The organism is Cupriavidus sp. 01L415 (assembly GCF_056400065.1).
The window spans coordinates 110,918-207,028 of the sequence record NZ_JBFTSP010000006.1 but is presented as its reverse complement, the minus strand read 5'-3'; the positions used below and the strand labels follow the sequence as shown (position 1 = coordinate 207,028).

Sequence of the window (96,111 nt, the reverse complement as noted above, 5' to 3'; positions counted from 1 at the left end):
CTGCAGTGGGTGCTGGATATCGCCTACTTTGACCGGCTGGGCCTGCCCCGCCTCGCCTAACCTCAACCTCTCGAACCGCCCGGTGCGGACCCGCACGCCGGGTGGTGTGGCAGGGGCGCAGCCACGATGGCTGTCCCCTATGCCGATTTCACCTTTCACCTTTCGCTTGGCTTGCCTCACTCATGCACGCTCCCATTGCCGGCTTCAGCCTCGGGCTGTCGCTGATTCTTGCCATCGGCTCCCAGAACGCCTTCGTGCTGCGCCAGGGTCTGCGCCGCGAGCATGTGTTCTGGGTCTGCCTGATCTGCGCGGCGTCGGATGCCGCGTTGATTTTCATGGGCGTAGCCGGATTTGCCGCGATGATTCGCAAGCTGCCGTGGCTGGGCGATGCGATGCGTTACGGTGGCGCCGCGTTTCTCATCTGGTACGGCGCGCGCAGCCTGTGGACGGCCTGGCGATCCCACGCCGCACTCGCGCCGGCCGACGCCGAATCGCGCCCGCTGGCCGCCACGCTCGCGATCTGCCTGGCCTTTACCTGGCTGAACCCACATGTCTGGCTGGATACCGTGGTGCTGATCGGTTCCGTCTCCACGCAGTTCGCGGGCCATGAGCTGGCGTTCGCGACGGGCGCGATGACCGCGTCGTTCCTGTTCTTCTTCTCGCTCGGCTACGGTGCTGCGCTGCTGCGGCCCGTGTTTGCGCGGCCCCGCGCGTGGCAGGTGCTCGAGGTGATCGTCGGCTTGACCATGTGGGTCATCGCCGCCAGGCTCCTCATGGATCAGTAGGGATCATGGCAAGGAACGTTGAAATCAAGGCGCGTATCGCCAGCATCGAGGCCCTGCTGCCGCGCGCGGCAGCGCTGGCGAACCACGGTCCGGAACGGATCGAGCAGGACGACACCTTCTTTACCTGTCCGAACGGACGGCTCAAGCTGCGCGCCTTCCACGCTGACAGCGGCCAACTGATCTTCTATGCCCGGCCCGACCAGGCCGGGCCCAAGGAGAGCTTCTATATCCTGTCGCCCACGGCATCGCCGGATACGTTGCGTGCCGCGCTGAGCGCCGCGCACGGCGAAACCGGCCGCGTACGCAAGGTCCGCACACTGTTCCTGGTCGGGCGCACGCGTGTGCACCTGGATCGCGTGGAGGGGCTCGGGGATTTTCTCGAACTGGAAGTGGTGCTGGCCGATGGCGAGCCGGTCGAGCATGGCGTGGCCGAAGCGCATGCGCTGATGGCCAGCCTTGGCGTGGATGCCGGCGCGCTGATCAAAGGCGCCTACGTGGACCTGCTGCGCGCGGCCTAGACCGCGTGCAGCGGCAGCGGGGCGTAGACCGGCGGATGCTGGCTGGCGCGGCCGCTGCCGTAGATGCGGCCATCGCGGATTTCCAGCACATGGTCGCCCAGTACTTCCACATCTTCCGGATCGTGTGAGATGACCACCATCGGCACGTCCAGGCTTTCCTGCAGCGCGCGCAGTTCCGCGCGCATGCGAACGCGCAGCGCCGGATCCAGCGCGGAAAACGGCTCGTCCAGCAGCACGATATCGGGCCGCGCCACCAGAGCGCGCGCCAGCGCCACGCGCTGCTTCTGTCCCCCCGAGATCTGCGCGGGATACTGGCTCACGATGTCGCGCAATCCGAAGGCATCGATCCAGCGCGCCGCCTCGGGCGGCATCGCCTGACGTGCGGGATTGCGCCAGCCCCTGCTCAGTCCGAAGGCGATGTTCTGTGCCACGGTCAGATGCGGAAACAGCGCGTAGTCCTGGAACAAATAGGCCACGCGACGCTCCTGCGGGCGCACGTCGATGCTGGTCTCGCTGTCGAACAAGGTACGGCCGTTGAGCACAATGCGCCCGCTGTCCGGGGCGAGCAGCCCGGCGATGGCGCGCAGGGTCAGGCTTTTGCCGGCGCCGGACGGGCCGAACAGCGCAACCCGCCGGCTATCGGAATCGAACGCAATGTCCAGCGCAAACTGCCGGTCGGCCGAAGTCATGTGCTTGCGGATGGTGACGTGCATGCTCATGGTGCGCTCACTTCGTAACCGGGTCGCGGCGGAACGCGCGACGCTCGTAGACTTCGCCGACGCCGCGTGCGGTGGGCGGCACCAGCCGGCCCGCCGCCACCAGCAACACGATGCAGGTGACGGACGTCACCAGCACGAGCAGGTTGGCGGTGTTGTCATCACCGGCCTGGACGGCCTCGTAGATGGCGACGGACAATGTCTGCGTGCGGCCGGGCAGGTTGCCCGCGATCATCAGCGTGGCACCGAATTCGCCCAGCGCCCGCGCAAACGCCAGCAGCACGCCCGCCACGATGCCGCGCGCCGCCAGTGGTAGCGTGATGCGGAAGAAGATGCCGACTTCCGATACGCCCAGCACGCGTGCGGCGTTCTCCAGTTGATGATCCACGCCCTCGAATGCGGCGCGCGCCGACTTGAGCACCAGCGGAAACGCCACCACCGTGGACGCCAGCACGGCGCCCTGCCAGGTGAAGACCAGCGTGATGCCGACGCTCTCCAGCCAGGCGCCAAACACGCCGCGGCGGCCCACCAGCACCAGCAGGTAATAGCCGAGCACGGTGGGTGGCAGGACGAGGGGAAGGGTGAGGATGGCGTCGACAACGTCGCGCGCCGACGACCGCCAGCGCGCGATGCCGTAGGCCGCGGCCACGCCGAGGATGGTGTTCAGCAGCGTGGCCCAGCCCGCTACCTTGAGCGAGAGCAGCAGCGGGACCCAGACGGCATCCATGGCAAATTCCGGCAATCAGGTGAGTTGACAACCGGCGCCCGGGTCAGCGGGCGCGCGGCAAGACTTTCGATCGGTCAGGGCTTCTGGAAGCCGTACTTCGACAACACCGCCCGGCCTTCAGGCGACAGCACGTACTGCACGAAGCTGTCGGCCTGCGGACCCTGCTTCGTCTGCGCCGTCACGGCAATCGGATAGGTCACCGGCGTGCGGTTGGGCACGCGCACGGCCACCTTGACCTTGTCCGGCATGATCGCGGCATCGGTGGCGAACACGAAGCCGGCATCGACTTCGCCGCGCGCCACATAGTCCAGGCTCTGGCGCACGTTCTGCGCCGGCACGCCCTTGGCGGATACGGTATCCCACAGGCCTTCGGCCTCGAGCGCGCCCTTGGTATAGCGGCCCACCGGCACCGACGACGGGTTGCCATACGCCACGCGCTTGACGTCCGCCTTGGTCAGGTCCTTCAGCGTGCCGATGCCCAGCTTGCTGTCGTTCGGGACGATCAGCACCACCTGGTTGGCGGCAAAGTCCTTGCGTGTGGCCGGTTGCACCACCTTCTCAGCCTCCGCCTTGTTCATGGCTTCCTGGTCGGCGGACGCGAACACGTCGGCCGGGGCGCCCTTGACGATCTGCTGCATCAGCACGTCCGACGCGCCGAAGTTCAGGATCACCTTGGTATCCGGATGCACCTTCTCGTACTGCTCGGCCAGCGTCTTGAAGGCGTTGGTCAGGCTGGCGGCCGCCGATACGATGAGATCCGCGGCGAACGCGGACGGCGCAGCGAAGGTCAGGACGGCGAGGGCGGCGCCGCAGACGGTGCGACGCAAAAAGGGCAGCGAACGTTGGGTCATGGCTTGGAGAAAGGGTGGAGTGAAATGCACACGCAACAATGCGCAATATAAGTTGGTATATAGCGGAACGTCAATCGCCCGGACGGATAAGGTCTTTCAGCAGATCGACATCGCTTTCGATACCGATTTGTGATACTTACACCTCTTTTCTCGCAGGTCGTTTTCCATGGCACCTTGGGGTCTGACTGGTCACGATCGCAGGACAGTCATCCCCCTGACACCGTAGCGCCACTTTCCTGCCATCGCGGATTCCCATAATCGACTGGTTGACCCAGGCGCCACTGACCTGAGCCTTTCGATCCCGCACCTAACGAATCCCACGATGACGACGTCAGCCAGTTTCCCCGTCAGGATTGCCAGCCGATCGCCGCGCCGGCGCATCCATCCGCTGTTCGTGGCCGCCACGCTCGCCATCGCGGTGGCCACGGCCGGCGTGGCGGGCGCCGCCGTGTGGCGGCACCAGACCGGCACGCGCCATGCGGAACTGGCGCAGCCGTCGCGCGACGGGTCGGATCGCGCACGCCCGGCCGATGCCGAGCACGCAATAGCTGCGGCACCCGGCGCCCAATTGCGGCCTGTCTCAAGCGCGGCGCACTGAGGTAAGCTGGCATCCGGTTCCTCTGGATGCCCTTTCCCTACGCGTCATGAAAACGATCTACCTCGCCGGTTTCGATGTGTTTCGCAAAGATGCGCTCGCCTACGGGGCGCAACTCAAGGCGCTATGTGCGGCGCATGGCTACGAGGGGCTCTATCCACTCGACAAGTCCGCGCCGCCGGGACTGTCCGGCCCGGATACCGCGCAGTGGATCTATGAGGCCAACGTCGCGCTGATTCGCCGCGCGGACATCGTGATGGCCAACCTTGACGATTTCCGTGGCCCGGGCGAGCCGGACAGCGGCACGGCCTTCGAGGTCGGGTTTGCGGTGGCGCTGCAAAAGACGGTATGGGGCTATTCCGCCGACGCGGGCACCTTGCTTGACCGCGTGCGCGCCGGTGCCGGCACGGATGCCGACGGCGACGTGCTCGACGCCCGGGGCTACGTGGTGGAGAACTTCGGCTTGTCGAAGAACCTGATGCTGGCGTGCAGCGTGCGGATGGTGGAGGGCGGCCCTGAGGAGTGTCTGGCCGCGATGGCCGAGGCGGACCGCCGTCGCGCGGCGCGTCGCGCGCTGGCGCTGGAAGCGGCCGGCCCCGAAGACTAGCGGCGTAGCGACCGCACGCCCGCCGCGATGTCGGCCGCGGTCGTCGCCACGATCTGGCGATATGCGCTCACCATGCCGTCGACCTGTCCCGGTGCGGGCAGTTCGGCTTGCGTACGTCCGGTGAGTACCTTGCCGTCGGGCAGGCGGCGCACGGTCCAGGCAATCGTGGCACCGGCGCGCTGGTTCAGGTCTGCATCGAGCTGCACGACCTCCGTCGTCACGCGAAACACGGGCTCCACGCCCGACAATCCCTGCTGGTAAGTATCCACGGCGCCCAGGTTGGCCTGCAGCTGCTGCGAGAGCGCATCGCGCAGTTCATCCGGCAATGGCGACGTCCAGCGCGACAGGTCCAGCAACTTCACGCCCCCGGCGGCGCCATCGGCCACGACGAGCTGTTGCCGGTTCAGGCGTTCGGGCACGCGCACGGGTGCCACCTCGATCCAGACGGGGTTTGCCGCCGGTGCCAGCGCCGGTGCCAGCGCAGCGGTTTGCGCGGGGATGGTGGCGGTCTCCGGACCGGTGGCCAGCGTGTAGTAGCGGGGCTCCGGAGAGGCGCAGCCCGCCGTCAGGAAGGTCAGGACGGTCAGGGCCGCCAGGATTGACACGGCCGCTGGCCGCGCGGCGCCGAACCGGCGATTTTGCGAGCAATTCATCATGGTTTCTCCGCCTTGCCGCGCAGCAGCGCCTCGGGATGGCGTTCGAGATAGTCGGTCAGCGCGCGCAGCGATACGGCCGTGCGCGTGAGTTCCTGCAGCATGCGCCGCGTGTCCTGCTGCAGCGGCGCATCGGACGCCAGCGTGCCATTGGCCGATGTCAGCGTGCGGCGCGCATCCTGCAGCGCGGCCAGCACTTGCGGCGCCACGTCGCCATTGAGTTGATCCACCAGCTTGTCGGCCTTGACGAGCATCGCGTTCAGCGATGCCACGGAGGTGCGCAGGTCCTGCCCGATCTGGTCGAACGGCACCTTGTCGATCCGGTTGACGATGTCGCCCAGCTTGGCCTGCAGCGTGTCGAAGGTGCCCGGCGTGGTCGGCAGCTCCGGCATCGAGGCGTCGAGGTCGACGCCCGTCGGGGCCGGCGCCTTCGGGAAGAAGTCCAGCGCCACGTATAACTGGCCGGTCAGCAGGTTGCCGGTGCGCAGCTGGGCGCGCAGGCCACGGTTGATCAGGGCCTGCACGGTGCTGCGTTTCTTGGCCTCGTCGGCGACGTCGCGCTCGCGGAAGCCCATGCGTGACGGGTAGAACTCCACCACCACCGGGAGGCGGAAGGTTTTCTTGTCCCTCACGTATTCGATGCCGATCGACCGCACGACGCCCACGATCACGCCGCGGAAGTCCACCGGCGCACCGGGGGACAGCCCGCGAACGGACTGGTCGAAGTTCAGCACGGCCAGCGTCGGCGCGAGTTCCTCGGGTTCCTTCATCGCCTCGGTCTGGTCGCTGGCCAGCAGGAACTGCGTGTTCTCGGCCGCCGCGTCACGGGCCGTGGTGTGTTCCGGCGCCTGGAAGGCCACGCCGCCCAGGAGCACCGTCACCAGCGACTGCGTGGAGAGCTTCAGGCCGCCGGCATCGAGCTTGAGGTCGACGCCGCTGGCATGCCAGAAGCGAGTATCGGCTGTCACGAGCTTGTCATACGGCTTGTTGACGAACACACGCAGCGTGATGTCGCGGCCATTGGGTTCGAGCTGATAGGCCACCACCTGCCCCACCTGCACGCGCCGGTAGTACACCGGCGAGCCGATATCGAGCGACCCCAGATCCTGTGCGCGTAATACGAACTGGCGCCCGGACGCATCCGTGGTCACCACCGGCGGCACTTCCAGCCCGGTGAAGCTGCGCGTGCGCTCGCTGGACTTGCCCGCATCCACGCCGATATAGGCGCCGGACAGCAGTGTTTCCAGCCCGGACACGCCACTGATCGCAAAGCGCGGGCGCACGACCCAGAAGCGCGTGTCGGTCACCGCGAAGTTCTCGGCGTCCTTGGTCAGCTCGATGTTGGCCACCACGTGCGAGCGGTCCGATGCCAGCTTGACGGACTTTACGAGGCCGATTTCCACGTCCTTGTAGCGCACCACCGTCTTGCCCGGTGTCAGGCCCTCGGCCGTGCTGAATTTCACGGTGATCTCGGGACCGCGCGAAGCCAGCGTGTTGATCAGCAGCGAGACGCCGACAATCGCCGCGACGATCGGAATCAGCCAGACCAGCGACGGCAGCCAGCGCGTACGACGCTTGCGCGCCGGCTGCGGGATGTCCTGGGTTGGGGGAGGAGTATCAGTCTCGGGCATTGTCGGAATCCTGCGAATCGAGCGAGTCCCACAGCAGGCGCGGGTCGAAGCTCAGCGACGCCAGCATGGTCAGTACGACGACCGAGGCGAAGGCCAGTGCCCCCGCCCCGGGAATAATAGTGGCGAGCGCCCCGGCCCGCACCAGTGACGCCAGCAGCGCCACCACGAAAATATCCAGCATCGACCATCGGCCGATTACCTCGACCAGCCAGTAGAGCCGGGTTTGCTGGCGGATGCGCCAGGTCGAGCGCAAATGCACCGACGCCAGCAACAGCGTCAGGATCATCATCTTGAGCATGGGTACCACGATGCTGGCCACCAGCACCACGCCGGCCAGCAGGTGCGACCCCGACAACCAGAGGTAGATCACGCCGGACAGGATCGTGTCGCGCTGCGTGCCCAGGATCGACTGGGTCACCATCACCGGCAGCAGGTTGGCGGGGATGTAGAGGATGTACGCGGCCAGCAGGAACGCCCAGGTGCGGGCCAGGCTGCCCGGCTTGCGACGGTGGAGCGTGGCGCCGCAGCGCGGGCAGGGCTCGCCTTCCAGCGCGACCGGGCTGACCAGGTCGCAGGCGTGGCAGGAAAGCAGGCCGCGCGATGCGGCGGTCGGGACTTGCGGCAGCGGCGTCTGCTCGTCGTCGTCGGTCAGTTCCGCCACCATCCCGGCGGCCATGCGGCGCGAGCGTTCCAGTTGCTCGCGCGCGGCGGCTGTGCGCGACGGGGACGGACGATCGGGCGGGAGCGTCATGGTGCGGCCTCCGGCGTGCGCGGCGGCGGTGTGCGGGATGGCGTTTCGTCGGCACCGGGCGCCTCCAGGTAATGCCAGAGGTCGCGCGGATCGAAGGAAAGCATCGCGGCCAGAACGACGACGAGCGCCCCGAACGACCACAGCGCCACACCGGGCAATACCTGCGCCATCGTGGACAGCTTCACCAGCGTGACCAGCACGCCGATCATGAAGACCTCGATCATGCCCCATGGACGGGTCTGGCGAATGCCACGCACGATGCGGTCAAAGCCGGGTGGCATCCTGCGGCGCGCCATCGGCACCAGCAGGTAGCACATCATCAGCATCTCGGAGAGCGGGAACAGGATCGTCGTGGCGAATACCAGGATGGCCACCAGCGCCATGTGGTCCGCATAGAGGGCCTGCACGGCACCCCAGAGAGTGGTCTGCGTGCGCACGCCCTTGAGGTCCATCTCCACGATGGGGTAGGTGTTGGAGATCAGGAACAGGATCAGCGCGGCGAACACCAGCGGCAGCAGGCGCCGGTAGGCCTGCGAGCTTTCGCGATAGAGCGGGCCGCCGCAGCGCAGGCACGTGGCACGCTCGCCGGGCTCCAGCGCCGTGCGCGCATACAGCGCATCGCAGTATTCGCAGGCTACAAGCCGGTGCAGATCCTGCGCCGGCGTTTCCGTCGATACGGTGCGCGACGTCATGCGTCCGGGGTGAGTTGCGAGGGCGGCGGCGCCGTGACCGAGGTGATCGCCGCGGGTTCCTGCGTGCCGATGGTCCAGTCACGCAGCAACGCGTAGGCCACGGCCAGCACGGTCGGGCCGATGAAGACCCCGAGGAAGCCAAAGGCCAGTGCACCGCCCAGCACGCCCATCATGATCCAGATCAGCGGCAGGCCCGTGCCCTTGCTGATCAGCAGCGGCTTGATGACGTTGTCGGCCATGCTGACCACCACGCCGCCCCAGACCACCATGAAGATGGCCCAGCCGGTCTCTCCCGAGTGGTAGAGCCACAGCGCGGCCGGTATCCAGACCAGCGGCGGGCCCACCGGCACCACGGACAGGAAGAACGTAATGAAGCCCAGGATGGCCGCGCCGGGCACGCCGGCGATCCAGAAGCCGATGGCGGCCAGCACCGCCTGCACGAATGCGGTACCCAGCACCCCGTAGACCACGCCCTTGACGGTGCCGCCGGCCAGTGCCAGCAGATGGTCGGCGCGATCGCCCGCCACGCGGCGCATGCCGCCGCGCAGCCAATCCACCGCAAGTTCGCCGCCCGTGTAGAAGAAGAACGCCAGCACGATCGACAACGCCAGTTGCCCGAGTCCTGCGCCGATGGACAGCCCGGCGCCCAGCAGCACATGCCCCACCGGGGCGATCAGCTTGCGCAGGTTGGCGACCATGTCCGAGTCGGCGGTGATCACCTTGTTCCAGGCGGATTGCAGTTGCGGCCCGACGTACGGCAGGCCGCCGAGCCAGTCGGGCAACTGCGGCAGGCCGTGTTCGGTATAGCGATTGACCAGTGCGGTCAGCTCGTCCAGGTGGGCCGAAAAGCTGGCGCCCGCGTAGACAAACGGACCCAGGACGATGACCGTGGTGACCAGCACGCAGATCAGCGCGGCCAGTACGCGGCGGTTGCCGAGCCAGCGCGACAGCACGGTGTACGGGTACCACGAACTGAAGGCGAGAATGGCACCCCAGATCAGCGCCGTGGCAAACGGGGCCAGCACGAGCAGCGAGCCGCCAATCAGCACGATCAGCGCAAAGACGGCGGCGAGCTTTTCAATCAGTTGTCCGGAACTCATCATCGCGCAGATCTCCTCGGGCGGCCGTGTGACGAAAACGCCGTAAGCATAGCGGAAATCGATGACAGCCCCTTTCGCGGGCAGGACGTCGCCTCAGTGAGTAGTTATAGGCGGTGGGCTTGGGTGGAGGTCGTTTCAAAAAGATCCTGGCGTTGTTGCCGGGTTTGCCACATTCGCTTGCCGTACCATTTGTACGGTGTCTGCGGCCGCGCCCTTGCAGGGCGCGCATGCGCCGGCCGGCGCATGCCGCCGCGCAGGCGGATTGCGTGCGATCCGAAACCCTTGCTTCGCCCTAGCCAGGACCGCTTCACTTCATTTCGAAACAACCTCTTAGTGGTATCTGGCGGGGTGACGTTGTGGCGTTGCGAGGTGGGACGGCGCGTGGCGATGGCGGCACCGCACGGCGCCGCTCCGATCCGGGCGAGCCGGATCTGCGGATTCAGTCGCCTCAGCTCGCCACCATGTTATTGCGCAGCAGTGCCGCCACGAGGTCCGATTGCGTGACGATGCCGACCACGCGCCGGTTGTCGTCGAGCACCGGCACATGGTGCAACCCGCCGTCCGAGAACGCGCGCGCAAGTTCGACCATCGGCTGGTCGGCGCGGGCCGAGGTCACCGCGCGCGTCATGAGATCGCGCACATTGCCGCTGGCGCGGCGCGACCCCGTGCGCTGGGCGCGGAAGAAGTCACTTTGCGTAACGATGCCCAGCAGCCGACGCTGGCCATCCACCACGGGCAGCGCCTTGATGTGATGGCGCGTGAGCAAGGCGGCCGCCTCCGTGGAAGCCTGGCCGGGGCGCACCGTCACCACGTCGCGCGACATGATCTCCGCGCAGCGCACGTCGCCAAAGCGTCGGCGATAAGCGCGCAGTTCTGCCGCCACCAGGATGGCTTCCAGGTCATCTTCCTCGATGTCGAGAAATTCGCCCCGGGAGGCCAGCACCGCGTCCAGGTCGGCGCGGGTAAAGCCCACGCGCTGGCTTGGCGGCACGTCGCGGGTGTGATGCTGCGTGGCCGCCTCCGGCGGGCGGTGCGGATAGCGGCGCCGGGCGAGGTTGTTGAAGGCCAGCGCCATCAGCAGCAACAGCATCGAATTGATGGCCACCGGCACCACGACGAAGCCGAAGCCCAGTGCCTGCACGGCCGGCCCGCCGAGCACCGCCGTCATGGCCACGGCACCGCTGGGCGGGTGGACGCAGCGCAACTGGAACATCAGTGCGATGGCCACGGCGACGGCCACGCCGGCCGCCAGGCCGGGATCTGGGATCCAGCGCGCGCAGGCCACGCCCACGGTCGCCGCCACCAGGTTGCCGCCGATGATCGACCACGGCTGGGCCAGCGGACTGGCTGGCACCGCGAACAGCAATACGGCGGAAGCCCCCATTGGCGCCACGAACCACGGGTTGAATCCATGCAGGATGTGGCGACTGATCCACTCCGTGATGAACAGGCCGAGCAGCGCGCCGGCGCAACTCTTGATGCGCTCGTGGCGGCCAGCCGTGATCGGCATGGGAACAAATGTGCGCAGCCAGGCGCGTGCCTGGGTCGCGGAGGCGGACAAGTCGAATGCTGTCGGCATGAATACGGGGGGGCGCAAGGGGGCGGATTGCGGGGGTCCGCAAATATATCATGGCGTGATATATTGCGCCGCACACTGAACGGTAAGCCGCCCCCACGCCTCCGTTCCCACATCCCCGGCCGCGGAGGAGGCCCCATGCATACCGATTCCACTCACGTCGAGAAGCGCGACTACGCCGTCAATCGCCGGCTGCTGATGCTGGCGACCATCGCCCTGGGCATCGGCGCGATCAGCACGGCCGCCGCCTTCGTCCTGGTCAACCTGATCCGCTTCTTCACCAACCTGTTCTTCTTCCAGACGTTGTCGTTTGCCGACCGCTCGCCGGCGCATCATGCGCTCGGCGCCTGGGTCATCGTGGTGCCGGCGGTGGGCGGGTTGATCGTCGGCCTGATGGCCAGGTATGGCAGTGACAAGATTCGCGGCCACGGCATCCCGGAAGCCATAGAGGCCGTGCTGTTCGGCAAGAGCAAGATGTCGCCGAAAGTGGCGGTGCTCAAGCCGTTGTCGTCGGGCATTGTGATCGGTAGCGGCGGGCCGTTTGGCGCCGAAGGTCCGATCATCATGACAGGCGGTTCGATCGCCTCGCTGCTGGCGCAGTACCTGCACCTGACCGCCGCGGAGCGCAAGACGCTGCTGGTGGCCGGCGCTTGTGCCGGCATGACGGCGATTTTCGGCACGCCGGTGGCGGCGGTACTGCTGGCCATCGAACTGCTGCTGTTCGAACTGCGCCCGCGCAGCCTGCTGCCGGTGGCGCTGGCCTGCGCCGTGGCCGGATTCCTGCGCCCGTTCGTGTTCGAAGCCGGCCCGCTCTTTCCCTTGCAGACCGCGCCGGCCAGCACCGTGGCGCTGGGCTCGTGCGTGCTGGCCGGCCTGCTGTGCGGCATTCTCGGCGCCGCGATGACCCTCGCGCTGTACCGGACGGAGGACGCCTTCAGCAAGCTGCCGCTGCACTGGATGTGGTGGCCGGCCATCGGCGGGCTGGTAGTCGGCATCGGCGGCTACTTCGAGCCGCGTGCGCTGGGCGTCGGATACGACGTCATCGGCGACCTGCTGAACAACCGGATGGCGATCGGGCTGGCCGTGATGCTGCTGACGGTCAAGGCCGTGATCTGGATTGCCGCGCTGGGCTCGGGCACCTCCGGCGGGGTGCTCGCGCCGTTGCTGATGCTCGGCGCCGGTCTGGGCGTGGTGCTGGCGCCGATGCTGCCGGGCGGATCGCCCACGCTATGGGCGCTGGTCTGCATGGCCGGCGTGCTGGGCAGCGTGCTGGGCGCGCCGCTGACCGCCATCGTGTTCGCGTTCGGGCTCACGCATGACAGCGAGGCGCTCCTGCCGCTGTTGCTGACCACGGCCGTGGCCTATGGCTTCTCGGTGCTGACGATGAAGCGATCGATCATGACGGAGAAGATTGCGCGCCGTGGCCTGCATATCTATCGGGAATACGGCGTGGACCCGCTCGAGCGCGCCCACGTGGCCGAACTGATGACGCGCGAGGTGGTGACGATCGACGGCGACCTTCCCGTGAGCGAGGCGATTCCGCGCTACTTTGGCGACCATGCCACGCATCGCGCCTACCCGGTGGTCAGCGCGGGACGCGTGGTCGGCATGCTGCATCGCGCAGCCGTCGCGGCCACGGTGGCCTCCGGCGACGATCACATCGGCCTGCGGTGTCGCGACCTGGTGGCGGCGTGGACTGCACCCGCCGTCCTGCTGCCCTCGCAGACGGGCCGCTCGGCCGCCGGCAGCATGGCGGAACTCAGCGTGGCGCGCCTGCCGGTGGTGGACAGCCTGACAACGATGCGCCTGGTTGGCATCGTCTCGCTACGCGACCTGCTGGGTCCGAGCGGACACGTGCTGCATGAGGAAACGCGCCGCGAACGCCTGCGTGGCGCCCCGGTCGGGACCTGAAAAGGGCGTTTCCGGCAGCCGCTGGCAGATCGCCAGTGGCTGCCGGCAAATTGGCACGCTGACGTAGCGATTTGTCCAGTTTGCTGGCTTTTCGTTGACGCGGGTCTTGACCAGAATTCAGTCACGGACACCCCAACAACGAGGAGAGCCACCTTGACTGATCGCCCCACCATCCTGCTGGTCGCACCGACCTTCTACGACGTTTCCTACAGCATCAATCCGTGGATGGATCCCGATGCCTGGGCGCGCGATCCGCGCGGCATGCATCGCCATGCCATGACGTCATTCCAGGCCTTGCGCGACGCGCTCGACGCTTCTGGCTTTGCGGTCGAAGTCGCCGACGGTGCGCCGGGCCAGCCCGACATGGTCTTCCCGGCCAACGCCGCCGTGGTGCTCGATGGCAAGGCCGTGCTGGCGCGCTTCCGCTATCCGCAACGCCGGGGCGAGGAGGCCCCGTTCGAAGCGATCTTCGAAGGTCTTCGCGCACGCGGCCTGATCGACAGCGTGGTCACGCTCCCCGAGGGCTGCTTCCAGGAAGGTGCGGGCGACTGCATCTGGGATGTGCAGCGCGGCCATTTCTGGGCCGGCTTCGGGCCGCGCTCGTCGCGCGAGGCGGCCGATGCCATGTCGAGCCACTTTGGGCAGGAAGTCGTGGCACTCGAATTGGCCACCGCGCAGAGCTATCACCTCGATGTCTGCTTCTGCCCGCTGGCGGGCGGCGAGGTGCTCTACTACCCGCCGGCTTTCTCCGAGGCATCGCTGCAAGTGATCCGCGCCCGCGTGCCGGCCGGCTTGCGCATCGAAGCGAGCGTGGACGATCTGCGCCACTTCAGCGTCAACGCCGTCAATCTCGACGACCACGTCGTCATGACATCCACCACGCCGCATTTGCGCGCCGAGCTGGGGCAGCGCGGCTATCGGCTGCACGAGGTCGACCTGTCGCCGTTCATGCTGTCCGGCGGTGGCGCGTATTGCATGACGCTGCGCCTCGACCGCTCCAGCATGGCGGCCCGGCGCGCCGTGGCCGCATGAAGCAAGGAGCCGATCATGAAAGAAACGGCAATGACCCGGTTTCTCGATGCAAACGATGTGGCCGCGCTCGTGCGTGGCATCGGCGTGCAGCACGCGATCATGCAGATGGCCGACTACGTGCGTCAGGACTTCCTGCGCTGGAACGCGTTTGAAAAATCCGCCCGGCTGGCCAGCCATTCGCCGGTGGGGGTGATCGAACTGATGCCGGTCACCGACGGGGTGCAATACGCGTTCAAGTATGTCAACGGCCATCCTCGCAACGCGCTGCATGCGATGCCGACGGTGATGGCGTGCGGCGTTCTGGCCGAGGTGCGCACCGGCTTTCCGCTGCTGCTGGCCGATCTGACGCTGGCCACGGCACTGCGCACGGCGGCCACCTCCGCGCTGGCGGCCCGTGCGATGACACAAGCGGGGGCGCAAGGCGCACGGACCATGGCGCTTATCGGCAACGGCGCGCAGGCCGAGTTCCAGTCCCTGGCCTTCCATGCCTTGCTTGGCGTGCGCGAGATCCGCGCCTATGACATCGACCCGGAGGCCACCGCGCGGCTGGTGCGCAATCTGGCCAGCGTGCCGGGGCTGACGATCACGCCGGCCACATCAGTGCAGCAGGCGCTGGCGGGCGCGCAGATCGTCACCACGGTCACGGCCGACAAGACGCGCGCCACGATTCTCACGCCGGAGATGATCGCCCCCGGCATGCACCTGAACGCCGTGGGCGGCGACTGCCCGGGCAAGACGGAGCTGCATGTCGATATCCTGCGCGGCGCGCGCATCGTTGTGGAATACGCGCCGCAATCGCGTATCGAGGGTGAGATCCAGCAGTTGCCGGATGCACCGGTCAGTGAGCTGTGGGAAGTCCTGTCGGGTGCCGCACCGGGCCGCGTCGACGCGAATGAGGTGACTATCTTCGATTCGGTGGGGTTTGCGCTGGAGGACTATTCGGCGCTGCGCTGGCTCCATGCCGCCGCGCATGCGCGACACGCGGGCCGGCACATCGAGCTGGTGGCGATGCCGCCCGATCCGCGCGATCTTTATGGCTGGATGATGACGCCCGACGCACCCGATGCGCACGGCGCCGCTATCCAGACCGCCGCAGTGCTCGAAGCATAGGAGGTCGTTTCAAAAAGAACCTGGCGTCGTTGCGCGGCCTTGCCGTACTACTTGTACTGTCTGCGGCCGCGCGCCTAGCCAGGACCGCTTCGCTTCATTTTGAAACAACCTCCAAGGGGGCGTGGCGAGTGAACGGGGCACATACTTAAGTATCGGCGCCACACATATGAACGGCCCGGGCGCAATGTCCGGGCCGCGAGGGGTTGGCACGACGCCGTGCCGGCAGGTGCCGGGCTCAGACGCCCGCGCGCCCCATCATCAGCTGCGCGCGCAGGAAGCCCTTGATCTCTTCCAGCGACGGTGTCTTCAGGAAGACCATGATGCCCCATTGCTGCAGCGCGTCGGCCACGCCGTCATAGGCCTGCCGATTCGTGATGACCGCAAAGATCACGCGCTGCCGTGCGAAGAAATTCTGCAGCTTCTCGATCGTGGCGGATTCCGCATCGTTGAGCTCTTCCACGTAGTAGAGCACCACGCGCGGCCTGGCATCGATGGACATGATGACGGTGTCGACCACATCCTCCAGCACCTGGGTCTTCAGCGGGAGCGACCACTTGCCGAGCTGGGTGCTGATGCGTTGCGCTTCCTGGTGATTGGGGTGGAACACCACCAGGTCCAGGTCATGCTCGATGGCCGTATCGGGCGTCGAACGGCTTGCCAGCAGGCGATGGACGGTTTCCTTGTGGATGCGCCGATGGCCGCCGTTGGTTTTCCACGCGCCCAATTCCCCGCGTTCGACCATTTTCTGGACGGTGCCGAGCGATACATTGAGAAGTTTTGCCGCAGTGCGTGTGCTGTAGTAGGGCTTGTCAGCCAGTTCCGGATCCAGTTTCATCCATTCACCCGTAGTGTCGTTCAGCAGCATGGCGCGACGCGCACGCCCCGTGACGCCCTCGGACGCGCCACGCCGGTTGATCCGGGCTGCCGGATTTTTACTGACCCTGCTGCTTGCGACCTGCTCCCCGGCCGGTCTTTGTTGCTTTGCATTTCATTGTGGGCGTGGCGCGGAGTCGGGCCCCGTGCACGCCATCGGTGCCGGCGGTCTGTGCCGCCTGGTCTCTGCCGCGCCAACCTCGCCCGGCAGTCCGAATGCCAATAGTAAGGTGTCAGGACGAATCGTCGCTACAGGGAAAGCAATGATTCGAGTCACACTTTTGTTGTTTAACGTACATCAGGCAGGTTGCGTGGACAGTGTCACGATGAACGTCATGCCTGAACATTGCAGATTGAGTTGTTTCAGAGACAGTGGCGGCGCGTCACCAGTTCCCCCAGCTCCCCAAAGCTACCCCCCAGCTCCCCATCCGGCAGGCATTTGGCCTCTCCGCGACGCCCGCCGGCCATCATCGTCATGACAGTCCGTACTTGCGGACCTTGTCGAACAGCGTGGTCTTGGCGACGCCCAGCGCTTCGCCCGCGCGCGTCAGGCTGCCGTCGTGCCGCCGCAGCGCATCGGCGATCAGCGCGCGCTCGAACTGCTCCACGGCCTGGGGCAGCGGCAGGGCGGCGGGTGCGGTGCTGCCCTGGCCCGGGTCGCAGCCCAGACCCAGCACGTGGCGCTCGGCGAGGTTGCGCAACTCGCGCACATTGCCGGGCCACGGGTAGGCCACCAGCGTCGCCAGTTCCGCCGGCGTGGCGGGCAAGGCCTCGCGCTCGAAGCGCAGTGCCGCCTGGGCGACGAAATGCTCGAACAAGAGCGGCACATCCTCGCGCCGCTCGCGCAGCGGCGGCAGTTCCAGCGTCACCACATTCAGCCGGTAGTAAAGGTCCGCGCGGAACTGGCTGGCATCGGCAAGTGCGCGCAGATCTGCCTTGGTGGCCGCCACCACGCGCGCGTTGACCGGCACCGGCTGGTTGGAGCCAAGGCGCTCCACCACCCGTTCCTGCAATACGCGCAGCAGCTTGATCTGCATCGGCATCGGCATGCTCTCGATCTCGTCGAGAAACAGCGTGCCGCCTTCCGCGTGCTCGATCTTGCCGATGCGGCGCTTGGCCGCGCCCGTGAACGATCCGGCCTCGTGGCCGAAGATCTCGGATTCGAACAGCTGCTCCGGCAGCCCGCCGCAATTGATCGGCACGAAATGCCGCGCACGCCGGCCGCTGGCCTCATGCAGGCAGCGCGCCACCAGTTCCTTGCCGGTGCCGGTCTCGCCGTGGATCAGCACGTTGGCCGCCGTGTCGGCGAGGTCTGCGATCATCTGCCGCAACCGGTCGATGGCCGGCGAATGGCCGATCAGCCGGGCCGCCAGCGTCTCGCGTCCCGCCAGCCGCGCGCGCAAGTCCGCCACCTCCAGCGCCAGCCGGCGCTTCTCCAGCGCGCGCCGGCACGTGGCCACCAGCCGTTCCGGCGAAAACGGCTTCTCCAGGAAGTCGTACGCGCCTTGTTTCATGGCCTGCACGGCCAGCGTCACATCGCCATGGCCGGTGATCATGATGACCGGCAGGGCCGCGTCGCGCCCGACCAGCTCCCGCAGCAATGCCATGCCGTCGGCGCCGGGCAGATGGATGTCGCTGACGACGATGCCGGGATAGCCGGCTTCCACCTCGCGCAGCGCGGCCTCGGCACTGCCCACCGCGCGCGCGGCGATGCCCTCCAGCCGCAATGCCTGCTCGCAGCCGAGCCGTACATCGGGATCGTCCTCGACGATCAGCACCGTCAGTTCAGCCGACATGCCGTGCCTCCTGGCGGGCCAGCGGCAGGGCCAGCGTGAAGCAGGCGCCACCGTCCGGATGATTGATGGCGGTCAGCGTGCCGCCGTTTTCATGGAGGATGCCGGCGGACAGCGTCAGGCCGAGTCCCAGTCCTTCGCCCGCCGGCTTGGTGGTGAAGAACGGCTCGAACAGCCGCGCGAAGGCAGACTCCGACAAGCCGGGCCCGTTGTCCCGCACGGTCAGGTGGGCGAGGCCGCCGCTCTCGTAGGCGTGCACCCACAGGCGCGGCGCGGGGCGTCCCGCCAGCGCGTCCAGGGCATTGCTCATCAGGTTGACCAGCACCTGCTCCAGCCGGTTGGGGTCGCAGGCCACGGCCAGGTGTGCGTCGATATCGCGCTCGATCGTCGGCGCCACGGCCACCACGCGCGTCTCCAGCAGGAACAGGGCGTTGTCCACGGCGTCGCCGAGGTTGGCCGAGGCGCGCTGGCCTGCCGCCGGATTGCGCGCGAAGGACTTCAGCGCACCGGTGATGCGGCCCATGCGCTCCACCAGGGCGATGATCTTGCCGAGGTTGTCCTGCGCGGTGGCATAGTCGCCGCGCTCCAGGAACTTGCCGGTGTTGCCGGACAGCGTGCGCAGCGCGGCCAGCGGCTGGTTCAGTTCGTGCGCGATGCCGGTCGACATCTGCCCCACGGCGGCCAGCTTGCCCGCCTGCATCAGCCCGTCCTGGGCCTGGCGCAGGAACGTCTCGGTGCGGGCGCGCTCGGCCACCTCCGCGTGCAACTGCTGGTTGGCGGCCGACAGGTCGGCGGTCCGTTCCGCGACCTTGCGTTCGAGCTCGCTGTTGGCGGCTTCCAGCGCCGCGCGCGCCGCCAGCCGTTCGCTGACGATGCGCCGGCGCACGTTCCATGCGGCCGCCAGCAGCAGCACGAAGGCTGCCACCACGCCGGCCAGCGCGGCGCTGTTGAGCGCCGCCACGCGTGCCTGCGACGTGTTGGTCAGCAGCGTGAGATCCCAGTCGGTGCCGGGGAGTGCGGCATGCTGGGCCAGCATCGGCGGGCCCTGGCGCAACCGCACCAGCGCGTCGCCACCCGGACCAGGCCCGCCGCCGAGCGCACGCACCGTGGACAGGGCCAGCAGCGGCAACGGCGCGCGGTTGTAGTGCAGGTTGCGGTCAAGCTTCTCGCGCAGTTCCGGCGTCAGCGGACGCAGTGCCGCCAGCTTCCAGGACGGGTCGGACGCCAGGATCACCACGCCGTTCTCGTCGGCCAGCAGCATCTGGCTGTCCGCGCCCTGCCAGCGGTTCTCCAGCGGCTCCAGTCCGATCTTGACCACCGCCACGCCGATGGGCTTGTCGCGGTCTCCAAGCGGGGCGGAAAGGTAATAGCCCGATTCGCTGCGTGTGGTGCCCACGCCGTAGAAGCGGCCGAGCTGGCCTTCGATGGCGGTGTGGAAATAGGGGCGGAAGCTCAGGTCTTCGCCCAGGTAGCTGTCCGGGCGCTGGAAGTTGCTGGTGGCCAGCACCTTGCCGCGGGCGTCGAGCACATAGATCACCCGCGTGCCGGCCCGGCCGTTGAGTGCCGCCAGGTAGGCGTTGGCCTGCGCCACGCGATCGGGATTGCCCGGCTGGCGCAGCAGGGCCTCGATGCGCATATCCAGCGACAGCAGGCTCGGCACGTAGTCATAGCGCGCCAGCTCCGACTCCAGCGCCTGCGCGTACAGCCGCAACTGCACCTGGCCACGCTCGGCCTGGCGCGCCAGGGCGGTGTCATAGGTGTACCGGTAGCCGAGCCAGCCCGCCATGCCCACCAGCGCGGCGAGCGCCAGCAGGGCGAGGAGCGGGCCGGCGCGACGCCACATCGTGGCAGGAGCCGCGTCGTCTTGGGCGCGGGCGTCGGCAGGGGAAGGCAGGGGGCCGTTCATGAGGGATTCGGTGAAGCCGGTGGCAATGCCGCCGTGTGGCGCGCGGGGCGTTTTCTTGCCGCCGCGTGTCGCCGGGATCGCCGGCGCAAGGGTGCGCCGGCGCCACCGGCAAGGCTGACGTTTTACCATACCCCGCGCCGCCTCCACCCCAAAACGCAAAAAGGCCCGGCTGCCTGATCGGCAACCGGGCCCTGGCACGCCTGGCAGCAGCTTACTTGCTGGCCAGGACCTGAACGGGTGTCAGGCCGGTGTTGCTGTCCGGGGAGGTGTCGTCCTCATCGGATAGTTCCGGCGCGCCGATCGCGCCCTCGCTTTTGGCGACGACGGTCGTGGCAATGGCATTGCCAAGCACATTGGTCACGGTGCGGCCCATATCGAGGATATGGTCGATGCCCAGCACCAGCAGGATGCCGGCTTCCGGCAGCCCGAACATCGGCAGCACGGCCGCCACCACCACCAGCGAGGCGCGCGGCACGCCGGCGATGCCCTTGCTGGTGACCAGCAGCACCAGCAGCATGGTGATCTGCTGCGTCAGCGACAGCTGGATGCCGTACACCTGCGCCACGAACAGCGCGGCGAACGAGGTGTACATGATCGAGCCGTCCAGGTTGAACGAGTAGCCCAGCGGCAGCACAAAGCCGGTGATGCGCGGCTTCACGCCGAAGCGGGTCAGTTGCTCGATGACCTTCGGGTACGCCGATTCGCTGCTGGCCGTGGCAAAGCCGATCATCAGCGGCGCGCGCAGCTGGCGGATCAGGCGGAAGATGTCGCGGCCCAGGAAGAAGTAGCCGCCGGCGATCAGCGCCACCCACAGCAGCGCCAGCGCCAGGTACAGGCTGCCCAGCAGCTTGGCGTAGACGGTCAGCACGCCCAGGCCCTGCGCGGTGATGACGGCGGAGATGGCGCCGAACACGCCGACCGGCGCGAAGGCCATCACGTAGTTGGTCACCTTCAGCATCACGTGGCCCAGGCCATCGATGCCTTGCAGCACGGGCTTGCCCACGCCGTCCTTGACGGTGCCCAGCGCAAAGCCGAAGAACAGCGAGAACACCACGATCTGCAGGATCTCGTTGGTGGCCATCGCTTCCACGAAGCTCTTGGGGAACATGTGGGCGATGAAGTCGCGCAGGTTCAGCGCGCCGGTTTTCAGGCTGGACGCGGCGTCGGCGGCCGGCAGCGGCAGGTTCATGCCGTGGCCCGGCGCCAGCAGGTTGGCCATGACCAGGCCCAGCAGCAGCGACGTGATCGACGCGGCCAGGAACCATGCCATGGCCTTCAGGCCGATGCGGCCCACGGCGCGGCCATCGCCCATGCCGGCGATGCCCGAGACCAGCGTGGCGAAGACCAGTGGCCCGATGATCATCTTGATCATCCGCAGGAAGACGTCGGTCAGGATGGAAAGGTGATCCGCGATCGATTTCGCGGTGGCGGCGTCGGGCGCCAGGTGGTGCGCAGCGGTGCCGGCCAGCACGCCAAGCAGCATCGCGATGAAGATCAGCGTGGGAAGTCGTTTCATTGTCATCGTGGGTACATCCTCCTTTGTACTTCGCGTGAGCCGCGCCGGGTGGGGGCAGGCGTGGCGTCCTCTGTTGCCCTGACGGCCGCGCCTAGGTTTGCACGAGGCGTGCCAGCGCTGGCACCCTCGGATACAGATGTAAGCCGATGAATACAAAGGGGATTTGCGAGTGACGAAAACGCGCCGTTCGGATTTCCGGACTTACGAACGCAAACGCCGTCCGGAAATCCGAACGGCGTTTGGTGAGGCGGTAAAGCGTTGTAACGACCCGGTCACCCAGGCGGTGAGGTCAGGCGTCGGGCGCGCCGGCCGGCTGGCTCTCGCAGATGTCCAGGAAGGCTTCCAGCGGCATCGGGCGGCCGATGACGTAGCCCTGCGCGTAGTCCACGCCGATGGCGCGCAGTGCATTCAGGGTTTGCTCGTTCTCGACCGATTCGGCGACCGTGCGCACACCCAGGCGGTGGCCGATGTCGTTGATCGAGCTCACGATCTCGCGGTCCACCACGTTATCGGCCAGGTGACGGATGAAGCTCCCGTCGATCTTCAGGAAGTCCACCGGGAACTGCTTCAGGTAGGCAAACGACGACAGGCCGGCGCCAAAGTCGTCGAGCGCGACCGTGCAGCCGGCGCTGCGCATTTCCGCCACCAGACGGCTGGCCGCGGCCATGTTGTTGATCAGCGCGGTCTCGGTGATTTCCAGCCGGATGCGGTGTGCCGGCAGCACGGAATCCTGCAGCGCGGCGTGCAGGAACGGCAGCAGGAACGGTTCCCCGAGCGAGTTGGCCGACAGGTTGATGGCCACCGACAGCCCCGGCACCGCGGCCAGACGGTCGCCGTAGCGGTGCAGCACCGTGCGGATCACCCAGCGGTCGATATGGCCCATCAGGTCGTAGCGCTCGGCGGCCGGGATGAACGCGCCGGGCATGATGAGCGCCCCTTGCTCGTCGACCATGCGTACCAGGATCTCGATATGACACGTGTGCTCCTGGTCCGGCCGCAGCGCGCGGATTTCCTGGGCGAAGAGCCGGAAGCGGTTGCCGTCCAGCGCCGAGTGGATGCCCGCGGCCACTTCCAGTTCACGATGGTGGCGCCGCGCATCGCTTTCGTCGCGACGGTAGACCGACACCCGGTTGCGGCCGGCGGCCTTGGCGGCGTAGCAGGCCACGTCCGCGCGGCTCATCAGCTCGCCCACGGGCGGCGCGTCGTCGTCGATGGCGGCGATGCCGATGCTGGCCCCCACGTCATAGACGCGGCCATCCCACGGAAAGCGCCGCTCGCGAATCGCGTCGATGACCTTCTGGCAGACGTGTTCGGCGTGGTCGACGGAGCAGTCCTTGAGCAGCAGGGCGAACTCGTCGCCACCCAGGCGCGCCAGCAGGTCGTCGGGCCGTACGTGATGGCGGATGACATAGCCCAGCTCGCGCAGCAGCACGTCGCCGGCGCCGTGTCCGGCCGTGTCGTTGACGATCTTGAAGCGGTCCAGGTCGATGAAGCACAGCGCGGCGCGGTGGCCATGCAGGCGGGCATTCTCGCTGGCTTCGCGCAGGCGCTTTTCGAACCAGGCGCGGTTGGGCAGCCCGGTCAGCGCGTCATGCGTGGCGGAGTGGGCCAGTTCACGCTGGAGCGCGCGGGACGTGGTGATGTCCTGGAACACCAGCACGGCGCCCAGCACGCTGCCGTCGTTGGTCAGCACCGGTGCCGCGGAGTCCTGCACATCGTGGCGCTCGCCCGTCAGGCTCTGCAGCACGGCGCCTTCCTGCAGGTACGCGGGACGCAGTGTTTGCAGGCATTGCTCGACCGGGCTCGGGATGCTGCCGCCCGTGATCTCGTCGACGATCCGGAAGACCTGGTCCAGTGGCTGGCCCATCGCGGCGTCCAGGCTCCAGCCCGTCAGCTGCTCGGCAATCGGATTCATGAACGTGACGCGCATGATCCGGTCGGTGCAGATCACCGCGTCGCCGATCGAGCGCAGCGTGATGTGCAGGCGCTCCTTTTCCTCGTATAGCTGCGTGGTCAGCCGGCGCTGCTCGGTGATGTCCCAGTTGGTGCCCACCAGCGCGCGCGTCATGCCGCCCTCGCGTCCGCCTTCCTCGTGGCGGGACACCATCGCCATGGCCCGCACGTGCCGGACCTCGCCGGTCGGGCGGACCACGCGGTATTCAGTGTCGAAGCGCTGGATCCCGCGGATGGCCTGGCGCATTTCCGTGCTGACGCGGCTCACGTCTTCCGGATGCAGCATGGCGATCCACTGCGCCAGCGTGGGCGCGCCCAGTTCCAGGGGCGTGCCGTGCAGCGCGTGCATGCGGGCATCCCAGGTAATGGCGGCGTTGGTGAAATCCCATTCCCAGATGCCGACACCGCCAGCCTCCACGGCCAGCTGGGTGCGGCGCGCGAACTGTTCCATCTGTTCCTGGGCCAGCTTGCGCAGGTGGATATCCTCCACCTGCGAGATGAAGTGGTCGGGACGTCCGGTGTGTTCGTCGCGCACCAGCGAGACCGCCAGCAGGGCCCACAGATAGTGGCCGTCCTTGTGCCGGTAGCGCTTCTCCATCCGGTAGGTGTCGATCTCCCCCTGCAGCAGTAGCTGGAGATGATGCAGGTCGGCGGCCAGATCGTCCGGGTGGGTCATCTGCTGGAACGGCAGGTCGCGCAACTCTTCGGCGGTGTACCCGAGCAGGTCGGTCATGGCCCGGTTGACGAGCTGCCAGCGTCCGTCCAGCCCGACCAGCGCCATGCCGATGGCCGAGTGCTCCAGCGCCTGGCGAAAGCGGCGTTCGCTGCTGCGCAGTTCGGCGCGGCCCTTGCGGTTCTGCTCGGTCATGAACGCGATGCAGATCGGGAAGACCATGATCAGCGCGCCAGACAGCGGCACGCTGCGACTGGCGATGAACTGCACGCCGGCCAGCAGCGCGAGGGATTCGGTGGCCAGCATGCACACCAGCATCAGCAGCGCCGTGGCGAACGGATTGCTGACGAGCGCCACCACCACCAGCGGCAGCGACATGGCCACGAACGGGTCATGTCCCGCCCTGACGGCCGCCGCGCCGATGGCCACGCAAAGCGCCAGCAGCCCGGCGAGCCGGAAGATCATCTGGCGCCGGAACGTGGCGCGCATGCGCTCGCGCGTGGCCGACACCATCAGCGGCAACAGCATCACCATGCCCAGGGCGCCCGCATTCCACCAGGCCCACCAGACGCGCGAAAACCGCGTGTCATAAGCCGCCGACAGCACCGCTGCCCCGACCAGACCGCCGAGGGCAGGCCCCACGATGGCCGCCACGCCGAGCGTCAGCGCGAACGTGGCCAGCGCGCCCGACCGGGCCAGTGCGCCCTGGCTTGCCATCATCCGCAACAGCACGGCGGTGCTGCCGATCTCCAGCAGGTTGGCCAGCGACAGCAGCACGGATACACCGACCTGGTCCCGTACCAGCCAGTTGGCCAAGATATTGGCGGCCAGCATGGCAGCCAGCAGCGGCGGGCCCTCCCTGCGCGGGCGGTTCAGCATCAGGCCAAGGCCGAATGCATTGGCCAGCCAGAGCGCTGCCGCGTTGCCCGGCATGCGCGCCAGCCAGATGCCCGCCGATGCCAGCACGAAAAATCCCACGGCCGCCAGCAGCAGCGGGCGCCAGCGGGCTGCGGCTGGCGGCGGCAGGGTGGTCAGGGAAGTCGCGGCCGTCTCGGGCGTCATGTCGTTCGATGTCGATGGCCGCCAAAGGGCAAGCCAGATCTGCTGCCGGCACGGGTGCGATGGCCGCACCCTGCCCAGCGTAGTGCGCACTGTAATCGCGCCAACGGATGTTTGAGTGCGGAGATAGGGGGTGGTGGTGGGCCCTGTTGGGGCTGGCGTTCGGGCGGGATTTTTGGTAGAGGCCCGCCTGGCAGAATCGTGGCGCCAATCGTGACGCCGAATCGTGACGATTACCTGATGCGTAATCGCGCGATGGCCGCCGGGCGCCGATCATGCAGTCATCCCGCATTCGCAACCGCCTTGATAAAGGAGCGCATGATGACCGCAACCCCCGCCAACCCAGCCCTGACCGACCTGGCCGACCGCTACCTGGCCGCGTGGAACGAGACCGATGCGTCACGCCGCCGTGCGTTGATCGGCTGCACCTGGACCGAAACGGCGGTCTACGTGGATCCGCTGATGCGGGGCGAGGGCCATGCGGGCATCGACGCGATGATCGCCGGGGTGCAGGAGCGCTTCCCGGGCTTCCGCTTTACGCGGGTCACGCCGGTGGACGCCCACGGCGAGCACCTGCGCTTTTCGTGGGAGCTGGGCCCCGCCGGCGATGCCGCGCTGGTGGTGGGGACGGACTTCGCCACGGTGTCGGCCGATGGCCGCCTGCAAGGCATGACCGGCTTTATCGACCGCGCGCCGGCCGGCATGGCCTGACGCGGCTCCGAAGGCCTTTCCCGTGGCGCCGCCGGTCTGTACTATCGCGCACAGACCGCGCGGGGGCCCACCGGCTGCAATCACCCCCGGTGCCGCGCGGCAGGCGGCATATCAGGGGATCCCATGGATATCGCGCGATTTTTCCGCATCAGCAGTTCGGCGCTCATTGCCTTCGTCGTGGTCGTGGTCGTGGCTGTCGGCAGCACCTGGTGGTGGGGCGGCCGCAAGCTCGAGCGCAAGATCGATGTCGAGGTCCAGCCGGTCGCCTTCCGCGACGACGCCGCATCCATCGCCCACGGCAAGTATCTCTATGAATCGCGCGGCTGCATGGATTGCCACGGCGTCAACGCCGCCGGGAAGCAGGTTTTCGACGAGCCCAACGGCCTGCGCGTGCGCGCCCCCGACCTGACCACGGCCAATCCCGCCATCGCCAGGTACCAGCCCGAAGACTGGGACCGCGCCATCCGCCACGGCGTGGCGCCATCGGGCCGGCCGCTCCTCATCATGCCGAGCGAGGAATACAACCGCCTGAGCAACGATGACTTCGCCGCGCTGGTCGCCTACGTCCGCAGCCTGCCGCCGGCCAGGGGGCAGCCCGCCGAGATCCGGCTGCCCTGGTTCTTGCGCGGGCTCTACGGTGCCGGCGTGATCAAAGACGCCGCCGAAAAGATCGACCACCGCTTGCCTCCGTCGGCGCCGATCGCGGCGACGGTCTCCGCATCCTATGGCGCCTATGTGGCCAACGCCTGCATGGGCTGCCACGGCGCCGACCTGCGTGGCGGCAATATTCCCGGCGCGCCGCCGGACTGGCCGCCCGCGTCCGACCTGCGCCCGGGCGGGGTGATGAAGCGCTATGCCCAGCCCGGGCAGTTCGTCACCATGATGCGTACCGGCAAGCGCCCGGACGGCACCGAAGTCAGCCGCGTGATGCCAATCGCGTCGTTTTCCAGGATGAATGATACGGACCTCAACGCGTTGTATCTCTATCTGGCCGGGACGCAGCGCCCCTAGTCCTTTGTCGACCGCCGGACCGCCCCACGGCATGCCCGGCCCGGTCTGATCCGGGCCAGCCATGGCAGGCGCATCCACGGCGGCGCCATCACGTCCGTCGCCTCCCATCACCCCGTTTCGCCCCATTGCGGTGCATCCCGCGTGATGTGGACGGTGCAACGCACGAAATCCCGATTTGCACTATTCTCGTTGGGTTCCGCCGGTGGCCAACGATGCCGAATCGCCATCGGCCCGGCGGTCCGCTCGAAAAAAATCTCGACGGGCAAAGTACCCAAGGAGTTGTCCCCGAAATGACCACCCTCACCATCAACGGTAAAACCGTGGAGGTGGACGCCGATCCGTCCACGCCACTGCTCTGGGCCCTGCGCGACAACCTCGCGATGACGGGCACCAAGTTCGGCTGCGGCATGGCCGCCTGCGGCGCCTGCACGGTCCACATCAATGGCCAGGCCACGCGCAGTTGCGTGACGCCGATTTCCGCCGCCGCCGGCAGCAAGGTCGGCACCATCGAAGGCATGCCGGACGACAAGATCGGCCGTGCCGTGCTCGCCGCCTGGATCCAGCATGACGTGGCGCAGTGCGGCTACTGTCAGAACGGCCAGGTGATGAGCGCCGTCGGACTGCTGCGCAGCAAGCCGCGTCCGACCGATGCGGATATCGACCAGGCCATGGCCGGCAACGTCTGCCGCTGTGGCACCTACCAACGGATCCGCGCGGCCATCAAGGATGCCGCCCGGGCCATCGCCTGATCCGGGGGAGCCATCATGCGCATTCGTGACATCGAACATGGCATTGCGGCCCTCGCCGGCGGCAGCGGCATTCATGCGGACCAGCCGGCGAGCGCGGTGCCCGTCGCACCGCTGTCCCGCCGCAGCTTTCTGAAACTGACCGGCCTGGCGGGTGGCGGGCTGGCGATCGGCATCGCGGGCGTGGGTGCCAGCGGCATGGCCCAGGCCCAGGAGGGCGGGGCGGCCAAGCCGCCGTCGCCGCCGCAGGCGTTCCTGATCATCGCGCCGGACAACACCGTGACGATTGCCGTCAATCGGCTGGAGTTCGGCCAGGGTGTCCACACCGCGTTGCCGATGGCGCTGGCCGAAGAGCTGGACGTCGACTGGCGCAACGTGCGCGCGACGCTGGCACCGGCCGGCGACGCCTACAAGGATCCCGCGTTCGGCATCCAGATGACGGGCGGTTCCACGGCGCTGAACCACTCGTTCCAGCAGTACCGCGAACTGGGCGCCCGCGCTCGCGCGATGCTGGTGTCCGCCGCCGCGCAGCAGTGGAAGGTCGCCCCGGCCAGTTGCACCACGTCGATGGGCGTGGTCACGTCCGGGTCCAACCGCGCCACCTATGGCGAACTGGCGCAGGCCGCGATGGGTCTGCCGGTGCCCGCGCAGGTCAGCCTGAAGGACCCGTCGCAGTTCCGCATCGTCGGCAAGCCCACGCCGCGGCTGGATTCGGCTTCCAAGCTGCATGGCGATGCCGTGTTCGGCATCGACACCCGGCTCAAGGACATGGTCGTGGCCGTGGTGGCCCGCCCGCCGCGTTTTGGCGGCAAGGTCAAGTCCTTCAATGCCGACCGCGCCCGCAAGATCAAGGGTGTGGTCGACGTGATGCTGGTGCCCGTGGATCGCGGCGGCACCGGCGTGGCGGTGGTGGCCGACGGCTACTGGCCGGCCAAGACAGCGCGCGAGGCGCTGGAGATCGTCTGGGAAGACGTCGGCTCCACCGTCAGCACGGCCGCGCTGTACGACCAGTACAGCAAGCTGGCCGCGCAGCCGGGCACGGTGGCCCGGGCGCTGGAGGGCGGCGACATCAACACGGCGCTGTCCGGGGCCGCGAAGGTGATCGAAGCCGAGTACCGCGTGCCCTACCTGGCCCACGCGCCGATGGAGCCGCTGAACTGCACGATGCAGGCGGAAGTGGCTGGCAACAAGGCCACCGCCGTGAAGGTGTGGGTGGGCTCGCAGTTCCAGACCATCGACCAGATGGCCATCGCGCGCACGCTGTCGCTGACGCCGGACAAGGTCACGCTCAACACGATGATGGCCGGTGGTGGCTTCGGCCGCCGCGCGGTACCCACGTCGGACTACCTGGTGGAAGCGGCCGGCGTGCTGCGTGCGTGGGTGGCCAATGGCCATGCCGAGCCGCTCAAGGTGATGTGGAGCCGCGAGGACGACATCAAGGGCGGCTACTACCGTCCGCTGCATGTGCACCGCGCTCGCATCGGGCTCGACGCGCAAGGCAAGGTCGTGGGCTGGCAGCACACCATCGTCGGCCAGTCGATCATCACCGGTACGCCGTTCGAGCAGATGATGGTCAAGAACGGCGTGGACGCCACGATGACCGAGGGCATCCTGGAGAACGACTACGCGCTGCCGCTGCAACTGGCCGTGCATCACCCGAAGGTGGATGTGCCGGTGCTCTGGTGGCGGTCCGTGGGCAACACGCATACGGGTTTCGTCAAGGAGACCCTGGCCGATGAAATGGCCACCGCCGCGAAGCAGGACCCCGTGGCATGGCGCATGGCGCAACTCGATGCCAGCAAGCACGCGCGGCATCGCGCCGCGCTGCAGCTGGCGGTGGACAAGTCCGGCTACGGCAAGAAGAAGCTGCCCAAGGGCCATGCCTGGGGCGTGGCCGTGCACGAGTCGTTCGGCTCCGTGGTGGTGTACGTGGTGGACGTGTCGATCGTCAAGGGCGAGCCGCGCGTGCATCGCGTGACCGCGGGCGTGCATGCCAACCGCGTGGTCAACCCCTTGTCTGCCGAGGCGCAGATCCAGGGTGGCTGCGTGTTTGGCCTGGCGATGACCCGGCCCGGGTTTGCCATCGAGATCGAGAACGGGGTGGTGAAGAACAGCAACTTCCCCGACTATCCGCCGCCGCGCATGCCGGACGCGCCGCGCGTGGACGTGTTCTTTGTGCCTTCCGATGACAACCCGACCGGCCTCGGCGAGCCGGGCGTGCCCGCGATCGCGCCCGCGGTGGCCAACGCGCTGTTCCGCCTCACCGGCAAGCGCCAGCGTCAGCTGCCGTTCGTGCTGACAACCTGACGCAAGCAGCAGGCTCGCGTTGCGCACCGGTGATCCGCCGGTGCGCAACGCGCGACCCTTCGGTGCGACCCTTCGGTGCGACCCTTCGGTGCGACCCTTCGGTGCCACCCTTCGGCGCTATCGTTCCCCGCCACCCTCCGCATTGCGCCACGCCTGCACGAAGGCGCGCAGATCGCCCGCCGACGCATCGGTCACGGCCCAGTAGCGCATCCCCCGCGCCGCCCAGGACTCCAGCTGGTATCCCTGGCGCACCCGTTCCCCCAGATCGCCTGAACTGTCGCCCGGCATGACGAACACGTCGACCGGATGCTGGTTGCGCCGGTACACGAGCACCGCCACGCGCTGCCCGTCGATGTAGTCGAGCCGGCCGCCCACCAGCGGGAAGCCCGCCCCGGACAGGTCGCGCACCTCGGGGGCGTAGTCGATGCGGCCGTTGAACCACGGCTTGACGGTGTGCTGGTCGGACGATGCCACGTCGATCGCGCGCGTCGACATCAGTGCGCGCACGTGGCTGGCGACGATGGCGTTGGCGGTGACGTCGCCCGGTGTTTCGCGCTGCGCATACTGGGACAGGCTCAGCCCGACCGCCGCCACCGTGACGACCGCCATCGCGGCATTGGCGGCGGGTGACCATGTGAACCAGTTGCGCCAGCGTGCGGGGGCGGGCGGCGCGGCGAGATCGTCGAAGGTTTCCTGTGGTGCGCCCGGCAGCGCGGCCAGCACGCGCGCGCGCAATTCGGCGGGCGCGCGATGATAGGACGCGCCGTGGCGCGTGGCCGCGCGCAGCGCCTGCAGATTGCGCAGGCTGGTGACGCAGCCGTCGCAGTCCTCGAGGTGTCGCTCCAGCCGCACGCTGTCCGCCGCGCCGACTTCGCCGTCGGCACAGGCCTGCAGCAGGTTCCTCGCGTCATTGCAGTCCATGGCCTGTCTCCCCCGCGGGACGCGCGGCGTTCACGCCCGTATCCGTACCCGAGTCCGCTCCAGTGTCATGACGCGCGGCGCTGGTCGTCGCGCGCGGCGCCGCGTCGTCGCGCAGCGCCACCACCGCGGCGGCCAGCATCCGCCGCCCACGGGCCAGCCGGGACATCACCGTGCCGACCGGAATATCCGCGATGCGGGCGATGTCGCGGTAGTGCAGTTCCTCCAGCTCGCGCAGTACCAGGACTTCGCGGAAAGCCACCGGCAATTGTTCGAGCGCGGCGTGCACCAGCCGGACGTCTTCCTCGCGCAGCAGCCATTGCTCGGGGTCGGTCGGCGATCCGTGCCAGTCGGGCAGCGCCGTGTCGGCTTCCGTCGCCTCGTCGTAGCCGGTCTCGGCCGCCGTCTTGCGCTTTCGCCACGTCGTGAACCAGGTATTGCGGACGATGGCCAGCAGCCACGGCCGTGGCTGGTCGCCCCGGAAGCTGCCGAAAAGCCGGAATGCGCGCAGGAAGGCCTCCTGCACCACGTCGTCGGCGTCGCCCGTGTTGCCGCACAGCCAGCGGGCGAGGTTGTACGCGGCATCCAGGTGCGGCAACACCAGGTCGTCAAATCGGCGGCGCGTGGCGGCGGCGTCCAAGTCAGTCCTTTGGGCGAGGCGTGAGGCGTGGGCGTAGAAGCATGGTGCGTTCTCCGATATACCGGCGCTGCGCCGATTCTATTCCCGTCGTCGCCGTATCTGGCCGATTTTTTTTGCTTCGGGCTGCCGGGCATCCTGCCGGCCGCGAAATCCGGCACCAGATCGTGCACCCAACCGGGAATAACGCGCGACCCCAGCCGGTATGACAGGCACACCCACCTGACGTATGGAGGCAGTCATGCATGGAACCTGGAGTCGGCGCGATGTGCTGCGCCTGGCGGGCGCGGCCGGCGGCGCCGTGTTCGCGTCGGCCCTGCCCGGCTGGGCGGCGGGGCGCGACGAGGATTTCGTCTTCGTCCAGCTGTCCGATGCGCATTGGGGCTTCGAAGGCGCGCCCAATCCCGATGCGCGCGGCACGCTGCCCCGCGCGGTGGCGGCGGTCAACGCGCTGCAGCAGCCACCCGATTTCATCATGTTCACGGGCGACCTGACGCATACCACCGACGATGCCGGCGAACGGCGGCGCCGCATGCGCGAGTTCAAGGAGATCATCGCCCCGCTCAAGGCCGGCGCCGTGCACCTGATGCCCGGGGAGCACGATGCGAGCCTCGACGCCGGCGAGGCGTATCGAGAACTCTTCGGCCCCACGCACTACACGTTCGATCACAAGGGCGTGCATTTCATCGTGCTGGACAACGTGTCGGACCCGGCCGGCCAGGTCGGCGATGCTCAGCGCGCCTGGCTGCGGGAAGACCTCGGCAAGCGGTCGCGCGATGCCCGCATCGTCGTCTTCACGCACCGGCCGCTGTTCGATCTCTACCCGCAATGGGACTGGGCGACGCGCGACGGGGCACAGGTCGTGGACCTGCTGATGCCTTATCGCAATGTCACGGTGTTCTACGGGCATATCCATCAGGAGCACCACCAGATGACCGGCCACATCGCGCACCACGCGGCGCGCTCGCTGATGTTTCCGCTCCCGCCGCCCGGATCGCAACCCAAGCGAGCCCCGCTGCCATGGGACGCCGCGCAGCCCTATCGCGGCCTGGGCTGGCGCGAAGTGACGGCGACGCGGCCGCCCGAGGGCTTTCGCCTCGCCGAGCGGCCCGTCGTGAAGAGTGTCTAAGGAGCCAGCGATGACCGACAAGTTGTCTCGCCGCGCGCTGCTGGGGTGGCTGCTGGCCGCCGCGGTGGCGCCCGTGGTTCGTCATGGCGATGCCGCCGCGCCGCGCGTGATTGCCGTGCGTGCACGCCGCTTCGTCTTCACGCCGGATCGCATCGCCCTGAAGGCGGGTGAAACCGTGTTGCTCGCCATGACCGCCGAGGACGTCGTCATGGGCTTCAGCGCGCCGGACTTCAAGGTGCGCGCCGATCTCCCGCCAGGCCGGACGGTGCAGGTGCCGCTGACGGCGGGCAAGCCCGGCAGCTATGGTTTCCTGTGCGACATCTTCTGCGGGTCGGGCCATGAGAGCATGGGGGGAACCATCGACGTGACGTGATGCGATGTAGCGCAGCACGCCGGCATGGCGCCGCCTTAGTCGCCTTCGCCACCGATGTACTCACGCGTCTTTTCCGCGTGCTTGTCGGTGCGCGGGGGCAGCGGGCGTCCGCTGCGTGCCGCCTTGCGCCGCACGTACCAGTGGTGCGCGCGGTCGAGGTAGAGATAGACCACCGGCGTGCTGAACAGCGTTAGCATCTGCGACACCACCAGCCCGCCGACCATCGCGTAGCCAAGCGGCCGGCGCAGCTCGGACCCGGCGCCGTGCCCCAGCATCAGGGGCAGGCCGGCCAGCAATGCGCACATCGTCGTCATCATGATCGGGCGAAAGCGCAGCAGGCAGGCTTCATAGATGGCGTCGTGCGGCGACATGCCGCGCTCGCGCTCCGCCACGAGGGCGAAGTCCACCATCATGATCCCGTTTTTCTTGACGATGCCGATCAGCAGGATCACGCCGATCAGCGCGATCACCGTGAAATCGTAGCCACCCAGCATCAGCACCAGCAGCGCCCCCACGCCAGCGGAGGGCAGGGTGGAGAGAATCGTCAGCGGGTGGATGTAGCTCTCGTAGAGCAGGCCGAGCACGATGTAGACGGCGATCAACGCGGCGGCGATCAGGTACGGCTGCGATGCCAGCGAAGCGCCGAACGCCAGCGCCGTGCCCTGGAAGGCGCCGGTGAGCGTGCGCGGCCGGCCCATGCCGGCCAGCGCCTCGTTGATGGCCGTGACCGCGTCGCCGAGCGCCGCGCCGCTCGCCAGGTTGAACGAAATCGTCACAGCCGGAAATTGCCCCTGGTGGCTGATCGACAGATAGGCCGTGCGGTTGGTGTCCACCTTGACGAAGGCGGACAGCGGCACCTGCTGGCCCGTAATGGGCGAGGTGAGATAGAGCTTGTCCAGAAGGCGGGGGTCGTCCTGCATTTGCGGCGTGGCTTCGAGAATCACGTGGTAGCTGTTGATCTGTGTGAAGTACTGCGCCACCTGGCGCTGACCAATGGCGTCGTACAACGTGGCGTCGATCAGCGCCGGCGTGATGCCGAAGCTGGACGCGCGCGCGCGATCGATCGTCAGCATCGCCGCGGCCGCCGCGTTCTGCTGGTCCGAGGCCACGTCGGCGAGTTGCGGCAGCTCGCGGAAGCGCGCTAGGACGCGCGGCGCCCAGCTGTTCAGTTCGTCCAGGTTGGCATCGGTCAGCGTGAACTGGTATTGCGTGCGGGACAGTCGCCCGCCCACGTTGATGTCCTGCCCGGCCTGCAGGAAGAGGTTGGCGCCTTCCACCCTGGCCAGCCGGGGGCGCAGCCGGGCGATGACCTCGTCGGCGGTCGCCGTGCGGCCTTGCTCCTTCGGGCGCAGGCTGATGAAGAAATTGCCCGTGTTGACGGTGTTCTGTCCGCCGGTCATGCCCACGGCGGCCACGTCGGGGTCGCTGCGCACCACGTCGGCCAGTGCCACCATGCGCGCATTCATCGACTTGAACGAAGCGTCCTGCGCCGATTCGGCGATGCCGAACAGGAAGCCAGTGTCCTGCTGCGGAAAGAAGCCCTTGGGGATATAGAGGAACAGTGCCACGGTGGTGGCCACGGTCAGCAGGAAGACGCACAGCGTGACGAACTGATGGCGCAGCACGCGATCCAACCCGCGCCGGTAGGCGCCGAGCATCGCGTCGAAGCCCCGCTCGAACCATTGATAGACGCGGCCATGCTGTTCGGCATGCGCCGGGTCGTGGGGACGCAGGAAGCGCGAGCACAGCATCGGCGTGAGCGTCAGCGAGACGAGCACCGACACGGCAATGGTCAGCGTGACGGTCACCGCGAATTCGCGGAACAGCCGTCCGACGATGCCGCCCATCAGCAGCAGCGGGATGAACACGGCCACCAGCGACACCGAGATCGATACGATCGTGAACGCGATTTCGCCCGCGCCCTGCAGGGCGGCCTCCATCGGCGTCATGCCGGCTTCCACGTGGCGATAGATGTTCTCCAGCATCACGATGGCGTCGTCCACCACAAAGCCCACGGCGATGGTCAGCGCCATCAGCGACAGGTTGTCGCGGCTGTAGCCCAGCAGGTACATGCCGCCGGCCGTGCCGAGCAGCGCCAGCGGGACGGTCACGCTCGGGATCAGCGTGGCCGGCAGGTTGCGCAGGAACACGAAGATGATCGCCACGACCAGCACGATGGTCAGGGTCAGCGTGAATTCCACGTCGGCCTCGGACGCGCGGATGTTCTGCGTGCGGTCCGCCAGAACGTTGACGCTGACCGATGCCGGAATCGACAGCTGCAGCCGTGGCAGGGCGGCCTTGATGCGGTCCACCGTGGCAATCACGTTGGCGCCCGGCTGCTTGGTGACCGCGAGGATGATCGCGCGGCCGTTGTGGAAGGTGTTGTCCGCTGGCGCCGCCGCCCCGGCGAAGCCCCAGCCGGCCAGCCGGTTGTTCTCGGGGCCGTCCACGGCCTGGCCGACATCCCGCACGCGCACGGGGGCGCCGTTGCGGTATGCCAGCACCATGTCGTTCCACGCGGAGGCCTTGGTCAGCTGGTCGTTGGTGTAGACGTTGAAGGACTTGGTGGCGCCATCGGTGCTGCCAGTGGGCTGGTTGACCGTGGTGGCGGCGATCACGCCACGGATGTCTTCCAGGCTCATGCCCATCGCCGCCAGCTTGCCCGGGTCCACCTGGATACGCACCGCGGGCTTTTGCTGTCCGCCGATATTGACCAGCCCCACGCCGGCAATCTGCGAGATCTGCTGCGCCAGGATGTTGTCCGCGAAGTCATTGACGGTGGTCAGTGGCAGCGCATCGGATTGCACGGCCAGGACCAGGATCGGCGAGTCGGCCGGATTGATCTTGCGGAACGATGGCGGGCTGGGCAGGTTGGCCGGCAACTGGCCGCCGGCGGCATTGATGGCGGCCTGCACATCCACGGCCGCGGCGTCGATGCTGCGGTTCAGGTCGAATTGCAGCGTGATCTGCGTGGTGCCCTGCGCGCTGGTGGAGGTCATCTGCGCGAGCCCGGCGATCAGCGAGAACTGTCGCTCCAGCGGCTGCGCCACGTTGGACGCCATCGTCTCGGGGTTGGCGCCGGGCAGGCTGGCCGAGACCTGGATGGTCGGGAAATCCACTTGCGGCAACGGGGCGATCGGCAGCAGCGGCCACGCGGCCACGCCCACCAGCAACAGCGCCAGCGCCAGCAGCGACGTGCCGATCGGCCGCTTGATGAAGATGGCCGAAATGCTCATGGGCGCACGCCAGTCGCGGGGGTGGCGGCGTTCGTGGCATTCGCGGCATTCGCGGCGACCACCGGCCCGCTGGCCGCGCCGGGGGCGGGGCGGGCCGGCGCCTCCGCGATCGTCGCGCCGGGCTTGAGCTTGTACTGGCCATCCGCCACGACGCGGTCTCCGGCGCTGACGCCCTTGGCGATGATCGCGCGGGCACCCTGCAGTTCGCCCACTTCCACGGGCTGGAGCCTGACGGTGGCGTCCTGCTGCACCGCGTAGACATAGGTGCCGGTGTCGTTGCGCTGGACGGCCGAGGCGGGGATCGTCACGGCGCGGTCGCGCTGGCCGAGCACCAGCCGCGCGTTGACGTACTGTCCGGGCCACAGCGCGTGCGTGGGATTGGCAAAGCGCGCCTTGAGCTGGATGGTGCCGCTGGTGGTGTCGATCGTATTGTTGACGAGTATCAGGCTGCCCTTGCCGAGTTCGATGTCGCTGACGCGTTCGTTGGCGTAGACCGCCAGCGGCGTGCGGCTGGCCTGCACAGCGCGGTTGATCCGGCCGAATGCATCGTCGGGCAGCGTGAACACCACGTCGATCGGGTCGATCTGGCGAATCACGACGATGCCGGTGGAGTCGGCGGCATGCACGATATTGCCGGGGTCCACCAGCCGCGCACCCACCCGGCCCGCCAGCGGCGCGGTGATGGTGGTGAAATCGAGTTGCACCCTGGCCAGCGCGATCTGCGCCTCGTCGTTGCGCACGGCGGCGGCGAGCTGGCCCACCAGTGCACGCTGGGTATCCAGGGTCTGCTGGGTGGTGGAGTCCTGCTTGATCAGCTGTTCGAAACGCTGCAGGTCCAGCCGCGCGTTGGCCAGTTGCGCCTCATCACGCGCCTTCGTGGCCTGGGCCTGCTGCAGCTGCGCCTGGAATGTGCGCGGATCGATCTGCGCCAGGACCTGCCCGGCCTGCACATCCTGGCCTTCGACAAAGCCCACGCGATCGAGCTGGCCATCGACGCGTGGCTTCACGGTCACCGTGGCCATGGCTTGCACCGTGCCGACGCCGGTCAGGCCGATATCGACATCCTCGGCACGGGCGGTGGCGGTGGTGACAACGATCGCCGGGGCGGCCTTGGCGGCTTCGCGGGGGCTGAGCAGCCTGGCCGCCGGGCCGGCCAGCAGCCAGGCAACGAGTGCCATGGCGATGACGGCAAGGGCGAGCGCGAGCGGCCGCCTGTGGAGGGGAGCAGAAGCGGGCATGGTGGCCTCGGTGGGGGCGCTGCCGCGCGGGGCGGTCTGGCGCAACATCCGTCGCTTGACCATACAAGCATACTGCGCACGAGGTATGTGCGATACGACCGTCCTATTACTGTTTATTTCAGTATTTCAGGCGTCCGACGGGTGGCGCCGGGGAGGGGAGCGGGTCAGGTGTTGTGCGGCGCCCCTATCGGGCGGTGGTCCCTATTGCGTTTGCGCAACACGCGGCGTAGAAGGAAAGCGGGAGGCCGTTGCCGCCGCATGGCAGCGGTTGGAGCCGTTGCCGGACAGACCAGAAGAAGGGGTTGAAGATGGAGACCCAGGAAAGCGCCCTGACCCTCGCCCTGTTGGCCGTGCCGGCGCGCGCGGTCATTTGCCGGGCGCTGCTGGAGGCTGGCGAAGCCGGCCTGCCCGCGGTGAGCCTCGCCGAGTTGGCCGGGCTCAGCCTGCCGCGCGCCACGCATCACTTCCAGGAGCTGGTTCAGGCCGATGTGGTGACGCTGACCATCCGCGACCGCCGCGTCTGCTACGTGCTCAAGGCGCGCCGCGCGGTGCGCGAGGCGCTGGAGTACGTCGATAGCAGTGGCCTCGGGTGACCCCGCCCGCCGGTCCAGCGTGGCGGGATTCTGATGGACTCTCTCATTACGGCCGCGGCGCGCGCGCTCGCGGCGGGTGATCCGCTTGGTGCACTGAACCGGGTCGCCTTGCGCGACGACGCCCCCGCGCTCGCGCTTCGCGGTATCGCGATGGCCCAGCTTGGCGACCTCGTTCGCGCGAAGGCGCTCGTGCGTGGCGCGGCGCGTGCCTTCGGCCCTAGGGAGGCCGTCGCCCGCGCGCGATGCATCGTCGCCGAGGCCGAGATCGCGCTGGTTTCTCGCGACCTGGGCTGGTCGGCCAAGGCGCTCGATGCCGCACGGGCGACGCTCGAAGCGCACGGCGACCGCGTGAATGCCGCGCATGCGCGTTACCTCGAGGTCCGGCGCCTGCTCCTGATCGGGCGCCTTGACGACGCCGAGCGAGCGCTCGGCGAACTCGATCCGACACCGTTTCCCCCGGCCTTGCGGGCCGCTCACGAACTGGTCGTCGCGGGGATCGCGATACGACGCATCCGGATGAAGACCGCACGCGCCGCGCTCGCGCGGGCCGGGCACGCCGCGCGTCACGCTGGAATTCCCGCGCTGGCGGCGGAGGTCGACAACGTGGCCCTCGTCCTCGCCACGCCCGTGGCGCGCCTCATCGCGCGTGGCGGGCAGCGGCTGCTCCGCCTCGATGAAGTCGAGGCGCTGCTGGCGTCGAAGGCGTTCATCGTGGACGCGTGCCGCTATGCGGTGCGCCGCGGTGGCACGGTGGTCTCGCTCTCCACGCGCCCGGTGTTGTTCACGCTGGCCCGCGCGCTGGCCGAGGCGTGGCCGCAAGACGTGCCGAGGGATACGCTCGTCGCACGGGCATTCCGTGCGAAGCACGCCGATGAATCCCATCGCGCGCGGCTGCGAGTCGAGATCGGGCGACTGCGCACGCTGCTTGGCACGCTGGCCGACGTCAGCGCGACACCGCGAGGGTTCGCGCTGGTGCCGCGCCACGAAGGCGAGGTCGTCGTGCTGGCGCAGCCCGTCGAGGCGCCGCATGCGGCGGTGATCGCCTTCCTCGCCGATGGCGAGTCGTGGTCGAGCTCGGCGCTGGCCGTGGCGCTGGGCGCCAGCCAGCGCACCGTGCAGCGGGCACTCGATGCGCTCGCGGCAGCCGGCAAGGTGCAGGCGTTTGGTCGCGGACGGGCGCGCCGATGGATGACGCCGCCCGTGCCGGGATTCGCGACGACCTTGTTACTCCCCGCGCCCCTGCCGAGCGACTAGGATGGAGCCATCAACCAGCCCATCGTGAAACCCATGAACCAATCCAGCGCCCAGATCATCCGCGAGTACGGCCCCTATCCGGATGTCGACCATGTGCACGGGGTCACCTATGACGGCCAGCAAGTCTGGTTTGCCACCGGAGACAAGCTGAATGCGCTCGATCCGGCGACCGGAAAGCGATTGCGCTCGATCGATGTCGCCGCCCACGCGGGCACGGCATTCGACGGCCAGCACCTGTTCCAGATCGCGGAGGATCGCATCCAGAAGATCGATCCGGCGACTGGCCGTGTCCTCGCCACGATCCCGGCGCCCGGCGGCGGTGGCGACTCGGGTCTTGCCTGGGCCGAAGGCACGCTCTGGGTGGGGCAATATCGGGACCGGAAGATTCATCAGGTCGATCCCCAGTCCGGGGCAATTCTCCGCACCATCGAATCCAACCGGTTTGTGACCGGTGTCACCTGGGTCGACGGAGAACTGTGGCACGGCACCTGGGAAAACGACGCGAGCGAGTTGAGGCGAGTCGATCCCCAGACGGGCGAGGTGCTGGAGCAACTGGCGCTGCCGGCGGGTGTCGGCGTGTCGGGGCTGGAGTCGGATGGCGCGGACCAGTTCTTCTGCGGAGGCGGAGACAGCGGAAATATCAGGGCTGTTCGCCGACCGAAGCGGGGCTCGGCAAAGGGCGGTGGCACGGAGGTAACTGCCGACGCCAGGCGCGAGTCGCTATAAACGCGCTGTCACGCGGTGCGCCGTCGGTTCACGCAGGGTGATGCAATGCGTCGGCGCGCGCCGCCGAGTTCGTGCCGGCGCTGGCGCATGCCGCGCATACGCCGTGCATCGCGCCGCTGATGGCGAAGACTGGCGACAGGCCGTGCGCGCGCAGGGCGCGCTGCTGGAGATCGTCGAGGATGCCATCGGCCACTTCGTCGATGCGATGGCAGCACACGCAGAACAGATGGTGATGCGGGCGTTCCGCCAGCTCGTAGTAGTGCATCTGGTGACTGCCGAACGGGCAGACCGTGACGCGCGCCAGCACCCCTGCGGCAGCGAGCTCATAGATGGCCTTGCGGAAACTGGACAAGGCGCAGCGATGCCGCGAGACCAGCATCGCGGCACATAGCGCATCGGCGGTCTGGTGGCGTTGCGGGCTTTCCAGCAGGAGCAGGATCGCCGCGCGGCGTCCGATGGTATCCGCCAGACCATGCGTGGCGAGTCTCCACGTGGCTTGCTCCGCGTTTCGCGCGTCCGGGGAAGCAGTGCTGGGAGGGGGCATGAGAGGAGCAATGCTGTAGGTTGGAATGTCAGCCTACGTCAGCTTTCTTAACCGCTCATTAAGAGGTCGCTTCAAAAAGATCCTGGCGTCGTTGCCGGGTTTGCCACACCCGCTTGTCGTACCACTTGTACTGCCTGCGGCCGCGCGTCTAGCCAGGACCGCTTCGCTTCATTTTGAAGCAACCTCCAAGAGGCACCGAAGCCGGAGGCACAGCATCCCGCTTTCACGCGACGCCGAACCTCCGCACGAAGGTCTTACACCTCAGTGCCCGAACGGCGTCGTCAGTTCCGTATCGGCCGTGTCCACCACGAATACCGCGAGGAGCTTGGCCGGCTTGGTCTTGCTGGCATTGGCGCTGACGCCGTGGCGGTCGCCGGGCATCTCGGAGAAGTTCTGTCCAGCCTTGTAGGTCGTCACCGGTCCATCGTTGATCTGACTGCTGACCTCCCCCTCGAGCACCGTCGCGTAGATGAACGCGGATTTGGCGTGCGTGTGGCCGGGCGAGTAGCCGCCTGGGCCGTATTCGACGAGCACGCCCTTGATGCTCTTGCCGGGAACATTCGGCAGCTCGTGCTGGTAGACGACGGTGACCTTGGCGTTCTTCGACGCCGGCGACTCCGCGAGCACGCCGCCGAACGGCAGGGCGGCAAGAAGCAGGGAACAGAGGATGCGTTTCATGGTTCTTTTTCGTGTTGGTGAATACGGGATCAGGCGCCTGACTTGGCGCGACGCAGCCATTCGTCCAGGCCGATCTGGCCGAGGCGCGCCTCGCCCAATGGCACGAGCGAATGCTCCTCGACGCGGCCACCGAAATACAGGGCGTCGGGGTCGCGCACGACCTTGCGCGGGTCGCCGACCGCCTTAAGGTAGCGGGCGATGATTTCATCGAACGGCGCGCGCTCCGGGCCCGCGATCTCGACGATGCCGTTGCGCGGCGCCGCGACCGCGACATCGGCAACGATGGCAGCCACGTCGTCCGCCGCGATGGGCTGGAACAGGCCGGGCGAAAGCTTGACGACGTCGCCATCCACACTGGATGCGGCGATGCCACCGAGGAACTCCAGGAACTGGGTCGAGCGGATGACGGTGTAGGGGATGCCGGCGGCCTCGATCAGTTTTTCCTGGGCGACCTTGGCGCGGAAATAGCCGTTGTCGGGCGATCGTTCGATGCCGACGATGGAGAGTGCGACATGATGTCCGACGCCCGCCGCGACTTCCGCTGCCGCGAGGTTGCGGCCGGAGGTCTCGAAGAATTCCAGCACTGCCTTGTCTTCAAACGAGGGCGAGTTGGCGAGGTCGACTACTACCTGCGCGCCGGCCAGGGCTGCCTGGAGACCCTCGCCTGTGATGGTGTTGATCCCGCTCTTGGGCGACGCGGCAATGACCTCGTGGCCGCCCTGGCGCAGGATGGCGACGGTCTTCGACCCGATCAGGCCGGTGCCGCCGATGATGACGATCTTCATGATTACCCCTTTGGATGGGTCCGAATGCGGCTGAGGAAAATATCTAAGGACTAGCACATCCAACAGAAAATTCAACGGCAAGGGGCGTCGGCGATGCGCGCTTCAGCCACGCCTGAGTCACCCGCTGCGCCCAGGTCCGCCGTGTTGATGTGAGCATGGTGTCCCGCTGGCAAGCAGCGTATTCGATTCTTCCCGCGCTGGTTCATGGCCTAGTCGAAAGTTCAAAATCTGTGCCTGTCGATGGAGGTGTCGATCGGCCAGAATTCCGCCGCTGCTTGTGGCCGCATGTCGTGGCCCTCTGCTATCGGCGCATTGCTGAATCTGCAAGTCCCATTCACGGCCGGGCCGTGACGAAGGCGGGTATCGGGCAGGACACTGCCGCGCAACGCCGACTACCCTTCCGAGGAGATATCGATGGATGTTGTTTCGCAAGATCGTGGGGAGGCCCGCGCTGGCGCCATCACGCCTGTGACGTGGTTGCTGCCGCCGCTGGCGGCGGCGCTCTACCCGTTCCCGTTGATGAGCTTTCACCAGGCCGTGCCGGCCGCGGCGGACGGCAGCGTGCTGGCCATTGCCATTGCGGCGATCAGTCTGGCCCTGGCGTTTGCTGTGCCGCTGCTGGCGCTGGCAGTCTCGGTGCCGCTGTTCCGCCTGACCACGCCGACGGCGGCGGTCTTGCTGGCGCGCCGGGTGGCGATATTTGCCGTGGCCGCACCGCCCTTGTTCACGCTGATCGGCGTGGTTTGCTTCCTGGCGGGCGTGTCGGCGATCGACAAATGGGTGCTGGCGGTCTTCTGGGGCGGCCTGGCGATCGCCATCGCGCGGTCCGATAACCAGCGGCCCGTGACGCTGCAGGAGCGTGCGCCGCTGGTCCGGTTGCGCTGGGCGCATGGCATCGTCGCCCTGGGATTTATCGTGACCTATCTGAGCCTTCATTTGGGCAATCACCTGCTGGGTCTGGCGGGCAATGACACACACGTTGCCGTGATGAAGGTGCTGCGGCTGTTCTACCGTTCGACCGTGTTCGAGCCGCTGCTGATCGCCGGCACGGTGTTCCTGATCGGCTCCGGGCTGGTCATGGCGTGGCGGCAGACCGAGCGTCCCTGTGATGGCTTCCGCGCATTCCAGATCGCGTCGGGCGTCTATCTTGCGGTGGCCATCACCAGCCACCTGAATGCGGTGCTGTACCTCGCACGCATCCATCTGCATATCGAGTCAGACTGGTCGTTCGGAATCGGCGCGCCGGCCGGGCTGATTCGCGATGCCTGGAACATCCGGTTGGTGCCTTACTACCTGTTGGCCGTGGTGGCCGTGATCGCTCACCCGTTTGCGGGGATGCGGATCGTGGCGCTGGCGCATGGCACCCGACGCCGGCTGGCCGACGGCATGGTGCTGTGGGGCACCGCCTTTGCCGTGCTGGTCGCGATCGTCATCATGCTCGCCATGTGCGGAATGCGTGTGAATTTCTCCGGCACCTGAGCCGGAAGCCTGGTGCGCCGCCAACCCGTTCACCGGCACCGCGGTGTAAGCTTTACGGCGTCCAGCCGGAAGCCGGTGAAGACGGGCAGCGGTCCTACCGTAGCGGCAAGTTCGCGTGTTCACCCTGGACACGGGGAATGCTTGCCTCGGCCTCTGCGTCGTCGCTTGCCGTCGGGCCGCTCAGGCTGACTCACGCACATCAGGCACGCCGTACCCACGTTGTGCTGCGCCCGTGTCCGCTCGTCGGAACCGGGCGCTTCTTGTTTTTTGACCACGCTATGTCGAAGTCATCGGTTCAGGACACATCCAATGCATCGCCGCTGCACGAGCAGATTTATGCCCGGGTTCGCGCATTGATCGAGCAGGGGCAGCTGAAGCCCGGGCAGCGGGTAGCTTCCCTGCGTGCATTTGCCGTCGAGCTTGGGGTGGCCCGTGGGACCGTCCAGGTCGCCTACGACAGGCTGTTGGGGGAGGGCTACCTGATCGCCAGGGGCCCCGCGGGGACCTTCGTTTCCGAGCAGATCACGTCATCGCGCCCCCATCGCGCGGACGCCGAACCGGCGAATCCCACACCGGCAGTCCAGGGCGCTACCGAAGGCTTCATCGAAACGGATGGTGGAGCTCCTACGCCGTTCCAGCTGGGGCTTCCCGCGCTCGATGAGTTCCCGCGAAAACTGTGGACGAGGCTGATGGCGCGGCAAATACGAAGGGCCGGCTCACTGACCAAGCCGGCGCCCGCCGGATATGGCCCTCTGAGGGAAGCGCTGGCCGCTTACTTGCAACGTTCACGGGGCATCGACGCCCAGCCGCACCAGGTGTATGTCGTGCCGGCCTACACCGCCGGCCTTGCGATGATGATGGATGCCCTCAATCTGGAGGGCGAAGGTGCGTGGGTGGAGTCCCCCGGCTACCCGCCGACAGCCCAATCGCTCAAGCGGCAGCGCTTGCAAGTCTCGACCGTGCCAGTCGATGAACACGGCCTCGACGTGGAGTTTGGGCGTCAGCATTTTCCCAATGCACGCCTGGCCGTGGTGACGCCATCGCACCAGTGCCCGACGGGCGTCGCGCTGACACTGCAACGGCGCGTCGAGCTGCTCGATTGGGCTGGTGATCAGGGCGCGTGGATCATCGAGGACGACTACGACGGCGAATATCGTTACCGCGGCCACCCGTTGCCGGCGTTGAAGAGCCTGGATACAGGCGACCGGGTAATTTATTGCGGCACGCTCAGCAAGGTCCTTTACCCGGGGCTACGGCTCTCATACCTGGTCGTGCCGCAAAGTCAGGTGGCGGCGGTGGATCTGGCCTGCAGGCGCGCGGCGCACGGCGGCTGCCCCGAACTCCTGCAAGCCGTGGCGGCGGAGTTTATCGCCGAGGGGCACTTCGCCCGGCATATCAAGCGCATGCGGACGCTTTACGCGCGGCGCCGCGCGATGCTGGCCGAGGCGCTGGCGCCCTACAAGGCGGACGGCTTCACGGTTTGCCTGCAGGATGGCGGGATGCATCTTCTGGTCGGCGTCAGGGATGAACTTGACGATCTGGCGATGGTTCGTCGCGCGCGGGCGGCCGGATTCGGCATCCACTCGCTGACGGCATGGCGGCATGGTGCGCCAGGCCGGCGGGGCCTGCTGATGGGCTTTACCAATCTGCGCAGTCAGACCGAAGCCAATCGCCTGGTTGCGGACCTCATGCAGGTGCTGAAAGCATAGGGCGATCGTTTTTGGTCAAAGTGACGTGCGTGCCGTTTGACAATAACCAGACAGTCGTCTATATTCCGTCCATCGACCTTCACCCACTGATCCCACATGCCACGGCCCGCCAATCCCGAGATTCGTCACCGACTGCTGACCGACGGCGGTCGTGTTGTTCATGAACTGGGCTTCAACGGGTCTGGGGTGCAGGACATCGTGGCGGCTGCGGGTGTCCCCAAGGGGTCCTTCTACAGCTACTTCGACAGCAAGGAAGCGTTTGCCGCTGAAGTGCTCGAAGCCTATTGGGAGTCCATCGAACAACGCCACGGCAAGGTGATGTACGACGCACGCATCAAGCCGCTGGCGAGGATCGAAAAGCTGTTCGAATTGCTGGTGGAAGACCACGCGGCGCATGAATTCAAGCTGGGGTGCATCATCGCCAACTTTTCCCTTGAGCTTTCCCATTCCAGCGTCGAAGTCCGGGCTGCCCTGGCGCAGATCCTGACCAAGTGGGAAGGCATGGTGGCGGCCTGCCTCGAGGAGGCGAAGACCCGGCAGGAACTGGATGCGGATTGTGATTCCGCGCAGTTGGCGGCCATCATCGTCGAGGCATGGGAAGGGGCCGTCATGCGCAGCAAGGTCGAGCGCAATGGCGACGCTTGCCGACGTTTTCATCAGATCACCCTCAAGCGGTTGCTGGGCTGATTTTTTTTACCCTTTAAATAGACGACTGGTCGTTTATGCTCCTTTGCAATGCAGTCATCCGGCCAATTCCCACTCATATAGCGAAGAAAGGAATCTCACCATGTCCGCCAATCGTCGTCTTGCCCAAGGCGTGTCCCGACGTGACCTGCTGCTCGGCAGCGCAGCCACGGCCAGCGCGCTGGTCGCCGCCGGCTTGCCCGGGTCAGCGACGGCAGCATCGTCCGCCGCGAGGGCCGCATCCGCGAAGCCGAATGGTGCGGCTTCCGGCAGTTACATCACGACGAAGGACGGCACCCAGCTCTACTACAAGGACTGGGGTACCGGCCGCCCCGTTGTCTTCAGCCACGGCTGGCCGCTCAGCTCGGATAGCTGGGAGGCCCAGATGATGCTCGTCGCGTCGGAAGGGTATCGCGCGGTCGCGCATGATCGTCGTGGCCACGGCCGTTCAAGTCAGCCCTGGAATGGCAACGAGATGAACACCTATGCCGACGATCTGGCGACCGTGTTCGAAACCCTCGACCTGAGGGACGCCGTCCTCGTGGGTTTCTCCACCGGCGGTGGCGAGGTGGCGCGGTATATCGGCCGGCACGGCACGCGACGCGTCTCGAAAGTGGTGCTGGTGTCGGCCGTGCCGCCCCTGATGCTCAAGACTGCCGCCAATCCGCGCGGCCTGCCGCTTGAAGTGTTCGACGGCCTGCGCGCCGCGCAACTCGCCAATCGATCCCAGTTCTACAAGGATGTACCGGCCGGGCCGTTCTACGGCTTCAACCGTCCCGGTGCAAAGCCGTCGCAAGGTCTGATCGACGCATGGTGGGCCCAGGGCATGCAGGGCGGACACAAGAACACCTATGACTCGATCAAGGCGTTCTCGGAAACCGATTTCACCGAGGACCTCAGGAAGATCGACGTGCCTACGCTGATCATTCACGGCGACGACGACCAGATCGTTCCGATCGATGCCGCCGGACGCGCATCCGCAAAGCTGGTCAGGAACTCGAAGCTGATTGTTTATCCCGGCGCGCCGCATGGGCTCACCGATACGCATCGCGACAAGTTCAATGCCGACCTTCTCGCATTCATTCGCAGTTAAGCCCGTCGCCCTCTCTCCCGGCAGCACCGAGATGCAAGGCGTCGACCCGGTTCATTCATCGCAAGAGGTAATTCCCATGTGCAATCCCCCAACCCAGTATGCAGATCCGGTCGATCCGGCGTTGCCGAAAGCCAGCCTTACGCTGGACCTGTCGCGCACAGCGCTCGTGGTGATTGATCCGCAGATCGACTTTATGAGTCCAGAAGGCCGTAGCTGGGGCGTTGTCGGAGAAAGCGTGACGGAGCAGAACCTGGTGCCCAACCTGGTGCGTCTGTTCGAGGCCGCTAAGCAGGCCGGCATCACCGTCGCGATTTCCCCGCATTACTATTTTCCCCACGATCACACGTGGAAGGTGCAGGGCCCCGCGGAGATGTTCCAGCATGCCGTCGGCATGTTTGACCGCCCCGGCGCGCTGACGCTGGACGGATTTCGCGGCTCGGGTGCGGATTTCATGCCGGAGCTCAAGCCGTACATCGAGGATGGCAAGACCATTATCTGCTCGACGCACAAGCTCTATGGCCCGCAATCCAACGACGTCGTTCTGCAGTTGCGCAAGCAGCGCGTCGATCAGGTGATCCTCGCGGGCATGGCCGCCAATCTCTGCGTCGAATCCCATTTGAGGGATCTGCTGGAGCAGGGCTTCGAAGTCGCAGTCGTGCGCGATGCCGTGGCCGGCCCGAAGGTGCCGGAGGGCGACGGCTATCACGCGGCGCTGGTCAATTTCCGCTATATCGCGAACGCCCTCTGGGATACCGACGAAACCGTGCGGCGGCTTACGGAAAGCGCGGTCGTCCCGGCATAACGCTCGCGCAATAGAGGAAGAAAAGAGGTGGCTTTGATGCTCAAGATTCCTTTGCGTTACAGCCATCTCGCCTATGGCGTTATCCAGACCGGATTCACCTGTTCGATTTCTGCCGCCATCGCGAATTTGCCATCTGCAGACCAGGGCATGTTTCTTCAGCACTGGCTGAGAACGTGGGGCATCTCGTGGCTGACCATGGTGCCGATTGTGGTGTTGGCGGCTCCCCTTATTCGACGCATCGTCGATCGAATCACCAGTCACCGCCAGACCTGATGGCTTGCCAGTATCAACACTGGCTGCCAGCGCATCCGGCTTTCCACCTTCCGGGACCTGTTCTGCCGTCCCGTCATGCGGCTGCATCGCAACCTCTGCCGGCTGCGGCCAGGCGCCATCCTGCTAATGGTCTAGTTGAAAGGGCAAATCATGTCCCTGTTGGCTGTGACATCGTTCCACTACATTGAAGCTACACAAACCAGCACTCATCGGCACCATGGCAAACAACCTGATTCTCGGACATGCGGAGACGGAGGCGGAGATTCGCGCCTGCTTTCCTGTCATGCGGCAACTGCGCCCCCAACTGAAGACCCCGGAAGATCTTCTGGCCGCCGTCAGGCTGCAAGGCGAACAAGGTTACCGGCTGCTCGGCGTCTGGGACGACGGCAAGCCCGTGGCGCTGGCCGGATACCGCCGGCTCGACAACATGATCCACGGGCGCTTCATTTATGTTGACGACCTGATTACCGGTGCGGAAGGTCGGGGGCAGGGCCACGGCGAGCGGCTGCTGGAAGCGCTTCGCGAGCTTGGACGCACGGAAGGCTGCCGGAAACTCGTTCTGGATACCGCCCTCGCGAACACGCTGGCGCACCGTTTTTACTTCCGTTCAGGCCTGCTCGCCCAGGGTCTCCACTTCAGCATGGAATTGCAATGAAACCGCTTAATGTGCTGCTGCTCGATTGCAGCCCTCGTCGCGGCTTTTCCACGAGCCGGCACCTGACCGAGCAACTGCTTCCTGCGTTGCCGGCGCCTTCAGGGCAGGAGATCCGTGTCACGAAACGCAACCTGGGTACCGAGCCCCTGCCGGCCATCACAGCGTCGTATGCCGAGTCGCTGCTTCTGCCTGTCGCCGAAGCGAAGGAGAGCCATGGCGCAGCGCTCGCGCTTTCGGACGCGCTGATTGAGGAGCTCGAACAGGCCGACATGCTCTGGATCTCCACGCCGGTCTACAACTTCACTGTGCCGGCCGTGCTCAAGAACTGGATCGATCTCGTGGTGCGACGCGACGTCACATTCGTCAACACGGCCGAAGGAAAGGTCGGATTGCTGCGTGATCGCCCGACGTTTGTGGCGGTGACCTCCGGCGGCGCCATGTTCCGCGATCCTCCCGTTCAACCGGACTTCTTTCGCCCGTACCTGACCGCGGTGCTTGGCGTCATCGGCCTCAAGGACATCCGGTTCACGCACGCCACGGGCCTGGCGTTTGCGGAAGTGCCTCGATTTGCGATCGAAGACCAGGCCGCGCGATGGCTGAGCGAAGGCGCCCTGCTATAACGCAGGTCGGGTTCTCGGGGCTGCTTTCCTTCGTACCCGCCGCGTTCAATTCAGGTGCACATTTGCGCTCTTCACGATCTTGCCCCATTTTGCGACGTCGGATTGCATCATTGCGGCCAGCTGCTTTGGCGTGCTGCCTTCCAGGATGACCCCCTGGTCGGCCAATCGCGCAGCAAGCTCCGGCGAGGCAACGGCCTTTTGCATCTGCGCATTGAGCAACTCCACAATCTCGCCGGGGGTGCCGGCGGGCGCAAGTAGCGCGAACCAGTTCTTGATTTCGAACCCGGGAAGGCCGGCTTCGGCGAGTGTCGGAATATCCGGGCTCGTGGGCAAGCGCTTGGTCCCTACGATACCCAGCGCCTTGAGCTTGCCGCTCTTCACCAGGGGCATGGAAGAAGGCACGCTGTCGAAGAACACCGAGACATTGCCGGCAAGTAGATCGGGCATGACGTTATTGCTGCCTTTATACGGGACATGCAGCATGTCGGCGCCGGTGGAAATCTTGAACATTTCCAGTTCAAGGTGGGACAGCGTGCCATTACCTTGCGATGCGGCGCTCAGCTGTCCGGGCCTGGCCTTGGCCAGCGCGACCAGTTCCTTGACCGAATTCGCTGGCACTGAAGGGTTCACGACCAGCATATGGGGTACGTGGCCCACCAGCGAGATCGGCGTGAAGCTTTTCAGAACGTCGAAGCTGAGTTTGGTGTAGAGGTTGGATGCGATGGCCAGCGAGCCGGACGCCAGCAACAGCGTGTAGCCATCGGGCGCCGCCTTTGCAACGATGTCCGAACCTATGGTGCTGCCTGCACCAGGCCGGTTCTCCACCACCACCGGTTGACCCAGTCCTTCGGACAGCTTCTGGGCAATCGCCCTGCCCAGGACATCCGTGGCGCCGGCCGGCGGAAAAGGCACCACCAGCCTGATCGTCCTGGATGGGTATGCCTGCGCCAACGCGGTACCAGCACTGAATGCCAGTACGCAAATGGACAGCGCCAAGGCTGCCCCGCGCACAATCTTCTTCTTCATCCGACGCTCCCAAAAAATCAGACTCCAATAGTCTGAAACCACCATGTAGTGGTGGACTGGGAAGCAACGTCCGTGCCAACGTGCGTGAATGCGTTCGGGTCGGGAGGCGCTATTCGGCAGCGGCAACGCGCGCCGCTGGCTTGGTCGTCGCCGAGTGAATGGCAAACAGCGCGCCGGTGGCTGCGAGTCCCAATCCGCCCGACACCCACAGCGCTTGCGCGCCCCAGAGGTCGATGCAGATGCCGAACAGCCACGGCGCCAGCGCTTGGGCGATGCGTGCCGGCACCATCAGCAGGCCCTGACGATGCCCATACCCGTGCGGACCGAAGATAACGAGCGGCAGCGTCCCCTTCGCGATGGTCAGGATGCCATTGCCTGCGCCATGCAACACGCCGAACAGCGTGGCCGCCGGTGCGCCGATGATCACGAAGGCCGCCGCGCCCACCGGGTGCAGCGACGCGGCAAGCCGTGCCGACAGCAGTGGATGGACCTTGCGCAGCAGGCCGAATTCGAGCAGACGGGCGCCCACCTGCGAGGGACCGATCAGCGCGCCGACCATCACGGCGGTGGCCAGTGTCGCGCCGCCGGCCTGCAGCAGCCGAGGCAGGTGCGCCGCCATGGCCGTGCTGATAAACCACGTCGCCGCGAACACGAAGGCCAGCGCATAGGTCGCCATCGGCCCGGGATTGGTGGGGGCGGCCAGATCGGCGCCACCGGGGCTCGCGGTCTGCACGGCGCTTTTTGGAGCCAGCTCTTCCCCGGCACGCGGCAGGCTGGCATTGAGCGCCAGGCCGAGCGTCAAGTGCAACGCCGCCCACACGAAGCAAGCCACGCGCCAGCCGTAGTGGCCCTCGAGATAGGAGGAGAGGGGCCAGCCAACCGTGCTCGCGAAGCCGGCGATCAGCGTGATGCCGGTGATGGCGTTGCGCGAACGCGTGCCGTACAGGCGCACCAGCGTCGCGAAAGCGGCTTCGTAAAGGCCGCTGCCCATGCCGATGCCGAGGATCAGCCACGCTGCGAACAAGGCGACGGCCTCCCGCGCGAACCCGAGGCCGGCGAGCCCCGCTGCGAATACGAGGCTGGTGCCGAGCAGCACCGGCCGTCCTCCCAGACGGTCGATCAGTCGCCCGGCGTATGGTCCGAGCAGCGCGGAGATAACCAGCGCCGCGCTGAATGCCGCGAAGACCGTGGGCACGGCTACCCCCGTGTCCCGCGCCATGGGCACGGCCAGCATTGCCACCAGATAGTAGGAGGACGCCCATGCGAGCGTTTGCGCGGCCCCAAGTCGGGCCACGAGACTGCCAGTCGGCGAGTTCGCCATGTTCTGTCCTACTCGACTTCGCCGTCGTCGGTGTCTGCGTCGGCCGCGTGCCTCTCGTGGTCCATCGCCGCAGCAGCCAACGCCGCCGCGCGCGCCGGGGCCGCTTCCTTGCGCTCGCTGTAGCGGTCGGTCAGATAGTCGGACCGGTCGCGGACCAGCAGCGTGAACTTGTACAGTTCCTCCATCACATCGACCACGCGGTCGTAGTAGGAAGAGGGCTTCATGCGGCCGGACGTGTCGAATTCCTGGTACGCCTTGGCCACCGACGACTGGTTCGGGATCGTCACCATCCGCATCCAGCGGCCCAGCACGCGCAGCGCGTTGACCGCATTGAACGATTGCGAGCCCCCGCAGACTTGCATCACCGCCAGCGTGCGGCCCTGCGTCGGCCGGATGCCGGCGTTTTCCAGCGGCAGCCAGTCGATCTGATTCTTGAAGACCGCCGTCAGCGTGCCGTGGCGCTCCGGGCTGCACCAGACCTGACCCTCGGACCATTCGGATAGCTTGCGCAGCTCCACGACCTTCGGATGGTCGGCGGGCACGCTGTCGGTCACCGGCAGGCCGTGGGGGTCGAACACGCGCGTCTCGGCGCCGAAGTGTTGGAGGATGCGCTCCGCTTCCAGCGTCAACAGCCGGCTGTAGGACGTCGCGCGCAGCGAGCCATAGAGCAGCAGGATGCGCGGCGGGTGCGTACTGACGCGCGCGGGTTCGAGCTTCTGCAAGTCAGGCGTGTCCAGCACCGACGACACGACGTTGGGCAAGGCAGCTGTCATCGCGTGACCCTCTGGCCCTGCGCATCGATCACGACCTCGCCATCCTCCTTGGTGAAAGGACCTTGCTGCGGCGACGGCAGGATGTCGAGCACGAGTTCCGACGGTCGGCAAAGCCGGGCGCCGCGCTCAGTCACCACGAAAGGACGGTTGATCAGGATCGGATGCGCGAGCATCGCGTCGAGCAACTGATCGTCGGTCAATGCCGGATCGGCGAGGCCCAGTTCCGCGTACGGCGTGCCTTTCTCGCGAATCGCTTCCCGCACGGTCAGGCCCGCTTGCGCGATCATCTGCCGCAATTGCGCACGCGAGGGCGGTGTCATCAGATACTCGATGACCTCGGGCTCAATACCCGCATTGCGGATCATCGCCAACGTGTTGCGCGACGTTCCGCATTCAGGGTTGTGGTAGATCGTGACAAACATCAGGTTTCCTTGGTTGGGGTTGGCCTCGTACCACTTGCCAGCTGCCGTATCAATCATCGCGCGTCGCGTGCTGGCCAGATGCCTCGATGACGTTCGGATGTCCGGGCGCATCTGGGCGTGGCAGCAAGGCGGCGTGAACCAGCAGCCCGATACCTGCGCCGATCAATTCCGCGAGCATGAATCCGGGCACGCTTGTTGGTGCGATGCCTGCAAAGCTGTCACTGAACATCCGTCCGAATGCGGCTGCCGGATTGGCGAAGGAGGTGGAAGCAGTGAACCAGTAGGCCGCGCCGATGTAGCTGGCTACCATGGCCGGTGCCCGCCCGTCCGGTGCGCGCAGGATGACCAGGATTAGCCCGGCCGTCGCCACGGCCTCCGCGATCCATTGGCCCGGCCCACTGCGGAGCTTGGACGAGAGCTGAAGGATGCTGACGTCGAACATGGCATGTGCCAGCCAGGCACCCAGTAGCGCGCCGGTCAACTGGGCGAAGATGTATGGCACCAAGGCAGATCCCGGCAATTCGCCCCTGAACGCCATCACCATGCTGACCGCCGGATTGAAATGGGCACCGCTGACGGGGCCGAACACCTCGATGAGCACGTAAAGTCCACCGACCGTGGCCAGCGTGTTGGCCAACAGCGCAACGGCAACGTTCCCGCCCGCCAACCGCTCGGCCATGATGCCTGAGCCGATGACCACCGCAAGCAGCAGCGCCGTACCGATGAGTTCCCCGGCGAGCTGGCGTGGCAGATCAATTTTCGTCATGAACTAGCTCCGCGCGAGACGCTGCAGGGTCTCTTGCAACTCCGCGTCGGTCATCTCATCGATCGGCAGCAGCAGCAACTGCAGCATCCGGTAGGCGATGGCCTGCCGCGTCAGTTCGAACGCGAGCCGCTTCTTCTCGTCTCTGCCTTCCGTATTCGACGGGTCCGGATAGCCCCAGTGCACCTTGACCGGGCTGCCGGGCCAATAGGGGCATTCCTCTTCGGCGGCGCTATCGCAGACGGTGATGACAATGCGCATCTTGGGCGCGCCTTCGGCGACGAATTCGTCCCAGTTCTTGCTACGGAACTCGCTTACGTCGACCCCGGCTTCGCGTAGCACGTCGACGGCGAACGGGTTGATGCGGCCGCTTGGCGAGCTGCCGGCGCTGTAGGCGCGCACGTCGCGGCCAAATTGCTTGGCAAGATGGTTCAGCATGCCTTCGCTGAGCAAGCTGCGTGCGGAATTGTGGGTACAGAGAATCAGGACGTTAGTGGTCATGGGGGCGGCAAACAAAAATAGGGGTCTGGCGAGCGAGATGCGGTCAGCTCTTTCCGATGTCCCGCACGGCTTTCTGGAGGGCGACGGGTTTGGACGTGACCGCGACGCCGATGGGCTTTCCCTTTGGGGCTCGCGGGGCACAGCATGCGGATTCCGCCGACGTGGCCTCGACCTGGCGGGACTCTCCATACACCGGCACATTGCCAAGCGTGTGGAAGTGTTCCCAAGCGATGCCTTGCGGATCGGTGAGCCAGTATTTGTCGCTGCGGGCATAGCAGCAGGTCGTCTCGCCTTCGTCGAGCCGCGCCATGTCGGCAGCCTCGGCACGCGACTTCAGCTCCGCCAGTTCGGCGGCGTCGTCGGTCTGGAATCCGAGGTGATCCACACCGGGCGCCGCGCCCCGTGCGGAAATGGCGAAGTTCACGCGAGGGTCTTCGAGCATCCATTTCGCGTAGTCGTCCTTGACAACGCTCGGCTCGGCGGCGAACAGCGCGGAGTAATAACGGATGCTGGCCGACAGGTCGGCCACGCTGACGTGAACGTGGAAGCGCTTCATGATTGGGACTCCGAGGTAACGGCACAGCCGGTGACCGGCGAGCACAGATTCCCGCCGCAGCAGTTTTCTGTGAGATAGCCAATCAAGGCGTTCATGGTCTCGAAGCGAGCCATGTAGATGATGGATCGGCCGTCCTGGCGGCTGGCCAGCAGGCTGGCCCGGTGCAGTTCCTTCAGATGGAAGGACAGCGACGACGCTGGCATCTCCATCAGTTCGGCGATGCGTCCGGCAGGCAGGCCCTCTGGGCCGGCCTGCACGAGCAGGCGGAACACGGCCAGGCGGACGGCGTGAGCGAGCGCGGCAAGCGCTTCAAGTGCGTTATCGGTTTCCATGTTTCGAATATAGTCGAATCATGGAAATCAGGCAATCTCCCATGCATCCCGGCACCTCCTTTCGTGGGGCCCCGGGAAAACCCGTATTCAGGTGTCGTCTTGAAAACGCGAACCCCCGTCCCTATAATTAGCACTCGCTGGGGGTGAGTGCTAACAGCCCTCGCGGTGCCCCGAAAACCCGATGGCCGTCCCACTTTGACGGCCATTTGTGAATCAAAACTCACTTTTTGTATTAGGAGTCCGTATGAACCTGCGTCCTCTGCACGACCGTGTGATCGTGAAGCGTCTGGACAATGAAACCAAGACCGCATCCGGCATCGTGATTCCCGACAATGCTGCCGAGAAGCCCGATCAAGGCGAAGTCCTCGCCATCGGCCCCGGCAAGAAGGATGACAAGGGCAACAACATCGCCCTCGACGTCAAGGTGGGTGATCGCGTGCTGTTCGGCAAGTACGCCGGCCAGGGCGTGAAGGTGGATGGCCAGGAACTGCTGGTCATGCGCGAAGAAGACATCATGGCCGTGGTCAACAAGTAATCCACGCGTCCACCGAACCGAATTCAGGAGAATCAGAACATGGCAGCAAAAGACGTAGTGTTTGGCGACGCCGCCCGTGCCAAGATGGTTGAAGGCGTGAACATTCTCGCCAACGCAGTGAAGGTGACCCTGGGCCCGAAGGGTCGCAACGTGGTGCTGGAGCGCAGCTTCGGCGGCCCGACCGTGACCAAGGACGGTGTGTCCGTGGCCAAGGAAATCGAACTGAAGGACAAGCTCCAGAACATGGGCGCGCAAATGGTCAAGGAAGTGGCTTCCAAGACCAGCGACAACGCCGGTGACGGTACCACCACCGCTACCGTGCTGGCCCAGTCGATCGTGCGCGAAGGCATGAAGTTCGTGGCCGCCGGCATGAACCCGATGGACCTGAAGCGCGGCATCGACAAGGCTGTCGGCGCTGCCGTGGAAGAGCTGAAGAAGCTGTCCAAGCCGACCACCACCAGCAAGGAAATCGCCCAGGTTGGCGCGATCTCGGCCAACAGCGACAACTCCATCGGCGAGCGCATCGCCGAAGCCATGGACAAGGTCGGCAAGGAAGGCGTGATCACCGTGGAAGACGGCAAGTCGCTGGCCGACGAGCTGGAAGTCGTGGAAGGCATGCAGTTCGACCGCGGCTACCTGTCGCCGTACTTCATCAACAACCCGGAAAAGCAGGTTGTTGCCCTGGACAGCCCGTACGTGCTGCTGTTCGACAAGAAGGTGTCGAACATCCGTGACCTGCTGCCGGTGCTGGAGCAAGTGGCCAAGTCGAGCCGCCCGCTGCTGATCATCGCTGAAGACGTCGAAGGCGAAGCCCTGGCGACCCTGGTGGTGAACAACATCCGTGGCATCCTGAAGACCGCCGCCGTGAAGGCTCCGGGCTTCGGCGACCGCCGCAAGGCCATGCTGGAAGACATCGCCATCCTGACCGGCGGTACCGTGATCGCTGAAGAAGTCGGCCTGACGCTGGAAAAGGCGACCCTGAACGATCTGGGCCAGGCCAAGCGCATCGAGATCGGCAAGGAAAACACCATCATCATCGATGGCTTCGGCGACGCTGCCAACATCGAAGCCCGCGTGAAGCAAATCCGCGCGCAGATCGAAGAAGCGACCTCGGACTACGACCGTGAAAAGCTGCAAGAGCGCGTGGCCAAGCTGGCCGGCGGTGTTGCCGTGATCAAGGTTGGCGCTGCCACCGAAGTCGAAATGAAGGAAAAGAAGGCCCGCGTGGAAGATGCACTGCACGCGACCCGCGCAGCCGTGGAAGAAGGTATCGTCCCCGGCGGCGGTGTGGCCCTGCTGCGTGCCCGCGCTGCGATCGCTGGCCTGAACGGCGACAACGCCGACCAGAACGCCGGTATCAAGATCGTGCTGCGCGCCATGGAAGAGCCGCTGCGCCAGATCGTGCTGAACGCTGGTGAAGAAGCTTCCGTCGTGGTGGCCAAGGTCATCGAAGGCAAGGGTAACTACGGTTACAACGCTGCCTCCGGCGAGTACGGCGACCTGGTGGAAATGGGCGTGCTGGACCCGACCAAGGTGACCCGCACCGCGCTGCAGAACGCCGCTTCGGTCGCATCGCTGATGCTGACCACGGACTGCGCCGTGGCTGAATCGCCGAAGGAAGAATCCGCTCCGGCAATGCCGGGCGGCATGGGCGGCATGGGCGGCATGGACGGCATGATGTAATTGATGCCGGACTGCTGAAGCCATTCAGCCTGTCTGACAAGACCCCCGCGGGTGCGAACCCGCGGGGGTTTTTTCATTTGGAGGTCGCCTCGAAAAGATTTTGGCGTTGTCGCGCGGCCTTGCCGTACCAGTTGTACTTATCCCTCAAACCTCGACCACGCGCATCCAGTCGAACGCCGCATTCTCTGGCACGCCGGTGCGGCGCGAGATATAGCCGCGCGGATTGCAGACCACGCGTGAATGGTCGATCCAGTAATCGAAGCCCGTGTGGGTATGCCCGTGGATCCAGAGGTCGGCCTGCGCCACCAGATCCGGGCGTCGCGACAGGAAGCCGGCGGAGACGATGTCGTGCGCGTAGCGCGGGTCCAGGCTGCCCAGGTCGGGGCCGTGGTGCGTGACGACCACGGTCTTGCCGTCGAATGGTCGCGCGAGCGTGTCCGCCAGCCAGGCGGTGGCGGCGCGGTGGCGCCCCAGCGCGTCGGCGGGCGTGAAGATCCGGCAATGGCCCTCGACATCGGCCGTCTCGATCAGGCGATGATCCACCATCACGCCGGCGCACGCCTGCATGGCTTCGCCTGCACGATCGGCGCCGTACAGGCAGTAGTCGGTCCACCAGGTGGTGCCGATCACGCGGACCGGCCGGCCGTCGCTATCGGCAAACTCGGCCACGGACCCGTTGAGCAGCGCGACATTGGGGCATTCGGCGGCGGCCTCGGCCATTTGCTGATCCACCGCTTCGAAGTTGCTTTCGTAGTACTCGTGATTGCCGGGCACGTAGACCACGGGCGCGTCGAAGGTGCGCGCGGCCCAGTCGATGCCATCGCGGCCATTGGCGATGTCGCCGGCCAGGATGACGAGATCGGCGGCGCAGTCCGGCACCGTCTCGGGCGTGTCGTGTTCCAGGTGGATATCGCTGAGGACGCGCAGCTTCATGGGGGCTCCTGACGGGGCGTCGTGGCGGCGGGCGCGCCAGATGCCGTGGGGCGGGGCGTCGCCTGTGCCGGGGTGGCTAGCGACCGATTCTTCAAAAAAAAGACAGCCCGGTCAAGACCGGGCTGCAAAAGAGGAGCCAAGGGGGCCTCGGCGGTGCTTCATGGGGGGCACCGTGAGGGGCCGATCACGCCTGGGGCGGTCAGCTCCCCCCCAAAAGGGGCGGCGCCATCGTGCCATTGGCTCCTGTCCGCGTTATTTGGCCAGGCGCGGCGGGACGTAAGCCCCGTAGTACGGTCCCACGCCGCCGCCACTGTTGGTGACCTTGTAGTTGGGGATGAAATACCCTTCGATGTATTTGCCGCTGCCGCCCACTGCGGCGGTGACGTGGAACGCGGCGAAGGCGGTGATCGGGCCCTGCGACCCGGCGTTCAGCGAATTGGTCACCGGCATCACGTAGTCCTTGTTGACGGTGATGAAGTTGTAGTTCGACGTCTTGGTGCCGTCCTGTATCCAGATCTGGTCGCCGATCGCCACGGGCGCGGGATTTCCGTTGAGGATCAGGTCGCGGGTGGCGGTGGCACTGTTGTCGGTGGACGTGAAGGTAGTCCACTGGCCCGACTCGCACAGCCCATAGTGGTACGCCGAGCCGATGCGGAACAGGTAGGGCTTGTTGGTGGCCGGGTCGATCTTCGGCTGGTTGGTCGCGCTGTTCCAGTAGTAGTTGTACAGGCACTGGCTCAACGCCACGGGAAAGAGGCCGCCGTTGCCGATGATGCCTGGCGCGGCAAGCACGGCCACCGCCGTGGCCGTCGTGCCCTTGGCCCCGCCGTCGAAGACCTGTGCCAGCAGCGTGGCGACGGGGCCGCCGTTGTTGCCGGCGCTGCGGCTGATGGTTACCTGCACCGCGGGCACGTCATTGGTGCCAGGCGTAATGTCTTGCGGTTGCAAGCCGGCCGGCGTGCCGGTCAGGTTCCAGTAGCCGGCCTGCACTGTGCCGGTGGCCAGCGTCGTGCCGGCAGCCTTGTTCAGGGCGATGGCATTGGTGCCCTTGGTGACGCCGTTGGTCCAGGCCGGATTAGGGTTGGCCGGGTACAGGCCGGCGGCGCCGGCCAGGGCGGCGGCGTCGGCGGCGTTCTGGAGTTCGTTGCGCACGATGACCAGGTGCGCGACGTCCATGGCCAGCGCGCCGACGGACAGCACCGAGATCAGCATGAACGGCATCATGATGCCGACCGCGCCACGCTGGTAGCGGCTGCCCGGCAGGATCTTGTGTGTTGGCATGGCGTCCCTCTTCTGGATGGGCGGATGGGAAGCAAAGGCCGCTGGCGCGGTCATTCGCACAGCATGGTGGTCAGCGCGTTGATCGTGAGCGCGCCGGTAAAGGGGCGGATCAGCGGGCCCAGCAGCAGGCCGTTGAAGGTGTACGCCACCTGCACCGTCAGCGCCGTGCCCGTGGACGCGCATGGCGTGACCGTGAGCGGAAAGGTGCAGGTGGCCGCCGCGCCGTAGGTGACCAGCTTGTTCTGGCAATAGTTGAGCGCCACCTGCTTGATCTGGGTGCTGGTCATTGGTGGCGATTTCAGCACCACGCCTGCGCGGGCTGCCTCGCGGCTGGCATTGGTGATCACCGCCTTGTCGTAGAGCGCGGTGCCGAACTCGATCGCGCCGAAGATGATGAACAGGATCAGCGGAAAGATCAGCGCGAACTCGACGGCGGCGGCACCGGCCACCCGATGGGGCTGTGGGCGGGGATGTGCCCCTTGACGATTGGCGAAGCGACGCATGATGGCTCCTGCGAAAGGCAGCGCTAGTTGGCGGTAACTGAGCGCAGCGCCGTGATGACCTGGATGGCGGCGGGTCCGAGCAACACCACGAATAGGGACGGGAAGATGCAGAAGATCAGCGGGAACAGGATCTTGGTACCGATCTTGGCGGCGCGTTCCTCGGCCAGCATGTGCCGCTTGGTGCGGAGCATGTCGGAATGCACGCGCAGCGAATCCGCCACGCTGGTGCCGAAGCGGTCGGCCTGGATCAGCATCGCCACCAGCATGCTGACGTCTTCCACGCCGGTACGGGCGGCCAGGTTGCGCAGCGCCTTCTCGCGCGGCAACCCGGCCCGCAACTCCAGCGTGAGTAGTTCGTATTCCTCGGCCATGGCGGGCCGCGCCGTCCGCATTTCCTCGACTACGCGCAGGATGGCGGCGTCCAGGCCAAGCCCGGCTTCCACGCAGACCATGATCAGGTCCAGGCTGTCAGGGAACGATTCGAAGATGTCGCGCTGCCTGCGCTTCACCTTGAAGCGCAGGACGAAGTTGGGCAGGTAGAAGCCGATCACCGCCGAGCCGAACAACAGGGTCATGAACTCGGACTGCTGGCTGGCATCGAAGCGGCCGACCAGCGCCGGCCACAGGATCATCGGCAAGCCGGCGGCGAGCAGCGTCTTGACGCCGAAATAGAAGGGGATGGCCTCCGGCGCGCGCCAGCCGGCGTGGATGAAGCGCGTGCGCAACGCCGAGTTCTCCCAGCCTTCCTTCGGCAACGAGAGCTGGGCCAGCGGCCGGGCCAGCCGCTCGATTTGGCGCAGCCATTCGCGATTGTCGTCCTGGGGCACGGCGCCCGGGATCTCGCGCTGGATCTGCCCCAGACGCCGTTGCACGGTGCTTGGCCGCATGACGGACATGGCCACCCAGACGGCGCCGAAGACGATGGCGAATGTCGCGGCAAACAGGAGGATCGTGGTGATTGGCATGGTGGTCCGGGATCAGTTCCCGCCTCGGTAGCTTGGGGGCGCCTACACATGGATGCGCACGATCTGCCGCATCCAGATGATGCCCACGCAGGTCATGGCGACGGAATACCAGAGCATCTGGATGCCAGCCGGATCGGTCCAGAGCGTCGACATCAGCTCCGGATTGATCTGGAACACGATGCCGCCCACCACCACCGGCAGCAGCGTCAGAATCCAGCCACCGAGCCGGCCTTCGGCCGACAGCACGCGTACCTTGTCCAGCAACTGCAGCCGCTTGCGGATCAGGGCGCCGACGTTATCGAGGATCTCGGCAAGGTTGCCGCCCGATTCACGCTGGATTAGCACGGCGATCACCAGGTAGCGCAGGTCCTCGATCGGCACGCGGTCGGTCAGGCCGGCCAGCGCGTCGTTCATGGAGATGCCGTAGTTCACCTCGCTGAAGACCAGCGACAGCTCGGTGCCGATGGGCGCCGGCAGTTCCTGGCCGGCCATGTCCAGCGCGCTTGGCAGCGAGTGGCCGGCGCGCAGCGCGCGGCTGAGCATGTCGGACGCCTCGGGCAGTTGCGCTTCGAGCCTGGCCAGGCGCTTGCCGCGCCTTCTGAGCACATAGAGCAATGGCAGCGAGGCCGCGGCGCCGGCCATGAGCGCGACCGCCAGTCCGGGCGGGTGGAGCGAGAACAGCCCGATGCCGACGATGACCGGCATGGCCAGCGTCAGCGCCAGGAAGCGCCCAACCGACCAGTTCAGCCCCGACTGCAGCATTATCAGGTCCAGCCTGTGGACGCGCGGCAGGCGGCGCAGCAGCCGCGCGAACGTGGGCGAGTCGCTCAGCACGCGCTGCTTCAGGATGCCGGCGTCCTGGCCGTGGCCCGCGCTGTTGAGCAGCGCGGCTTCCACGCGATGGCTGAAACGCCGCGCGCGCTGGCTGTGGTGCTGGTTCCACCACTGGTAGGCCCCCAGCAGGCCCAGCGCGATCGCGACGAACACCGACAGCGCGAAACCGATCATCGTGGTGTTCATGATCTTCTCCTAGACCTCGTGGAGCACGGCGGGGTCGAAAAGTGTCTCGGGAAGGTGGATGCCGAAAGCCTGCAGCCGCTCGCAGAACTTCGGCCGCACGCCCGTGGCGCAGAAGTGCCCGCGGATGCGGCCGTCACGCTCTACGCCCTTGCGGCGGAACGTGAAGATCTCTTGCATGTTGACGATCTCGCCTTCCATGCCGGTGATCTCCTGCACGCTGACCAGCTTGCGGCGGCCATCCGTGAGCCGCGACACCTGTACCACCACCGACAGCGCCGAGGTGATCTGCTGGCGCATGGTGCGCGTGGGCAACGACAGCCCGGCCATGCTGATCATGTTTTCCAGGCGGGTCAGCGCGTCGCGCGGCGTGTTGGCGTGGACGGTGGCCAGCGAGCCCTCGTGGCCGGTGTTCATCGCGTGCAGCATGTCCAGCGCCTCCGCACCGCGCACTTCGCCCAGGATGATGCGGTCGGGGCGCATCCGCAGCGCGTTCTTCACCAGCGCGCGCTGGGTGATCTCGCCGCGGCCCTCGATGTTGGCCGGGCGGGTCTCCAGGCGCAGCACGTGGTCTTGCCGCAGTTGCAGTTCGGCGGCATCCTCGATCGTCACGATGCGCTCATCGATGGGGATGAACCCCGACAGGATGTTGAGCAGCGTGGTCTTGCCGCTGCCGGTGCCGCCGGAGATCAGGATGTTGAGCTTGGCCTGGACCATCGCCTCCAGCAGTTGCGCCATTTCGGGCGTCAGCGTGCAGAGGTTGATCAGGTCTTTCACCTGCAGCGGATTCACGGCGAAGCGGCGGATCGACAGCAGCGGACCGTCGATGGCAGACGGCGGGATGATCGCGTTGATGCGCGAGCCATCCGGCAGGCGGGCGTCGACCATCGGGCTCGATTCGTCGATGCGCCGGCCCATGCGCGACACCATCTTCTCGATCACGCGCAGCAGGTGGGCGTCGTCGAGGAAGGTCACGTCGGTCAGTTCCAGCTTGCCGCGGCGCTCCACATACACCTGTTTGGCGGTGTTGACCAGGATGTCGGAGATGGTCGGGTCGGCCAGCAAGGGCTCAAGCGGGCCATAGCCCAGCATCTCGTCCTGCACGTCGGAGACCAGCCGGCGGCGCTCCGATTCGTTGACGGGGTGGTTGCCCTCGTCGATGATGCGTTCCACCAACTGGGCCAGCTCGCGCTTGACCTGCTCTGGCGTCAGGTGCTGCAGCCGGCTCAGTTCCACGCGGTCGACAATGGTCTGGTGGATTTCCATCGCCAGCTGCTGGTAGGCTTGGGTGACCGCCCCGTTCGCCTTGGTGACGCGCTGCGGCAGGGCTTCGCCCGCTTGCTGGAAGAGTTGCTCTCGCAATGACATGATGCGCTCCACTCGGATCGGTTATGCGCGCGCCGGCGCCGGCACCTGGCTGGCCTGGCCGAAGAGCTTGCGCAGCAGGCTGTCGCGGCGGGGCGCCGCTTCGGGATAGAGCTGGCGCGCCATGTCGGACAGTGCGCGCGCGATGGCGCTGGACTCCGCCAGCTGCAGCACGGGAACGCCCTGGTTGGCGGCGTCGCGTACCGGGCCCGGATCGTGCGGCAGCACGTGGCTGGCGCGGATGCCGAAACACTCTTCCATGGTGCGCAGGTCGATGGGCGCGTGCTTGTCGTGTCGGTTGATCACCAGGCGCAGGCGCTCGGCGTGGTAGCCCAGCGAATGGCAGATGTCACGCATCCGCCGGCCGGCGCGCAGGTACGACAGGTTGAGTTGCAGCACCGCGTAGATCAGGTTGCTGTGGTCCAGCACCATGATCGAGGCGGGATTGATGTCCTGGCCGACGTCGAAGATCACCACGTCGTATTGCTGACGGGCCACGGCCAGGATGCGCTCCAGGTGCGCGGCCTTGACCGCGCCCGCCTTGACGGGATCGCCCGCGGCGGGCAGCACGTCGAAGTGGGGGCAGACGTGGGTCACGCAGGCATCGAGCAGCGCCGCGTCGAGCCGCTCGATCTGCTTGCAGACCTCCGACAGCGCGGCGGGCGGGGTCTGGTCCGTCACCAGAAAGGCCGCGTCGCCGTATTGCTGGCTCAGATCGACGAGCAGCACGCGCTTGTGATGCCGGGCCGCCAGCACGTAGCCGAAATTGGCCGCGGTAAACGTGGTGCCGCTGCCGCCCTTGCACGAGATGAAGGACAGCACCTGGCCATCGCCCCGGCCAGTGCCGAGTGCGTGGCTGGTGCAGCGCTGCAGCTCGTCGCGAAACTCCTGGGCGTCGGGCGGCCACGGCAGCACGCACTGCACGCCGGCGCGCATCGCGCGCATCAGCACGTCGGCCGAGGGGCTCTCGGTCAGCAGCATGCACAGGGTTTCCGGATGCTCGGACGTGACGCGGCGCAACTGGGCGATGTCGTCGGCGCCGAAGTCCGGCGCGTCGAGAATCAGCAGGTCAGTGCCCAGCGTGAGCCCCGGCTGCGCCAGCGCCAGCGCCGGCGTGGCCCGTGTGCGCTGCACGACGTGGTTGGCGGTTTGCGCGATCATCCCCGCGACATACTGCAGGTGCGAATCATCGGCGGATACTACGGCGATCTTGGCCATTGCCTGCTCCTGGAAGCGTCATGCGGCGCGCCGGTCGCGCGCCGCGCTGCCTTACCGGCCCATTGCGTTGAGTCCGCCCGCCGCGCCCACGCCAACGGTGAAGGCGTTGATGTCGGACTGCGGCTTCGTGTACAGCGTGTTGTACCGGTCCATGGCGGCCGTGGCCGCCCGGCCGTCGATGCCGGCCACCGTATTGGTGTTCGACGATGCGTCGGGATTCAGCGTCTGCATGGCGCGCACGGTGCGCACGGCCTCGCCGAAGTGCGCGTCGTAGACCGGCGTGGTGGAGATACAACCGGCGAGTGCGGCAACGGTGGTGAGCAGGGTTGCCAGCGTGGCCAGGCGGCGCACACGCGCCGGGATGGAGAGGGTCGTCATGATGGGCTCCTTGATCGTGGCGTCGGCTCAGCGGTCGGCGGCCGGTGTGGCGGCCGGTGTTTCGGCGGTGGCCAGGATGGCGGCGGACGGTACCGGGGTGCTCGTCGTCGGCGCCGGGGCGACGGCCGGCGTCGCCGAGGCAGGGGCGGGCAGCGTGCCGGCCGGCAGCGGGGCGGCGGCCGGACGCGCCGGGTGGCCTTCCATGTTGCCGTTCAGGTAGACCTCGCCGGGGATGGGCGGCCCGAAGGTGTCGGTTGGCATCGGATAGTTCGGCGGCAGCGGCTTGACCAGGCGCGGCGTGACCACGAACAGCAGTTCGGTGCGGTCTTGCTGGAAGTTGGTGCTGCGCGTGAGCGCGCCGACGACGGGCAGGTCGCCAACGCCGGGCAGGCCCTTGATGCTGCCTGTGACGTTGTTCTTGATCAGCCCGCCGATCGCGAAGCTCTGGCCGTCATAGACCTGCAACGTGGTGGAGGCCCGGCGCGTATTGATCAGCGGCAGGATCGACGTGCCGGCCACATTGGGCGCGGTCAGCGCCACGCCCGTGGGCGACAGCTCCGACACCTCGGGCGCGACCTTCAGGTTGATGCGGCCGTTCTCCATCACCGTGGGCGTGAAGCGCAGGCCCACGCCGAAGGTCTCTTCCTGCAGGACGATGGTGGTGCCGGTGCCGCCAAAGCTTTGCGGTACCGGGATGAAGACCTTGCCGCCGGCCAGGAAGCTGGCCTCCTGCCCGCTGATGGCCATGAGGTTCGGCTCGGCCAGGATCTTGACCAGGCCATCGCCCTTTTGTGCGTCCAGCGCGAACTTCAGCGGCAGGTTGTTGGCCTTGCTGAACGTCAGCAGGTCGCTCGCGCCCGAGAGGAAATTGGCCAGCAGGCCAAAGCTCCAGCTGCCGAAGGCGCTGTTCAGGTTGACGGCCGAGCCCATCTGGTCGATCAGGGTCTTGGACACTTCCGCCACCTTGACCTCCAGCATGACCTGCTGCGGGGCCTCGACCACCATCATGTTGATGATGCGGGGGCTGCGCAGCGGCATGCCGGCCGTGGCCGGGTTGTTGGGTGGCGGCGGCGGCTGGAGCATGCCACTCTGCGGCGTTTGCGCCGGCCCGCGGGTCTGGCGGATCACGAAGGCGTTGGCGATATCGAGGATCTTTTGCGCCTGCACGGAATCGGACACCGTGCCGCTCAGCACCAGGCTGTCGGCGGCAGACGATACCCGCACGCGTCGGGCTTCCGGCAGCAGGTCGCGCAGCGTGGCCTGCAGGCCGCCCGGGTCGGCTCCGACGACGACGTCGATCACGCTGCACGAGCCGCTGCGGCCCTGCACGATCATGTTGGTGCTGCCGACTTCCTGGCCCAGCACGTAGAGCGTTTGCGGCGACACCAGCATGGCCTGCGCCACGTTCGGGTTGCCCAGCGTGCGGCCCTTCACGGGCTCGGGCAAGTCCACCATCACGGATTTGCCCACGGGCACCGCCACCTCGCGGCGTTCACGGATGGGGCCCACGCAGTTCGGGCCACGGGCGGGCGGGGCGTCGCGGTTCGCGCTGCCTGCATCGGCGCCGATGGTCAACTGCACAGGGCCGCTGGCGGCCAGGCGCAACGGCTTGCCCGGCGCGGCGGCGTTGGCGGTGTTGACCGCCGCTTCCACGCCGGCCTGGGCCTGGACGGTGCCGCCCCACAGGGCACCCAGTACGGCGACCGCGAGCGCGGTGGTCTGGAGTTGCGGTGACAGACGGCGCGGCACGCCGCAAAGATCGGTGACTCGGTCCATGGTGATCCCCCGGATGGTTCGCGCGGTGCCGAGAGCAGTTACCGGAACGGCCTGCTTCTTTCGGCGCGCGCTCCCCCTTGTTTCAGAAGCATTCCTGATTGTGTTGCGTACCGCTGATGACGCCGATGCAGGTGCCGGCAAACTTTTTCTCAGCGACGTGCCGCACCACCTGCACCGTCCTAGTCACGGGTGCGGCAACCGCGATGACGGGTTCCTTGAGCAGCGTGTTCTTGGTGGCGCCAGCCGTCAGCGCGGGGCGCGGGTCAACCTGGTTGCGCAGCACCAGCGAGAGCGTGCCCACGCTGCGCGCCAGGTCGAGCTTCTCGGCCTCTTCGGGCGAGACCTCCAGCGTCACGGCGTTCACCACCTTGGGCTTGGTCTCGTCGCGGTTGACTTCCTGCGCGACGGCCAGCACCAGGATCTTCTCGAGCACGATCTTGGAGATGGACTGCTCGTTGCGGTCGGCCGTGGTGCCGCCCTTGATGTCCTTGTCTTTCTGGGTATTGACGATGATGTCGACGAAGCTGCCCGGCAGCGCGAAGCCCGCCACGCCCACCACGTCGTTCACCCGCACGGTGATGGCGCGCTTGCCGTCGGCGATGACCGCGGACAGGCCGCCCTTGGTGCCCATCGGCGTCAGCTTCGACTCCAGCACGGGCTCGCCGCGCGAGAGGCTGGTCCTGGTCACGCGGCCATCGAGCGCGTGCTGGTCGGTGATGACGCCCGGCGGCAGGCTGGATGCGGGCCAGTCGACCAGCTTGACGATGTCTGGCGTGATCTGCTGGCCCAGGCTGATGTCGGCCGCGGCCACTGCGACCTTGATGATGCCGTTGCTGCCTTGCTGCAGGAGCCAGCGCGAGGCCAGCATGACGGCGGCCAGGCCGGCGACCGTCGCCACTAGCAGCATGAACAGGATTCGCATGTTTTTCATTTCCAGGTCCTCCCTCGTTCAGAAGTTCATCCATGCCCGGTGCGCCACGACGCGGCGGCAGAGGACTGGAATGGCCGGGCGGCCGGTACGCCGGTCGTCGGCGCGTTGGCGGCGATGCGGGCGGCGGCCCGTGGCCGGCTGGGGCCAGGCGTCGCGCGACGGTGCGCGCTGGCGATGCGGCGCGGCGCAGGCCCTGGCCTGTCCGTGCTGCGCGTGGATGCGGCTGCTTTCGTGCATGACAATTTCCCCCGTTCCTGATCCCTTTTGTCACTGCGCCGGGACCTTCTTCAGCGTTGGTTGGGCGCCCGGCCTGGCCGTGCGCGCTGCAATCGCCCTGCGTCGCCTTGCGGCGGCACTCAGAACACCTGCCACTTCACCAGCAAGGTGCCCGCCGCGATGGCGATCGCATAGGGCAGTCTCGGCGCGGCGCACGCCAGGGCCGGTTCTCCGGGCTCGCTTTGCCCAGCCGACGCCACCCTGGTGCCGAACGGCAGCGACAGCAACAGCGCCGAGACACCCGCCGCGGCGCGCCGCGACTCCTTGCGCAGCAGGATGGCGACGACGGCCAGCACGCCTCCTGCCAGAAAACTCACGATTGCCACGTGGGCACCGCCCAACGGCCCCATAAAGGCGCCGACCGCACCCATTAGCTTCACGTCCCCCGCACCCATGCCACCGAGCACATAGATGCCGAGGCAAAGGCCCATTCCCGTCGCGGTACCGCCAAGCCATTGAATGCCGCCGGCTGCCAACCCCTGCGTTGCGATCTGTGCCATCAGCGCGATGGCGAGTCCGCAACCCACCAGCCAGTTCGGAATGCGCCGCGTGCGTGCATCGCACACCGCGGCAATCGTCACCATGGCGACCAGGCTCAGATTGGCGAGGGCTATCACGATGGTCATGGCGCTATCCTGCTGGTGGTTGTGTTTTGGAATCTGGCCGGACCGGCCCCAGGCGCACTGGGCCGGTCCGGGGTGCCAGCGCGGGTCAGGCGGCGGCGAGCGCAGTGGCGACCGAGTTCCAGATCGTGCCAACGGCGGTCTTGACGGTGCCGCCATAGGTCACCATCACCAGGGCCACGAAGGCCAGCAGCAGGGCATATTCCACGCCGGCTGCGCCGTCTTCTTCACGCACAAAACGCTTGATGCCATTGAACATGGTGTTCATGTCCTTCTCCTTCACGTCATGGTTTGTGGAAAAAAGCGCCCGCTGGAGATCGGGCACAAGGTTTCGGCCGGAAACCGGCCGAGGCCAAACCGGATAGCTGTCACTGCCGTGACGTCTTGCCGGTTCCACCTGGCTCAGGGGCAAAGACCCAACCGAGACGGGCCCTTGCTTGCGTCCGATGCGTCGCCGCTCCCCGCGGCATTGCACCTTGTGGTTGCCCGCTGACCGATCCGAACCTCTCCAGGGATCGACCCGCGCCTGAAAGTGCTGCAACTCTCCCGGACGTTCCAGCGGGTGCCGGACCGCCCGGACCGCCACTGCAGCGTGGCGGTCCTTTTCCTCCCCTGGGTCTGACGGATGTCTCGCCCTTTTCCCGTCCCACTTGTTATCTGGCGCCTCCGGGATCCTGTCTGTCGCAGGACCTACGGGCTTGCCGTGGTTGCGGGACATAGAGCGACGAACGTGCCACGGGGGTTAAGTCGTTGATTTATATGGGGGTGGGTTTTTCGGGATGCGCCGTTTCCGAGACTGTGTAACCAGATGTATCTGGATCTGTGCAGGCTCGATAGCGCACTTTGCCCCGGCGTTTTGTATCGCTTACACGGCTTTGTGCCGTGTGAGACGCACCAAACAGGTGAAAAAGTGATGTATGCGAACAGCGATGCAGGGTTGCCACGGGGTGGGGCCACCTGGACCAAAACGTTGCATTTCTGGAGCGCCTGATAGCGCGCATTCGCTCAAGCTCATCCGTCTGGCATTGCCGGATGGCCGGGGAATGTCGATGCATGGATGTATGCACCCCGGCGCATGAATGCGCGGTAGTGCACGATCAGGCCGTTGCGATGGCCGATGCCAGGGTCATCCCTCTGGACGAGGCCATTTTGAGATGGCTCTCAGGCGCCACAACGTGTCATCCAGGCGATGGAGAGGAGGGCAAAAATCGCACCGCGCGAGCTCTCAGGCCGAATGGTTGCAGGTCTGAAACGTGGGGGGCGAGAAGGCGCTTCTGGTTACGCAACTGAAGCGCTTCATAAGGTATCCGGTTACACCGGGTTACAACCCCGCCTGGCACGGTTTTAGCGCGATGAGGATCAGGGTGACGGGGGCGATACAGACTCCGCAACCTGTTCGCGCAGCCAGGCATGGAAACGCTGGATCGCTTTTTCGCGCGGATTGCCTTCGCGCCATGTGACCCAGTAGTGCAGGCTGGACGGGATGCGAGTGGTGCCGATCTGCACGAGCTGGCCACTGGCGAGGTAGTCGTGGGCCAGTTGGGTACGCGCCGTGGCCACGCCGAGCCCGGCCACGGCGGACTGGAGCATCAGCCCGGCGTCCTGGAAGATCGGGCCGCGCTCGGGTTCGTCGGTGGGCAGGCCGGCCAGCAGCAGCCAGTCGCGCCAGGGCCGCAGCGCAAACCGCAGCATCGGCAGCTTCGGCAGGTCGGCCACCGTGAAGCCGGGGTACTGGGCCAGCAGGGACGGGCTGGCCACCGCGATGACATCGTCTTCGATCAGGTTGTGGCACGCGAAACCGGGCAGGTCCACGCGCTGGTGCCAGATGCCGACGTCGACGGAATACGGGTCGGGTGGTGATATGTCGGCGTGCAGCCGCAGATGCAGGTCGAGTTCCGGCGCCTGCGCATGCAGGCTGGGCAACCGGCGGATCAGCCAGGCGTTGGCCAGGTCCGCCATCACGCTGACCTGCAGCCTGACCACGGGCGGTCCCGCGGTGTTGCTGGCCTCGCGCAGCGCGGATTCGAGCTGGTCCAGCGCGGCGCGCACCTGCTCGGCCAGCCGCATGCCGGCGCTGGTGGGCGTCATCGACAGGCCCGTGCGCTGGAACAGCTTGGTGCCCAGGTTGTCCTCCAGCCCGCGAACATGATGGCTGATGGCGCTGTGGGTGAGCGCGAGCTCCTCTGCCGCGCGCGTGAAACTGCGGTGGCGCGTGGCGGCTTCGAGCGCACGGAGTGCCTGGAGCGGGGGCAGGTGAGGGTGCAGGCGTGGGGGGCGGGGAGGCATGGTCGTCAAATTCTACTCACAATTCTCGCGGGTATCTTTCGCTGGTCATGCACCACGCTGGTGACGACAATGCAGGGCATGAACGCAACGACCGCAACCCAGACCGCCATGGCGGCCCAGCCCAACCACGCTTCCAGCGCCCGCTGGCGCGTGCTGGTGGTGTTTTCGCTCGGCTTCCTGGTTTCCTATATTTTCCGCGGGGTCAATCTCGGGTTCGCCCCCTACCTGACGCGTGAGCTGGGTTTGACGGCAGGTGACCTCGGCCTGCTCACCAGCTTCTACTTCCTCGGGTTTGCTTGCGCGCAGTTGCCGGCGGGCATCCTGCTGGACCGCTTTGGGCCTCGCCGTACCGAGGCGGCCCTGCTGCTGCTGGCCGTGGCCGGATCGTTCGTGTTCGCCTGGGCGCCCGGCATGGCCGGACTGGCGGCGGGGCGCGCGATGATCGGCGTGGGCGTGTCGGTGTGCCTGGGCGCCGCCATCCAGGCCTTGTCGATGTGGTTCCCGCTGTCGCGCATGCCGTTGCTGAACGGGCTGGTGATGGCCATCGGCGGGCTCGGGGCGGTAGTCGTCGGCAGCCCGCTGTCGTGGCTGCTGTCGTGGACGGACTGGCGCACGGTCAGCGCGGGCATGGCCGTCGTGTCCTTCGGCATGGCGGTGCTGCTGTGGTTTGGCGTGCCAGACGTGAAGCGCGTGGGCAAGGAGAGCTTTGCCGAGCAATGGCGCGGCACGCGACAGATCCTCGGCAGCGAGCGCTTCTGGCGCGTGGTGCCGCTGACGCTGCTGAACCAGGGCATCTTCCTGGCTGTGCAGACGCTGTGGGTCAGCGCGTTCATGCGCGATGTGCAGGGCCTGACGTCCACGCAGGGCGCGCGGATGGTGTCGGTGATCGGTTTTGCGATGATGGCCGGTTGCGTGGGTGCGGGCTGGGCCGCGCGTCACCTGGAGCGTCGCGGGATCAGCCTCTACGCGTTTGCCGGTTTCGGCATGATGGGTTTCATCGTCGTCCAGTTGCTGCTGATGGCCCGGCTGTCGTTCCTGCCGCTCCCGCTGTTGTGGGCGGCGTACGGTGTATTTGGCTCCAGCGGGATTCTTACCTACGCGATGCTGGCGCGACGCTTTCCGGATGCGCTGATCGGGCGGGCCACGACGGCCATGACGCTGACGGTGTTCCTAGCGACCTTCGCGTTCCAGCTTGGCATCGGGTTTGTGCTGGACTTCTTCCCGACGACGGGCGGCCACTATCCGGTCGCCGCACACCTGAGCGTGTGGGCCGGCCTGGTGCTGACGCAGGTGCTGGCGGCGATCTGGTACCTGATGGAAAAGAAGTCCTGACCCCGTCAGGACCCGGCCCTACAGCACGATGGGCCGGTCGTCGAGTTCGTTGGGGTTGTAGCCATCGCCCGACGGGAAGTGCTCGGTCAGCAGCGCGTGAATGCGCGATACCGCGACCAGCACGGGGCGTACCGACAGGTCGCGGGCCAGGCCGTCGGCGAGGTCGGTGCAGATGCCCGTCCAGGCGCCCGGGCTGACGCGCGCGTCGATGCCCCGGTCGGCCAGGATCTCGATGGCGTGGTCGGCCAGGTTGATATAAAGCAGCACGCCGGAGTGGTCTTCCGTATTCCACACCTCCAGCGCGCCGAACAGCGCCCGCGCCCGCTCGCGGGGCGTGACGCCGCGCCAGGCATGCTCGACGGGCAGGCTGGCCTCGATCACCACGCGCACTTCCCCCCGGTGATGTTGCTCGCCTGTATGCACGGCCACCTGCAGCTGGTGTTGCGCCTCGGTCGGAAACGCCTTGCGGGCAATCGCCGACGACGTGCCGAGGTGCCGCAGCGCGCGCTTGAGAGACTTCTGCCTGTCCGATGTCGATGTCATCGTGGTTCCTGTCACCAGTTGCCGGAGGCGCCGCCGCCGTCGAAGCCACCGCCCCCGCCGCCGCTGAATCCACCGCCTCCACCACCACCACCGCCAAAATCGCCCCCGCCGAAGCCGCCGCCGCCGCGTCCCCACTGGCGGCCAATCTCATAGCCGCCCAGGCCGCCGAGGCCGCCTACGGTGGTGGTCGGCCACCCGCGTCGGCCGGTGACGATTTGCGGGCTGCGGCCGCGCCGCATCATTGCGGAGAGAAAGAAGAACGCGATGATCGCCAGCGGAAAGAGAACCGGCAGCCAGTCGCCAACCCCCGACGACGCCGGCCGGCGAGTACGGTCCGGTCCGGCCAGCCCTTCCTTGTCGATGGTGGCCTGGATGGCCGAGACACCGGCAGCCAGCCCGCCATAGAAATCGTTCTGCCTGAAATGCGGCGCCATCACTTCCTGCAGGATGCGGTTGGACATCGCGTCCGTCAGCGAACCCTGCACGCCGCGACCCACTTCGATCCGCATCTTGCGCAGCCCGGGCGGGTTGTTCTTGGCGATCAGCACGATCACGCCGTCGTCGATGCCCTTGCGGCCCGCGCGCCAGGCATCGGCCACGCGGATGCTGTAGGCGTCGATCGTCTCGGGGTCCGTGGTCGGCACCATCAGCACGAAGATCTGGCTGCCGCGCTGCTGCTCGTATTCCGCCAGCACGTTATCCAGCGCGGAGCGCTGGTCGGCGGACAGCGTGCCCGTCAGGTCCGTCACGCGTTGCGTGAGCGGGGGCACTGCGACGAAGCCATCCGCGGCGATGGCGATGGTCGGGAGCGCGAGGACCATCGCCACCAGCCACAGCAGCGTGGCCAGGCGGCGGGCGATGAACGTGCGCATGATGGCGGGCGTCAGAACTTGACGGCGGGGGGTGCGGAGATGGCCTTTTCGTTCTCCACCGTGAAGGACGGCTTGACCGGATACTTGAAGACCATCGCCGTGAGATTGGTCGGGAAGCTGCGCGCCAGCACGTTGTACGCCTGCACCGCCGCGATATAGCGCTGCCGCGCCACGGTGATGCGGTTCTCGGTGCCTTCCAGCTGGGATTGCAGGTCGCGGAACGCCGCATCGGCCTTCAGCTGGGGATAGTTCTCTGACACGGCCAGCAGTCGCGACAGCGCGCTGGTCAGCTGACCCTGTGCCTGCTGGAAGCGCGCGAAGGCTTCCGGGTCGTTGAGGGTCTCGGGCGTGACCTGGATGCTCGTGGCCTGCGCGCGGGCCTTGGTGACGGCCTCGAGCGTCTCGCGCTCGTGGCTGGCATAGCCCTTCACGGTGGCGACGAGGTTCGGGATCAGGTCGGCGCGGCGCTGGTACTGGTTGACAACTTCGCCCCAGGCTGCCTTGACGGCTTCGTCCTTGGACTGGAAGTCGTTGTAGCCGCAGGCCGACAGCAGGCTGGCCAGCATGGCGAGGACCAGCCAGCGGAACAAGGCGGGCAGGGATGGGGTGGCAGCGCGCATCGATGGCTCCTGGGGTGGCCGGGCTCGGCAATTCCCAAGTGTAGCGCAGGGCCATTGCGACGCCGGTGGCATTTGCGAGCCGTGCGAGCCGGCTTGACCGGGCATGGCGCGGGCCGGTAGATTGACGCCATGCCGCGCCAGCCAGCCTGCCACCCCCTGATCGATATCGCACCCGAGACCGGCCTCGTCACGGGTCGCGCAGGGCTGGCCGCGCGCGCCAAAGCCAAAAAACAGTCGCTCATCTGACCGGAGCGTGCTGTTCCGTCAGATGGGCGACGGAACAGCACCGGCAAGACGGGTGATTGGCCTTTCTCTTTCTTCCCGTTTTCCCCGCGTCCTGCTCCGCCGTGCATCCGTCGGTTTCCGAATCGGTCGATCCGGAGCAATTCCATGCAAGACATGCAGACTTCCTGCCACGGCATCTGGCTGCCGCTGGTGACCCCTTTTCTTCACGACGACGTCGACCACGCCGCACTGCGGCGGATGGTGGATCACTACCGGCGCACCGGCCTGGCCGGCTTCGTGGTCTGCGGCAGCACCGGCGAAGCGGCCGCGCTCGACGAAGCCGAGCAACTGGCCGTGCTCGACACGGTGCTGGAGGCCGCGGGTGGCCTGCCCGTCATGATGGGTCTGGCGGGCAACCACCTTGGCCACGTGCTGGCGCGGCTGGAGCGGTTTGGCGATCGCCCCCTGGCGGGCGTGCTGGCGCCCGCGCCGTATTACATCCGGCCCTCGCAGGAGGGTTTGCGCGACTACTTCCGCCAGCTGGCCGACTGCTCCCGGGCGCCGCTGGTGCTCTATGACATTCCATACCGCACCGGCGCGACGCTCACCCTGGAAACGCTGCTGGCACTGGCTGACCACGACAATATCGTCGCGATCAAGGATTGCGGCGGCAACGCGCGGACGACGCAGGCGCTGATCGCCGATGGACGGCTGGCGGTGCTGGCGGGGGAGGATGACCAGCTGCTGGGCACGCTGGCGCTGGGTGGGCAGGGCGCGATCATCGCGTCGGCGCATTGCCGGCCGGACCTGTTCGTGGCGATCTGGCGGGCCGTGGCGGAGGGCCGGCTTGCGGAAGCCCGGCGGCTGTTCCATGCGCTGATGCCGCTGGTGCAGGCACTGTTCGCCGAGCCCAATCCCGGCCCGGTCAAGGCCTTGCTGGCACGGCAGGGCTGGCTGCGCGACGCATTGCGCACGCCGATGACGCCGGCGTCCGCCGCGCTGGCGGACCGGCTGGCGGCACTGGTCGACGACCTCGAGGCGGTGCGGGCGGTCCCGGCCTGAGCCAGGACCGGGAACCGCCGCGGGCGGGCCGCGCTAGCGCTGCGTCGCGCGGTCCGCCCGTGGGGGGCTGAACTTGCGGGGGCTTGCCGCGAGGGTCGACCGGATTTGCCGCGCGGACTAGCTGTTCAGCCTTGCCGCGCGGTCTTGCCGTGCGAATTTACGTCGTCGCGAAGGCCCGGGCTGCCGCGTCCAGCGTGGTCTGGATGATGGCGTCGTCATGCCGGGCCGAGACGAAGCCGGCCTCGAAGGCCGATGGCGCCAGATAGACGCCCTCGTTGAGCATCGCGTGGAAGAAGCGGTTGAAGCGGCCGACGTCGGCCCGGGTGACCTCGGTAAAGCTGGTCGGCACGGTGTTGAGGAAATAGAGGCCGAACATGCCGCCGATGGCGTCGGCGGCAAACGGCACGCCGGCGGTGCGCGCGACGGCGGTCAGGCCGTCGGCCAGCTTGCGGGTCTGTGCGGTCAGCTGGTCGTAGAAGCCGGGCGCCTGGATCAGCCGGAGCGTGGTCAGGCCCGCGGCCACGGCCAGCGGGTTGCCGGACAGCGTGCCGGCCTGGTAGACGCCGCCCAGCGGGGCCAGCTTCGCCATGATGTCGCGCCGGCCGCCAAAGGCCGCGGCCGGCATGCCGCCGCCGATCACCTTGCCCAGGCAAGTCATGTCCGGCCGGATGCCGTAGTGGGCCTGCGCGCCGCCCAGCGCCACGCGGAAGCCCGTCATCACTTCGTCGAAGATCAGCACGGCGCCATGCTCGCTGCACAGGTTGCGCATGCTGTTCAGGAAGGCTTCGCTGGCGCGCACCAGGTTCATGTTGCCGGCCACCGGTTCCACGATCACGGCGGCGATCTCACCCTTGTGGCGGCCAAACGCTTCTTCCAGCTGGGCGACGTTGTTGTACTCCAGCACCATCGTGTGGCGCGTGACGTCGGCCGGCACCCCGGCGGACGAGGGCGCGTTCTGGGTGGTATCGGCAAAGGTCAGCAGGCCGGAGCCGGCCTTGACCAGCAGGCTGTCGGCGTGGCCGTGGTAGCAACCCTCGAACTTGATGATCAGGTCCCGGCCCGTGAACCCGCGCGCCAGGCGCAGGGCGCTCATGGTCGCCTCGGTGCCCGACGACACCAGCCGCACCTGCTCGATCGACGGCACGAGCTTGCAGATTTCCTCGGCCATCTCGATCTCGGCCTCGGTCGGGGCGCCAAACGAGAAACTGTGGGCGGCGGTGTCCTGCACGGCGCGGACCACGTCCGGGTGGGCGTGGCCGACGATCATCGGACCCCAGGAGCCGATGTAGTCGATATAGCGCTGGCCGTCGGCATCCCACATGTACGCGCCCTCGGCGCGGGTGATGAAGCGCGGCGTGCCGCCCACGGAACGGAAGGCGCGCACGGGCGAATTGACGCCGCCGGGGATGGTCTGCTGGGCGCGGTCGAAGAGCTGCTGGTTACGGGACATGGAGTGGCCTGAATCAAATGCTGGAGGAAAACGCGTCCGGCCGGGGGCGGAGTCGGGACCCGTGCCTAAAAAGCGGGCAAGGTGAGTGAAATGCGTGCCGTTTGAACGGCATCTGCACGCTAACATGCGCGAACGCGGCGATACTGGCAAGATCGCGCCCGGCCATGGGTGGCGTCATCGGCGCTGTTTCTGTACCATCTGCGCTGGATTTTAATGGAGAGTGGCAAGAGCCTGCATATGGAATACAAGACTTGGATGTGCCTGATCTGCGGTTGGATCTATGACGAGGCCACCGGCGCCCCGGAAGACGGCATCGCCCCGGGTACCAAATGGGAAGACGTGCCCATCAACTGGACTTGCCCGGAATGCGGTGCCCGCAAGGAAGATTTCGAGATGGTGGCGATCTGACGCCAGCCGTCCGGGAAGTGCCGCCGCGTCGCGCCAAAGCGACAGATCGGCGGGCTGCGCCGGGCTGTCCGGATTGACGGCCCCAGCACGAGTTGTCACACTTTGCAGCAAAACTGAACACCCGTCCCGGCTGCGTTGGCACGTCAGGGGCGGCAAAAACATAGCAGCGCACAGGCAGGCACGGTAAAGCGTGCCGCCAGCACCGGCCGGTTAGCCGGCTTTTTTTGACTGGGAATGAGGGGCGACATCCATCGGATGCCGCTTTGCAAATCGGGGGCCGCCGGCACGCAACGCGTGGTGCCGTGCGGGTGTTCTCAAGTGAATGCCGACGTCTGCCATGCAGACAGCCGGTCGCGGGAACAAAATGCGGGTCGCTCAAACAGAACAAGACAACAAGTCTGTCGATGGGGTCAACGCCGGCACGGAATCCGGTGCCGCCGATACCGGCAAGGCAGCGGCATCGCGCCGCAAGATCCTCGTCATCGACGATTCCAGCACCATCCGCCGCACGGCGGAGATCTTCCTTTCACAGGCAGGCTATCAGGTCATGCTGGCGGAGGATGGCTTCGAGGCGCTCGCCAAGGTTGGCGACATGCACCCGGACGTCATCTTCTGCGACATCCTGATGCCCCGCCTGGACGGGTACCAGACCTGTTCCCTGATCAAGAAAAGCCCGCGGTTCCACGCGATCCCCGTCATCATGCTGTCGTCCCGCGATGGCGTGTTCGACCGGTCGCGCGGCAAGCTCGTCGGCGCGCATGACCATCTTGCCAAGCCCTTTTCCCGCGAAGCCCTGCTGCAGGCCGTACAGGCCTGCCTCGGAGGCTGCGCACAGGACGAGGGCGCGGCCGTGGCGGCCTGAAGCCCGCCACTGAAGCAACCAGGAAATAAGCAATGACCATCAGCAAAATCCTTATCGTCGACGATTCCCCCACCGAAGCCCTGTTCATGTCGGACCTGCTCGGCAAGAAGGGCTTCAAGGTCTCCGTGGCCGGCAACAGTGACCAGGCCATGGCCCGACTGGAAGCGGAACCCTTCGACCTGATCCTGATGGATGTGGTCATGCCGGGCCAGAACGGCTACCAGACCACTCGCGCGATCAAGCGCGACGACCGCTTCAAGGACATTCCCGTGATCATGTGCACCAGCAAGGGCCTGGACACGGACCGCATCTGGGGCATGCGCCAGGGCGCATCGGACTACATCGTCAAGCCGGTGGACAGCGAGGAGCTGCTGTCCAAGATCGCCGCGCTGGCGCACTGATTGCCCGGGTCGTATCGAAGCACAAGACCGGGCGTCCCGCGGGACGCCCGAAGAATTTGCAGGGCCGGACGCGCATCGGGTGCGAGCCGGCCATCGTGCCCGCCGCCGTGGCGGTCCCATCTCCACCGGTAATCCGATCATGAACGCGCCGCGCCAAGACATCCGTGCCCGCCAGACCCGCCTGCAGGACTATCAGGCCATGCTGGCCCGGCGCCTGCGGGAAGCGCGCAACCTGCCGGCCGTCGACAGCTACCTGGCGGTGCTGATCGGACAGCGCCAATGGCTGCTGCCGTTGCCGGAGACCGGCGAGGTGCTGGAACTGCGCCAGCCCGCCGGCGTGCCGCTGACCCAGCCGTGGTATCGCGGCCTGGTCAATGCGCGGGGCAATCTGCTGGGCGTGATCGATTTCTCCATGTTCTGCGGCGACGCCCCCACTCCAGTACAGCCGGGCAGCAAGATCGTGGTGCTGTCGCGCCAGGTGGAGCGCGCGTGCGGGATCATCGCCACGCGCGTCGTGGGGCTGCGCCATGCCGGCGATCTGACGCCGGCGCCTGGCGATGCCCCGGAGGGCTGGTGCGGCGCGCATTTTGCCGACCGCGACGGACGTGACTGGCAGGTGCTGGACATCCGGCAACTGCTGGATTCCCCGGTGTTCCTGCAGGCCGGGCGCGTGGCGGCCTGACGAAGCAGGTTTGCCCGGGTTGGACGGGGAGCGCCACCGGGCAAGGCATTGGCAGCAACTGACGGACCAGACGGAACAATCGGGAATGCCAGACGCTTCCGGGCGGCCGGCACAGTGGCAGATACCGCCAGAATCACTGGCGAGACGAAAAACAACGGACAGAGGGTTGCTATGGGTATCAAGAAGATGGGCCTTGGACGCCGGACGGCAGCGGCCGGCGCCGCCGCCGAAGCGGTTGCGCCGCGCGGGTCGGTGTTCGCCAATGCGGACGCAAAGAAGAGCGGCCTGGGCCGTACCCCGATCGAGCAACTGGGTGGCTGGCTGGCGCGCATGCCCTTTGCATCCCAGCAGCGCGCGCTGACGGTGGGCGTGGTGGTGTCGCTGGTGGCGCTGCTGGCCTCGGTCTACCTCGATAACCGCCAGGCGACCAACGGCGCGGCGCAGATCCAGATCGCCGGTGACATGCTGATGCACTCGCAGCGTCTCGGCAAGGCGGTTCCCGTGGCACTGCTCGGCAACGCCCAGGCGTTCACGCAGCTGCGCCAGTCCAAGGAACAGCTGACCGCCGACTTGCTGGCGCTCCAGACCGGTAGCGACGAGAAGCATGTGCGCGCCACCTCCGGCGCGGCGGAGCCGCTGCTCGAGGCCGCCATGACCTCGTGGAAGCGCTCGGAGAAGAGCGCGGCCGACGTGCTGGCCCAGCAGCCCATCCTGACCACCATCGGTCAGACGCTGCAGATCTTCAACGCCTCCAACCCCGAACTGCTCGAGGCCGCCGAACAGGTGGCCGCCATGAAGCTGCAGGCCGGCTCCAATTCCCGCGAGGTGGCCGCCTCCGCGCAGCTGGTGATGCTGACGCAGCGCCTGGGCAAGAACCTGAACGAGTTCCTCTCCGGCGAAGGCGTCAACCCCGAGACCGCGTTCCTGCTGGGCAAGGACACCAACACGTTCCGCGAAACGCTGGACGGCCTGACGAACGGTTCCGATGCGCTGCGCCTCGCGGCCGCAAACGATGCCGAGACGCGCAGCTACCTGCAGCAGCTCTCGCAGCGTTTCGAGGCCGTGCAGAAGACCACGCAGACCATTCTGCAGAACCTGCCGGGCCTGATCGCCGCCAAGCGTGCCCAGCAGCAGATCTTCAACGACAACGAAGCACTGCGCGGCGAGTTGTCGACGCTGCAGACCGCCTACGCCGAGGGCGCGCGGTTCCGTCCCTGGACCCTGGGCGCGACGATCGTCTCCGCCGCGGCCACGCTGCTGTTCCTGGCCGGGCTGGCGGCGCTGTACCTGCGCGACTCGCGTGTCCGCGCACTGGAAGCCGAAGCGCGCGAACGCGAAGCCGAATCACGCCGCCTCGACGAAAAGCGCAACAACGACGCCACCCAGAAGGCCATTCTGCAACTGATGAACGAACTGCAGGACATCGCCGACGGTGACCTGACGCGTCAGGCTACCGTGACCGAGGACATCACCGGCGCCATTGCCGACTCGGTGAACTACACGGTGGAAGAACTGAAGGAACTGGTGGGCCGCGTGCAGCAGACCGCCGGTGACGTGCAGCAGGCTTCTTCGCAGGTGCAGGAGACCTCGGTGCAGCTGGCCGCCACGACCGAAGAGCAGTCGCGCCAGATCCGCCAGACCGGCGAGTCCGTGGTGGAAATGGCGGACCGTATCACGCAGGTGTCGCGCGGCGCGGCCGAATCCGCCAACGTGGCGCGCGCGTCGCTGACCGCCGCCGAGCAGGGCCAGCAAGCTGTGCAGAACGCCATCGCGGGCATGAACGGCATTCGCGAGCAGATCCAGGAAACCTCCAAGCGGATCAAGCGCCTGGGCGAATCGTCGCAGGAAATCGGCGAAATCGTGGAACTGATCTCGGACATTACCGAGCAGACCAACGTGCTGGCACTGAACGCCGCCATCCAGGCCGCATCCGCGGGCGAAGCCGGCCGAGGCTTCTCGGTGGTGGCGGAGGAAGTGCAGCGCCTGGCGGAACGCTCGGGCGAGGCAACCAAGCAGATTGGCGCGCTGATCCGCACGATTCAGACCGATACCCAGGACGCCGTGCACGCCATGGAGCAGAGCACGCAGGGCGTGGTGGAAGGGGCCCGGCTGTCCGATAACGCCGGTGCCGCACTGGTGGAGATCGGCCGCGTGTCGCGCCAGCTGGCCGAGCTGATCGAGCAGATCTCGCAGACCACATCGCACGAGGCGAATCTGGCCACCAACGTGGCGCACCACATCGACGGGATTCTGCAGGTCACTGCGCAGACCACCGCCGGTACGCGCCAGACTGCGACTTCGGTGCGCCAGCTGACGGCACTGACCGAAGAACTGCGTAACTCGGTGTCGCGGTTCAAGATCGCCTGACACCCGCCTGCGGGTGCAACGGAACTGGTCATGTCTTTGAATTCCCCTGTATCGAGCGACGTGGCCGAACTGGCCGCGCCGCAATCGTCCCAAGCGCCGGAAGCGGCGCCGGTGCCGCCGGCGGAAGCGCCAGCCGTGCCGCAGCGCGACCTGTCCGTGCTGGCCTGGCTGGCGCCCAGCCTGCGTTCGGCGCTTGACGACGCCGCCACGGAGCTTGGCCACTATGTGGACGAGATCCAGCAGGCGCCGGAGGCGCTGGGCGCGCGCGACACCACGTCGCTGCGCCTGGCCGGCCAGCAGCTGCACCAGGCAGCGGGCGCCGTGCATATCGTCGGCCTGCGCGGGGTGGATGCGTACTGCCAGGCGCTGCGCCGCCTGCTGGAAGCGATCGACGCCGGCACCGTGGCCCCGACTCCGGAAACGTTCGGGGTCTTCCGCCGTGGCGTGCAGGCGCTGGCCGAGTACGTCGATGACCTGATGGCCGGCGATCCCGAGGATCCGCTGCGCCTGTTCCGCACCTACGCCGACGCGCTGACGCTGATGGGCGACGAGCGCGTGCATCCGGCCGACCTGTGGCTCGAAGAGCTGCAGATGCTGCCGGGCATCGTGCTGCCCACGCGTTCGACGTCTTCAGTCACGCGCGCGCGTCAGCGCTTCGAGGCCGCCTTGCTGAAGGCGCTGCGCCTGCCCACGCCGTGCGCCGACGGCGCGCTGCTGCGCGAGGCCTACCTGCCGCTGCAGACCGCGCTGGATGAAGTGCGCAACCACGAGCAGGACGCCCGCCGCACGACCGATACCCCCGATCGCGGCATCTGGCAGGTGCTGGCCATGGTGTTCCGCGGGCTGGCGCATGGGCTGCTGCCGTCCGACCTGCTGGCCAAGCGCTTCGCGGCGCGATCCCACCTGCTGTTGCGTCAATACCTGCAAGGCCAGGTGCGCGTGCCGCAGGCGCTGCTCAACGATGCCGTTTTCCTGCTGGTCAGCACGGCCCTGACGCCCGACGGCCCGGAAGACACCACGCCGCCCGCGACGCAGGCGGCCGTGCAGGTGCTGCGCGCCGATATCGCCCGCGTGCTGCTGGCCTTCCGCGTCGACCTGGCCCACGCCGTGGCGCGCGCCGACTATCGCCTGCGCTACTACGGCTGGCTGGATCCGATCGACACGCGCAACCTGCAGACGGCGGCCGCAGCCATCGAACGCGCCGCCGGTGACGACGCATCGAGTTGGGAGCTCGCGCTCGCCTCGCTGGCCGAAGCCGCGCAGCCGCTCGCCCAGCCGTCGCTGCAACACTGCCTGACGGCTGCCGCCGCCTACGCGGGCCAGCGCAACGCGCCGGGCGAAGCGCTGGGCCCGGTCGGCGTGGCGCTGTTCCTGTCGCGCGCGCTGGCCATGCCGTGGCGCGTCCACGGCAATTCCGGCCATGCGTCGGCCACGGAATTCGCACAACGCTGCGACACGCTGGCTGCCTGTCTGGCCGATCCGGACGCCACGGCGCCGGACTGGCTGGCCGCGATGGTCGAGGCCGCGGGCGCCCAGGCGCAGCGTGCCGAGGCCGTGTCCCAACTCCGCGCGCAGCTGGACAGCGGCGAGTCGTGGCTCGATACCTTCGACCGCAATGCCGCGCGCCCCGACGCAGTGAATTCGCTGGGCGATGCCGCCCAGGCATTTGGCGCGCTGCTGGCGACGCTAGAACGCCTGCAGGGAAGCGCCGCGATGCCGGACGGCATCGAGGAGGCCGCCAACGCGGCACTGGCCGCCGCGCGTTCCGTGCTGCAACGCCTGGATGTCTTGCGTGATACGGAGACGCAGCCCAGCCGCGTCGCGCTGCTGTCCGAGATCGCCGCGGAACTCGGCGCCGTGCATGCATTTGCCGATACGCTCGAATTCGGCCGCAGCAAGGCCGAGGTCGGCGACGATGACCTGCTGGCGCCGCGCCAGACCGACGTCGTGCCGGCGAGCGCGCTGGCCGCGGCCCGCGGTGCGGCGATGGATGCCATCCGCGTGGCCGCGGGCGCCGATTCGCCCGAGATCCAGCGCCTGCGCACCGCGCTGCAGGCCGTGAGCGACCAGGCCGCCATCGACGACGATGCCAGCCTGCGCCGTCAGGCCAGCGAAGCCACCACGCAGTTGCATGCCTGGCTGGCGGGCAGCGATTCCGCCGCCGAGCGCATGGTCGTGGCGCTGGCGGAGCCGCTGCCGTCCGCCGCTGCGCAGATGGCCGCGCAGATGGCCGTCGTACCCGCCGCGGCGCCGCTGCCGGCCGATGCGGCTGCCGTCGATGCGGAGCTGCTGGAGATCTTCCTGTCCGAGGCGGAGGAAGTGCTGGGCAATATTGCCAGCGACCTGCCCGGCGGACTGGACGTGCTGCGCGATGCCGACATGCTGAGCCGCACCCGGCGCGCCTTCCACACGCTCAAGGGTTCCAGCCGCATGGTCGGCCTGAACCGCTATGGCGAAGCCGCCTGGGCGATCGAGCAGGTGATGAACCTGTGGATTGCCGAGTCGCGCGAGCCGGTCCCCGAACTGCTGGCGTTGCTGCATCACGCGCACGACCTGCTCAAGGAGTGGGCGATCGCCCTGCAGGCCGACCCGTTCACGGTGCGCGACATCGCGCCGCTGGTCAACGAGGCCCAGGCTGTGCGTGACCCCGGCCAGGCTGCCGCCGCGCCGGTCGAGCCCGTGGCCGAAGCCGATCCGCTCGATGCGCTGCTGGCGGCCGCCGATGCCAACGATGCCGCCGATGCTGCCATCGCGGCCCACGCACCGGAGCAGGTGGCCGAGGCCGAGGACACCAACGTCCTGCCATTCCGCCTGTCCGGCGGGCTGGGCAGCGACGATGACAACTACAAGGTCATCGGCCCGGTCCGCATCGGCCTGGCGCTGTACAACGTCTACCTGCAAGAGGCCGACGACCTGCTGCGCCAGTTCGCCACGGACCTGTCCGAGTGGAAGCACGAGAATCATCCGTGCCCGAGCGAGCTCGCGCTGCGCGTGGCCCACACGCTGCAGGGCAGCGCATCGACGGTCGGACTGGAGCCGGTGCAAGAGATCGCCGAGTCGCTGGAACAACTGCTGCTGTTGCTGGGCCGCCATCCGGTGGTCATGCATCCGGGCGATTTCCGCCTGCTGGAGCAGGCCGTGGATCGCCTGCGCGCGATGCTGCACCAGTTTGCCGCCGGGGTCTGGCCCGATGCCGATCCGGCGCTGTGCCGCGAGCTGAACGACTTTGGCGAGCGCGCGCTGGTGCGCCCGCGCGCGGCGGTGTCCGGCCAGCAGGCCCCTGCCGAGCAGGAAGGCTCCGTGGCACGGCTGTTCGGCCAGATGCCACAGGCGCCGGTGTTGCCACTGGTGACCGAACCCGCCGCGCCGGCCGCCGGGCTGCCGCCCGTCACGGACATGCCGGTCAAGCTGACGCCAATCACGTCGCTGCCGCCGATGTCGGCGCCCACGCTCACACCTGTGACGGCCATCACGCCCGGCTCGCCTGCGCATGACGCCGTGGTCATTTCGCTGCCCACGCAATCCCGGCACGACTCGGTGGCCGTGGCGCACGTGTCGTCGCAATCGCCGGAGACACTGCAACCGGACGACACCGCGCTCGATACCTCGTCGCTGGACCAGGATCTCGTCGACATCTTCCTGGAGGAAGCGCACGGCAGCCTGCCGGAGCTGGGCAAGCTGCTGCGCACGTGGGAATCCGCGCCGGAGGATACGCAGCATGGCGGGCTCGTCCTGCGCGCGCTGCATACGTTGAAGGGCAGTGCCCGGATGGCCGGTGCCATGGCGCTGGGCCAGGCGGCTCACGAAATGGAAACGCTGCTGGAAGCCAGCGTGCGGGGCCAGCGCGTGACGCCGGATCTTTTTGGCCGACTGTACGCGTGGTACGACCGCATCCTGGCGCATGTGGATGCGCTCCAGAACGGTCGCCTGCTGCCTGTGGACGATGCCGATGTGGTGAACGGGCTGGTAGAGGCACCGGTCGAGCCCGCCGCGTCGGTCGAGGCCCAACCGTCGCAGGCGTCGACGGGTGCCGCGCTGGTAACGGCCGCCGCGCCGCTCGTGCCGGCGACGCCAACAGCGATCCCGGCCGACCCCGAGCGTCAGCGCGCACTGGTGCGCGTGCAGGCCCGTACGCTCGACACGCTGATCACCGATGCCGGCGAAGTGGGCGCCACGCGCGCACGTCTGGATAGCGAGCTGGAAGCGCTGCGCTCCTACCTGGGCGAACTGAACGACAACGTGGGACGTTTGCGCACGCAGCTGCGCGAGATCGAAATCCAGGCGGAAACGCAGATGGCCTCGCGTATCGCCGATTCGCAGCACAACCAGGAGTTCGACCCGCTCGAGTTCGACCGCTTCACGCGCTTCCAGGAACTGACGCGGATGATGGCCGAGTCGGTGAACGACGTGGCAACGGTGGAGCAGAACCTGCAGCGCGGCTTCGACCGCGCCTCGGGCGACCTGGCGGCGCAGGCCCGGCTGACGCGTGGCCTGCAGCGCGGCTTGATGCAGGCGCGCATGGTGCAGTTTGACGCGCTGGCCGAACGTCTCTATCGCGTGGCACGTCAGTCGGCCACCGAAACCGGCAAGGAAGTGCGACTGCTGATCAAGGGCGGCACGGTGGAGATCGACCGCTCGGTGCTGGACCGCATGGCCGGTCCGATCGAACACCTGATCCGTAACGCCGTGGTTCACGGCATCGAGCCGGCGGAGATTCGCCGCGCCGCGGGCAAGTCGACGACCGGCGCGCTGACGCTGGAAGTGCAGCAGGAAGGCAACGAAGTCGTGCTGACCTTCTTCGACGATGGCGGTGGCCTGAACCTCGCACGGATTCGTGAGCGCGCCATCGCGCGCCAGTTGCTGACGCATGATGACGAAGCCAGCGATGCGCGCCTGACGGAGATGATCTTCGCGCCGGGCTTTTCGACGGCCGATTCGGTGTCGGAGCTGGCGGGCCGTGGCGTGGGCATGGACGTGGTGCGCGCGGAAACCGTGGCGCTCGGCGGCCGGATCACGCTGTCGACGGATGCCGGCCGTGGCACCAGTTTCACAGTGCACCTGCCGCTGACCACGGCCATTACGCAGGTGCTGCTGGTCTCGCTGGGCGGGCGCCTGTATGCGATGCCAAGCGGCATGATCGACCAGGTCCACCAGTTGCGCGAGAAGCCGCTGCTCGAGGCCTATAACGCCGGCCGCTTCGGCGCTGCCGGTGCCGATGCGCCGTTCTTCTACTTCGGCACGCTGCTGGAAGAGAGCGCCGCGATGGCGTCCGGCCGCAAGTACTCGCCGGTGGTGGTGGTGCGCTCCGGCGCCGAGCGCGTGGCCGTCCACGTCGACGACGTGATCGGCAACCGCGAAGTGGTGGTGAAGCACATCGGCCCGCATCTGGCGCGCCTGGAAGGGATTGCCGGTGCCACCACCCTTGGTGATGGCGAGATCGTGCTGATCTACAACCCGGTGGTACTGGCCCAGCGCTTTGTGCGCGAACGCGGCGAGGTGGTGCCGACGACGCTGCTGCCCGCACCCGCAACGATGGGTGCCGTCGCCGAATTCGGGGCCGGCCAGCCGGTACCAGTGCCTGGCCTGGTGACGCAGCCTACCGTGATGGTGGTGGACGATTCGCTGACCGTGCGCAAGGCCAGCCAGCGGCTGCTGTCGCGCGCGGGATACCAGGTGGTGCTGGCCCGCGACGGTGTGGACGCCTTGCGGCAGTTGCAGGAAGTCATGCCGGACGCGATGCTGGTGGATATCGAGATGCCGAACATGGACGGCTTCGATCTCACGCGGAACGTGCGTGCCGACAGCCGTACCAGCCACATGCCGGTGGTGATGATCACGTCGCGGACGGCGGAGAAGCACCGCCGCTACGCGGCCGAGATCGGCGTGAACGTGTATCTCGGCAAGCCGTTCAACGAAGATGAGCTGCTGCGCACGCTGCAACAGCTGATCGGCGAGAAGGCGGAGGGCACGGCAGGGTCGGTGGCACAGATGCTGGGCGAGGCCTGAGGCAACACGCATCAGGCTTCGGGCATCAGGCGAAGCACTGCGTCGGACCCGACAGCGCACCTGGCATAAAAAAAGCGCGGACAGCAATGTCCGCGCTTTTTTGCTTTCTGCCTGCTGGCGCATTGGCAAGCGGGCAGGTCAGTCCCGCTTGCCGACCATCCGCGCCGGCACCGACAACGTCAGCGCCGCGCCCACCACCAGGCAGACCGCAAGCAGGTACATGCCGGTGTCCGTGCTGTGCGTCAGGTCCTTCAGCCAGCCCACCGCATACGGGCTGATGAATCCGGCCAGGTTACCCAGCGAGTTGATCAGCGCGATACCGGCCGCCGCGCCCGTGCCGGCCAGGAAGGCCGTCGGCAGGCTCCAGAACAGGGGCAGCGTGGTGAGGATGCCGATCGTCGCCAGCGTCAGCGCCACCATGGCCAGCGTGGTGTCACCGTGCCACTGCACCGACAGCACCAGCCCCACCGCACCCGCCAGCGCCGGCAGCGCGATGTGCCAGCGCCGCTCGCCACTGCGGTCCGCGCTGTAGGCCACCAGGATCATGCCGATCACCGCGCAGCCGTAGGGAATCGCCGTCAGCAGGCCGATGTCGAGCGCGCCCTTCACACCGGTCTGCTTGATGATCGTCGGCAGCCAGAAGCTCACGCCGTACAGACCCATCACGAAGCAGAAGTAGATCGCACTCATCAGCCACACGCGCGGGCTGGCCAGCACCTTGCTCACGGGCGGGTCTTCCTTGTGCTGGTCTTCGTCGGCGATATTGCGCTCCAGTAGCGCCTTTTCGTCGGCCGTCAGCCACTTGGCGTGCGAGATGCGGTCGTCCAGGTAGGCGAGCACCCACAGGCCGACGAGGATGGACGGAATGCCTTCCAGCAGGAACATCCATTGCCAGCCGGCCCAGCCGTTGTGACCGTCGAACGACTGCATGACCCAGCCTGACAGCGGGCCGCCGATCACGCCAGACAACGCAATGGCCGTCATGAAGAACGTGGTGGTGCGGCCGCGCCGGTTGGCCGGGTACCAGTAGGTCAGGTACAGGATGATGCCGGGGAAGAAGCCGGCTTCCGCCACGCCCAGCAGGAAGCGCAGCACGTAGAACATCGTCGGCGTGGTGACGAACATCATCGCCGCCGAGATCAGTCCCCACGTGATCATGATCCGCGCGATCCAGATGCGCGCCCCCACCTTGTGCAGGATCACGTTGCTCGGCACCTCGAACAGGAAGTAGCCGATGAAGAAGATCCCTGCGCCCAGGCCGTAGATGGTCTCGCTGAACTTCAGGTCGTTGAGCATCTGCAGCTTGGCAAAGCCCACGTTGACGCGGTCCAGATAGGCCACCACGTAGCAAAGCAGCAGGAACGGCACCAGGCGCCAGCTCACCTTGCGATAGGTGGCGTCCTCGAAGCCGGCGTCGCGCACGCCGGGATTGACTGCGGTCGTGGTCATGGTTGTCTCCTCATTGGGTATGGTTTTATTTACGACGTACCGCGGGTTGAAAAATGGGTCAGGGCGACGGCGCTAGACGCAGCGTCCGCCGTCCACTTCGATGCAGGTGCCGGTGATGAAGGCGGCCTCGTCGGAGGCCAGGTACAGGCAGGCGTTGGCCACGTCCTGCGGGGTCGACATGCGGCCCATCGGGATCGTGGCGAGAAATTTGGCGCGGTTCTCGGGGGTATCGGGCAGGCCCATGAATTGCTCGAGCAGGCCGGTGGCGCCGATCACTGGATTCACGCAGTTCACGCGGATATTGTCCGGGCCCAGTTCGGCGGCCATGGCCTTGCTGGCGACGATCACCGCACCCTTGCTGCCGTTGTACCAGACCAGGCCTGGGCGCGGCCGGATGCCGGCCGTGGATGCGATGTTGACGAAGTTGCCACCGCCGCGGCGACGGAAGTGCGGAATGAAGTGATGCGCGGACCAGTAGATGCTCTTGACGTTGACCGCGTAGACGCGGTCGAACTCTTCCTCGGTCACTTCCATGATCGGCTTGTTGCGATGGGTCGTGCCGGCGTTGTTGACGACGATATGCACATCGCCGAAGGCGGCAAGCGTGGCGTCGCGCATCGCCGCCACGTCAGCGCCTTGCGCCACGTCCGCACGTACCGCGCGGGCCTGGCCGCCCGCGTCGCGGATGGCCCTGGCCACGATCTCCGCGGCGTCCAGGTTCAGGTCCGCCACCATCACACTGGCGCCTTCCCGCGCGAAGGTGTGGGCAATGCCCTCGCCGAAGCCGGAACCGCCGCCCGTGACTACCGCTACCTTGCCAGCCAGCCTTGCCATTGCATGTCTCCTGTTGATGCCCGCCGCGATCTTGGTGCCGCTGGCGGGCCGTGCATCGGTGGAAAATTCGAGAGGGTTCTAGTCGGAAAAGGTGTTCAGCGGCGCAGCCAGGATTCTTTTGTTCGTGCTTCCTGGAGGTTGATTAAAAATGAAGCGAAGCGGTTCTGGCTAGGCCGCGCAACGACGCCAGAATCATTTTTCTAGTGCCTCCTAGTGGGAGAAGGGTCCCCGGCCGCGCAGGGCATTGGCGACCATCATCACTGCCAGCAGGAAGGGCAGCGCGACATAGAGGCACCAGTGGACGCGGTCGCCCACCGTCTCGCCCCATTTGCGCTTGAAGACTTGCAGGCGGGGCATGCCGGATGGGTTGGTGGCGCGCTTGTTCCGGACATGCCACGCCATCCAGAAAAAGAAGATGGCAAACGCGATCGACAGAAAATTGATGTTACCCATGTTGAATGGCAATGGTTTTCAGAGTGGTGAATCCGTACAGGGCCTCGAAGCCCTTTTCACGGCCGTAGCCGGACTGGCCGGTGCCGCCGAATGGCAGCTCCACGCCGCCGCCGGCACCGTAGTTGTTGATGAAGACCTGGCCGGCGCGCAGCTTGCGGGCCAGGCGCATCTGGCGTGCGCCGTCGCGCGTCCACAGGCCGGCCACCAGTCCGTACGCCGTGCCGTTGGCCAAGCGCACGGCCTCGTCCTCGGTATCGAACGGCATGGCGGCCAGCAACGGGCCGAAGACTTCCTCCTGGGCCAGGCGGTGCGTGGGCGGAACGTCGCGGAACAGCATCGGCACCTGGTAGTAGCCGGACTCCGGTGCCTCGCCGACGATCTGGCCCTGCGCCATCACGGCGATGCCGGCGTGCTGCGCATCGGAGACGAAATCCCACACGCGCTGCTGTTGCCTGCGGCTGATCAGCGGGCCGCATTCGAGGTCCAGTTCCGACGGCCCCACGCGCAGCGATTCGAACACGCCGGACAGGCGATCCAGCAGCGCCTCGTAGACAGGACGCTCCACCAGCAGGCGGCTGCCGGCTGAACAGGTCTGGCCGGCATTCTGGACGATGCCATTGACCACCACGGGCAGCAGCGCGTCCAGATCGGCATCGGCAAACACCAGCTGCGGCGACTTGCCACCAAGCTCGAGCGTCACCGGGACGTGGTTCTCGGCCGCAAGCTGGGCCACGAGCTTGCCGGTCTCGGGCGATCCCGTGAACGAAATATGGTTGATCCCCGGATGCCGGGCCAGCGCGGCGCCGGCCTCGTGGCCGTAGCCCGTGACGATGTTGAGCGCGCCTTCGGGCAGGCCGGCTTCGGCGGCCAGCTCGGCCACGCGCAGCAGTGACAGGCAGGCGTCCTCGGCCGGCTTGACCACGCAGGCGTTGCCGGTGGCCAGCGCCGCGCCCACGCTGCGGCCGAAGATCTGCAGCGGATAGTTCCACGGGATGATGTGGCCGGTCACGCCGTGCGGCTCGCGGATGGTCAGCACCGTGTAGCCGGGCTGGTAGGGAATGGTCTGGCCGTGGAGCTTGTCCACGGCGCCGGCATAGAACTCGAAGTAGCGCGCGACGGCACGGGCGTCGGCGCGGGCCTGGCGCAGCGGCTTGCCGGTATCGCGGGCTTCCAGCTCGGTCAGTTCGTTCTCATGGGAGATCAGGACCAGCGCCACCCGGTTCAGCAGGCGCACGCGATCGGCGGGGGCCATCGCACCCCAGGCGCCTTCGGCGGCCTGGCGGGCGGCGTGGACGGCCACGCTGATGTCGGTGCTGTTGCCGCGGGCGATCTCCGCAAACGGTTGGCCGCTGGAGGGATCGAATACCTTGATGCGCAGGCCGGAGTCGGGGGCGATCAGGCGGTTGGCGACGAAATGCTGGGCGTGCATGGGTGCCTCCGGGGCTCAGGTTTTGAGCAAATGCTTAATCGGGAATGCCGCATTATCGCGCAGTGCGCGGGCCGCGCAAGGCACCTGCTTTGTCAGCGTGCGGTCAGGCCTGACCCGCTATAATGCCGCCCATCCCACAACACTGGCATTCGGAGAACTCGCATGAGCTTCAACCTCGTCTCCCCGGGCAAGGACATTCCCAACGATTTCAACGTCATCATCGAGATCTCGGCCCAGAGCGATCCGGTGAAGTACGAGGCCGACAAGGAAACCGGCCTGCTGTTCGTCGACCGTTTCATCGGCACTGGCATGCGCTATCCGGCCAACTACGGCTTCATCCCCCAGACCCTGTCGGGCGACGGCGACCCCGTGGATGTGCTGGTGCTGTCTCCGTTCCCGATCCTGGCTGGCGCCGTCGTGCGCTGCCGTGCGCTCGGCATGCTGAAGATGACCGACGAATCTGGCGTGGACGCCAAGCTGGTGGCCGTGCCCGTGGACAAGCTGTCGCCGGCCACCGCCTTCATGAAGGGCCTGTCGGATGTGCCGCAGAATCTGCTGGACCAGATCAAGCACTTCTTTGAGCACTACAAGGCACTCGAAGCCGGCAAGTGGGTGAAGGTGGACGGCTGGGCCGGCATCGAAGAAGCCCACAAGGAAATCATCGACGGCGTGGCGAACTACAAGAAGTAAGCGGCACCCGGCGGCTTCCGCCAGAATGAACCCCGCCAGCGTGCGGGGTTTTTTTATGACTTCCGGGCGACCTTGCGGCCCCGGGCCGGGCATCGCCCACGACAGCGCGGGCGGCTTTGCACGCACCCGCGAAGCGAGTGCCGGAGCCCGCGCATCCCCCCGGCAACCACCCAAGCGCCTGTTGCGCCGCACAAGGAGTCTTCATGCGAATCGTGCCCGCCGCCGGAGAGCCGGACGGCATCCGCCGCTATGCGCCACCGCTGGTATATCTGCACTGGGCGATGTTCGTTCTGGTGGGCTTGGCCTACGTCGCGATCAACCTGAAGGGGATGTTTCCCCGAGGCAGCGACGCCCGGTCGATGGCGATGGCCACCCATGAGGTTGCTGGCATCCTCGTGCTGGGGCTGACCGTGCCAAGGCTGCTGTGGCGTCTCGTGGCCGGCGCACCGCCGCCGGAGCCGGGCCCGCGATGGTCGCACGTGCTGGCGCATGGCGCCCACATCGTGCTGTATGCGTTTCTCTTCGCCCAGCCGGTGCTGGGGTGGCTGACGGTCAATGCGACGGGGCATGCGGTCGAGCTGCGCTCGCTGGGGATCGCGCTGCCCACGCTGGTCTCGCCGGACAAGGCGCTGGGCACGACGTTGAAGGGCGTGCACGAATGGCTGGGGACGGCGTTCTACCTCGTCATCGGCCTGCATGCCATGGCCGCGCTGTTCCACCACTACATGCTTGGCGACAATACCCTGCGGCGGATGGGGCGCGGACGCTGATCAGCCGCGTGCGAACGGATTGCGCTCGTTGAGCTCGTCCATGTAGGCGTCGATGCCCTGGCGCTCGCGCACCAGGAAGCGTTCGACCGCGTCGGCAAACGACGGATGGGCGAGCCAGTGGGCCGAACGCGTGGCCACGGGCAGGAAGCCGCGTGCCATCTTGTGTTCGCCCTGCGCCCCGCCTTCGAACGTGCGCAGGCCTTCGGCGATGCAGAATTCCAGCGGCTGGTAATAGGCCGTCTCGAAATGCAGGCAGGGGTGGTGCTCCAGCGCGCCCCAGTAGCGGCCGTAGAGCGTGCTGACCTTCGGGTCCGCGTCGTAGAAAACCAGCGAACTGGCAATGGCCTTGCCGTCGCGCTCGGCGACGACCAGCAGCAGGTGCTCCGGCATCGCTTCCCCAATCCTGCGGAAGAAATCGAGGTTGAGGTACGGCGTGGAGTGATGCTCGCGGTAGGTCTGGCGGTAGCAGCGGTTGAACAGCTTCCACGCTTCATCGTCGATCTCCGCACCGGGCAGTTGCCGGAACGTGATGCCGGCCTCGGCCACGCGGCGGCGTTCGGCACGGATATTCTTGCGCTTCTTTTGCGACAGCGTGGCCAGGAAGGCCTCGAAGCTGTCATAGCCCGGATTGGTCCAGTGGAACTGCACGCCGTGCCGCATCATCATGCCGGCTTCCTGCATCAGGTCCGCCTCATGATCCGACGGGAAAAGCACATGCAGCGACGAGAGCTGGCTTTCCTCGGCCAGTGCCAGGGCAAAGCGCAACAGCACGCGGCGCGCGATATCGCTTTCGGCCAGCAGCCGGGCGCCGCGCACCGGCGTGAACGGAATGGCGGACAACCACTTGGGGTAGTAGGGGATGTCGTGCTGGCGATAGGCGTCGGCCCAGGCCCAGTCGAACACGTATTCCCCGTAGGAGTGGGATTTTGCGTAGAGCGGCATTGCGGCGGCCAGCCGGTCCCGGCCGGGGGCGTGGCCATCGGGCACCCAGAGGGTCAGGAAACGGGCCGACCAGCCGGTGTCGTCGGTGGCGCTGCCGCTGGCGTGCAGCGCATGCAGGAAGGCGTGACGCAGGAACGGCGTGGCTTCGGGCTGCGCGCCGACCAGGGCGTCCCAGTCGGCGGCGTCAATGTCGGCCAGGTTCGACACGATCTCCGTCCGGTAGTTGGCCACTGGATCGCTCTCCAGCGGGGACTTCCCGGCCTCCCGGTCTTTCACCGGCTTGCAAGATTCCGACTGCATTCCGCCCGATCCACTCATGAATTCCATGTTTTCCGACACTTCAGCGCCGGTCGAGTCTACCGGAAGACTTGCTGCAGTGCAGGCGGCCTAGGTGCATGACACGACGTGCGGCGCGGGCGCGTCGTAGAATGGCAAAAAGCCGCCATCCAGGCCCGACATGACACACCCATTCTTCAATCTCTATTCCCACGGCTTTGCGCGCGTGGCCGTTGGCGTGCCCGAGTGCCGGGTGGCCGATCCCGCCTACAACGCCGCGCAGACGCTCGCGCTGGCGCGACAGGCTGCCGACGGCGGCGCGGCGCTGGTCGCGTTCCCGGAACTGGGCCTGTCGGCCTACACCTGTGACGACCTGTTCCATCAGCGCGCGCTGCTGCGCGAATGCGAAACGGCGCTGCAGCAGATCGTGGATGCATCGGCCTCGATTCCGGCTGCGCTGATTGTCGGCATGCCGCTGCTGGTGGAACACCAGTTGTTCAACTGTGCCGTGGTGGTGGCCAACGGGGCAGTCCAGGGCGTGGTGCCCAAGAGCTATCTGCCGAATTACTGGGAGTTCTACGAGGCGCGCCAGTTCAGCGCCGCCGATTGCGCGCCCACGGGCCGCATCCCGCTGCTTGGCGCGAACGTGCCGTTCGGGGCGGGGCTGCTGTTCGAGATCGAGAACATCCCGTTCTTCCGTTTCCATGTGGAAATCTGCGAGGACGTCTGGGTGCCGATTCCGCCATCGTCGTTCGCGGCGCTGGCCGGGGCGACGGTGCTGGTGAACCTGTCGGCGTCGAACATCGTGATCGGCAAGTCCGGCTACCGGCACCAACTGGTGTCGCAGCAGTCGGCCCGTTGCCTGGCGGCCTACCTGTACACCTCGGCCGGCAAGGGCGAATCGTCGACCGACCTCGCCTGGGACGGGCAGGCGCTGATCTATGAGAACGGTGAACTGCTGGGCGAATCGGAGCGCTTTTCCGATGCGTCCCATTTGCTGTTTGCCGACGTGGACCTGGAGCGCTTGTCGCGCGAACGCATGCACCAGACCACGTTTGGCCAGTCGGTGCGCCGCCATCGCGAGGAGGTGGAGCAGTTCGACGTGGTGGCTTTCCGCGTCGAGGTGCCGATGGCGAAGGACCTGCCGCTGCAGCGCAAGGTCGAACGCTTCCCGTACGTGCCGTCGGACCCGCGCCGCCGCGACGAGCGCTGCATGGAGGTTTACAACATCCAGGTCCAGGCGCTGGTGCAGCGACTGTCGTCCAGCAAGATTTCCAAGGTGGTGATCGGCGTGTCCGGCGGGCTCGATTCCACCCACGCGCTGTTGGTCTGCGCCAAGACCATGGACCGCCTGGGACTGCCGCGCTCGAACATCCTGGCCTACACGATGCCGGGCTTTGCGACGAGCGACCGTACGCTGCAGCAGGCCCGTCAGCTGATGACGCTGATTGGCTGCACGGCGCGCGAGATCGACATCCGCCCGAGCTGCATGGCGATGCTCAAGGACCTGGGCCATCCGTATGCGCATGGCGAGCCGGTCTACGACGTGACCTTCGAAAACGTGCAGGCGGGCGAGCGCACCAATCACCTGTTCCGGCTGGCCAACCACAACCATGCGATCGTCATCGGGACCGGCGATCTCAGCGAACTGGCGCTCGGCTGGTGCACCTATGGCGTTGGCGATCACATGTCGCACTACAACGTGAACGCCAGCGTGCCGAAGACGCTGATCAGCCACCTCGTAC

89 protein-coding genes (1 of these 89 running past the window's edge) are annotated in these 96,111 nt (G+C 66.9%); 37 read left to right on the top strand and 52 right to left on the bottom strand.

The genetic code is table 11. The features are described 5' to 3' along the window. Positions 1–182 precede the first annotated feature (182 nt). Both AC1DOX_RS13920 and AC1DOX_RS13915 read left to right on the top strand, forming a co-directional pair. A complete protein-coding gene (locus AC1DOX_RS13920) occupies positions 183–785 on the top strand; it encodes a LysE/ArgO family amino acid transporter (RefSeq protein ID WP_441622396.1) in 603 nt (200 codons plus the stop codon). 5 nt (positions 786–790) lie between these two features. Beyond that, on the top strand, positions 791–1,303 hold the full coding sequence (locus AC1DOX_RS13915) for a class IV adenylate cyclase (protein WP_441622394.1): 513 nt from the start codon (positions 791–793) through the stop codon (positions 1,301–1,303). Here the strand turns inward: AC1DOX_RS13915 and AC1DOX_RS13910 are convergent. The 3 genes from AC1DOX_RS13910 to modA all read right to left on the bottom strand — a co-directional run bounded on the left by AC1DOX_RS13910 (position 1,300) and on the right by modA (position 3,597). Next, complete coding sequence (locus AC1DOX_RS13910) at positions 1,300–2,022, bottom strand: ATP-binding cassette domain-containing protein (RefSeq protein WP_441622392.1); 723 nt, start codon at positions 2,020–2,022, stop codon at positions 1,300–1,302. The genes AC1DOX_RS13915 and AC1DOX_RS13910 overlap by 4 nt on opposite strands. A gap of 7 nt (positions 2,023–2,029) precedes the next feature. Continuing rightward, complete coding sequence (modB, locus tag AC1DOX_RS13905) at positions 2,030–2,746, bottom strand: molybdate ABC transporter permease subunit (RefSeq protein ID WP_441622390.1); 717 nt, start codon at positions 2,744–2,746, stop codon at positions 2,030–2,032. A 74-nt stretch (positions 2,747–2,820) separates the two neighbouring features. Next, positions 2,821–3,597 (bottom strand): molybdate ABC transporter substrate-binding protein, encoded by a 777-nt coding sequence (gene modA, locus AC1DOX_RS13900; RefSeq protein ID WP_441622388.1) that lies wholly within the window; start codon positions 3,595–3,597, stop codon positions 2,821–2,823. Between the two features lie 322 nt (positions 3,598–3,919). Here modA and AC1DOX_RS13895 point away from each other — a divergent pair, with 322 nt between their 5' ends. Together AC1DOX_RS13895 and AC1DOX_RS13890 are read left to right on the top strand one after the other, a co-directional pair. Beyond that, complete coding sequence (locus tag AC1DOX_RS13895; protein ID WP_441622386.1) at positions 3,920–4,195, top strand: hypothetical protein; 276 nt, start codon at positions 3,920–3,922, stop codon at positions 4,193–4,195. A 46-nt stretch (positions 4,196–4,241) separates the two neighbouring features. Next, complete coding sequence (locus tag AC1DOX_RS13890) at positions 4,242–4,799, top strand: nucleoside 2-deoxyribosyltransferase (RefSeq protein ID WP_441622384.1); 558 nt, start codon at positions 4,242–4,244, stop codon at positions 4,797–4,799. On the opposite strand, the gene AC1DOX_RS13885 is transcribed toward AC1DOX_RS13890, so the two are convergent. From AC1DOX_RS13885 to AC1DOX_RS13860, 6 genes are all read right to left on the bottom strand, one after another. After that, positions 4,796–5,455: a PqiC family protein gene (locus AC1DOX_RS13885; RefSeq protein WP_441622382.1), complete on the bottom strand. Its 660-nt coding sequence runs from the start codon at positions 5,453–5,455 to the stop codon at positions 4,796–4,798. The genes AC1DOX_RS13890 and AC1DOX_RS13885 overlap by 4 nt on opposite strands. Next, the gene (locus tag AC1DOX_RS13880; RefSeq protein ID WP_441622380.1) at positions 5,452–7,083 is read right to left on the bottom strand and encodes a PqiB family protein; all 1,632 of its coding nucleotides are present in this window, start codon (positions 7,081–7,083) and stop codon (positions 5,452–5,454) included. The genes AC1DOX_RS13885 and AC1DOX_RS13880 overlap by 4 nt, the downstream gene beginning before the upstream one ends. Further along, complete coding sequence (locus AC1DOX_RS13875; RefSeq protein ID WP_441622378.1) at positions 7,070–7,834, bottom strand: paraquat-inducible protein A; 765 nt, start codon at positions 7,832–7,834, stop codon at positions 7,070–7,072. Before AC1DOX_RS13875 ends, AC1DOX_RS13880 begins: the two co-directional genes overlap by 14 nt. Next, positions 7,831–8,526, bottom strand: coding sequence for a paraquat-inducible protein A (locus tag AC1DOX_RS13870; protein WP_441622376.1), 696 nt, complete (start codon positions 8,524–8,526; stop codon positions 7,831–7,833). Before AC1DOX_RS13870 ends, AC1DOX_RS13875 begins: the two co-directional genes overlap by 4 nt. Continuing rightward, complete coding sequence (locus AC1DOX_RS13865; RefSeq protein ID WP_441622404.1) at positions 8,523–9,626, bottom strand: AI-2E family transporter; 1,104 nt, start codon at positions 9,624–9,626, stop codon at positions 8,523–8,525. Before AC1DOX_RS13865 ends, AC1DOX_RS13870 begins: the two co-directional genes overlap by 4 nt. Positions 9,627–10,074: 448 nt before the next feature. After that, a complete protein-coding gene (locus tag AC1DOX_RS13860; RefSeq protein ID WP_441622374.1) occupies positions 10,075–11,205 on the bottom strand; it encodes an HPP family protein in 1,131 nt (376 codons plus the stop codon). A gap of 135 nt (positions 11,206–11,340) precedes the next feature. Here AC1DOX_RS13860 and AC1DOX_RS13855 point away from each other — a divergent pair, with 135 nt between their 5' ends. The 3 genes from AC1DOX_RS13855 to AC1DOX_RS13845 all read left to right on the top strand — a co-directional run bounded on the left by AC1DOX_RS13855 (position 11,341) and on the right by AC1DOX_RS13845 (position 15,255). Beyond that, positions 11,341–13,113 carry a chloride channel protein gene (locus AC1DOX_RS13855; protein ID WP_441622372.1) on the top strand — a complete coding sequence of 591 codons (1,773 nt, stop codon included), beginning with the start codon at positions 11,341–11,343 and terminating at the stop codon, positions 13,111–13,113. A gap of 153 nt (positions 13,114–13,266) precedes the next feature. Continuing rightward, positions 13,267–14,145 carry a dimethylarginine dimethylaminohydrolase family protein gene (locus AC1DOX_RS13850; RefSeq protein ID WP_092136236.1) on the top strand — a complete coding sequence of 293 codons (879 nt, stop codon included), beginning with the start codon at positions 13,267–13,269 and terminating at the stop codon, positions 14,143–14,145. A 15-nt stretch (positions 14,146–14,160) separates the two neighbouring features. Next, entirely contained in the window at positions 14,161–15,255 is a 1,095-nt protein-coding gene (locus AC1DOX_RS13845; protein ID WP_441622369.1) for an ornithine cyclodeaminase, read from the top strand. Between the two features lie 235 nt (positions 15,256–15,490). On the opposite strand, the gene AC1DOX_RS13840 is transcribed toward AC1DOX_RS13845, so the two are convergent. From AC1DOX_RS13840 to AC1DOX_RS13820, 5 genes are all read right to left on the bottom strand, one after another. Further along, positions 15,491–16,090, bottom strand: a complete 600-nt coding sequence (locus AC1DOX_RS13840; protein ID WP_092136700.1) for a helix-turn-helix domain-containing protein — start codon at positions 16,088–16,090, stop codon at positions 15,491–15,493. A 511-nt stretch (positions 16,091–16,601) separates the two neighbouring features. Then, on the bottom strand, positions 16,602–17,924 hold the full coding sequence (locus AC1DOX_RS13835; RefSeq protein WP_092136240.1) for a sigma-54-dependent transcriptional regulator: 1,323 nt from the start codon (positions 17,922–17,924) through the stop codon (positions 16,602–16,604). Then, positions 17,914–19,827: a sensor histidine kinase gene (locus AC1DOX_RS13830; protein ID WP_441622366.1), complete on the bottom strand. Its 1,914-nt coding sequence runs from the start codon at positions 19,825–19,827 to the stop codon at positions 17,914–17,916. Before AC1DOX_RS13830 ends, AC1DOX_RS13835 begins: the two co-directional genes overlap by 11 nt. Before the next feature lie 211 nt (positions 19,828–20,038). After that, complete coding sequence (locus AC1DOX_RS13825; RefSeq protein WP_092136242.1) at positions 20,039–21,349, bottom strand: dicarboxylate/amino acid:cation symporter; 1,311 nt, start codon at positions 21,347–21,349, stop codon at positions 20,039–20,041. 283 nt (positions 21,350–21,632) lie between these two features. Beyond that, positions 21,633–25,031, bottom strand: a complete 3,399-nt coding sequence (locus tag AC1DOX_RS13820; RefSeq protein ID WP_441622364.1) for a diguanylate cyclase — start codon at positions 25,029–25,031, stop codon at positions 21,633–21,635. Between the two features lie 315 nt (positions 25,032–25,346). On the opposite strand from AC1DOX_RS13820, the gene AC1DOX_RS13815 reads away from it, so the two are divergent. The 4 genes from AC1DOX_RS13815 (at position 25,347) to AC1DOX_RS13800 (ending at position 29,803) form a co-directional block, all read left to right on the top strand. Next, complete coding sequence (locus AC1DOX_RS13815; RefSeq protein ID WP_441622362.1) at positions 25,347–25,739, top strand: nuclear transport factor 2 family protein; 393 nt, start codon at positions 25,347–25,349, stop codon at positions 25,737–25,739. Between the two features lie 123 nt (positions 25,740–25,862). Continuing rightward, on the top strand, positions 25,863–26,750 hold the full coding sequence (locus AC1DOX_RS13810; protein WP_441622360.1) for a c-type cytochrome: 888 nt from the start codon (positions 25,863–25,865) through the stop codon (positions 26,748–26,750). 290 nt (positions 26,751–27,040) lie between these two features. Further along, positions 27,041–27,499 (top strand): (2Fe-2S)-binding protein, encoded by a 459-nt coding sequence (locus AC1DOX_RS13805; RefSeq protein ID WP_441622358.1) that lies wholly within the window; start codon positions 27,041–27,043, stop codon positions 27,497–27,499. Between the two features lie 15 nt (positions 27,500–27,514). Then, entirely contained in the window at positions 27,515–29,803 is a 2,289-nt protein-coding gene (locus AC1DOX_RS13800; protein WP_441622356.1) for a xanthine dehydrogenase family protein molybdopterin-binding subunit, read from the top strand. 117 nt (positions 29,804–29,920) lie between these two features. Here the strand turns inward: AC1DOX_RS13800 and AC1DOX_RS13795 are convergent, their stop codons facing one another. Both AC1DOX_RS13795 and AC1DOX_RS13790 read right to left on the bottom strand, forming a co-directional pair. Continuing rightward, complete coding sequence (locus AC1DOX_RS13795; RefSeq protein ID WP_441622354.1) at positions 29,921–30,724, bottom strand: anti-sigma factor family protein; 804 nt, start codon at positions 30,722–30,724, stop codon at positions 29,921–29,923. Then, positions 30,711–31,361: an RNA polymerase sigma factor gene (locus AC1DOX_RS13790; protein WP_441622352.1), complete on the bottom strand. Its 651-nt coding sequence runs from the start codon at positions 31,359–31,361 to the stop codon at positions 30,711–30,713. Before AC1DOX_RS13790 ends, AC1DOX_RS13795 begins: the two co-directional genes overlap by 14 nt. A 238-nt stretch (positions 31,362–31,599) precedes the next feature. On the opposite strand from AC1DOX_RS13790, the gene AC1DOX_RS13785 reads away from it, so the two are divergent. Next, positions 31,600–32,487 carry a metallophosphoesterase family protein gene (locus AC1DOX_RS13785; RefSeq protein ID WP_441622350.1) on the top strand — a complete coding sequence of 296 codons (888 nt, stop codon included), beginning with the start codon at positions 31,600–31,602 and terminating at the stop codon, positions 32,485–32,487. A 10-nt stretch (positions 32,488–32,497) separates the two neighbouring features. Then, positions 32,498–32,860, top strand: coding sequence for a cupredoxin domain-containing protein (locus AC1DOX_RS13780; protein WP_441622348.1), 363 nt, complete (start codon positions 32,498–32,500; stop codon positions 32,858–32,860). Between the two features lie 35 nt (positions 32,861–32,895). On the opposite strand, the gene AC1DOX_RS13775 is transcribed toward AC1DOX_RS13780, so the two are convergent. Beyond that, a complete protein-coding gene (locus AC1DOX_RS13775) occupies positions 32,896–36,096 on the bottom strand; it encodes an efflux RND transporter permease subunit (protein ID WP_441622346.1) in 3,201 nt (1,066 codons plus the stop codon). Beyond that, positions 36,093–37,334, bottom strand: coding sequence for an efflux RND transporter periplasmic adaptor subunit (locus AC1DOX_RS13770; protein ID WP_441622344.1), 1,242 nt, complete (start codon positions 37,332–37,334; stop codon positions 36,093–36,095). The genes AC1DOX_RS13775 and AC1DOX_RS13770 overlap by 4 nt, the downstream gene beginning before the upstream one ends. 308 nt (positions 37,335–37,642) lie before the next feature. Between AC1DOX_RS13770 and AC1DOX_RS13765 the strand changes: the two genes are divergently transcribed. From AC1DOX_RS13765 to AC1DOX_RS13755, 3 genes are read left to right on the top strand one after another with little or no spacing between them, the layout of a single operon-like run. Then, a complete protein-coding gene (locus AC1DOX_RS13765; RefSeq protein WP_092136266.1) occupies positions 37,643–37,927 on the top strand; it encodes a winged helix-turn-helix domain-containing protein in 285 nt (94 codons plus the stop codon). Between the two features lie 33 nt (positions 37,928–37,960). Further along, positions 37,961–39,181, top strand: coding sequence for a helix-turn-helix domain-containing protein (locus tag AC1DOX_RS13760; RefSeq protein ID WP_441622341.1), 1,221 nt, complete (start codon positions 37,961–37,963; stop codon positions 39,179–39,181). A gap of 33 nt (positions 39,182–39,214) precedes the next feature. Next, entirely contained in the window at positions 39,215–39,907 is a 693-nt protein-coding gene (locus tag AC1DOX_RS13755; RefSeq protein WP_441622339.1) for a Vgb family protein, read from the top strand. 28 nt (positions 39,908–39,935) lie between these two features. Here the strand turns inward: AC1DOX_RS13755 and AC1DOX_RS13750 are convergent, their stop codons facing one another. The 3 genes from AC1DOX_RS13750 to AC1DOX_RS13740 all read right to left on the bottom strand — a co-directional run bounded on the left by AC1DOX_RS13750 (position 39,936) and on the right by AC1DOX_RS13740 (position 41,914). Further along, on the bottom strand, positions 39,936–40,451 hold the full coding sequence (locus tag AC1DOX_RS13750) for a Fur family transcriptional regulator (protein ID WP_441622337.1): 516 nt from the start codon (positions 40,449–40,451) through the stop codon (positions 39,936–39,938). Positions 40,452–40,712: 261 nt separating this feature from the next. Next, positions 40,713–41,129: a cupin domain-containing protein gene (locus AC1DOX_RS13745; RefSeq protein WP_441622335.1), complete on the bottom strand. Its 417-nt coding sequence runs from the start codon at positions 41,127–41,129 to the stop codon at positions 40,713–40,715. 29 nt (positions 41,130–41,158) lie between these two features. Then, complete coding sequence (locus tag AC1DOX_RS13740; RefSeq protein WP_441622333.1) at positions 41,159–41,914, bottom strand: SDR family oxidoreductase; 756 nt, start codon at positions 41,912–41,914, stop codon at positions 41,159–41,161. Positions 41,915–42,328: 414 nt separating this feature from the next. Here AC1DOX_RS13740 and AC1DOX_RS13735 point away from each other — a divergent pair, with 414 nt between their 5' ends. The 8 genes from AC1DOX_RS13735 (at position 42,329) to AC1DOX_RS13700 (ending at position 49,229) form a co-directional block, all read left to right on the top strand. Next, positions 42,329–43,393, top strand: coding sequence for a hypothetical protein (locus AC1DOX_RS13735; protein ID WP_441622331.1), 1,065 nt, complete (start codon positions 42,329–42,331; stop codon positions 43,391–43,393). A gap of 137 nt (positions 43,394–43,530) precedes the next feature. Then, the gene (gene pdxR / locus AC1DOX_RS13730; protein WP_441622329.1) at positions 43,531–45,102 is read left to right on the top strand and encodes a MocR-like pyridoxine biosynthesis transcription factor PdxR; all 1,572 of its coding nucleotides are present in this window, start codon (positions 43,531–43,533) and stop codon (positions 45,100–45,102) included. Between the two features lie 96 nt (positions 45,103–45,198). Continuing rightward, positions 45,199–45,789, top strand: coding sequence for a TetR/AcrR family transcriptional regulator (locus tag AC1DOX_RS13725; RefSeq protein ID WP_092136284.1), 591 nt, complete (start codon positions 45,199–45,201; stop codon positions 45,787–45,789). 100 nt (positions 45,790–45,889) lie between these two features. Further along, positions 45,890–46,879 carry an alpha/beta fold hydrolase gene (locus tag AC1DOX_RS13720; protein WP_441622327.1) on the top strand — a complete coding sequence of 330 codons (990 nt, stop codon included), beginning with the start codon at positions 45,890–45,892 and terminating at the stop codon, positions 46,877–46,879. A 76-nt stretch (positions 46,880–46,955) separates the two neighbouring features. Continuing rightward, positions 46,956–47,681, top strand: coding sequence for a cysteine hydrolase family protein (locus AC1DOX_RS13715; protein ID WP_441622402.1), 726 nt, complete (start codon positions 46,956–46,958; stop codon positions 47,679–47,681). A 36-nt stretch (positions 47,682–47,717) separates the two neighbouring features. Next, positions 47,718–47,954 carry a DUF2798 domain-containing protein gene (locus AC1DOX_RS13710; protein ID WP_441622325.1) on the top strand — a complete coding sequence of 79 codons (237 nt, stop codon included), beginning with the start codon at positions 47,718–47,720 and terminating at the stop codon, positions 47,952–47,954. 217 nt (positions 47,955–48,171) lie between these two features. Next, positions 48,172–48,609, top strand: a complete 438-nt coding sequence (locus tag AC1DOX_RS13705; protein WP_441622323.1) for a GNAT family N-acetyltransferase — start codon at positions 48,172–48,174, stop codon at positions 48,607–48,609. Continuing rightward, positions 48,606–49,229, top strand: coding sequence for an FMN-dependent NADH-azoreductase (locus AC1DOX_RS13700; RefSeq protein WP_441622321.1), 624 nt, complete (start codon positions 48,606–48,608; stop codon positions 49,227–49,229). Before AC1DOX_RS13705 ends, AC1DOX_RS13700 begins: the two co-directional genes overlap by 4 nt. 45 nt (positions 49,230–49,274) lie before the next feature. Here the strand turns inward: AC1DOX_RS13700 and AC1DOX_RS13695 are convergent, their stop codons facing one another. From AC1DOX_RS13695 to AC1DOX_RS13660, 8 genes are all read right to left on the bottom strand, one after another. After that, positions 49,275–50,300, bottom strand: coding sequence for a Bug family tripartite tricarboxylate transporter substrate binding protein (locus tag AC1DOX_RS13695; protein WP_441622319.1), 1,026 nt, complete (start codon positions 50,298–50,300; stop codon positions 49,275–49,277). A 64-nt stretch (positions 50,301–50,364) separates the two neighbouring features. Next, positions 50,365–51,576, bottom strand: a complete 1,212-nt coding sequence (locus AC1DOX_RS13690; protein ID WP_441622317.1) for an MFS transporter — start codon at positions 51,574–51,576, stop codon at positions 50,365–50,367. Positions 51,577–51,584: 8 nt separating this feature from the next. After that, positions 51,585–52,349 carry an arsenical resistance protein ArsH gene (gene arsH, locus AC1DOX_RS13685; protein ID WP_441622315.1) on the bottom strand — a complete coding sequence of 255 codons (765 nt, stop codon included), beginning with the start codon at positions 52,347–52,349 and terminating at the stop codon, positions 51,585–51,587. Next, positions 52,346–52,771, bottom strand: coding sequence for an arsenate reductase (glutaredoxin) (arsC, locus tag AC1DOX_RS13680; RefSeq protein ID WP_441622400.1), 426 nt, complete (start codon positions 52,769–52,771; stop codon positions 52,346–52,348). The genes arsH and arsC overlap by 4 nt, the downstream gene beginning before the upstream one ends. A gap of 49 nt (positions 52,772–52,820) precedes the next feature. Further along, positions 52,821–53,537, bottom strand: a complete 717-nt coding sequence (locus AC1DOX_RS13675) for an aquaporin (protein ID WP_441622313.1) — start codon at positions 53,535–53,537, stop codon at positions 52,821–52,823. 3 nt (positions 53,538–53,540) lie between these two features. Then, a complete protein-coding gene (locus tag AC1DOX_RS13670) occupies positions 53,541–54,035 on the bottom strand; it encodes an arsenate reductase ArsC (RefSeq protein WP_441622398.1) in 495 nt (164 codons plus the stop codon). 43 nt (positions 54,036–54,078) lie between these two features. Then, a complete protein-coding gene (locus tag AC1DOX_RS13665; protein WP_441622311.1) occupies positions 54,079–54,591 on the bottom strand; it encodes an ArsI/CadI family heavy metal resistance metalloenzyme in 513 nt (170 codons plus the stop codon). Beyond that, positions 54,588–54,923 (bottom strand): ArsR/SmtB family transcription factor, encoded by a 336-nt coding sequence (locus tag AC1DOX_RS13660; protein WP_441622309.1) that lies wholly within the window; start codon positions 54,921–54,923, stop codon positions 54,588–54,590. The genes AC1DOX_RS13665 and AC1DOX_RS13660 overlap by 4 nt, the downstream gene beginning before the upstream one ends. A 244-nt stretch (positions 54,924–55,167) precedes the next feature. Between AC1DOX_RS13660 and groES the strand changes: the two genes are divergently transcribed. Together groES and groL are read left to right on the top strand one after the other, a co-directional pair. Then, a complete protein-coding gene (gene groES, locus AC1DOX_RS13655; protein WP_008644494.1) occupies positions 55,168–55,458 on the top strand; it encodes a co-chaperone GroES in 291 nt (96 codons plus the stop codon). Positions 55,459–55,497: 39 nt separating this feature from the next. Next, the gene (gene groL / locus AC1DOX_RS13650; RefSeq protein WP_092136312.1) at positions 55,498–57,141 is read left to right on the top strand and encodes a chaperonin GroEL; all 1,644 of its coding nucleotides are present in this window, start codon (positions 55,498–55,500) and stop codon (positions 57,139–57,141) included. Between the two features lie 144 nt (positions 57,142–57,285). On the opposite strand, the gene AC1DOX_RS13645 is transcribed toward groL, so the two are convergent. From AC1DOX_RS13645 to AC1DOX_RS13580, 14 genes are all read right to left on the bottom strand, one after another. Then, positions 57,286–58,074: a metallophosphoesterase gene (locus AC1DOX_RS13645; protein WP_441622306.1), complete on the bottom strand. Its 789-nt coding sequence runs from the start codon at positions 58,072–58,074 to the stop codon at positions 57,286–57,288. A 252-nt stretch (positions 58,075–58,326) separates the two neighbouring features. Next, a complete protein-coding gene (locus AC1DOX_RS13640; RefSeq protein WP_441622304.1) occupies positions 58,327–59,355 on the bottom strand; it encodes a TadG family pilus assembly protein in 1,029 nt (342 codons plus the stop codon). A 50-nt stretch (positions 59,356–59,405) separates the two neighbouring features. Continuing rightward, the gene (locus AC1DOX_RS13635) at positions 59,406–59,858 is read right to left on the bottom strand and encodes a TadE/TadG family type IV pilus assembly protein (protein ID WP_441622302.1); all 453 of its coding nucleotides are present in this window, start codon (positions 59,856–59,858) and stop codon (positions 59,406–59,408) included. Positions 59,859–59,881: 23 nt separating this feature from the next. Then, on the bottom strand, positions 59,882–60,823 hold the full coding sequence (locus AC1DOX_RS13630) for a type II secretion system F family protein (RefSeq protein ID WP_441622300.1): 942 nt from the start codon (positions 60,821–60,823) through the stop codon (positions 59,882–59,884). A 42-nt stretch (positions 60,824–60,865) separates the two neighbouring features. Next, on the bottom strand, positions 60,866–61,843 hold the full coding sequence (locus AC1DOX_RS13625; protein WP_441622298.1) for a type II secretion system F family protein: 978 nt from the start codon (positions 61,841–61,843) through the stop codon (positions 60,866–60,868). 9 nt (positions 61,844–61,852) lie between these two features. Continuing rightward, the gene (locus AC1DOX_RS13620; protein WP_441622296.1) at positions 61,853–63,208 is read right to left on the bottom strand and encodes a TadA family conjugal transfer-associated ATPase; all 1,356 of its coding nucleotides are present in this window, start codon (positions 63,206–63,208) and stop codon (positions 61,853–61,855) included. Positions 63,209–63,229: 21 nt separating this feature from the next. Next, a complete protein-coding gene (locus AC1DOX_RS13615; RefSeq protein WP_441622294.1) occupies positions 63,230–64,423 on the bottom strand; it encodes a CpaE/TadZ family protein in 1,194 nt (397 codons plus the stop codon). Between the two features lie 51 nt (positions 64,424–64,474). Then, positions 64,475–64,801: a hypothetical protein gene (locus tag AC1DOX_RS13610; protein ID WP_441622292.1), complete on the bottom strand. Its 327-nt coding sequence runs from the start codon at positions 64,799–64,801 to the stop codon at positions 64,475–64,477. 27 nt (positions 64,802–64,828) lie between these two features. Then, entirely contained in the window at positions 64,829–66,577 is a 1,749-nt protein-coding gene (locus tag AC1DOX_RS13605; RefSeq protein WP_477101409.1) for a type II and III secretion system protein family protein, read from the bottom strand. Between the two features lie 82 nt (positions 66,578–66,659). Next, complete coding sequence (gene cpaB, locus AC1DOX_RS13600; RefSeq protein ID WP_441624638.1) at positions 66,660–67,508, bottom strand: Flp pilus assembly protein CpaB; 849 nt, start codon at positions 67,506–67,508, stop codon at positions 66,660–66,662. An 18-nt stretch (positions 67,509–67,526) separates the two neighbouring features. Beyond that, positions 67,527–67,745 (bottom strand): hypothetical protein, encoded by a 219-nt coding sequence (locus tag AC1DOX_RS13595; RefSeq protein ID WP_477101408.1) that lies wholly within the window; start codon positions 67,743–67,745, stop codon positions 67,527–67,529. A 119-nt stretch (positions 67,746–67,864) separates the two neighbouring features. After that, positions 67,865–68,410 carry an A24 family peptidase gene (locus tag AC1DOX_RS13590; protein ID WP_092136332.1) on the bottom strand — a complete coding sequence of 182 codons (546 nt, stop codon included), beginning with the start codon at positions 68,408–68,410 and terminating at the stop codon, positions 67,865–67,867. 85 nt (positions 68,411–68,495) lie between these two features. Then, the gene (locus AC1DOX_RS13585; protein WP_369804572.1) at positions 68,496–68,675 is read right to left on the bottom strand and encodes a Flp family type IVb pilin; all 180 of its coding nucleotides are present in this window, start codon (positions 68,673–68,675) and stop codon (positions 68,496–68,498) included. Positions 68,676–69,766: 1,091 nt separating this feature from the next. Next, complete coding sequence (locus AC1DOX_RS13580) at positions 69,767–70,693, bottom strand: LysR substrate-binding domain-containing protein (protein WP_441619853.1); 927 nt, start codon at positions 70,691–70,693, stop codon at positions 69,767–69,769. A gap of 78 nt (positions 70,694–70,771) precedes the next feature. Between AC1DOX_RS13580 and AC1DOX_RS13575 the strand changes: the two genes are divergently transcribed. Continuing rightward, positions 70,772–72,025 carry an MFS transporter gene (locus tag AC1DOX_RS13575; RefSeq protein ID WP_441619851.1) on the top strand — a complete coding sequence of 418 codons (1,254 nt, stop codon included), beginning with the start codon at positions 70,772–70,774 and terminating at the stop codon, positions 72,023–72,025. An 18-nt stretch (positions 72,026–72,043) separates the two neighbouring features. Here AC1DOX_RS13575 and AC1DOX_RS13570 read toward each other — a convergent pair whose 3' ends face one another. The 3 genes from AC1DOX_RS13570 to AC1DOX_RS13560 are packed head-to-tail and all read right to left on the bottom strand — an operon-like array spanning position 72,044 to position 74,060. Then, complete coding sequence (locus AC1DOX_RS13570) at positions 72,044–72,568, bottom strand: TPM domain-containing protein (RefSeq protein WP_441619849.1); 525 nt, start codon at positions 72,566–72,568, stop codon at positions 72,044–72,046. A gap of 11 nt (positions 72,569–72,579) precedes the next feature. Next, positions 72,580–73,440, bottom strand: coding sequence for a TPM domain-containing protein (locus AC1DOX_RS13565; protein ID WP_441619847.1), 861 nt, complete (start codon positions 73,438–73,440; stop codon positions 72,580–72,582). Between the two features lie 11 nt (positions 73,441–73,451). Beyond that, on the bottom strand, positions 73,452–74,060 hold the full coding sequence (locus AC1DOX_RS13560; protein ID WP_092136340.1) for a LemA family protein: 609 nt from the start codon (positions 74,058–74,060) through the stop codon (positions 73,452–73,454). Between the two features lie 390 nt (positions 74,061–74,450). Between AC1DOX_RS13560 and dapA the strand changes: the two genes are divergently transcribed. After that, on the top strand, positions 74,451–75,347 hold the full coding sequence (gene dapA / locus AC1DOX_RS13555; RefSeq protein WP_441619845.1) for a 4-hydroxy-tetrahydrodipicolinate synthase: 897 nt from the start codon (positions 74,451–74,453) through the stop codon (positions 75,345–75,347). A 157-nt stretch (positions 75,348–75,504) separates the two neighbouring features. Here dapA and hemL read toward each other — a convergent pair whose 3' ends face one another. Beyond that, complete coding sequence (hemL, locus tag AC1DOX_RS13550; RefSeq protein WP_441619843.1) at positions 75,505–76,797, bottom strand: glutamate-1-semialdehyde 2,1-aminomutase; 1,293 nt, start codon at positions 76,795–76,797, stop codon at positions 75,505–75,507. A gap of 237 nt (positions 76,798–77,034) precedes the next feature. Here hemL and AC1DOX_RS13545 point away from each other — a divergent pair, with 237 nt between their 5' ends. From AC1DOX_RS13545 to AC1DOX_RS13520, 6 genes are all read left to right on the top strand, one after another. Then, positions 77,035–77,205 (top strand): rubredoxin, encoded by a 171-nt coding sequence (locus AC1DOX_RS13545; RefSeq protein ID WP_011298773.1) that lies wholly within the window; start codon positions 77,035–77,037, stop codon positions 77,203–77,205. A gap of 364 nt (positions 77,206–77,569) precedes the next feature. Beyond that, entirely contained in the window at positions 77,570–78,067 is a 498-nt protein-coding gene (locus AC1DOX_RS13540) for a response regulator (RefSeq protein WP_092136710.1), read from the top strand. Between the two features lie 32 nt (positions 78,068–78,099). Further along, on the top strand, positions 78,100–78,468 hold the full coding sequence (locus AC1DOX_RS13535; protein WP_092136346.1) for a response regulator: 369 nt from the start codon (positions 78,100–78,102) through the stop codon (positions 78,466–78,468). A 139-nt stretch (positions 78,469–78,607) separates the two neighbouring features. Continuing rightward, positions 78,608–79,150 (top strand): chemotaxis protein CheW, encoded by a 543-nt coding sequence (locus AC1DOX_RS13530; RefSeq protein WP_441619840.1) that lies wholly within the window; start codon positions 78,608–78,610, stop codon positions 79,148–79,150. 171 nt (positions 79,151–79,321) lie between these two features. Then, complete coding sequence (locus tag AC1DOX_RS13525) at positions 79,322–81,517, top strand: methyl-accepting chemotaxis protein (RefSeq protein WP_441619838.1); 2,196 nt, start codon at positions 79,322–79,324, stop codon at positions 81,515–81,517. A gap of 30 nt (positions 81,518–81,547) precedes the next feature. Continuing rightward, complete coding sequence (locus tag AC1DOX_RS13520) at positions 81,548–87,523, top strand: Hpt domain-containing protein (RefSeq protein WP_441619836.1); 5,976 nt, start codon at positions 81,548–81,550, stop codon at positions 87,521–87,523. Between the two features lie 138 nt (positions 87,524–87,661). On the opposite strand, the gene AC1DOX_RS13515 is transcribed toward AC1DOX_RS13520, so the two are convergent. From AC1DOX_RS13515 to AC1DOX_RS13500, 4 genes are all read right to left on the bottom strand, one after another. Next, the gene (locus AC1DOX_RS13515) at positions 87,662–88,972 is read right to left on the bottom strand and encodes an MFS transporter (protein WP_092136355.1); all 1,311 of its coding nucleotides are present in this window, start codon (positions 88,970–88,972) and stop codon (positions 87,662–87,664) included. A gap of 72 nt (positions 88,973–89,044) precedes the next feature. After that, positions 89,045–89,806, bottom strand: a complete 762-nt coding sequence (locus tag AC1DOX_RS13510) for an SDR family oxidoreductase (protein WP_441619833.1) — start codon at positions 89,804–89,806, stop codon at positions 89,045–89,047. Positions 89,807–90,016: 210 nt separating this feature from the next. Further along, positions 90,017–90,259, bottom strand: a complete 243-nt coding sequence (locus tag AC1DOX_RS13505) for a hypothetical protein (RefSeq protein ID WP_092136359.1) — start codon at positions 90,257–90,259, stop codon at positions 90,017–90,019. Next, positions 90,252–91,688: an aldehyde dehydrogenase family protein gene (locus AC1DOX_RS13500; protein ID WP_441619831.1), complete on the bottom strand. Its 1,437-nt coding sequence runs from the start codon at positions 91,686–91,688 to the stop codon at positions 90,252–90,254. Before AC1DOX_RS13500 ends, AC1DOX_RS13505 begins: the two co-directional genes overlap by 8 nt. Before the next feature lie 162 nt (positions 91,689–91,850). On the opposite strand from AC1DOX_RS13500, the gene ppa reads away from it, so the two are divergent. Both ppa and AC1DOX_RS13490 read left to right on the top strand, forming a co-directional pair. Continuing rightward, positions 91,851–92,378 (top strand): inorganic diphosphatase, encoded by a 528-nt coding sequence (gene ppa / locus AC1DOX_RS13495; RefSeq protein ID WP_441619829.1) that lies wholly within the window; start codon positions 91,851–91,853, stop codon positions 92,376–92,378. 203 nt (positions 92,379–92,581) lie between these two features. Further along, complete coding sequence (locus tag AC1DOX_RS13490; RefSeq protein ID WP_441619827.1) at positions 92,582–93,148, top strand: cytochrome b; 567 nt, start codon at positions 92,582–92,584, stop codon at positions 93,146–93,148. Here AC1DOX_RS13490 and AC1DOX_RS13485 read toward each other — a convergent pair whose 3' ends face one another. After that, a complete protein-coding gene (locus tag AC1DOX_RS13485) occupies positions 93,149–94,390 on the bottom strand; it encodes a GNAT family N-acetyltransferase (protein ID WP_441619825.1) in 1,242 nt (413 codons plus the stop codon). Between the two features lie 157 nt (positions 94,391–94,547). Here AC1DOX_RS13485 and AC1DOX_RS13480 point away from each other — a divergent pair, with 157 nt between their 5' ends. Beyond that, positions 94,548–96,111, top strand: partial view of an NAD(+) synthase gene (locus tag AC1DOX_RS13480; protein WP_441619823.1) — the 5' portion only. The gene runs 500 nt beyond the window's last position; 1,564 of the gene's 2,064 nt are visible here — the first part of the coding sequence; it begins with the start codon at positions 94,548–94,550; its stop codon lies beyond the right edge, outside the window.

What these genes read in the sequence shown, in the direction of transcription:
- AC1DOX_RS13620 (WP_441622296.1), bottom strand. Translation starts at nt 63,208, where the DNA reads ATGTCATTGCGAGAGCAACTCTTCCAGCAAGCGGGCGAAGCCCTGCCG.
- groL (WP_092136312.1), top strand. Translation starts at nt 55,498, where the DNA reads ATGGCAGCAAAAGACGTAGTGTTTGGCGACGCCGCCCGTGCCAAGATG.
- AC1DOX_RS13535 (WP_092136346.1), top strand. Translation starts at nt 78,100, where the DNA reads ATGACCATCAGCAAAATCCTTATCGTCGACGATTCCCCCACCGAAGCC.
- AC1DOX_RS13610 (WP_441622292.1), bottom strand. Translation starts at nt 64,801, where the DNA reads ATGACGACCCTCTCCATCCCGGCGCGTGTGCGCCGCCTGGCCACGCTG.
- arsH (WP_441622315.1), bottom strand. Translation starts at nt 52,349, where the DNA reads ATGACAGCTGCCTTGCCCAACGTCGTGTCGTCGGTGCTGGACACGCCT.
- groES (WP_008644494.1), top strand. Translation starts at nt 55,168, where the DNA reads ATGAACCTGCGTCCTCTGCACGACCGTGTGATCGTGAAGCGTCTGGAC.
- AC1DOX_RS13895 (WP_441622386.1), top strand. Translation starts at nt 3,920, where the DNA reads ATGACGACGTCAGCCAGTTTCCCCGTCAGGATTGCCAGCCGATCGCCG.
- AC1DOX_RS13775 (WP_441622346.1), bottom strand. Translation starts at nt 36,096, where the DNA reads ATGAGCATTTCGGCCATCTTCATCAAGCGGCCGATCGGCACGTCGCTG.
- AC1DOX_RS13630 (WP_441622300.1), bottom strand. Translation starts at nt 60,823, where the DNA reads ATGCCAATCACCACGATCCTCCTGTTTGCCGCGACATTCGCCATCGTC.
- hemL (WP_441619843.1), bottom strand. Translation starts at nt 76,797, where the DNA reads ATGTCCCGTAACCAGCAGCTCTTCGACCGCGCCCAGCAGACCATCCCC.
- AC1DOX_RS13830 (WP_441622366.1), bottom strand. Translation starts at nt 19,827, where the DNA reads ATGAACGGCCCCCTGCCTTCCCCTGCCGACGCCCGCGCCCAAGACGAC.
- AC1DOX_RS13490 (WP_441619827.1), top strand. Translation starts at nt 92,582, where the DNA reads ATGCGAATCGTGCCCGCCGCCGGAGAGCCGGACGGCATCCGCCGCTAT.
- pdxR (WP_441622329.1), top strand. Translation starts at nt 43,531, where the DNA reads ATGCTTGCCTCGGCCTCTGCGTCGTCGCTTGCCGTCGGGCCGCTCAGG.
- cpaB (WP_441624638.1), bottom strand. Translation starts at nt 67,508, where the DNA reads ATGAAAAACATGCGAATCCTGTTCATGCTGCTAGTGGCGACGGTCGCC.
- AC1DOX_RS13690 (WP_441622317.1), bottom strand. Translation starts at nt 51,576, where the DNA reads ATGGCGAACTCGCCGACTGGCAGTCTCGTGGCCCGACTTGGGGCCGCG.
- AC1DOX_RS13625 (WP_441622298.1), bottom strand. Translation starts at nt 61,843, where the DNA reads ATGAACACCACGATGATCGGTTTCGCGCTGTCGGTGTTCGTCGCGATC.
- arsC (WP_441622400.1), bottom strand. Translation starts at nt 52,771, where the DNA reads ATGTTTGTCACGATCTACCACAACCCTGAATGCGGAACGTCGCGCAAC.
- AC1DOX_RS13865 (WP_441622404.1), bottom strand. Translation starts at nt 9,626, where the DNA reads ATGAGTTCCGGACAACTGATTGAAAAGCTCGCCGCCGTCTTTGCGCTG.
- AC1DOX_RS13800 (WP_441622356.1), top strand. Translation starts at nt 27,515, where the DNA reads ATGCGCATTCGTGACATCGAACATGGCATTGCGGCCCTCGCCGGCGGC.
- AC1DOX_RS13510 (WP_441619833.1), bottom strand. Translation starts at nt 89,806, where the DNA reads ATGGCAAGGCTGGCTGGCAAGGTAGCGGTAGTCACGGGCGGCGGTTCC.
- AC1DOX_RS13590 (WP_092136332.1), bottom strand. Translation starts at nt 68,410, where the DNA reads ATGACCATCGTGATAGCCCTCGCCAATCTGAGCCTGGTCGCCATGGTG.
- dapA (WP_441619845.1), top strand. Translation starts at nt 74,451, where the DNA reads ATGCAAGACATGCAGACTTCCTGCCACGGCATCTGGCTGCCGCTGGTG.
- AC1DOX_RS13815 (WP_441622362.1), top strand. Translation starts at nt 25,347, where the DNA reads ATGATGACCGCAACCCCCGCCAACCCAGCCCTGACCGACCTGGCCGAC.
- AC1DOX_RS13765 (WP_092136266.1), top strand. Translation starts at nt 37,643, where the DNA reads ATGGAGACCCAGGAAAGCGCCCTGACCCTCGCCCTGTTGGCCGTGCCG.
- AC1DOX_RS13635 (WP_441622302.1), bottom strand. Translation starts at nt 59,858, where the DNA reads ATGCGTCGCTTCGCCAATCGTCAAGGGGCACATCCCCGCCCACAGCCC.
- AC1DOX_RS13805 (WP_441622358.1), top strand. Translation starts at nt 27,041, where the DNA reads ATGACCACCCTCACCATCAACGGTAAAACCGTGGAGGTGGACGCCGAT.
- AC1DOX_RS13860 (WP_441622374.1), bottom strand. Translation starts at nt 11,205, where the DNA reads ATGCCGACAGCATTCGACTTGTCCGCCTCCGCGACCCAGGCACGCGCC.
- AC1DOX_RS13715 (WP_441622402.1), top strand. Translation starts at nt 46,956, where the DNA reads ATGTGCAATCCCCCAACCCAGTATGCAGATCCGGTCGATCCGGCGTTG.
- AC1DOX_RS13485 (WP_441619825.1), bottom strand. Translation starts at nt 94,390, where the DNA reads ATGCAGTCGGAATCTTGCAAGCCGGTGAAAGACCGGGAGGCCGGGAAG.
- AC1DOX_RS13605 (WP_477101409.1), bottom strand. Translation starts at nt 66,577, where the DNA reads ATGGACCGAGTCACCGATCTTTGCGGCGTGCCGCGCCGTCTGTCACCG.
- AC1DOX_RS13915 (WP_441622394.1), top strand. Translation starts at nt 791, where the DNA reads ATGGCAAGGAACGTTGAAATCAAGGCGCGTATCGCCAGCATCGAGGCC.
- AC1DOX_RS13880 (WP_441622380.1), bottom strand. Translation starts at nt 7,083, where the DNA reads ATGCCCGAGACTGATACTCCTCCCCCAACCCAGGACATCCCGCAGCCG.
- AC1DOX_RS13500 (WP_441619831.1), bottom strand. Translation starts at nt 91,688, where the DNA reads ATGCACGCCCAGCATTTCGTCGCCAACCGCCTGATCGCCCCCGACTCC.
- AC1DOX_RS13530 (WP_441619840.1), top strand. Translation starts at nt 78,608, where the DNA reads ATGAACGCGCCGCGCCAAGACATCCGTGCCCGCCAGACCCGCCTGCAG.
- AC1DOX_RS13675 (WP_441622313.1), bottom strand. Translation starts at nt 53,537, where the DNA reads ATGACGAAAATTGATCTGCCACGCCAGCTCGCCGGGGAACTCATCGGT.
- AC1DOX_RS13515 (WP_092136355.1), bottom strand. Translation starts at nt 88,972, where the DNA reads ATGACCACGACCGCAGTCAATCCCGGCGTGCGCGACGCCGGCTTCGAG.
- AC1DOX_RS13700 (WP_441622321.1), top strand. Translation starts at nt 48,606, where the DNA reads ATGAAACCGCTTAATGTGCTGCTGCTCGATTGCAGCCCTCGTCGCGGC.
- AC1DOX_RS13825 (WP_092136242.1), bottom strand. Translation starts at nt 21,349, where the DNA reads ATGACAATGAAACGACTTCCCACGCTGATCTTCATCGCGATGCTGCTT.
- AC1DOX_RS13770 (WP_441622344.1), bottom strand. Translation starts at nt 37,334, where the DNA reads ATGCCCGCTTCTGCTCCCCTCCACAGGCGGCCGCTCGCGCTCGCCCTT.
- AC1DOX_RS13695 (WP_441622319.1), bottom strand. Translation starts at nt 50,300, where the DNA reads ATGGTGGTTTCAGACTATTGGAGTCTGATTTTTTGGGAGCGTCGGATG.
- AC1DOX_RS13810 (WP_441622360.1), top strand. Translation starts at nt 25,863, where the DNA reads ATGGATATCGCGCGATTTTTCCGCATCAGCAGTTCGGCGCTCATTGCC.
- AC1DOX_RS13575 (WP_441619851.1), top strand. Translation starts at nt 70,772, where the DNA reads ATGAACGCAACGACCGCAACCCAGACCGCCATGGCGGCCCAGCCCAAC.
- AC1DOX_RS13740 (WP_441622333.1), bottom strand. Translation starts at nt 41,914, where the DNA reads ATGAAGATCGTCATCATCGGCGGCACCGGCCTGATCGGGTCGAAGACC.
- AC1DOX_RS13705 (WP_441622323.1), top strand. Translation starts at nt 48,172, where the DNA reads ATGGCAAACAACCTGATTCTCGGACATGCGGAGACGGAGGCGGAGATT.
- AC1DOX_RS13585 (WP_369804572.1), bottom strand. Translation starts at nt 68,675, where the DNA reads ATGAACACCATGTTCAATGGCATCAAGCGTTTTGTGCGTGAAGAAGAC.
- AC1DOX_RS13525 (WP_441619838.1), top strand. Translation starts at nt 79,322, where the DNA reads ATGGGTATCAAGAAGATGGGCCTTGGACGCCGGACGGCAGCGGCCGGC.
- AC1DOX_RS13835 (WP_092136240.1), bottom strand. Translation starts at nt 17,924, where the DNA reads ATGTCGGCTGAACTGACGGTGCTGATCGTCGAGGACGATCCCGATGTA.
- AC1DOX_RS13615 (WP_441622294.1), bottom strand. Translation starts at nt 64,423, where the DNA reads ATGGCCAAGATCGCCGTAGTATCCGCCGATGATTCGCACCTGCAGTAT.
- AC1DOX_RS13560 (WP_092136340.1), bottom strand. Translation starts at nt 74,060, where the DNA reads ATGCGCGCTGCCACCCCATCCCTGCCCGCCTTGTTCCGCTGGCTGGTC.
- AC1DOX_RS13660 (WP_441622309.1), bottom strand. Translation starts at nt 54,923, where the DNA reads ATGGAAACCGATAACGCACTTGAAGCGCTTGCCGCGCTCGCTCACGCC.
- AC1DOX_RS13795 (WP_441622354.1), bottom strand. Translation starts at nt 30,724, where the DNA reads ATGGACTGCAATGACGCGAGGAACCTGCTGCAGGCCTGTGCCGACGGC.
- AC1DOX_RS13875 (WP_441622378.1), bottom strand. Translation starts at nt 7,834, where the DNA reads ATGACGCTCCCGCCCGATCGTCCGTCCCCGTCGCGCACAGCCGCCGCG.
- AC1DOX_RS13505 (WP_092136359.1), bottom strand. Translation starts at nt 90,259, where the DNA reads ATGGGTAACATCAATTTTCTGTCGATCGCGTTTGCCATCTTCTTTTTC.
- ppa (WP_441619829.1), top strand. Translation starts at nt 91,851, where the DNA reads ATGAGCTTCAACCTCGTCTCCCCGGGCAAGGACATTCCCAACGATTTC.
- AC1DOX_RS13595 (WP_477101408.1), bottom strand. Translation starts at nt 67,745, where the DNA reads ATGCACGAAAGCAGCCGCATCCACGCGCAGCACGGACAGGCCAGGGCC.
- AC1DOX_RS13910 (WP_441622392.1), bottom strand. Translation starts at nt 2,022, where the DNA reads ATGAGCATGCACGTCACCATCCGCAAGCACATGACTTCGGCCGACCGG.
- AC1DOX_RS13645 (WP_441622306.1), bottom strand. Translation starts at nt 58,074, where the DNA reads ATGAAGCTGCGCGTCCTCAGCGATATCCACCTGGAACACGACACGCCC.
- AC1DOX_RS13745 (WP_441622335.1), bottom strand. Translation starts at nt 41,129, where the DNA reads ATGAAACGCATCCTCTGTTCCCTGCTTCTTGCCGCCCTGCCGTTCGGC.
- AC1DOX_RS13855 (WP_441622372.1), top strand. Translation starts at nt 11,341, where the DNA reads ATGCATACCGATTCCACTCACGTCGAGAAGCGCGACTACGCCGTCAAT.
- AC1DOX_RS13890 (WP_441622384.1), top strand. Translation starts at nt 4,242, where the DNA reads ATGAAAACGATCTACCTCGCCGGTTTCGATGTGTTTCGCAAAGATGCG.
- AC1DOX_RS13540 (WP_092136710.1), top strand. Translation starts at nt 77,570, where the DNA reads ATGCGGGTCGCTCAAACAGAACAAGACAACAAGTCTGTCGATGGGGTC.
- AC1DOX_RS13570 (WP_441619849.1), bottom strand. Translation starts at nt 72,568, where the DNA reads ATGACATCGACATCGGACAGGCAGAAGTCTCTCAAGCGCGCGCTGCGG.
- AC1DOX_RS13845 (WP_441622369.1), top strand. Translation starts at nt 14,161, where the DNA reads ATGAAAGAAACGGCAATGACCCGGTTTCTCGATGCAAACGATGTGGCC.
- AC1DOX_RS13725 (WP_092136284.1), top strand. Translation starts at nt 45,199, where the DNA reads ATGCCACGGCCCGCCAATCCCGAGATTCGTCACCGACTGCTGACCGAC.
- AC1DOX_RS13755 (WP_441622339.1), top strand. Translation starts at nt 39,215, where the DNA reads ATGAACCAATCCAGCGCCCAGATCATCCGCGAGTACGGCCCCTATCCG.
- AC1DOX_RS13580 (WP_441619853.1), bottom strand. Translation starts at nt 70,693, where the DNA reads ATGCCTCCCCGCCCCCCACGCCTGCACCCTCACCTGCCCCCGCTCCAG.
- AC1DOX_RS13545 (WP_011298773.1), top strand. Translation starts at nt 77,035, where the DNA reads ATGGAATACAAGACTTGGATGTGCCTGATCTGCGGTTGGATCTATGAC.
- AC1DOX_RS13670 (WP_441622398.1), bottom strand. Translation starts at nt 54,035, where the DNA reads ATGACCACTAACGTCCTGATTCTCTGTACCCACAATTCCGCACGCAGC.
- modA (WP_441622388.1), bottom strand. Translation starts at nt 3,597, where the DNA reads ATGACCCAACGTTCGCTGCCCTTTTTGCGTCGCACCGTCTGCGGCGCC.
- AC1DOX_RS13785 (WP_441622350.1), top strand. Translation starts at nt 31,600, where the DNA reads ATGCATGGAACCTGGAGTCGGCGCGATGTGCTGCGCCTGGCGGGCGCG.
- AC1DOX_RS13750 (WP_441622337.1), bottom strand. Translation starts at nt 40,451, where the DNA reads ATGCCCCCTCCCAGCACTGCTTCCCCGGACGCGCGAAACGCGGAGCAA.
- AC1DOX_RS13840 (WP_092136700.1), bottom strand. Translation starts at nt 16,090, where the DNA reads ATGAAACTGGATCCGGAACTGGCTGACAAGCCCTACTACAGCACACGC.
- AC1DOX_RS13820 (WP_441622364.1), bottom strand. Translation starts at nt 25,031, where the DNA reads ATGACGCCCGAGACGGCCGCGACTTCCCTGACCACCCTGCCGCCGCCA.
- AC1DOX_RS13760 (WP_441622341.1), top strand. Translation starts at nt 37,961, where the DNA reads ATGGACTCTCTCATTACGGCCGCGGCGCGCGCGCTCGCGGCGGGTGAT.
- modB (WP_441622390.1), bottom strand. Translation starts at nt 2,746, where the DNA reads ATGGATGCCGTCTGGGTCCCGCTGCTGCTCTCGCTCAAGGTAGCGGGC.
- AC1DOX_RS13640 (WP_441622304.1), bottom strand. Translation starts at nt 59,355, where the DNA reads ATGCCAACACACAAGATCCTGCCGGGCAGCCGCTACCAGCGTGGCGCG.
- AC1DOX_RS13720 (WP_441622327.1), top strand. Translation starts at nt 45,890, where the DNA reads ATGTCCGCCAATCGTCGTCTTGCCCAAGGCGTGTCCCGACGTGACCTG.
- AC1DOX_RS13870 (WP_441622376.1), bottom strand. Translation starts at nt 8,526, where the DNA reads ATGACGTCGCGCACCGTATCGACGGAAACGCCGGCGCAGGATCTGCAC.
- AC1DOX_RS13735 (WP_441622331.1), top strand. Translation starts at nt 42,329, where the DNA reads ATGGATGTTGTTTCGCAAGATCGTGGGGAGGCCCGCGCTGGCGCCATC.
- AC1DOX_RS13920 (WP_441622396.1), top strand. Translation starts at nt 183, where the DNA reads ATGCACGCTCCCATTGCCGGCTTCAGCCTCGGGCTGTCGCTGATTCTT.
- AC1DOX_RS13565 (WP_441619847.1), bottom strand. Translation starts at nt 73,440, where the DNA reads ATGCGCACGTTCATCGCCCGCCGCCTGGCCACGCTGCTGTGGCTGGTG.
- AC1DOX_RS13710 (WP_441622325.1), top strand. Translation starts at nt 47,718, where the DNA reads ATGCTCAAGATTCCTTTGCGTTACAGCCATCTCGCCTATGGCGTTATC.
- AC1DOX_RS13665 (WP_441622311.1), bottom strand. Translation starts at nt 54,591, where the DNA reads ATGAAGCGCTTCCACGTTCACGTCAGCGTGGCCGACCTGTCGGCCAGC.
- AC1DOX_RS13780 (WP_441622348.1), top strand. Translation starts at nt 32,498, where the DNA reads ATGACCGACAAGTTGTCTCGCCGCGCGCTGCTGGGGTGGCTGCTGGCC.
- AC1DOX_RS13885 (WP_441622382.1), bottom strand. Translation starts at nt 5,455, where the DNA reads ATGATGAATTGCTCGCAAAATCGCCGGTTCGGCGCCGCGCGGCCAGCG.
- AC1DOX_RS13520 (WP_441619836.1), top strand. Translation starts at nt 81,548, where the DNA reads ATGTCTTTGAATTCCCCTGTATCGAGCGACGTGGCCGAACTGGCCGCG.